97 protein-coding genes (2 of these 97 only partly in view) are annotated in these 114,172 nt (G+C 66.9%); 45 read left to right on the top strand and 52 right to left on the bottom strand.

Annotated elements, in window-relative coordinates; genetic code table 11:
- The 6 genes from argE to fes form a co-directional block, all read left to right on the top strand.
- A protein-coding gene (argE, locus tag BRO63_RS26860; protein WP_088142698.1) for an acetylornithine deacetylase crosses the window boundary here: on the top strand, window positions 1–888 show its 3' portion. It extends 279 nt beyond the left edge of the window; 888 of the gene's 1,167 nt are visible here — the last part of the coding sequence; the start codon falls outside the window, past its left edge; its stop codon occupies window positions 886–888.
- Between the two features lie 367 nt (window positions 889–1,255).
- On the top strand, window positions 1,256–3,295 hold the full coding sequence (locus BRO63_RS26865; RefSeq protein WP_256943412.1) for a TonB-dependent receptor: 2,040 nt from the start codon (window positions 1,256–1,258) through the stop codon (window positions 3,293–3,295).
- A gap of 2 nt (window positions 3,296–3,297) precedes the next feature.
- Window positions 3,298–3,585, top strand: a complete 288-nt coding sequence (locus BRO63_RS26870; RefSeq protein WP_088142700.1) for a hypothetical protein — start codon at window positions 3,298–3,300, stop codon at window positions 3,583–3,585.
- On the top strand, window positions 3,572–3,862 hold the full coding sequence (locus tag BRO63_RS26875) for a hypothetical protein (RefSeq protein ID WP_088142701.1): 291 nt from the start codon (window positions 3,572–3,574) through the stop codon (window positions 3,860–3,862). The genes BRO63_RS26870 and BRO63_RS26875 overlap by 14 nt, the downstream gene beginning before the upstream one ends.
- A gap of 15 nt (window positions 3,863–3,877) precedes the next feature.
- On the top strand, window positions 3,878–5,506 hold the full coding sequence (locus BRO63_RS26880) for a PepSY-associated TM helix domain-containing protein (RefSeq protein ID WP_088142702.1): 1,629 nt from the start codon (window positions 3,878–3,880) through the stop codon (window positions 5,504–5,506).
- Between the two features lie 42 nt (window positions 5,507–5,548).
- The gene (fes, locus tag BRO63_RS26885; RefSeq protein WP_256943413.1) at window positions 5,549–7,144 is read left to right on the top strand and encodes an enterochelin esterase; all 1,596 of its coding nucleotides are present in this window, start codon (window positions 5,549–5,551) and stop codon (window positions 7,142–7,144) included.
- A gap of 27 nt (window positions 7,145–7,171) precedes the next feature.
- On the opposite strand, the gene BRO63_RS26890 is transcribed toward fes, so the two are convergent.
- A complete protein-coding gene (locus BRO63_RS26890; RefSeq protein WP_088142704.1) occupies window positions 7,172–7,501 on the bottom strand; it encodes a winged helix-turn-helix transcriptional regulator in 330 nt (109 codons plus the stop codon).
- A gap of 104 nt (window positions 7,502–7,605) precedes the next feature.
- Between BRO63_RS26890 and BRO63_RS26895 the strand changes: the two genes are divergently transcribed.
- Window positions 7,606–8,310, top strand: a complete 705-nt coding sequence (locus BRO63_RS26895) for a glutathione S-transferase family protein (RefSeq protein ID WP_088142705.1) — start codon at window positions 7,606–7,608, stop codon at window positions 8,308–8,310.
- A 92-nt stretch (window positions 8,311–8,402) separates the two neighbouring features.
- On the opposite strand, the gene BRO63_RS26900 is transcribed toward BRO63_RS26895, so the two are convergent.
- On the bottom strand, window positions 8,403–10,766 hold the full coding sequence (locus BRO63_RS26900; protein WP_088142706.1) for a mechanosensitive ion channel domain-containing protein: 2,364 nt from the start codon (window positions 10,764–10,766) through the stop codon (window positions 8,403–8,405).
- Window positions 10,767–10,996: 230 nt separating this feature from the next.
- Between BRO63_RS26900 and BRO63_RS26905 the strand changes: the two genes are divergently transcribed.
- The gene (locus BRO63_RS26905) at window positions 10,997–11,230 is read left to right on the top strand and encodes a hypothetical protein (protein WP_088142707.1); all 234 of its coding nucleotides are present in this window, start codon (window positions 10,997–10,999) and stop codon (window positions 11,228–11,230) included.
- A 3-nt stretch (window positions 11,231–11,233) separates the two neighbouring features.
- Here BRO63_RS26905 and BRO63_RS26910 read toward each other — a convergent pair whose 3' ends face one another.
- Genes BRO63_RS26910 through BRO63_RS26925 form a run of 4 tightly spaced genes read right to left on the bottom strand, consistent with a single transcriptional unit; the run spans window position 11,234 to window position 15,773 of the window.
- On the bottom strand, window positions 11,234–12,202 hold the full coding sequence (locus BRO63_RS26910) for a Csu type fimbrial protein (RefSeq protein WP_179215227.1): 969 nt from the start codon (window positions 12,200–12,202) through the stop codon (window positions 11,234–11,236).
- Complete coding sequence (locus tag BRO63_RS26915; protein WP_088142801.1) at window positions 12,199–14,478, bottom strand: fimbria/pilus outer membrane usher protein; 2,280 nt, start codon at window positions 14,476–14,478, stop codon at window positions 12,199–12,201. Before BRO63_RS26915 ends, BRO63_RS26910 begins: the two co-directional genes overlap by 4 nt.
- Before the next feature lie 32 nt (window positions 14,479–14,510).
- Window positions 14,511–15,239: a fimbrial biogenesis chaperone gene (locus tag BRO63_RS26920; protein ID WP_088142709.1), complete on the bottom strand. Its 729-nt coding sequence runs from the start codon at window positions 15,237–15,239 to the stop codon at window positions 14,511–14,513.
- Window positions 15,240–15,251: 12 nt separating this feature from the next.
- Complete coding sequence (locus BRO63_RS26925; protein WP_088142710.1) at window positions 15,252–15,773, bottom strand: Csu type fimbrial protein; 522 nt, start codon at window positions 15,771–15,773, stop codon at window positions 15,252–15,254.
- A 369-nt stretch (window positions 15,774–16,142) separates the two neighbouring features.
- Here BRO63_RS26925 and BRO63_RS26930 point away from each other — a divergent pair, with 369 nt between their 5' ends.
- Genes BRO63_RS26930 through BRO63_RS26940 form a run of 3 tightly spaced genes read left to right on the top strand, consistent with a single transcriptional unit; the run spans window position 16,143 to window position 20,221 of the window.
- A complete protein-coding gene (locus tag BRO63_RS26930) occupies window positions 16,143–17,603 on the top strand; it encodes an efflux transporter outer membrane subunit (RefSeq protein WP_179215228.1) in 1,461 nt (486 codons plus the stop codon).
- The gene (locus BRO63_RS26935; protein WP_218824117.1) at window positions 17,600–19,180 is read left to right on the top strand and encodes an MFS transporter; all 1,581 of its coding nucleotides are present in this window, start codon (window positions 17,600–17,602) and stop codon (window positions 19,178–19,180) included. Before BRO63_RS26930 ends, BRO63_RS26935 begins: the two co-directional genes overlap by 4 nt.
- A gap of 6 nt (window positions 19,181–19,186) precedes the next feature.
- Complete coding sequence (locus tag BRO63_RS26940) at window positions 19,187–20,221, top strand: HlyD family secretion protein (RefSeq protein WP_088142712.1); 1,035 nt, start codon at window positions 19,187–19,189, stop codon at window positions 20,219–20,221.
- Window positions 20,222–20,245: 24 nt separating this feature from the next.
- Here BRO63_RS26940 and BRO63_RS26945 read toward each other — a convergent pair whose 3' ends face one another.
- Entirely contained in the window at window positions 20,246–21,847 is a 1,602-nt protein-coding gene (locus BRO63_RS26945; protein ID WP_088142713.1) for a winged helix-turn-helix domain-containing tetratricopeptide repeat protein, read from the bottom strand.
- 179 nt (window positions 21,848–22,026) lie between these two features.
- Between BRO63_RS26945 and BRO63_RS26950 the strand changes: the two genes are divergently transcribed.
- Both BRO63_RS26950 and BRO63_RS26955 read left to right on the top strand, forming a co-directional pair.
- Complete coding sequence (locus BRO63_RS26950; protein ID WP_088142714.1) at window positions 22,027–22,776, top strand: SDR family oxidoreductase; 750 nt, start codon at window positions 22,027–22,029, stop codon at window positions 22,774–22,776.
- 92 nt (window positions 22,777–22,868) lie between these two features.
- The gene (locus tag BRO63_RS26955) at window positions 22,869–23,789 is read left to right on the top strand and encodes a LysR family transcriptional regulator (protein ID WP_088142715.1); all 921 of its coding nucleotides are present in this window, start codon (window positions 22,869–22,871) and stop codon (window positions 23,787–23,789) included.
- On the opposite strand, the gene BRO63_RS26960 is transcribed toward BRO63_RS26955, so the two are convergent.
- The 3 genes from BRO63_RS26960 to BRO63_RS26965 are packed head-to-tail and all read right to left on the bottom strand — an operon-like array spanning window position 23,776 to window position 26,124.
- Window positions 23,776–25,488 carry a cytochrome c biogenesis protein DipZ gene (locus BRO63_RS26960; protein ID WP_088142716.1) on the bottom strand — a complete coding sequence of 571 codons (1,713 nt, stop codon included), beginning with the start codon at window positions 25,486–25,488 and terminating at the stop codon, window positions 23,776–23,778. The two genes, BRO63_RS26955 and BRO63_RS26960, sit on opposite strands and share 14 nt — an antisense overlap.
- 39 nt (window positions 25,489–25,527) lie before the next feature.
- Window positions 25,528–25,659 (bottom strand): hypothetical protein, encoded by a 132-nt coding sequence (locus BRO63_RS34585; RefSeq protein ID WP_256942935.1) that lies wholly within the window; start codon window positions 25,657–25,659, stop codon window positions 25,528–25,530.
- A gap of 12 nt (window positions 25,660–25,671) precedes the next feature.
- The gene (locus tag BRO63_RS26965) at window positions 25,672–26,124 is read right to left on the bottom strand and encodes an Ohr family peroxiredoxin (protein WP_088142717.1); all 453 of its coding nucleotides are present in this window, start codon (window positions 26,122–26,124) and stop codon (window positions 25,672–25,674) included.
- 187 nt (window positions 26,125–26,311) lie between these two features.
- On the opposite strand from BRO63_RS26965, the gene BRO63_RS26970 reads away from it, so the two are divergent.
- From BRO63_RS26970 to BRO63_RS26985, 4 genes are all read left to right on the top strand, one after another.
- Window positions 26,312–26,776 carry a MarR family winged helix-turn-helix transcriptional regulator gene (locus BRO63_RS26970; protein WP_088142718.1) on the top strand — a complete coding sequence of 155 codons (465 nt, stop codon included), beginning with the start codon at window positions 26,312–26,314 and terminating at the stop codon, window positions 26,774–26,776.
- Window positions 26,777–26,782: 6 nt separating this feature from the next.
- A complete protein-coding gene (locus BRO63_RS26975) occupies window positions 26,783–27,691 on the top strand; it encodes a LysR family transcriptional regulator (RefSeq protein WP_088142719.1) in 909 nt (302 codons plus the stop codon).
- A gap of 92 nt (window positions 27,692–27,783) precedes the next feature.
- On the top strand, window positions 27,784–28,452 hold the full coding sequence (locus BRO63_RS26980) for a DsbA family oxidoreductase (protein ID WP_088142803.1): 669 nt from the start codon (window positions 27,784–27,786) through the stop codon (window positions 28,450–28,452).
- 88 nt (window positions 28,453–28,540) lie between these two features.
- A complete protein-coding gene (locus BRO63_RS26985) occupies window positions 28,541–29,554 on the top strand; it encodes a cyclase family protein (RefSeq protein ID WP_088142720.1) in 1,014 nt (337 codons plus the stop codon).
- 1 nt (window position 29,555) lies between these two features.
- On the opposite strand, the gene BRO63_RS26990 is transcribed toward BRO63_RS26985, so the two are convergent.
- The 3 genes from BRO63_RS26990 to BRO63_RS27000 form a co-directional block, all read right to left on the bottom strand.
- Window positions 29,556–30,167 (bottom strand): TetR/AcrR family transcriptional regulator, encoded by a 612-nt coding sequence (locus BRO63_RS26990; protein WP_088142721.1) that lies wholly within the window; start codon window positions 30,165–30,167, stop codon window positions 29,556–29,558.
- Window positions 30,164–30,787, bottom strand: coding sequence for an NAD(P)H-dependent oxidoreductase (locus BRO63_RS26995; RefSeq protein WP_088142722.1), 624 nt, complete (start codon window positions 30,785–30,787; stop codon window positions 30,164–30,166). The genes BRO63_RS26990 and BRO63_RS26995 overlap by 4 nt, the downstream gene beginning before the upstream one ends.
- Window positions 30,788–30,915: 128 nt before the next feature.
- Complete coding sequence (locus tag BRO63_RS27000) at window positions 30,916–31,623, bottom strand: GntR family transcriptional regulator (protein ID WP_088142723.1); 708 nt, start codon at window positions 31,621–31,623, stop codon at window positions 30,916–30,918.
- A gap of 114 nt (window positions 31,624–31,737) precedes the next feature.
- Between BRO63_RS27000 and BRO63_RS27005 the strand changes: the two genes are divergently transcribed.
- The 4 genes from BRO63_RS27005 to BRO63_RS27020 all read left to right on the top strand — a co-directional run bounded on the left by BRO63_RS27005 (window position 31,738) and on the right by BRO63_RS27020 (window position 35,736).
- Window positions 31,738–32,592, top strand: coding sequence for a fumarylacetoacetate hydrolase family protein (locus BRO63_RS27005; RefSeq protein WP_088142724.1), 855 nt, complete (start codon window positions 31,738–31,740; stop codon window positions 32,590–32,592).
- A 115-nt stretch (window positions 32,593–32,707) separates the two neighbouring features.
- The gene (locus BRO63_RS27010; protein WP_256942934.1) at window positions 32,708–33,694 is read left to right on the top strand and encodes a Bug family tripartite tricarboxylate transporter substrate binding protein; all 987 of its coding nucleotides are present in this window, start codon (window positions 32,708–32,710) and stop codon (window positions 33,692–33,694) included.
- Between the two features lie 69 nt (window positions 33,695–33,763).
- Window positions 33,764–34,750, top strand: coding sequence for a Bug family tripartite tricarboxylate transporter substrate binding protein (locus BRO63_RS27015; protein ID WP_088142726.1), 987 nt, complete (start codon window positions 33,764–33,766; stop codon window positions 34,748–34,750).
- Between the two features lie 47 nt (window positions 34,751–34,797).
- Window positions 34,798–35,736, top strand: coding sequence for a VOC family protein (locus BRO63_RS27020; RefSeq protein ID WP_088142727.1), 939 nt, complete (start codon window positions 34,798–34,800; stop codon window positions 35,734–35,736).
- A gap of 12 nt (window positions 35,737–35,748) precedes the next feature.
- On the opposite strand, the gene BRO63_RS27025 is transcribed toward BRO63_RS27020, so the two are convergent.
- Window positions 35,749–36,519 (bottom strand): alpha/beta fold hydrolase, encoded by a 771-nt coding sequence (locus tag BRO63_RS27025; protein ID WP_088142728.1) that lies wholly within the window; start codon window positions 36,517–36,519, stop codon window positions 35,749–35,751.
- 147 nt (window positions 36,520–36,666) lie between these two features.
- On the opposite strand from BRO63_RS27025, the gene BRO63_RS27030 reads away from it, so the two are divergent.
- Window positions 36,667–37,446 carry an AraC family transcriptional regulator gene (locus BRO63_RS27030; RefSeq protein ID WP_088142804.1) on the top strand — a complete coding sequence of 260 codons (780 nt, stop codon included), beginning with the start codon at window positions 36,667–36,669 and terminating at the stop codon, window positions 37,444–37,446.
- Window positions 37,447–37,498: 52 nt separating this feature from the next.
- On the opposite strand, the gene BRO63_RS27035 is transcribed toward BRO63_RS27030, so the two are convergent.
- From BRO63_RS27035 to BRO63_RS27050, 4 genes are all read right to left on the bottom strand, one after another.
- Window positions 37,499–38,650: an acyl-CoA dehydrogenase family protein gene (locus BRO63_RS27035; RefSeq protein ID WP_088142729.1), complete on the bottom strand. Its 1,152-nt coding sequence runs from the start codon at window positions 38,648–38,650 to the stop codon at window positions 37,499–37,501.
- A 4-nt stretch (window positions 38,651–38,654) separates the two neighbouring features.
- Window positions 38,655–39,626, bottom strand: coding sequence for a Bug family tripartite tricarboxylate transporter substrate binding protein (locus BRO63_RS27040; protein WP_088142730.1), 972 nt, complete (start codon window positions 39,624–39,626; stop codon window positions 38,655–38,657).
- 258 nt (window positions 39,627–39,884) lie between these two features.
- The gene (locus BRO63_RS27045; protein WP_088142731.1) at window positions 39,885–40,904 is read right to left on the bottom strand and encodes an NAD(P)H-dependent flavin oxidoreductase; all 1,020 of its coding nucleotides are present in this window, start codon (window positions 40,902–40,904) and stop codon (window positions 39,885–39,887) included.
- A complete protein-coding gene (locus tag BRO63_RS27050) occupies window positions 40,901–41,722 on the bottom strand; it encodes an IclR family transcriptional regulator (protein ID WP_088142732.1) in 822 nt (273 codons plus the stop codon). Before BRO63_RS27050 ends, BRO63_RS27045 begins: the two co-directional genes overlap by 4 nt.
- A gap of 80 nt (window positions 41,723–41,802) precedes the next feature.
- Here BRO63_RS27050 and BRO63_RS27055 point away from each other — a divergent pair, with 80 nt between their 5' ends.
- From BRO63_RS27055 to BRO63_RS27085, 7 genes are all read left to right on the top strand, one after another.
- Window positions 41,803–42,996, top strand: coding sequence for an iron-containing alcohol dehydrogenase family protein (locus tag BRO63_RS27055; protein ID WP_088142733.1), 1,194 nt, complete (start codon window positions 41,803–41,805; stop codon window positions 42,994–42,996).
- Between the two features lie 11 nt (window positions 42,997–43,007).
- Window positions 43,008–44,471, top strand: coding sequence for an aldehyde dehydrogenase family protein (locus BRO63_RS27060; protein WP_088142734.1), 1,464 nt, complete (start codon window positions 43,008–43,010; stop codon window positions 44,469–44,471).
- Between the two features lie 22 nt (window positions 44,472–44,493).
- Complete coding sequence (locus BRO63_RS27065) at window positions 44,494–45,459, top strand: Bug family tripartite tricarboxylate transporter substrate binding protein (RefSeq protein WP_088142735.1); 966 nt, start codon at window positions 44,494–44,496, stop codon at window positions 45,457–45,459.
- 60 nt (window positions 45,460–45,519) lie between these two features.
- Window positions 45,520–46,269: an SDR family oxidoreductase gene (locus tag BRO63_RS27070; protein WP_088142805.1), complete on the top strand. Its 750-nt coding sequence runs from the start codon at window positions 45,520–45,522 to the stop codon at window positions 46,267–46,269.
- Complete coding sequence (locus tag BRO63_RS27075) at window positions 46,266–46,763, top strand: MaoC family dehydratase (RefSeq protein WP_054451838.1); 498 nt, start codon at window positions 46,266–46,268, stop codon at window positions 46,761–46,763. The genes BRO63_RS27070 and BRO63_RS27075 overlap by 4 nt, the downstream gene beginning before the upstream one ends.
- A complete protein-coding gene (locus tag BRO63_RS27080; protein ID WP_088142736.1) occupies window positions 46,760–48,895 on the top strand; it encodes an acetate--CoA ligase family protein in 2,136 nt (711 codons plus the stop codon). Before BRO63_RS27075 ends, BRO63_RS27080 begins: the two co-directional genes overlap by 4 nt.
- A gap of 65 nt (window positions 48,896–48,960) precedes the next feature.
- Window positions 48,961–49,707: a citryl-CoA lyase gene (locus BRO63_RS27085; protein WP_054451836.1), complete on the top strand. Its 747-nt coding sequence runs from the start codon at window positions 48,961–48,963 to the stop codon at window positions 49,705–49,707.
- 18 nt (window positions 49,708–49,725) lie between these two features.
- Here BRO63_RS27085 and BRO63_RS27090 read toward each other — a convergent pair whose 3' ends face one another.
- Complete coding sequence (locus tag BRO63_RS27090) at window positions 49,726–50,385, bottom strand: glutathione S-transferase family protein (RefSeq protein ID WP_088142737.1); 660 nt, start codon at window positions 50,383–50,385, stop codon at window positions 49,726–49,728.
- A gap of 325 nt (window positions 50,386–50,710) precedes the next feature.
- Here BRO63_RS27090 and BRO63_RS27095 point away from each other — a divergent pair, with 325 nt between their 5' ends.
- Complete coding sequence (locus BRO63_RS27095; RefSeq protein WP_088142738.1) at window positions 50,711–51,760, top strand: hypothetical protein; 1,050 nt, start codon at window positions 50,711–50,713, stop codon at window positions 51,758–51,760.
- A gap of 54 nt (window positions 51,761–51,814) precedes the next feature.
- Here the strand turns inward: BRO63_RS27095 and BRO63_RS27100 are convergent, their stop codons facing one another.
- Window positions 51,815–52,777, bottom strand: coding sequence for a LysR family transcriptional regulator (locus BRO63_RS27100; protein WP_143219517.1), 963 nt, complete (start codon window positions 52,775–52,777; stop codon window positions 51,815–51,817).
- Window positions 52,778–52,890: 113 nt separating this feature from the next.
- On the opposite strand from BRO63_RS27100, the gene BRO63_RS27105 reads away from it, so the two are divergent.
- From BRO63_RS27105 to BRO63_RS27125, 5 genes are all read left to right on the top strand, one after another.
- Window positions 52,891–53,409, top strand: a complete 519-nt coding sequence (locus tag BRO63_RS27105; protein WP_256943419.1) for a thiamine pyrophosphate-binding protein — start codon at window positions 52,891–52,893, stop codon at window positions 53,407–53,409.
- Window positions 53,410–53,411: 2 nt separating this feature from the next.
- Window positions 53,412–54,017, top strand: a complete 606-nt coding sequence (locus BRO63_RS27110) for a thiamine pyrophosphate-dependent enzyme (protein ID WP_088142741.1) — start codon at window positions 53,412–53,414, stop codon at window positions 54,015–54,017.
- Window positions 54,014–55,639, top strand: a complete 1,626-nt coding sequence (locus tag BRO63_RS27115) for a GMC family oxidoreductase (protein ID WP_088142742.1) — start codon at window positions 54,014–54,016, stop codon at window positions 55,637–55,639. Before BRO63_RS27110 ends, BRO63_RS27115 begins: the two co-directional genes overlap by 4 nt.
- A gap of 18 nt (window positions 55,640–55,657) precedes the next feature.
- Window positions 55,658–56,635, top strand: coding sequence for a Bug family tripartite tricarboxylate transporter substrate binding protein (locus BRO63_RS27120; protein ID WP_088142743.1), 978 nt, complete (start codon window positions 55,658–55,660; stop codon window positions 56,633–56,635).
- A 125-nt stretch (window positions 56,636–56,760) separates the two neighbouring features.
- Window positions 56,761–57,981: a hypothetical protein gene (locus BRO63_RS27125; RefSeq protein WP_088142744.1), complete on the top strand. Its 1,221-nt coding sequence runs from the start codon at window positions 56,761–56,763 to the stop codon at window positions 57,979–57,981.
- Window positions 57,982–57,995: 14 nt separating this feature from the next.
- Here the strand turns inward: BRO63_RS27125 and BRO63_RS27130 are convergent, their stop codons facing one another.
- The 10 genes from BRO63_RS27130 to BRO63_RS27175 all read right to left on the bottom strand — a co-directional run bounded on the left by BRO63_RS27130 (window position 57,996) and on the right by BRO63_RS27175 (window position 69,570).
- The gene (locus BRO63_RS27130; protein WP_088142806.1) at window positions 57,996–59,213 is read right to left on the bottom strand and encodes a hypothetical protein; all 1,218 of its coding nucleotides are present in this window, start codon (window positions 59,211–59,213) and stop codon (window positions 57,996–57,998) included.
- Window positions 59,214–59,264: 51 nt separating this feature from the next.
- Window positions 59,265–60,224, bottom strand: coding sequence for an LLM class oxidoreductase (locus BRO63_RS27135; protein WP_373557802.1), 960 nt, complete (start codon window positions 60,222–60,224; stop codon window positions 59,265–59,267).
- Window positions 60,225–60,322: 98 nt separating this feature from the next.
- Window positions 60,323–60,946, bottom strand: coding sequence for a glutathione S-transferase family protein (locus BRO63_RS27140; RefSeq protein ID WP_088142807.1), 624 nt, complete (start codon window positions 60,944–60,946; stop codon window positions 60,323–60,325).
- 160 nt (window positions 60,947–61,106) lie between these two features.
- Window positions 61,107–62,519 (bottom strand): amidase, encoded by a 1,413-nt coding sequence (locus tag BRO63_RS27145; protein WP_088142746.1) that lies wholly within the window; start codon window positions 62,517–62,519, stop codon window positions 61,107–61,109.
- Window positions 62,516–63,523 carry an ABC transporter ATP-binding protein gene (locus BRO63_RS27150; RefSeq protein ID WP_088142747.1) on the bottom strand — a complete coding sequence of 336 codons (1,008 nt, stop codon included), beginning with the start codon at window positions 63,521–63,523 and terminating at the stop codon, window positions 62,516–62,518. Before BRO63_RS27150 ends, BRO63_RS27145 begins: the two co-directional genes overlap by 4 nt.
- Complete coding sequence (locus tag BRO63_RS27155; RefSeq protein ID WP_256943415.1) at window positions 63,520–64,590, bottom strand: ABC transporter ATP-binding protein; 1,071 nt, start codon at window positions 64,588–64,590, stop codon at window positions 63,520–63,522. Before BRO63_RS27155 ends, BRO63_RS27150 begins: the two co-directional genes overlap by 4 nt.
- Window positions 64,591–64,606: 16 nt before the next feature.
- Window positions 64,607–65,500: an ABC transporter permease gene (locus BRO63_RS27160; RefSeq protein WP_088142748.1), complete on the bottom strand. Its 894-nt coding sequence runs from the start codon at window positions 65,498–65,500 to the stop codon at window positions 64,607–64,609.
- Window positions 65,501–65,519: 19 nt separating this feature from the next.
- Window positions 65,520–66,455 carry an ABC transporter permease gene (locus BRO63_RS27165; protein ID WP_088142749.1) on the bottom strand — a complete coding sequence of 312 codons (936 nt, stop codon included), beginning with the start codon at window positions 66,453–66,455 and terminating at the stop codon, window positions 65,520–65,522.
- Between the two features lie 34 nt (window positions 66,456–66,489).
- Window positions 66,490–68,073, bottom strand: a complete 1,584-nt coding sequence (locus BRO63_RS27170) for an ABC transporter substrate-binding protein (RefSeq protein WP_088142750.1) — start codon at window positions 68,071–68,073, stop codon at window positions 66,490–66,492.
- A gap of 57 nt (window positions 68,074–68,130) precedes the next feature.
- Window positions 68,131–69,570: a M81 family metallopeptidase gene (locus BRO63_RS27175; RefSeq protein ID WP_088142808.1), complete on the bottom strand. Its 1,440-nt coding sequence runs from the start codon at window positions 69,568–69,570 to the stop codon at window positions 68,131–68,133.
- A gap of 448 nt (window positions 69,571–70,018) precedes the next feature.
- On the opposite strand from BRO63_RS27175, the gene BRO63_RS27180 reads away from it, so the two are divergent.
- Window positions 70,019–71,461, top strand: coding sequence for a M81 family metallopeptidase (locus BRO63_RS27180; protein ID WP_088142751.1), 1,443 nt, complete (start codon window positions 70,019–70,021; stop codon window positions 71,459–71,461).
- Window positions 71,462–71,502: 41 nt separating this feature from the next.
- Here BRO63_RS27180 and BRO63_RS27185 read toward each other — a convergent pair whose 3' ends face one another.
- The 4 genes from BRO63_RS27185 to BRO63_RS27200 form a co-directional block, all read right to left on the bottom strand.
- The gene (locus BRO63_RS27185) at window positions 71,503–73,893 is read right to left on the bottom strand and encodes a TonB-dependent siderophore receptor (RefSeq protein ID WP_088142752.1); all 2,391 of its coding nucleotides are present in this window, start codon (window positions 73,891–73,893) and stop codon (window positions 71,503–71,505) included.
- A 158-nt stretch (window positions 73,894–74,051) separates the two neighbouring features.
- Window positions 74,052–75,032: a FecR family protein gene (locus BRO63_RS27190; protein WP_088142753.1), complete on the bottom strand. Its 981-nt coding sequence runs from the start codon at window positions 75,030–75,032 to the stop codon at window positions 74,052–74,054.
- Window positions 75,019–75,522 (bottom strand): sigma-70 family RNA polymerase sigma factor, encoded by a 504-nt coding sequence (locus tag BRO63_RS27195; RefSeq protein WP_088142754.1) that lies wholly within the window; start codon window positions 75,520–75,522, stop codon window positions 75,019–75,021. The genes BRO63_RS27190 and BRO63_RS27195 overlap by 14 nt, the downstream gene beginning before the upstream one ends.
- A gap of 98 nt (window positions 75,523–75,620) precedes the next feature.
- Complete coding sequence (locus tag BRO63_RS27200) at window positions 75,621–76,250, bottom strand: TetR/AcrR family transcriptional regulator (RefSeq protein WP_088142755.1); 630 nt, start codon at window positions 76,248–76,250, stop codon at window positions 75,621–75,623.
- Between the two features lie 142 nt (window positions 76,251–76,392).
- Here BRO63_RS27200 and BRO63_RS27205 point away from each other — a divergent pair, with 142 nt between their 5' ends.
- From BRO63_RS27205 to BRO63_RS27235, 7 genes are all read left to right on the top strand, one after another.
- Window positions 76,393–78,195 (top strand): ABC transporter ATP-binding protein, encoded by a 1,803-nt coding sequence (locus BRO63_RS27205; protein ID WP_088142756.1) that lies wholly within the window; start codon window positions 76,393–76,395, stop codon window positions 78,193–78,195.
- Entirely contained in the window at window positions 78,189–79,943 is a 1,755-nt protein-coding gene (locus BRO63_RS27210) for an ABC transporter ATP-binding protein (RefSeq protein WP_088142757.1), read from the top strand. The genes BRO63_RS27205 and BRO63_RS27210 overlap by 7 nt, the downstream gene beginning before the upstream one ends.
- Window positions 79,943–80,884 carry an ABC transporter permease gene (locus tag BRO63_RS27215; protein ID WP_088142758.1) on the top strand — a complete coding sequence of 314 codons (942 nt, stop codon included), beginning with the start codon at window positions 79,943–79,945 and terminating at the stop codon, window positions 80,882–80,884. Before BRO63_RS27210 ends, BRO63_RS27215 begins: the two co-directional genes overlap by 1 nt.
- Window positions 80,884–81,831 (top strand): iron chelate uptake ABC transporter family permease subunit, encoded by a 948-nt coding sequence (locus tag BRO63_RS27220; RefSeq protein WP_088142759.1) that lies wholly within the window; start codon window positions 80,884–80,886, stop codon window positions 81,829–81,831. The genes BRO63_RS27215 and BRO63_RS27220 overlap by 1 nt, the downstream gene beginning before the upstream one ends.
- The gene (locus BRO63_RS27225) at window positions 81,828–82,604 is read left to right on the top strand and encodes an iron ABC transporter ATP-binding protein (RefSeq protein ID WP_088142760.1); all 777 of its coding nucleotides are present in this window, start codon (window positions 81,828–81,830) and stop codon (window positions 82,602–82,604) included. The genes BRO63_RS27220 and BRO63_RS27225 overlap by 4 nt, the downstream gene beginning before the upstream one ends.
- Complete coding sequence (locus BRO63_RS27230; protein WP_088142761.1) at window positions 82,601–83,605, top strand: siderophore ABC transporter substrate-binding protein; 1,005 nt, start codon at window positions 82,601–82,603, stop codon at window positions 83,603–83,605. Before BRO63_RS27225 ends, BRO63_RS27230 begins: the two co-directional genes overlap by 4 nt.
- 101 nt (window positions 83,606–83,706) lie before the next feature.
- A complete protein-coding gene (locus tag BRO63_RS27235; RefSeq protein ID WP_088142762.1) occupies window positions 83,707–85,923 on the top strand; it encodes a TonB-dependent receptor in 2,217 nt (738 codons plus the stop codon).
- A 37-nt stretch (window positions 85,924–85,960) separates the two neighbouring features.
- Here the strand turns inward: BRO63_RS27235 and BRO63_RS27240 are convergent, their stop codons facing one another.
- From BRO63_RS27240 to BRO63_RS27260, 5 genes are all read right to left on the bottom strand, one after another.
- Complete coding sequence (locus tag BRO63_RS27240; RefSeq protein ID WP_256943416.1) at window positions 85,961–87,478, bottom strand: thymidine phosphorylase family protein; 1,518 nt, start codon at window positions 87,476–87,478, stop codon at window positions 85,961–85,963.
- Window positions 87,475–88,833 carry an MBL fold metallo-hydrolase RNA specificity domain-containing protein gene (locus BRO63_RS27245; protein WP_088142763.1) on the bottom strand — a complete coding sequence of 453 codons (1,359 nt, stop codon included), beginning with the start codon at window positions 88,831–88,833 and terminating at the stop codon, window positions 87,475–87,477. The genes BRO63_RS27240 and BRO63_RS27245 overlap by 4 nt, the downstream gene beginning before the upstream one ends.
- A gap of 17 nt (window positions 88,834–88,850) precedes the next feature.
- Window positions 88,851–91,214 carry a xylulose 5-phosphate 3-epimerase gene (locus BRO63_RS27250; protein WP_088142764.1) on the bottom strand — a complete coding sequence of 788 codons (2,364 nt, stop codon included), beginning with the start codon at window positions 91,212–91,214 and terminating at the stop codon, window positions 88,851–88,853.
- A gap of 24 nt (window positions 91,215–91,238) precedes the next feature.
- A complete protein-coding gene (locus BRO63_RS27255; RefSeq protein WP_088142765.1) occupies window positions 91,239–92,120 on the bottom strand; it encodes a ribose-phosphate pyrophosphokinase in 882 nt (293 codons plus the stop codon).
- Between the two features lie 144 nt (window positions 92,121–92,264).
- Complete coding sequence (locus BRO63_RS27260) at window positions 92,265–92,885, bottom strand: class I SAM-dependent DNA methyltransferase (protein WP_088142766.1); 621 nt, start codon at window positions 92,883–92,885, stop codon at window positions 92,265–92,267.
- Window positions 92,886–92,953: 68 nt separating this feature from the next.
- On the opposite strand from BRO63_RS27260, the gene BRO63_RS27265 reads away from it, so the two are divergent.
- Both BRO63_RS27265 and BRO63_RS27270 read left to right on the top strand, forming a co-directional pair.
- A complete protein-coding gene (locus tag BRO63_RS27265; RefSeq protein WP_088142767.1) occupies window positions 92,954–93,373 on the top strand; it encodes a RidA family protein in 420 nt (139 codons plus the stop codon).
- A 111-nt stretch (window positions 93,374–93,484) separates the two neighbouring features.
- Window positions 93,485–99,658 carry an autotransporter outer membrane beta-barrel domain-containing protein gene (locus BRO63_RS27270; RefSeq protein WP_088142810.1) on the top strand — a complete coding sequence of 2,058 codons (6,174 nt, stop codon included), beginning with the start codon at window positions 93,485–93,487 and terminating at the stop codon, window positions 99,656–99,658.
- Window positions 99,659–99,679: 21 nt separating this feature from the next.
- Here the strand turns inward: BRO63_RS27270 and BRO63_RS27275 are convergent, their stop codons facing one another.
- The 13 genes from BRO63_RS27275 to BRO63_RS27335 all read right to left on the bottom strand — a co-directional run.
- Window positions 99,680–101,257, bottom strand: coding sequence for a serine hydrolase (locus tag BRO63_RS27275; RefSeq protein WP_088142768.1), 1,578 nt, complete (start codon window positions 101,255–101,257; stop codon window positions 99,680–99,682).
- Between the two features lie 7 nt (window positions 101,258–101,264).
- On the bottom strand, window positions 101,265–102,437 hold the full coding sequence (locus BRO63_RS27280) for a hypothetical protein (RefSeq protein WP_256943417.1): 1,173 nt from the start codon (window positions 102,435–102,437) through the stop codon (window positions 101,265–101,267).
- Window positions 102,434–103,579 (bottom strand): D-alanyl-D-alanine-carboxypeptidase/endopeptidase AmpH, encoded by a 1,146-nt coding sequence (gene ampH / locus BRO63_RS27285; protein ID WP_088142769.1) that lies wholly within the window; start codon window positions 103,577–103,579, stop codon window positions 102,434–102,436. The genes BRO63_RS27280 and ampH overlap by 4 nt, the downstream gene beginning before the upstream one ends.
- A gap of 140 nt (window positions 103,580–103,719) precedes the next feature.
- Entirely contained in the window at window positions 103,720–104,637 is a 918-nt protein-coding gene (locus BRO63_RS27290; RefSeq protein ID WP_256943027.1) for a GAF domain-containing DNA-binding protein, read from the bottom strand.
- Between the two features lie 235 nt (window positions 104,638–104,872).
- Window positions 104,873–105,679 (bottom strand): substrate-binding domain-containing protein, encoded by an 807-nt coding sequence (locus tag BRO63_RS27295; RefSeq protein WP_179215229.1) that lies wholly within the window; start codon window positions 105,677–105,679, stop codon window positions 104,873–104,875.
- 31 nt (window positions 105,680–105,710) lie between these two features.
- Window positions 105,711–106,685 (bottom strand): Bug family tripartite tricarboxylate transporter substrate binding protein, encoded by a 975-nt coding sequence (locus BRO63_RS27300; RefSeq protein WP_179215230.1) that lies wholly within the window; start codon window positions 106,683–106,685, stop codon window positions 105,711–105,713.
- A gap of 29 nt (window positions 106,686–106,714) precedes the next feature.
- Complete coding sequence (locus BRO63_RS27305; RefSeq protein WP_088142772.1) at window positions 106,715–107,677, bottom strand: Bug family tripartite tricarboxylate transporter substrate binding protein; 963 nt, start codon at window positions 107,675–107,677, stop codon at window positions 106,715–106,717.
- 69 nt (window positions 107,678–107,746) lie between these two features.
- Complete coding sequence (locus BRO63_RS27310; protein ID WP_088142773.1) at window positions 107,747–108,718, bottom strand: hypothetical protein; 972 nt, start codon at window positions 108,716–108,718, stop codon at window positions 107,747–107,749.
- A gap of 43 nt (window positions 108,719–108,761) precedes the next feature.
- Window positions 108,762–109,745 (bottom strand): fumarylacetoacetate hydrolase family protein, encoded by a 984-nt coding sequence (locus BRO63_RS27315; protein ID WP_088142774.1) that lies wholly within the window; start codon window positions 109,743–109,745, stop codon window positions 108,762–108,764.
- Window positions 109,746–109,846: 101 nt separating this feature from the next.
- On the bottom strand, window positions 109,847–110,590 hold the full coding sequence (locus tag BRO63_RS27320) for a helix-turn-helix domain-containing protein (RefSeq protein ID WP_088142775.1): 744 nt from the start codon (window positions 110,588–110,590) through the stop codon (window positions 109,847–109,849).
- A 23-nt stretch (window positions 110,591–110,613) separates the two neighbouring features.
- The gene (locus BRO63_RS27325) at window positions 110,614–112,695 is read right to left on the bottom strand and encodes a PIG-L family deacetylase (protein ID WP_088142776.1); all 2,082 of its coding nucleotides are present in this window, start codon (window positions 112,693–112,695) and stop codon (window positions 110,614–110,616) included.
- 139 nt (window positions 112,696–112,834) lie between these two features.
- Entirely contained in the window at window positions 112,835–113,575 is a 741-nt protein-coding gene (locus tag BRO63_RS27330) for a hypothetical protein (protein WP_143219518.1), read from the bottom strand.
- 73 nt (window positions 113,576–113,648) lie between these two features.
- Window positions 113,649–114,172, bottom strand: the 3' portion of a protein-coding gene (locus BRO63_RS27335) for a LysR substrate-binding domain-containing protein (RefSeq protein WP_088142778.1). 355 nt of this gene lie beyond the right edge of the window; 524 of the gene's 879 nt are visible here — the last part of the coding sequence; its start codon lies off the right edge, out of view; the stop codon is at window positions 113,649–113,651.

Raw genomic sequence — 114,172 nt, forward strand, 5'->3', positions numbered from 1 at the left:
TTCCGCCTGACCGACGAAGGCGAGCGGCTCTATGGCCGCGGCGCGTGCGACATGAAGGGCTTTCTGGCATGCGTGCTGGCGACAGTGGGCCGCCTGGGCAGCGGCAGGCTGACCCAGCCCGTGCATATTGCGTTGACCTACGACGAAGAGATCGGCTGTGTCGGCGTGCGAGGGCTGCTGGCTGACCTGCGCCAGCACGGCATCCGGCCGTCCGCGTGCATCGTCGGCGAGCCGACCCGCATGGAGGTGGTGCGTGCGCACAAGGGCCGTCATGCCTGGCGCTGCAATATCCGGGGCAGGGCTGAGCACTCGTCGCTGAGCGGCATGGGCGTGAATGCCGCGGAGACGGCGTGCGTCCTTGCGGCGGAAGTCGCGGCGCAGGCCCAGGCATTGCAGTCCGCCACGCGCGACGAAGGCTTCTACGTGCCTTTCTCGACGATGGCGGTCTGCCGCGTGCATTCCGGGCATGCATCGAATGTGATCCCGGAGGAGGCGGAGTTCGACTTTGATCTGCGCTTCCTGCCTGGCGTCGATCCCGACGCCGTCTTGGCGCCCATCCATCAGCGCGCCCGGGAACTTGAGCAGACGATGCGGCAAAGGGTCTCCGAATCGCAGGTGCTGTTGATGCAGCGGACCTCGGTGCCCGCATTGGTGCCCAAGGCAGATACCGACATACTGGTGGAAGCCCTGTTCCGGGCGGGGGCTCTGGCCGGCGGGCACGTGGCCTACACGACGGAAGGCGGGCTCTACCAGCAAGCGGGCATCCCGGCCTTGGTCTGCGGGCCAGGCGACATCGCCCAGGCCCACACGGCGGATGAATACATCCTGCGCAGCCAGCTCGGGATGTGCGAATCCGTGCTGGAACGGCTGCTGGCAGGCGGGCCGTGATACGCACGGGACCAGCCTCCAAGGCGGCGGGGAGGCAACAACGGCATCGAGGCCACGGAAGCTTGTCTGGGGATGTCAATCAAAAAAACATAAACCTTTGATTCTTATTGAATTGCCTTGCCAATTTGAGCGAATTGCGGCGGCGGATTCCCGATTTCTTGATCAACTGTGCTTTCCTAAATATATAATTCATCTGATAAGCATTCGCATTTAGATATCGGAACGATGAATTGTGTCCAAGAAAACTCGGTTGACAATCTCGCTGTGCGTCCAGTGCTTCAGCCCGGCAGTTGCGCTATCTTTGATTCTTCCCGCTAGCGCTAGCGCCCAGACAGCGACGCAAACCACGACGCTGCAGCCCGTCACCGTGACCGCGGGTTCGGTCTCGGAGGAAGACCTGCCCGCGCCCTATGCCGGCGGGCAGGTCGCGCAGGGTGCGCGCCTGGGCCTGATGGGCAATCAGGACGTGATGGACACGCCGTTCAACGTCACCAGCTATACCTCCGAGCTGATCCAGAACCAGCAGGCGCGTACCCTGGCGGACGTCATGGCCAACGATCCTTCCGTGCGGTTCACGACATCGAGCGGACATGCCTACGAGAACTTCCGGATCCGGGGCTTCGACGTCAACCAGAACGATGTGGCGATCAATGGCATGTATGGCCTGGCGCCCATGGGCCGCACGCCGCTGGAGTTCGTCGAGCGGGTGGAGGTGCTGAAAGGTCCGAACGCCTTGTTCAGCGGCATGGCGCCCAGCGGTGCGGTGGGCGGCACGATCAACCTGGTGCCCAAGCGGGCGGAAGACAAGCCCAATGCCACCTTCGGCGTGAATTGGCAGGCCGACGGCCAGCTGGGTACGACCGTCGACGCTGGCCGCCGCTTCGGCTCCGCCAATGAATGGGGGGCGCGCGTCAACGGTTCCTTCAGCGACGGCGCCACTACGCTGGACGGCCAATCCAGAAAACGCGAGTTCCTGTCCGCCGGGCTGGACTATCGCGGCAGTGCCTTGAGCGCGTCGATAGACGCTTACCACAGCCAGGAGTCGTTCTCGGGCGGCACGCCGGCCATGTTCTGGTTCGGCGGCTCCGTCGTGCCCGACGCGCCCGATCCCCGCATCAACCAGTTCAGCACCGGCTATGGCAGCATCCAGAGCAATGCCGTCATGGCGCGGGCTGAATACCGCTTCAATGACAGCGTATCGGCCTTCGCCGGCGTGGGCAGGCGCGACAGCCATCAATCGGGCCTGATCAATGGCACCCACGCGCGGCAGATTGACGCCAACGGCAATTTCACCGGTTCCATCATCGGCCAGCGCGCCTACACGGACGCCACCTCGGTCGAAGGCGGGCTGCGTACGCGTTTCAGCACGGGCAGCGTGCGGCACGAACTGGTGCTCCAGGCTTCCCTGCTGAAGCTGGAGGACGGATCGGCCACCGGCCCGGCATCGACCTTCAGATCCAATATCTACGACCCGATCACGCCGGTGATGCCGGCCGTGCCCGGCAGCGCGCCCAAGACGGCGGAGAACACGCTGTCCAGCCTGGCGCTGGTGGACACCATGTCCTTCTTCGACGACAGGCTGCTCCTGACCGGCGGCCTGCGCAACCAGCGCGTGAAGACCACCAACTTCGACAAGACCGGCAAGACGACGGCGCGCTATGACGAGGACGCCGTGACGCCCGCCGTTGCCATCGTCGTCAAGCCCTGGGGACCGGACGTTTCGCTGTATGCCAATTACGTGCAGGGCCTGAGCAAGGGCGATAGCGTCACGGACACCACCGCCAGCAACTATGGCCAGGTGTTCGCGCCCTACAAGACCAAGCAGCAGGAGCTGGGCGTCAAGTGGAACGCCGGCACCTTCACCAATACCCTGGCGTTCTTCCAGATCGACAAACCCATGCTGGTCACGGAGGGTTCCACGGCCAAGCCTACGTATGCGGACGGCGGCGAGAAGCGGGTACGCGGCGTGGAATGGAACACGTTCGGTGAGCTGGCCCCGGGCGTGCGCGTGCTGGGCGGCGTCACTTACACGCAAGGCACGCAGGTCAAGACCTCGTATGGCCGCTATGACGGCAATACCGCGGTGGGCGCGCCGCGTTGGCAGGCCAATACCGGGCTGGAATGGGATACGCCCTGGGTACCCGGCCTGACGTTGAGCGGGCGCGTTCAGGCGACTTCGAGCCAGTACGCCGATGCGGCCAACAAACTGCAGATTCCGGGCTGGGGCCAACTGGACCTGGGCGCCCGCTACGCCACGCAGATCAACGGCCGGGACGTCGTGTACCGGCTGAATATCAACAACGTGTTCGACAAGCACTATTACGCCGGCAGTTTCAGCGACACGACGCCCATCGTGACGCTGGGTCCGGCGCGCACCGTTACCGCCTCCGCCAGCATCAGTTTCTGACCATGGGAGTTCTGATTCTCTTCAGCCTGGCAAGCCTGTTCCTGGGCTGCTTCTGTATCTATCGCGCTTCGCCCAACCAGCGATGGGGCGCCGCGTCCTGGCCGGCCCCGTACGCCCGCGTCGCAGGGGGGCTGCTGCTGGCGCTGGGAGGCTGGGGCTGCCTGGGCGCATTCTCCGCCGTTGCCGCCGTGTTCGTGTTCTGCACGGCCCTGATGCTGTTCTTCAGCCTGATGCCATATCTGGGTGTGCTGGCGGGCCTGCGCGGAAGCGATACGCATGAAACCCGCTAAGCCCGCGCCGATACGGCGCGATTGGATCTCCAAGAGCCTGGCGGGCGTGCTGCTGGGCTTCGCGCTTGCCATGGGCGCCAGCGCGGCGCTTGCCGCGCTGACTGCCGATGTTCCTCTGGCGACACGCTCGCAGTTGGCCATGTGGCTGGTGCCGCCGGTCTGGCTGGGCATCGCGAGCGCCGTCTATTTCTTCGCCAGCGGCCTGCGCGCCTGGATCTGGCTGGGCGGCGCATGCGCGCTGCTATATGGCGGGCTGTTTTTCGCCAAGGCGATCTGAGGGGAGTCCGCGACCATGAGAGCCGACTACATACGCATCTACAAATCCGTCCACACCTGGACGGGCATCCTGAGCGGCATGGCGCTGTTCATCGCTTTCTACGCTGGCGCGCTGACCGTATTCAAGGAACCGGTCACCCGTTGGGCGACGCCGCCTGCGGCGGTCTCGCCTGTGCCGCTGGAAGAGGCGCCCGCGCTCATCGCCAGGACCCTGCAAGCGCGGCCGGATGTGGCCAAGGGGTTCAGCATCCATTTGCAGGATGCCGAAAACGTGCCGGCCCGCATGGGCTGGGAAGTCCGTGACGGGCAGGCCGACGACCACGACGAATCGTCGATCCGCCACTATGTTGCCTACCTGGATGGGGGAGGCGAGTTGCGGCTGGAGCAGTCCGACCCCAGCGGGCTGATGCCGTTCATCGACGTGCTGCACCGCGTGGTGGGCCTGCCCGCGGACAGCGATCCCAACCGCTGGTTCATGGGCATCGTCGCATCGCTCTATGCAATCGCCCTGGTGTCGGGCGTGATCGTGCTGTTGCCGTCGTTGGTCAAGGACTTCTTCGCCTTGCGGGTTGGCAAGAACCTGAAGCGGATGTGGCTGGATGCGCACAACGTGGTGGGCATCGTGTCGCTGCCATTTCACATCGTCATGGCGTTGAGCTCCGTGGTGTTCGCGTTTCACGACGGAATCTACGACCTGCAGGACAAGCTGATGTACGAAGGCCAGCTGGAATCCGTTTTCCAGCGCGCCGGCGGCAGCGCGGCGGCTGGAGAGACCAGAAATCCCGCAGACATGCTGACGCCCGTGCAACTGGCAGCCCAGGCGCGCGGCCTGGCGCCAGGCTTCGAGCCAAGCGCGCTGCAGTATCAGCAGGTCACCAGCTCCCGCGCCATCGTGCGCGTCTGGGGCAAGGACGACAGCGCGGTGTCGCCGCGGGCGCGGGGCGGCTTCGTGGCGCTCGATCCCTACACCGGCAAGGTGCTCAACCGCGACTATCTGCCGGGCGGTCAGGATGCGCCCAACCTCTGGGTCAGCAGCTTCTTCGCGCTGCACATGGCTTCCTTCGGCGGCGCGGCGGTGCAGTGGCTCTATTTCCTGCTGGGGCTGGCGGGCGCATGGCTCTTCTACAGCGGCAACCTGCTATGGATAGAAACCCGCCGCAAGCGCGCCAACCGGCAGACCGGCGAGATTCCGGTGCAGCGCTTGGATACGCGGCTGATGGCGTCGGCGACCGTGGGCGTCTGCCTGGGAAGCGTGTGTGGCATTTCGTTGATGATGGTCGCGTCCAAATGGTTGAGCGGGCACGTAGGCGATCTGAATGCCTGGCTGCGGGGGCTGTACTACATGGCGTTCTTCGCCAGCCTGGCCTGGGCATTCCTGCGCGGGGGCGCGGCTGCAGGGGTGCATCTGCTATGGGTGGCGGCAGTCTTGACGCTGGCGATACCGGCGGCCTCGCTCGTGGGCGGGCTGTTTCCCGCCTCCGGGCTTTGGGCGCACACGTCGGCCGCGGCGCTGGCAGTGGATGCGACGGCCCTGGCGGCAGGGCTGGGATTTGCCTGGATCGCGAAGGCCAGCGCGCGCAGGATCGGACGGGGCGACGCTGACAGCGCATGGGCGCCCAGAAAGCTCGCCGCGCGCGAAGGATAGCGGACCGCTGCGAACGGGCCGTGAACAAACGAACGGATGAATATGCGTAAAAAGAACAGATTGGAATGGCGGGATTGGATGTCGTCGGCCGTGCTGGCGGTTTCGATGATAGGCGTGGCGCCGGGCATGGCCGCGGCGCAGTCCAGGCAGGGCGCCGTCACACCCGGGGCCCATGTGGACGAACGAATTTCGCTACAGAAGGGAGAGTTTCTTGCGGGCACCTGGGCCGCTGAATCCGGCGTGATCCTGGAGCTGCTGGACAGCGCCGGGCGGCACGTACGCCGGTTGAGCGACGGCGAGAAGCCGGCCGGGGCTTTGATGCTGGTGGCGCCCAAGGACGATATCTACACCGTGCGCGCGCAGGGCCAGGGAGTGTTCCGCTGGGCAGTGACGGAACGCCTACCCCTTGCGGAACAACGTGCGCCCGCGCCGGCGTTCGACAGCCCGAGGCTGGCCGCGCTGGCGGCGACGCTGGCTGGGGGCGGCACGACGGATGCTTTTTGGGATGAGGTGGCGCAGCGAGGCACGCCGCTGGTCGAGGCCGTGGACGCCAAGCATGACCGCGTCACGTTTCTGTGGCGTGGCGCCGAACGCAATGTGCGCCTGTTCGGCGGGCCATCGTCGGACCATGCTCAGTTGGCGCGCCTGGGCAATTCCGATGTATGGCAGGCCAGCTTCGTCGTTCCCCGGTCCACGCGCCTGTCATATCGCCTGGCGCCCGATGTGCCGGAGCTTCCGGGCTCCGGCATGGCGCGGCGCCGCGCGATTCTGGCCACGGCGCAGGCCGATCCGCACAATCGCAAGGCATACCCCGTGCGCGGCGTCGACGCGTACCAGACCTATTCCATGCTGGAGCTGGCGGACGCGCCGCCGCAGCCATGGGTCGAATCCCGCGCGGACGTGCGGCAGGGAACCGTCGAGACCCTGGAGCTGCGCAGCGATCTCATGCGCAACACGCGCAAGATCCACCTGTATCGTCCTGCCGGTTGGCAGTCTGGCGCGGCGGACAATCACGTGCTGGTGCTGTTCGATGCCGGGGCCTATCTGGGCCGCGTGCCCACGCCCACCATTCTGGACAACATGATAGCCGCTGGCGTCATTCCCCCCACGGCGGCGCTGCTCATCGACAACCCCACGGCGGAGTCGCGCAGCCAGGAGTTGCCGCCCAATCCGGACTTTGCGGACTTCCTGGCGAAAGAGTTGATGCCATGGGCACGCAAACAAGGCATCAGCGCGCCTGCCGCGCGCACGGTCATCGGCGGTTCCAGCTACGGCGGGTTGGCGTCGGCCTATGCGGCGTTGCGCCACCCCGAAGTGTTCGGCAACGTGCTTAGCCAGTCAGGTTCCTATTGGTGGTCGCCTGCGGGCGAGGAGGACCAGTGGCTGACGCGGCAGTTCGTCGCGGTGCGCAAGCTGCCGGTGCGCTTCTTCCTCGGCGCCGGCCTGTTCGAGTCCGGACGCGGCGGTCAGCCGGGCATCCTGGAGACCAACCGGCATCTGCGGGACGTGCTGCGCGCTAAGGGCTATCTGGTGACCCACCGCGAGGTGGCGGGCGGGCATGACTACCTGGTCTGGCGCGGGACCCTGTCGGACGGCTTGCTGGATTTGATCGGCACCGGCAAGCAGGGCGGCGGATAAGCCCGGCTTGAAAGCCGGCAAGACTGCTCAGTCGGCGTCTTCGGACGCCTTGTCATGCTCATCCCACCAGTCGCCCAGCGCATCCAGCAGCGGCACAAGCATCCTTCCCGAAGGCGTGAGCTCGTATTCCACGCGCCGCGGATAACCGTCGTAATCGGTGCGCTGGACGATGCCGGCCAGCTCCAGCTTGCACAGCTCCAGCGTCAGCATCCGATGCGAGATGGTCGGATTGTCGCGGCGTAGATCGCTGAAGCGCTTGGTGCCTTCCTTGAGGTAGTAGATCAGCAGCGTCGGCCATCTGCCGCTCAGTATCTGCATGACTTCTTCGATGGGGCAGTGCGAAACCAGGTCTTTCATGGGCGGGGCATGGTGACAAAAATGTGCGTAATTTACTTAGGCTATCAGATCCGTAGAATTCAATCCGCTGCGCAGCGTGACCCTCATCTACGGAGAAAAAAATCTTGGAACCCATTCTTGTCTATGGCTTTCCGCTGGGAAGTTCCATGGGGCTCGTCGCTGCGCTGGAGTGGCTGGGCCAACCCTATCGTCTGTGCCGCGTGGACATGCTTGGCGAAATGCGGCTGCCGTCCTATGCGCGGATAAACCCGCGCCATGAGACCCCTGCATTCGTCAGCGAACAGGGCGCGGTTTTCACGGAAACCATGGCGATTGCACGCTGGATCGAAAACCGTGATGACGAGCGCAGGATCAGCTTCGATCCTCTGTCGCCGGAATCCGACCGCATGAACCAGTTCATGGCTTTTCTGAACACTGGATTCACCGCCGCCTTCACCCCGCATTGGGTCGCTCTGGAAATGGATCCGCCTGATCCGGCCTTGCAGAAAACGCTGCGGGAATGGGGCGCGCAACGCGTCATCGAACGGCATGACAAGCTCGAGGCGATGCTGGGCGACACGCCGTTCCTGGTGGGCGGTCGCCCGACGCTGGCGGATGCCGTGCTGGTCGGCGTGGCGCGCTGGCTCGATTTCCATGAGGTCGCCGCAAAATCCCGCTGGCCGAAGCTGGCGGCGCTGCGGCAGCGCCTGGAGAGCGACCCGGCGGTCAAATATGCGATCTCGTTGGAAGATGGCGCAAGCCCTGCCTATTCGGGGCTTTGCAAGGGCCATGTGCCGCTGGAAACGCTGATCGCCACATACGGGAAGTAGGCGGCGGGCACGCCGAAGCGTGCCGCCTGCCGCTGCGCGCGTCTGCGCGTCTGCTACGCGCGTCCGTTACACGCGTCTGCTACGCGCGTCCGTTACACGCGTGACGCTTCGCCTTCCTCGCGTGCCTCGAGTTCGTTGCCCAGCACTTCGGCCGAATCTTCGCCGCGCGGCGCGGGTTCCAGCGGACGCCGGGTGTGCCCGGCGGCGCGCGCGTCCTCGCCTTCGTCGGGGCGCTCGGATTGCACGAAGACGTTCGCGGGCGGCGCGTAACCCCGCTTGTCCTGGCCGAAGTACACCACGGTGTGCGGGTAGGGCAGCTCGATGCCGGCGGCGTCGAAGTGTTTCTTCAGCAGGCGGTTATAGCCGCGCTGCACGGCCCACTGCATGCCGGGCGTGGTCTTGATCAGGATCCGGATGGTCACGCCCTTCTCGTTGACCGCCGTGACGCCCGCCACCGTGATGTCTTCCAGGATCTCAGGCCCCAGCACGGTGTCGGTCATCAGCTCGGCGAAGGCGGCGCGCAGGTGCACGATGGCGTCGTCCACGCTTTCGCGATGCGCGATGGTGTATTCGCCCAGGTGGTACGAGAAGTCGCGCATGTGGTTGGCGACGACGTCCACCGACGAGAACGGCACCAGATGGTAGCCGCCGTCCAGGGTGCGGATGCCGACCGAGCGTATGGTCATCTTTTCGACGGTGCCGAACACGCCTGCGACCTGCACCACGTCGTTCTCGTTCATGCCGTTCTCAAGCTGGATGAAGATGCCCGTGATGATGTCCTGGACCAGCTTCTGCGCGCCGAAGCCGATGGCCAGGCCGACCACGCCGGCGCCGGCGATCAACGGTCCGACGTCGATGCCGATCTGCGACAGCAGCACCATCAGCGTCATCGTCACGATGACGATCAGCGCCGCGTTGCGGAACAGCGCCAGCAGCGTGCGCTCGCGCGCGCTGGGCATGCCGCGTCCTTCGCTCTGGCTGAGGCGGTGCTCGATGATGCTGGCGATCACGGTCCAGGCCAGGGCGGCTATCAGCAGCACGATGACGATGTTCACCGTCATCCTGATGGCCGCGCCGCCGGCATCCGAGGCCAGCCACCGCGACAGGTCGAAGGCGCGCCACGCGTCGAGCACCAACAGCACCAGGACGATGCGGATGATCAGGCCGATCAGTTTCAAGGTGGCGGGCACATAGGCGTTGACGCGCGCCTCCAGTAGCGGCAGGCGTTTGCGCAGGTCGTCCGGCAGCCTGATGGGCTTGGCCAGCACGGTGTTCAGGAACAGGATCAACAGGCTGCCCACGCCGATGACCAGCAGGGTCTGCGCGGTGGCGCGAGCCATGAACGGCAGCGCGTTGGTCGGGTCCACCTGGCTGACCACCAACAGGATGGTGAAATAGCCTATGCCCAGCACATGCCACACGCGCGCCAGGATGTGCAGCCGCGAGCCCATGAAGGTCGTCGCGCTGGCGGCGCGCCGGTCCAGGTGCCCGCGCACCGTCTGGCGGTTGCGCCAGATGACGCGCACCGCATACACGTACACGGCCAGCATGATCAGCAGGTTGGCCAGCCGGCCCAGCGCGGGCGACAGCGAGGCCGACACCACGGGATCGATCAGCAGCGTGCCGTAGCCTGCGGCGCTGGCGATGCGCAGCAGCCACGTATTCCAATACCTGGCGTTTTCGTCTGTCATGGGCAAGAGGCGCAGGTGCGGATGCTTGACGGAGAACACCGTGCGGATCAGTACCTTGACGAGTTCGACCGACACGAAGGCTCGCAGGAACACGGCCGCCAGAGCGTCCAGCGTGCCGCGCCCGGGCGTGCCCCATAGCGCCGCGGCGCCGCCCGCCATGGCGGCAAGCAGCACCACGCCCGCATCGATGGCCAGCGCGCCCACGATGGCACCCGCGCGGCGCGACAGCACGCGCATGGAGGCGGGCGCGCCGCGCCTGGGCGGCGCTTCTGGCGCGTGGCGCAGTTCTGCCACCCAGCGGTCGATGCGGCCGTAGACGTACATGGCAATCATCCGCAGCAGAATGAAGGCCAGGATGGTGGCGGCCGCTGCCAACGCGAGAGGCTTCAAGACATGGCCTGCGGCGTCGCTGTCCATGCGCAGGCTGTCGCCCGAGGCCAGTGCGCGCATGTCTTCCACGCCCTGGCCCATGTCGGTCGCGAGGCCCGTCAGGAAGCGCTGGACGTTGTCGGCCAGGCGTTCCTGCAGGCCGGGTTCGGCGGGCTGCGCGGGAGCCGAGGCCGTGCCTGCGGGTCGGGCTGAGGCGGGTTTTGCGCCGGACGCCTGCGCGCGCAGCTCGTCCACCAGCGCCTTGCGCGCTTCGGGATTCTCCAGCAAGTCCGCCAGGGCCGCCGGAGTCAGCGCGGAGGACGGCGCCGCCGCCGCTTGCGGCTGCAGCAGCCCCGCAGCCTGGGTTTGCCAGGAAAGGGCAAGGCAACACAGCATTGCCGCCAGCAGCAGGGCCGCCAGCCAGGGCCTGGGCCGTCGGCGCCGCCGCGAAGGGGCGGCCTGGACGGAAGGCGGGAAAGGACGCGATGCTGTCGTTGCGGATCTAACCACTAGTGAATCTCCTGTGCGATCTGGGCAAAAAATGGGGGCGAAACCGTGGCGCGCTTAAGAAATCCGGCGCGTCGCCGTTAGTGCAGATGGCTCAACTCTGGTCTGGAGCTTTTTTCATGGCCTCCAAATTTGTCTTCCCGGCATTGGGACTCTTGCTGGCGGGCGGCATCGGGCTGGCGGCCCACCAGGCACAATCCGCGCCGCTTGCGCCGATGCTCGTGCGCTTCACGGTTCCCAGCCTCTGCACGGTCAGCCAGGGACCGGCTCGTCCGGCGGTGCGATGTTCCCAGGGAACGCCCTGGCACGCGCAGCGCGCGGTGGACGAGCAATACTGGACGGTAGTGTTCTGACCCTCAGAATTCGATGGTCGCGGTCACCACGTCGCTGTATTGCCCGGGGGGCGGCGCCGTCTGCGCAGGCACCCGCCCATAGACCTGCACCTGCTGGATATTGCCGGTTCCCGTGCCGGTGACGAAGGCGGTGCCCGCGGTGCCGTCGCCCCAGGGGATCGTGCGGTCCGCCGACGTGTGCAAGTCATACCTTACCAGCCGCGTGCCGGTGGCGTCTCGCAGGTAGCGCTGGCTCACGGTGCCGTTCTGGCCGCCGTTCAGGCGTATCCGGTAGGCGTCGTTGTTGGTGCAGCGCACCGCCAGCGTCGTATTGGCCAGGCGCGCCGAGCGAAAGTCAGCCATCGACCCGAAGTTCAACGGGGAGGCGGAAATGGTGCAGTTGTTGGTCACGTTGGCGCGCACCGTGAAGTTGTAGCTGCCACGGGAGGTCAGCGACGAGCACGCGGGCCGGACCAGGATGGAGAAGCCGTAGTCGAAGGTTGCCACGCCAGGGAAAGTTTCCGAGTACGCGGTCGTGGCGTTATTGGCCGTGGGCACCGTGTATTGGCCTGACAGGACCTGCCCGGTAATGGGCTGGTTGACGGTGGCCTGGCTGCCCAGCAAGGGCTGGGTGAGATCGATGATGACTGGCGTCGATCCGTTGGCGGCCGAGCCCCACAGCGGGCTCATGGAGGCGTTCGGCGATAGCCGGTACTGCAGACGGTTGGCGCCATTGGCCATCTGCCGCGGATCTTGCACGGTCGATCCGCCGCCGATGCCCAGGTTCACGCATACGCGGGCATACCCCGGGGTGAGCAGGCCCCAGGTGCAGGTCGCCGTCAGCGTGCCGGTCTGCGTTACCGATGCGCCGAGCACTGGATTGAAGTTCGGAAACGTGATGGGTGTCATGGACACGGTGCAAGTTTGCGCATGCGCGCCGTTCCCGCCCAGCCACAGGGCCGCCAGCAGCAATGCGGCCAGCAGTGTTTTCACGGCCGGACCTCCACGCATGCCACCGGCCCCAGGCGCGGCAGGCTGCCGTCGATGGGGGCCTGGAAGTCGAAACGCGCCGTGCAGGCCAGATCCGGTCCTTGCACGTCCAGATGATTGCGCTTGCCCAGGTTGCGCACGAAGGTCTGGCTGCCGTAGCCCACCACGCTCTCGGATCCGCTCTCCCTGTGCACGACCCGCGCGCCCACCGGTAGAGGCTTGCCGCGGCCGTCCACCAGATCGACGGTGGCCGCGGCCTCATGGGTGATGCCGAACTCCGCCAGCACGCCGGATCGGGACTGCGGCACCACATCGAGTGAGTAGGCCGACACTTGCGCGTTGGGCGGCAGGTCCAGGCCGTCGAGTTCCAGCGTGTTGGTCTGGTAGCTGTTCAGGTCCGGCACCACCAGGCGGCCGTTCGAGCCTGTAAGGCCGATGACCCGGTTCTGATGCAGGATGGGCAGGCCGGGTTCGCCGGTGGAGACCAGCGCGAAGCCGTCGTCGATGCGCCGGGATGCTTGCGCCGCGCCATCCATGAAGACGAAGGCGCCATTGACGTCGAGCTCTCCCGTGGTGCGTCCGTCATAGCGCTGCGCGCCCAGCGTGATCTCGCCATAGCGTCCCAGGTACCGGCCCCAGCCTTGCTCATAGTGGCCCGCCTCGTAGGTGCCGGCCTGCACGCCCCAGCCGAACCCGCCGCCATAATCGGGGCTGCGGATCACGCTGGCGTTGGTATACGTGCCGCCGTCCTGGCGGCCGGCCATGGCATTGAACGAGGTTTCGCCCAGGGTGATGCCTAGGCTGAGGAACGCGCCACGGCTGTCGCTGTCGTTGAAGTCCTGGTAGGCGCTCACGCTCAGCGTGGCGCGGCTGCCCAGCCGGGTGGTGTAGGCCACCGAACCGATGTGGGCGGCTTCGACGCCCGGATAGCGTTGGCCGATGTAGCTCAGCGATACGGTCTGCCCGCCGCCCAAGGGCACGGCCAGCGTCGCCCTGTCGCTGGCGCGGGATACGGGGATGCCGTCGTTGGCCGCCAGATCGGCGTAATCGGAGATCGCGCGCAGGCTCTGTATGTCGATGGAGTAGCGCTCGTCCACATACTGATAGCCCAGGCCGGCCTGCAGGCCGGTGTTCCTGCCCAGGCTGCCGGCCAGCGACGCGTTGACGACGCCCGCCATGCCCAGCTTGGCGAGCATGCCGGCCCCCGCGTTGTACAACCCGGCGCTGGCTTCGCCATGGGCTTCCACGGTCAGGGCGTTCGAGACGCCGTATTGCCAGGTGCCGCTGAGGGCGGGATCGTCCTTGTAGTCGAATGATCGCCAGCCATAGGCGCGGCGCAGAAAGCCTGCTTCGACCGAATAGCTGGACATGCCTTGCGCCAGCAGCCGCGTGTCGATGTAGATGGGCACCGACTGCGACACGGGCCGGCCCAGGGCGTCGCGCGTGATGACGTTTGCCTGCCCGAAACCCGTGATGCCCGCGACGTTGTCGACCACGAAAGGGCCGCTGGGAACGTCGCCCGAATAGCGGCGGATGTTGTTGATGTAGACATCGACGGCGGACGGCACCACGGCGCTGCCGGCGAAGTCCGGCATGGGGAATGTGACCAGGTCGGGCCGCAACGAGAAATTGCGCCGCCATTGCAGGCCGCCCATGCGTATCGAGCGCGACCAGGCCAGCGATCCGGAAATCGTGTCGCCCACCTGGGTGGCGGTCAATGTGGCGGGGTCGGAGTGGGTCCAGCTGGAGTCGAAGCGGACATAGCGCCGCAGGTCGCGGTACAGATAAGCGGTGCCCGTATTGCTGAAGACCCCATATTGGTCGAAATAGCGTTGTTCGCTCCAGATCGCCAGCGGATTTTCGCGGTCGGTGCGCGCATATAGATCGTAGTTGATGAGCAGGCCGCGATCCGCCGTGGCGGCGGCCACGGGGCTCAAGCCTCGCGCATCGATGCGGTTCGGAACGCGGTACCGGTCCGGCAGGTCGAGATCGACGTCTTGCGCGGCCGCGTCGTAGCGGTACTTCAGGCCGAGGATCTGCTCCAGGGGTACCTGTGCCTCGTCCGCTATTCCCAAGGCATGGGTATCGATCCCCAGGCTGCGCAAGTCCGCGCCGCGTGCAGACAGGCGGCCATGCTCATCTGCGAATCGCGCGATCCGATGGCTGGGCTGGCCGCCGATGCTGACGTTCAGATAGACGTCGATGGCCGCCAGTCCCACGGCCGTTTCAGGCGCGGATTGCGCGCGCGCGCCGGCATGGACTGCTGCGGCGGCGAGCATCAGAGTCAGCTGCATGGCGCATGTGCAATGTTTCACTTCCCTGTATCGGTTTGCACGTCGGCCTGGACGGGAACGCTGTTCACCCGCGCGTTGACCGTGACCGCCCCGTGCATGGAAGGTTGAAAGGGCAGGGGCCACTGGCGCGCGCTGCCGCCCAGGACATAGCCGAGCAGGCCATCCCGCAAGCTGCGGCGCTGGCCGTTGAAGACCAGCGCCACGTCGCTGAGTTGCGCGCGGTGCGTGCCGCTGTTGACGACGCGCAAGGCCCAGTCGGGGCCATCGCGCACCAGGGACCATGTCAGCTCCCGTTGCGCGGGAGCTTGCGGCGCGGCGCCCACGAACACCGGCACCGAATAGCGCAGCCGCACTTGCACGCCCGTCGCGCGCAAGGGATCGGGCGGCGCGATCTCGTCGATGATCAGGCGGTACGACGTCTCGCCAGGGCGCTTGGCGGGATCGGGCTGCAAGAGGCGCACGACCTGCGTGCCGCCCGGCGCGATCTGGATCATCGGGGGACTGGCCACCAGGGCCGATGTCTCCCGCAGCACGTCTTCGGTCGCGGTCTGGCTCCATGCGTACACGCGGACCTGGCCGTAGATGGGTTCGGCGCCTTCGTTGCGCAAGGTCATGCTGGCGGCGCGTTCCGCGCCGTCCAGGTTCAGGATTACCGGCGAGATCTGCAGGCTGGCGGCATGCGCTTGCAGCGCCATGCCGAATAAACAGGCCCCCGCCGCCTGGCGAATGATCCCAAGCGTCGTCATGTCGATTCGCGCTCAGAAGTAGACGGTGGCCGTGACCGTCGATTGGTACGTATCCGGCTTGGGGGCGGCCTGGGGCGGCACCCGGCCGTAGACGGTCAGCGTCTGGGCCGTACCCGTGCCGGTGCCGCCTACGGTGTCCGTGCCTTGCGTGTTGCCCCAGATCGTCGTGCGGCCTGCATTCTGGTAGAGCTGGTAGCCCACGCTGGTGGTGGTGTTGCCCGGCGCGGTGCCCACGAGCAGGCGATTCGCAATCGTCGAGCCCGCCGCCGTGCCGGCGTCCAGGCCTACGTTGTAGGGCGTGGTGTTGGTGCAGGTAACCCGGACCGTTGTTTCCTGATTCACCGCGGCGCTCAAGAGTCCGGTAGAGGGAAACACCAGCGGATCGGCCGCAATCGTGCAGTTTGCCTGCACCGTCAGGGAAACATTGAAAGTCGCCGTCGCGGTCCCGTTCTGGTAGACCTGAGCCAGGGCCGCGGCGGGCAGGGACAAGCCGATAGTCGCGGACAGAATCGCAGCAGAACCGATGGCCTTCATGCTCGCTCTCCTCCAAGTCAATGGCTGAATCGACCTTAGCGGAGGGGGCAGTGCAATTTATTTCGCATTATTTCAATTTCCTTCGGTTGCTGTCCCGCACGCGAATTTGCGTGCTGGCGCGATCCTGCTTGCGTCCTTCATGAAACTTATGAGGTCTTTGTTCCATTCCTGGTGCAAAGCGGAAAGGAAAGGACACAACTTCCCGGCTGCGGCGGACAGGTCGCGGATGTAGCCAATTTGGACGAATCCCCAAGCCAAAATCAATGGAAATCCAAGGAGTACGCGAAGCGTTCCCGCAGGGGGCTGAGCATACTGGGCTCGTCGGTTGCCCCGACGAAATCCGTTGCCCACCTACTAGGAACTGCCGTGATGTTGACACCGATACGTTCGTCACTGTGGCGTTGCGCCAGCGCGGCGTTGTGTGCCGCGATGCTGGCGGGTTGCGCGGTGGGACCCGACTTCGCCAGTCCCGACAATGGTCTGAACGAGACCGAACTGGCGCCCAGGCAGGACCCCGCTGGCCACTCCCAACTCACCGCCGCCGACGTCCCCGCGGAATGGTGGCGGCTGTTTGAAGATCCTCTGCTTGCGACCCTGCAGGCCCGGGCCGCGACGGGCAACCTGGATCTGCAGCAGGCTGCCGAACGCATCGAGCAGAGCCGGGCGCAACTGGGCATCGCATCCTCGGAGCTGTATCCCAGCCTGGACGCCGGCGGCAGCTTCTCGCGCGAAGCGCTCAGCGAAAACGGCAAGCTGGCCGCGCTGGGCGCGCCTTCCAGCGCCACCGATTTCTGGCGGCTGGGTTTCAACGCCAGATGGGAGATCGACCTGTTGGGGCGTGCGCGCCGCCTGCAGGAGGGCGCCAAGGCGTCCCTGCAAGCTTCCGTCTACGACCGGGAGGCGGCCCGCGTGGCATTGTCCGCGGAGGTCGCTCGCGCCTATCTGCAGTTGCGCGGCACGCAGGCCCAGCTCGACATCGCCAGGCAGAACCAGACGGTGGCCGAGCGCGTGCTCGGCCTGACCGAAAGCCGGGAGCGCAATGGCGTATCGACCCGTTTCGATACCGCCACGGCCCGGGCGCAACTGGCGACGGTCAAGGCCTTGGTGCCTGAATTGACCAAGCGCCGCAACACGCTGCTGAATGCCCTTGCTCTGCTGCTGGGGGAAAGGCCGCGCGCGCTGGATGCACAGCTGCGTGACGCGATGCCGCTGCCTGCGCTGCCCACCAAGGTGCCGGTCGGCGTGTCGTCCCAATTGGCGCACAGGCGGCCCGACATCCAGCGGGCCGAGGCCCAGCTCCACGCCGCCACCGCGGCAATCGGGGTGGCCAAGGCCGACTTCTACCCGCGTATTTCCCTGGTGGGACAACTGGGCGTGGAAGCCTTCCAGGGCAGCGACCTCGCCAGCTGGGACTCCCGATTTTTCTCGATCGGGCCGACGGTCTACCTGCCCATCTTTCAGGGCGGACGCCTTGTCCAGCGCTTGGAATTGAGCGAATCGCGGCAGCGGTCCGCCGCTCTGGCCTACAGGCAGACGGTGCTGCAGGCCTGGCATGAGGTGGACAACGCCCTGGATGCCTGGGCCGAGCAGCAACGCGAACACAGCGAGCTGCAGGTCTCGTACGAACAGAACCAGGAAGCCTTGCGCGCCGCCGAGCGGGGCTACCAGCAGGGCGCGTCCGACTACCTCACCGTGCTGACGGCGCAGCGCAACCTGCTTGTCAGCCAGACCAGCCTGAATGCCAGCGCGACCAACGGCACGCTGACGGTGGTGAATCTGTACAAGTCGCTGGGCGGCGGCTGGGATCCGGAAATGGGAGCCACGCCATGAGCGCCAACGTAGAAGCGCAAGCGGGCGATGGCACCGCCGCCCATGGGCACGCGGCCAAGTCGTCGAAGCGCCCGATGGTGGGGCTTCTGGGAATTTTCATCGCCGCCATGATGGCCGGCTTGAACAACCGCATCGGCGCCTTGGCGCTGGCGGACCTGCGCGGCTCGATGGGCGCCGGCTTTGACGAGGGCTCCTGGCTTACGACGGCCTACGGCGCCGGAGAACTGATTGCCATGCCGTTCGCGGCGTGGTTTGCCATCACCCTTTCGGTGCGGCGCTTCGAGCTGTGGATGCTGGGCGCCTGCGCGCTGCTGGCCCTGGCCCTGCCTTTCGTCCACGACCTGAACCTGCTGCTGGTCCTGCGCTTTCTGCAAGGCGTGGCCAGCGGCACCACGATCCCCTTGCTGATGATGGCGGCCCTCAAGTTTCTGCCGCCGCCGATCCGGCTGTATGGCCTCGCGCTCTATGCGATGACCGCCACATTCGCGCCCAATCTGTCGATATGGCTGGCCGGCCAATGGACCGACGCGCTGTTCGACTGGCGCTGGGTGTACTGGCAGATCGTTCCCCTGGCCCTGGTTTCCGGGTTGCTCGTGGGCTGGGGGCTGCCGCGGGAACCCATCGAGACCGGGCGCTTCCGCCAGGCCAATTGGCTGGGCATGGCCTATGGGGTGCCGGGCTTCGGCCTGGTCGCGGTCGCGCTGGATCAAGGTGTGAGGCTGGACTGGTTCAATTCGCCTCTCGTCACGTTTTCGCTGGCGGCGGGCGTGATCCTGCTGGCGCTGTACCTGCTGACGGAGTGGCATCACCCGGCGCCCTTCATCAAGCTGCAGGTCCTGGGGCGCCGCAACCTGGTGCTGGGCTTCACGCTGTTCGTCTTCCTGCTGGTGGTGCTGCTGTCCGGCTCGATGCTGCCGGCCGGTTACCTCGGCCCGATCCAGGATTACCGGCCCATGCAAATGGCGTCCATCGGTCTGATCGTCGCCTTGCCGCAGCTGGTCCTGGGGTTCGCGGTCGCGCTGCTGCTGTACCAAAAGTGGGTGGATGCCCGGATGGTGTTCGCGGCGGGCCTGGTGCTGATCGCGCTTGCCTGCCTGGCCGGCGCGCAATTGACCTCGACCTGGAACCGCGACCAGTTCGTGCTGGCGCAGACGCTGCAAGCCTTCGGGCAACCGATGGCCGTGGTGTCGATGCTGTTCCTGATCACCAGCGTGGTGCAGCCTCACGAAGGCCCTTATGTGTCGGGCGCCATCAATACGCTGCGCGCCCTCGGGTCGATGATCGGCGGCGCCGCGGTGGGGCAGCTCTTGACCGCGCGCGGCCGCTTCCATGCGGAGATGCTGCTGGATCAGGCGGCGCTCGTGGCCAACTACGTCCCGGACAGCCTCGAACCCCTGCAGCTCATGCGCATCGTCAGCCAACAATCGCTGGTGCTGTCGATTGCCGACGCCTACCGCGTGCTGGGCGTCCTGGCGCTCCTGCTGATTCCGATCGTGTTGAGGCTGGCCTACATCCCCGCTCCCGACTTGGGACACGTCTCGCGCCCTTCCGCAGTTCCATCTTCCACTCAGGGATGATCCATCATGGCATTACCGAAGAAAGCAAAGGTCACGACCAAGGTGCTGCTGCTCATGCTGCTGATCGGCGGCGGCCTGTATCTCAACCGTCCCGAATCCCGGGCATCGACGCAGTCCACTGACGATGCCTATGTGCATGCGGATTTCACGATGGTGGCGCCGCAGGTGTCGGGACGGATCGACAAGGTGCTTGTCGAGGACAACCAGCCCGTCAAGCAGGGGCAGTTGCTTGCTACCATTGACGACCGCGATTTCGTGGCGGCGGTGAACGCCGCCCGGGCCCAGGCGGCCAGCGCTCAGGCCAGTATCGGCGGCCTGCAGGCGCGCCTGGTCCAGCAGGAGTCCGCCATACGCCAGGCGCAGGCGGCGGTGGCGGTGGACGAGGCGGCGCTGAAGCTGGCCCGCGCGAACCAGACGCGCTATCGGAACCTGGCCACGGACGGCTCAGGGACGATCCAGGCGCGGCAGCAAGCCGAAATGCAGGCCAGCGTTCAACTGGCCAGCCTGGAAAAGGCCCAGGCCAGCCTGCTTGCCGCTCGCCAACAGGTGGATGTCCTGGCGGCAGACCTCGAAAAGGCCCGCGCCGCATTTGCCCAGGCGCAGGCGGTGCAGGCCGCGGAGGAACTCAAGTTGTCGTACACCCGCATCACCGCGCCGGTGGACGGCACCGTGGGGCAGAAATCGGTACGCGTCGGCGCATTCGTCAACGTCGGCAAGCCTTTGCTCGCGGTGGTCCCGCTGGACGCCGTCTATGTCTCGGCCAACTTCCGGGAAACGCAGCTGGCGCGCGTGCGGCCGGGGCAGACGGTGGATATCGCGGTGGACGCCTTGGCGGGCGAAACCCTGACTGGAAAAGTGGAGAGCCTGGGGCCGGCCAGCGGGGTCAGCTATTCCGCGGTCGCGCCGCATAATGCCACCGGCAATTTCACCAAGATCGTCCAGCGGCTGCCGGTACGGATCCGCATCAACGCGGATCAGCCCGCGGCCGCGAAACTGAAGGTGGGCATGTCGGTCACGCCCGAAATCCGCGTCGATGACTGATGAGGTCGGGGCGGGCGCCCGCCGCTACTGCGGCAGGCCCGCCGCGCGCAGGCCTTCCGTCAACGTCGCCAGATGCTGCGGCGCGCAGATGGGCACCCATTCCGCAAGCGTGGAAAGACGCAGGCTGGGATTGAGCTGGCGCAGGTTCTGCAGCCCGCGTTGCGCGTCCGTCGTCCGTCCGGCCAACGCGTGGCTGGCCGCACCGATCGCAACCGCCATCTGGAAGCTCGGCAGGTTCTGGTAGGCCTTCTCCGCCCATGACGCCGCTGCGTCGAAGTCCTTCAGGAAGAGATGCGCGGTGGCCATGCCTGCTTGCATGCGGTACAGCTCCGGGTCACGGGGACTGAGCCGCATTGCATGCTTCAAGAATTCCACGGCGTCCTCGAGTTCTCCCCGCCAAAGTCTGAGAAACGCACCCAGGAACCATGCCGCGGCCAGATTCGGATTGAGCCCGAGCGCCTTGTCGAGCAGCGCGATGGCGCCTGAGGTGTCCCCGCCCAACTGGCCCAGCGCGTGGCCGCCCCGAGTCAGCGCAACCGCGTCGTCCGACCCCAGATCGACGGCCTTGCGACCCAGGCGTATACCCTCCGCGGTCTCCTTCCCGACGTCCGTCATCCAGTTGTTGACCCTGCGCCAGCAGTGGCACCATGCCGCCATGGCATACGCCGACGCGTAATCCGGATCGGTCGCGATAGCGGTATGGAAGAGTTGCAGCGCCTGGTCTACGGATTCGCGGGTGCCCTGGTGCAGCTTGGTCATGCCGCGCAGGTAGTAGTCGTAGGCATCCAGGTTGCCGGTAGGCTTGCGCTGGGCGCGGTCGATCTCGGCCCGCTCCAGCTGGGGCGCGATGGCGCCCACTACGCTCTCGGTGATCTGGTCCTGCAATTCGAAGATGTCTCCCAGCACGCCTTCGAAGCGGCCTGCCCAATGCAGTATTCCCGTTGTCGCGTCGATCAGTTGCGCCGAGGTGCGCACGCGGTTTGCCGACTTGCGCCAGCTGCCTTCCAGCACATAGCGCACGCCCAGTTCGCGGCCCACCTGTTTGGCGTCCACGCTGTGGCCCTTGTAGGCGAAGCTCGAGTTCCTGGCGACGACGAAAAGCCAGCGGTATTGGGACAAGGCCGAGATGATGTCCTCGATCACGCCATCCGACAGATAGTCTTGTTCCGGGTCGCCGCTGAGATTGACGAACGGCAGCACGGCGATGGAGGGCTTGGCGAGAACCGCCGGCGCGGAAGCTTCCGCAGGCGCGGCGTGCATTACCGATGGACTCGCGGAGGCAGATGCCGTCGTAAGGCTTGCGGTCTGCGGCGCTTGTGCGCTTGTCACTGTGGCGACGAAGCGGAAGCCCTTGCGGGCGACGGTTCGAATCACGCGCTGTTGTTGCCCGTCGTCGCCCACTGCCTTGCGCACCGCGTTGATGTGGGTGGCCAAGGTCGACTCCGACACGATCCGGCCCTGCCAAACGGCGTTGACCAGGTCGTCGCGGCTGACGACGCGGTCGCGGTGCTCCATCAGATACGCGAGCACGTCGAAAACCTTGGGCGCCGTGGCAACGGCGCTGGACGCGCGCAGCAGTTCCCGCCGGTCCAGGTCCAGCACGCAGTTGTCAAAAGAGAATTGCATTCCGTACTCCTTGTGCCGTTCTTGTGCGCCTGGCCTCAGGGCGGTCGGCTGGACGAATGCGCAAGCCAAATCCAAGGGAAAAACAAGGCGGCCGCAAAGCCTTCCGCCCGGGTGCCAAGCATACTGCAAGCACCCGGTCGAGATACGCGGCGGGACGGCAATCAAGCAAGGAGCGGAACATGAAAATCGTGGTTATCGGCGGTACCGGCCTGATCGGGTCGAATGTGGTCCAGCGGCTGCGCGCTAACGGTCATGAAACCATCGCGGCATCGCCCAGGACGGGCGTGGACACCTTGACCGGCGCGGGATTGGCCGAGGCCCTGGTCGGGGCGCAAGCAGTGCTGGACGTGTCCAATTCCCCGTCGTTCGAGGATCAGGCGGTCATGGCGTTCTTCGAGACCGCGGGGCGCAATCTGTTGGCGGCGGCAACCCGGGCTGGCGTGGAGCATTACCTGGCGCTATCCGTGGTCGGCGCCGAGCGATTGCCGGACAGCGGCTACATGCGCGCCAAGGTGGCCCAGGAAAAGCTGATCCGGGAGTCGAAAATTCCCTACACCATTCTGCGCGCAACCCAGTTCTTCCAGTTCGTCGAGGGCATCGTGAGCGCGGGCGCGCAAGGCGGCATGGTCCGGCTATCTCCCGCCCTGATCCAGCCCATCGCGGCCGACGATGTCTCGGCGGTGCTGGCCGACTTGGTCGTCGCGACCCCGGTGAACGGTATGGTCGAGGTGGGAGGGCCGGACCGCTTTCCTCTCGACGAGCTGGGGCGCAAGTTCCTGGCCGCGCGCGGCGACGCCCGCACCGTGGTCGCCGACGTGCACGCGCGCTACTACGGCAGCGAGTTGGACGACCGTTCGCTGGTCGCAGGCGCCCACGCGCACATCGGACCGACGCGCTTCCATAATTGGCTTATCCGGCCTGCAGCGTGACAGCGGGCGCAAATAGCTGCGGCATAAGGCAAGCGGGATCGGCCAAGGGAAGCGCGTCGGGGTGTTCGAATCAGGAGCTGCCGAGGACGCTCATGGAAAATCGCGGAATATCCCTGCAGGACATTCTCATCTTCGTGGAAGTGGTCAAGCACGGCGGATTCACATCCGCCGCTGCGATGCTGGACATGCCCGTTTCCACGGTGTCGAGGCGGCTGTCGATATTGGAAAGCCAGCTTGGCGCTCAGCTATTGGTACGCACGACGCGCAAGGTGTCCACCACGACGGCCGGCGTCCGCTATTTCGAGGAATGCGTCGGCCACGTCGAGGCCGCGCTCAATGCGCACGAGGTAATTCAATCGTATGTCGGCCGGCCCGAAGGAACGCTGCGCGTGTCCATTCCTTCCAGCCTCACGGCGTTGCTGCCGGCCCTGGTTGCGGCCATGCGCCGGGACTATCCGAAGGTCAGGCTCGACATCGTGGTGGGGGGAGGGGAGACGGGCCACAATCCGACGCCTTTTGAACTGTTGATCCGAGGCGGTCCTCAGCGTGATTCCTTGCTCATCCAGCGTCCGGTGCTGGAGCTCAGGCGCGTCCTGATCGCGTCGCGCGCCTACCTGAACGGCGCTGGGCGACCGAGGGTCCCGGCGGATTTGCATAACCATGAATTGCTTGCCGTCGCGACCGAGACAGACTGGGAATTACGCCGAAACAGCGAGACTTGCCGCATTCCGGTTTCCTCGACGGTGGTGACCGAGAGCGCCTTGCTAAACGTGCAGTTGGCGATGGCCGGCGGGGGCATCGCGTGGATGCCTTGCGACTTGCTGCTGGACCATGGCGCCACGCGGCGCACGCTGGAGCGCGTGCTGCCGGAGTGGGAGCTGCCTCCCACGACTCTGTATGCGCTCTCTCAGACGCGCGTGGTCTCCGCGCGCGCCCAGGCATTCCTGGACACGTTCAAAGAGTTGCTGCCGGTCATTCCAAAGCAGCCCCAGATCGCCATCAGCCGAAAGTAAAGGCATAGGCTTGCGCGCCCGGCTCCAGGAACTCGATCTGGAAGACCCGGTCCCGGTCCGGCGACTGTTGCCGCACCAGCTGATAGAGCTTGTGCCCATCGATGACCCCCTCTCCCTGCTCATCGATGTCGGCTCCGTGGTCGGCCAGCGGCGGCTGGCCGTCCAGCGTGACGCGGAATCGCACCGGCCGGCCGCCCGCCGCAGTCCCCAGCACCATGTGCAGGTCGCGCGCGTGAAAGCGTTGGATGACGCGGCCGTTGGCGCCTGTGGCCACCGCAAGTTCCGGCTCCAGCCGCCATGATCCGGCCAGCGTCCATTGGTTGGCGCCCAGTCCGGTTGCGGGGACGTAGTCCGCGTCCCGGTCCTGCCTGATCCGGGTCCCGCCCGGCGCGTAGCTCGTGGCCTTGCCGTAGCCCAGGTAGCTTTCGCCCGAACGCAGCGTCGACCATTGCGGGGGCGCCTCCACGCCGCGCGCCGCAGGCCGGGCGATAGCGGGGTCGGGCAGCGTCTGGCCCGCTTCCGCAAGCAGGCGCTGGATCATGCGCTCGGTCTGCTCGTAATCGTGCTCGCCCGCGACCGTGTACCGCACGCGGCCCTGGCCATCGAGCAGATAGAAGGCGGGCCAGGACTGATTGCGGAACGCGCGCCAAATCCGGAAGCCGTTGTCCAGGGCGACGGGGTACTGGATGCCCTGATCCGCGACTGCCCGGCGCACATTGGAGGCGCTCTTCTCGAAAGCGAATTCGGGCGAGTGCACGCCTATCACTTCCAGTCCGGCAACCTTGTACTTGTCGTGCCAGGCCTTCAGATAGGGGAGCGTGCGCAGGCAGTTGATGCAGGAATAGGTCCAGAAGTCGACCAGCACGACCTTGCCATCAAGATCGGCGGCGCCCAACGGTTCCGAATTCAGCCAGTCGTTGGCATCCTGCAGCGATGCCAGCGGACCGTTCGCGGCTGCGGACGTCTTGGCCGGATTACTCGGGCGTACCTGTTCGACCAATTGTTGCTCCAGCCGCGCGGCGCCCGAAGCGGAGGCGCTGGAGAGGAGCGCCGGGTTCCATCCGAGCGCGGACACGGCAACCGCGGCCATGACCGCGGCGCCGGCCACCCTGCGCAGGCCCTGGGCCGCAGGCAGGAAGCGGCGCAACGCCGCGGCCATGCCGCGTCCGAGCCAGAGCGCCGCGGCCAGCGCCACTGCTGCGCCGCAGGCGAATGACAGTAGCAGCAAGGAAGTCTGGATGTTCGCGCCGTTGAGCGCCGCGCTGGTGAGCAGCAATCCCAGGACGGGGCCGGCGCACGGCGCCCACAGCAGGCCGGTGCCCAAGCCCAGCCCGATGGACAGCAGCCCGGCCGTGCGCGGCGAGCCGGGAGCCGCGCCGGCCAGGCGGTTGCCCAGGGCAACCAGCGGCCGGCTCATCCGGTCGCCCACGGCGGGCAGCAGCAGCGCGAGTCCGAAAAGCGCCAGCAGTCCCATCGCGGCGTAGCGCGCGCCCTCGTTGAGCGTTACGACCCAGGCTCCGCCGAAGGCCGCCAGGCTGGCGACCGCCGCGAAAGCAATGGCCATGCTCGCGAGCATCGGCAAGGCATGGGTGCGGAATGAACCTGATCCGCGTGCGAAAACGAAGGGCAGGATGGGCAGGATGCAGGGGCTCACGATGGTGAGCACGCCGCCAAGAAAGGCCACAAGAATGATCAGCATGGGTATGCACCGCTATGCAAGGGAAAGAGGGCGCGAGAGTCAGGGCTCTCGCTTTTGCCGGCGCGCGCCGCTGTCGTTGCGCGCCGTGATGGTCTGGCAGCTCAGCGGGTTGCGCAGCTCGTGCGCCAGCCCGCCGGCAAAAAGGATGAGCACGAGCAGGAGCTTGCGCACGTCGGTTCCCCTTCAGGCCGCATGGACGTTCAGGGTCACGTCGATGTTGCCGCGCGTGGCCTTCGAGTAAGGGCAGATCTCGTCGGCCGCATGGGCGATCTGTTCGGCCAGCGCCTGGTCCAGTCCGGGCAGGAACACGTTGAAGCGGGCTTGGAGCAGGTAGGCGTTGCCGGACATGCCCAGATCCACTTCCACGTCCACCGCGCGATCGTTCGGCAGTTGCACCTTCATCTGTTTGGCGATGACGTCCAGCGCGCTGGTGTAGCAGGCGGACCAGGCGCCGGCGAAAAGCTGTTCGGCGGTCGGATGCGGCTGGATGTCCTCGAACGCCTGGACCAGCCCCGGGTCGTTGGGGGTCGAAAGGCGGATATCGAGCCGCTCTTCGCCGCCCTGGGAGGCGTAGTTGCGGGAGAGGGTCGTATGGGTCTTGCCGGTCAAGAGGACTTTCTGGATTCGGGCGGGCATGGTGTGCTCCTTGAAGGGTGGAATTTAAATCGCATTCGATTAAATCGAATACGATTGAAGCGCATGGTAAGGAGCGCGCATGCCGGCGTCAATAGCTCGCGGGCGGAAAATCGTATCAAATCGTTTGCGACTGCATCGCATGCGATGTAAAGTGGCGCCATCAGGCAGACCAGATATTGAGGTAACGATGAAGCCCAAGACCCCAAACGATCCGTCCCAGAGAAAGCTGGCGGAATTCCTCTGCTTCGCGGTTTATTCAACCAACCTGGCGTTCGGCCGCGTGTACCGCCCCATCCTCGACGCGCTCGGACTCACCTACACGCAGTACGTGACCATGATTGCCCTCTTCGAAGAGGACGATCAGACGGTCAGCAGCCTGGGCGAGAAGCTCTTTCTCGAGTCCAACACCCTTACGCCGATCCTCAAGAAGCTAGAGGGCATGGGCTATCTGGAACGCGTGCGCGACTCGGTGGATGAGCGGCTGGTGCGGGTGCGCGTGACCGACGAAGGGCGGCGCTTGCGCGAGAAGACCGCCAGCATCAACCTGAGCGATGCTTGCGGGCTTACGGGCGATCAGTTCGCATCGTTGAGGGAGCAGGTGGTCGCGCTGCGCGACAACCTGGTCGAGGCGGCCCGGCCGAACGGCGGTTAAGCGCAGGTGGATACCTTCAACTACATGCGCGCCTTCCGGCGCATCGTGGAACTCGGCAGCCTGGCCAAGGCGGCGGAGGACCTGGATATGTCGTCCGCCGGCCTCAGCAAGCAGCTGCGCGCCCTGGAGGCCCACCTGGGCGCGGTGCTGATCCAGCGCACCACGCGCAAGATGAGCCTGACCGACACGGGCGCGGCCTACTACGCCGAATGCTGCCGGCTGCTCGACGAACTGGACGCCCTGGAAAAATCGGTCAAGCGCGAATCCCGCCTGGTGTCGGGAAGGCTGCGCGTGAACGCGCCGGTCTCATTCGCCCTGAGCGTGCTGTCGCCGCTGCTGGCGCGCTTTGTGCGCCAGTATCCCGAACTGCGGCTGGACCTGGCGATGGAAGACCGGATGGTCGATGCGGTAGGGCAAGGGTTTGACGTGTCGATACGGCTGCGCGCGCAGCTCGACGATTCTTCACTGATTGCGCGCCGGCTGGCGTCGCTGACGCAGGTGCTGTGCGCGGCGCCTTCCTACCTCGACAGCCGCGGCCGTCCGGAAAGCGTCGACGCGCTGCGGGGGCATGACATCCTCAGCTATACCTTGGCCGAAAGCCCTGGCGCCGTTGCGCACGAGGATGCCGGCCAGCAGGCGGATCCGCTGGCCGGACCCGCGCTGGTGCAGGTCAACAACAGCCTGATGCTGCGGGACCTGCTGGAAGAGGGGCTGGGCATAGGCGCCTTGCCGTCGTTCCTGGCCGCGCCCGCCATCGCCAGCGGCAGGCTCGCGCGCGTGCTGCCGCAGCTGCCAGCGCCACCGCGCCACGTCTACGCGGTCTATCCGACCAGCCGCCACCTGCAGCCCAAGGTCAAGGCCTTCGTGGATTTCATGGCGGAACATCTGCCGGCGGCCATGCGCGGCGATTGTTGACGCGCAGCTAATAAAGTCCTGCCGGCGGACACCTTACTCCCGTGCCGGCCCGTCATTAATCTGGCGTCCATTGAAACGAGATGGACGCCATCATGACTTCTGTACCCGATCACGCACCCGCCGCGCCGTTCACCGTGGATTTCTTCCATGACGTGGTTTGCGGCTGGTGCTATGTCATGTCTCCCCGCCTGCGCCAGGTGGCTGCCGAGCTGGGCATTGCCGTGCGCCAGCGCAGCTTCGTGCTGCAGGAATCGCCTGAACAGATGTGCCAGGTGTTCGGCTCGATGCCGCGCGCCAAGCAGGTGATCCTGGGCCATTGGGAAGCCTGCGCCCGCCATGAGGACCAGCCGCGCATCGACGTCGAGGGCATGCGCGCCGAATCATTCGACTATCCCAGCGGGATGGCCGGAGCGCTGGCTTGCCAGGCCGCGCATCTGCTGGCCGGCGACGCGGGCCATTGGGATATGTTCGACGCGATACAGCATGCCCATTTGAGCGAGCACCGCAACGTCGGCGATCGCGCCGTGCTGTTGGATATCGCCGCCGGGCTGGGCCATGACCGGAGCGAATTCGCCGCTCTCATGCAGGGCGAAGAGGCCTTGCAGCGCGTGCAGGCCGACCGTGCCGCCGCCGCGCGGCTGGCCATCGACTCCATTCCCACGCTGATCGCCGGGCCGCACCGTGCGCGTCTGCGCACCATGTCCACGGCCGATCTGCGGGACAGCCTGCTGGCGCTGATGCCGGCGCCGGCTGGGGCTTGACCGCCGTGCATCGGCGGCGCCCGCCACGCTTTTCCTTCTTTCCAATTTTTCCGTCCGCAAGACGGAAGCCATACGCACAAGGTGCATCATGACTATCCGCTACACCCAAAAATTGCTCGGCCTGGCGCTGGGCGCAGCTCTCAGCTTCAATGCGCTCGCGCACGGCGCGCCGGCCCAGGCGCCTGCTTCCGGACAGGAGGTGGGCGTGAGCCCCTGGGGCCCCGACGATGAGATCGGCCGCCTCAACCTGATCACGCCCGAATCGCGCGCCGCGGTCATGTCGCGGGTGGCCGGCGGCAAGGTCTACGACCTGGCCACGGAATACTACGTGGGCATGCCCAGCTGGCAGGACGCGGGCGATCCCCACTACCAGTTCTGGATGACGCACACGCCGCGCGGCACCGAGGTCGACGACCCCATGGGCGTGGGCAAGGATATGAACGCCATGCGCAGCTACACCGGCACGGCGTTCTCGATGTACAGCCACACCGGCACGCACATCGACGCGCTCAACCATTTCGGCATCCACGGCAAGATCTGGAACGGCTTCCGTGCCGATGAGCATCTGGGCGACCGCGGCTGGAAACGCACGGGCATCGAGAAATTCCCGCCCTTGGTGGCGCGCGGGGTCTTGATCGACGTCGCCGCGCTCAAGGGCGTGGACATGCTGCCTGACCAGTACCGCATTACCCGGCAGGATCTGAAAGCGGCGCTGGCGCGCCAGAAGACCGAACTGCGCGAGGGCGATATCGTCCTGATCCGCACCGGCCGCATGAAGCTGTACAACGATCCGGCGGCCTACATGGCCAAGCCGCCGGGCATGGGCCTGGACGCGGCGCGTTATCTGGTCGAGGAGGGCGGCGCCATGATCCTGGGGGCGGACAACCTCAGTTTCGAGACCTTCCCGTCGGAGGTGTCCGACGACTATGTGCCGCTGCACACCTATCTGCTGGCGCAAAAGGGCGTGCCCATCATCGAGCTGGCGGCGCTGGACGAACTGTCGCGCGACCAGGTCTATGAATTCGCCTTCATCGGCGGGCCGTTGAAGATCCGCGGCGGTGACGCGGCGCCGCTGCGTCCGGTGGCGATGCCGCTGCGCTGAATTACTTGCTGCGCTTGACCATCGCCAAGATGGTATCCATCAGCTCGTCGCGGGCCTGATCCACGCTGATGTCCTGGGCCACGGCCGCGTGCGCCAGGCCATCAGCCGCGCCCAGCATCGCCCACATGCCGGCCGGCGCAATGCCCGCGGGCCCGGCATAGGGCGCAAGTATGGCCTGGCATTTCTTGATGAAGGCCAGCTGGTACTGATGCTTGACCGCAGCCAGTTCCGGCGAGCCGCCCAGCGCGGCCAGCAAGCCGGGAATCTCGCGTCCCTGGGTCATGACGCATTCGACATAGCCCGCCGCGATGACCAGGGCTTTTTCCTTCAAGACCGGCTTGCTGGCGGCGATCGCGGCGTCGATGAGCGCGGTCTGGCGGACGTCGAAGTCCTGGTACAGCGCCACCAGCAGGCCGTTGCGCGTGCCGAAGTGGTCGTAGGCCACGGGTTTGGTGATGCCGGCCTCCGCGGCCAGCCGTCCCAGCGTCAGGGCGTCCGTGCCTTCGTCGCTGATCAGCTTCCAGGCGACGTCCAGCAGTTGGCGCTGGCGTTCGTCGCGCGACAGGCGGCGCTGCGGGATGGTTTTGGCGGGGTTTGGCATCTTGGCGGTCATGATGGTTGGGCTTCCTCCTCGCGGATTACAGCACGCGAGGAGAAAATCTTCTGGCCTATGGTCCGGGCGGCGTCGAGATGCGCGGCGGGAAAGCCCGCGTCGGAGGGCAGCAGCAATTCCGAGGTGACGACGTTGGCGCCGCAGTAGCCGAAGATGCCGTGGTCGATTTGCGTCTTCATGGCGCCGAAATAGCCGTGCCGCGCATAGGTGCGCTGGTTGGCGCCGCCTAGCGCGACCAGATGCACGTCCAGGTGCTGCAGCTTCTTGACCAGCTTGCCGTCGGCGTCTTCGTAGGCCCAGCCTTGCGTGAACACGCGGTCGATCCAGCCCTTGAGCAGGCCCGGGAAGGACCACCAGTACACCGGGTAGACCAGCACCAGCGCATCCGCGCGTTCAAGCCGCGCATGTTCCGCGGCGACTTCCGGGAGCGGTTCTCCCTTGCCCATGGCCAGCGCGGTGTCTGGCTGGGTGAACCTCGGGTCGAAGCCTTCCGCGGCCAGGTCGGCGACTTCAAACGTGTGTCCGCCGTCGGCAGCGGAAATGCCTTGCGCGACCTGTCGCGCCACCGCGTGGGTCAGCGACGCAGGATCGGGATGTGCAACAACGATTAGCGCGTGCATGGCGTCTACACTCCATCAAAATTATTAACCTACCGATAGTAACTTACTTTTGGTAGGTTGTGATTTTGACGTGCGCATCGGGGCTGCTCACTGGGAGATCGGCGGCCCGGCGCAAGGCGGGGCGCTTGCTAATGGCTGGGAATTTGCGCCAGCACCAGCTGCGTGGTCTGGCGCAGGTGCTGGGCCAGCAGTTCGGCGGCGGTATCAGCGTCGCGGGCGAGCGCGGCTTCCAGCAGCTTGCGGTGTTCGTCGGCGACGTTGCGTTCCTTGCCCTTTTTCGAGGCGGGGGCGCCTTTGGTTCCGGAATTCAGCTGCACCGACAGGTAGCGGTAACGCGCAGTTTGGTCGCGCAGCAACTCGGCAATGGCGATGAGCGACTTTGAATCGCTGCCGCTGATCAACGCCGAATGGAAAGCGGAATGCGCTTGTTCCCATTCCGCCGACAGCCCGGAGCCGTCAGCAGCGTGCAGCGGCAGGCGGCTCAGGCGGTAGTGCGCGCCGGCCAGCCGCTCTTCCCAGTCCAGGCTGCCGCGCGCGATGGCGCGGCGCAGCGCTTCGCATTCGATATGGATGCGGGTTTCGGTGATGTCCAGCAGTTCTTCCGCCGACACGTCGGCCACGCGGAAACCGCGCTGGTCTTCCGCGACCACGAATCCGCTGGTGGCCAGGCGCGAAAGCGCCTCCCGCAGCGGGATCGCCCCGCTGTCGTAGCGTTCGCAGAGATCCTTGATGCGCAGGCGCGCCCCGGGCGGCAGGCTGCCCGTGATGATGTCTGCGCGGATGTCATTGGCCAGGGCCGATGCCGCGGTCCGGAATGGGGTGGAAACGGAAGTCATGCGAAACGATAAGGTTTTTATCTATGAAGCTCAAGTTATCCAGGGAAAACCAGAATATATATATTTTTATGGATTACATATTCTTCGTTCAACCCTCACCCATCAGGAGATCACGTGAAACTGGCCACCCTACAAATCGACGGCGCGCCGCGCGCAGCCGCCCTCGTGCAAGGCCGCCTGGCGCTGCTGTCCGCGCCCGGCGTCGACCTGGGCACGCTGCTGCGCCAGGGCAAGACGCTGGCCGACCTGGAGCGTCTGGCCGCCGCGGCCACGCAGTTCATCGATCCGGCCACCGCGACCTTTCTGTCGCCGTCGATCGAACCTCCCAAGATCCTGTGCGTCGGCCTGAACTACGCCGACCACACCAAGGAAAGCCCGTACGACCAGCCCGATTACCCGACGCTGTTCCTGCGCGTGTCGACCAGCCTGGGCGCGCATGACGCCGTGGTGGAGCGTCCGGCCATCAGCGATACGCTGGACTACGAGGGCGAAATGGTCGTGGTGCTGGGCAAGGGCGGGCGCAGGATCGCCAAGGAACAGGCGCTGGACCACGTGTTCGGCTACGCCGTGGGCAATGAGATCTCGGTGCGCGAATACCAGTTCAAGTCGCCGCAGTGGACCGTGGGCAAGAACTTCGACGGCACGGGCACCTGGGGGCCCTATGTGGTCACGGCCGACGAGCTGCCGGCAGGCGGCAGCGGGCTGCGGATCGAGACCCGCCTCAATGGCGAGACCATGCAGTCGTCCAATACCCGCGACATGCTGTTCGACGTGGCCACCGTGATCTCGACCGTCAGCGAGGCCATCACCTTGCAGGCCGGGGACATCATTTTCTCCGGCACGCCCGCGGGCGTGGGCTTCGGCCGCACGCCCAAGCTCTACATGAAGGACGGCGATACGGTCGAGGTGGACATCGAACGCATCGGCACGCTGCGCAATCGCATCCGCGACGAGGCGCCGTCCGCCTAGGTCTTTCATCACGCATTCAGCGGCCCCGGCGCCATCCGCGCGCCGGGGCGCACGGCCACGATTACCTCTTGGAATTCCAGACATGCGAATCGCAACTGCTTTTGTGAAGTCATCCGTGAGCAACCCCGCCCGGCGCCGTTGGGCCAGACTGTTGTTGGCCGCGGGCCTGGCGTCCGGCCTGGGGGTGGCCAGCGCGGCGGATTGGCCGACGAGGCCGGTGAAGATCGTGGTGCCGTTTGCCGCCGGAGGAACCACCGACCTGATCGCGCGGCTGATCGCGACGCCCATGTCGCAGGAGCTGGGGCAGCCGGTGGTGGTCGAGAATCGCCCGGGCGTGGGCGGGCTGCTGGGCGCGGATGCCGTCGCCAAGGCGGCGCCCGACGGCTATACCGTGCTGATGGCCAACATCTCCTATCCGCTGGCCGCGCTGGTGGCGCAGGGCGCCAAGCGCCTCAACTTCGATCCCTTGGCCGACCTGCGCAGCGTGAGCGTGGTGGCCAACGTGCCGCTGGTCATCACGTCCACGCCTTCGGTGCCGGCCCGCAATCTGAAGGAATTCGCGGATCTGCTCAAAAAGAATCCTTCCACCCATTACGCCTACGGCTCCACGGGACCCGGTTCGTACATCCATGTGTTCGGCATGTGGTTCCAGGAACAGACGGGCGCATCCATGACGCATGTGCCTTTCAAAGGCGCGGCGCCCTTGAAGGGCGAAATGCTGGCGGGACGCATCCAGATGGGCGGCGACCAGTTGTCTTCGTCGCTGAGCGACATCCGGGCCGGCTCCTTGACCGCGCTGGCGGTCACCTCGCCGCAACGCTCGCCGTCCCTGCCGGACACGCCCACCGCCAGCGAATTGGGTTTCACCGGCATCGATACCGAGGGATGGAACGGCCTGCTCGCGCCGGCGCAGACGCCCGACGCCGTCGTGGCGCGCATCGGCCAGGCCGTGTCCAAGGCCGTTCAGCAGCCCGCCATCCGCCAGCGCCTTGCCGAGCTGGGCGCAGAAGCCAGCGGCTCCAGTCCCGAGCAGATGAGCGCGTTGCTGAAAAGCCAGTTCGCCCAGTTCGGCCCCATGGTGTCGCGCCTTCAGCTTGAGTGAGGCCGTGGCGGGGATCCCTGATCCCCGGCGGCTTCGGCTTTCCAACGAGTCCAACCAGAAAGGCCAGCAATGAAAGCACTGCGTAGCGGCGTGGCCGCGAGTCTGCAGTTCCTGATCGGCATCCTGGCGTGCGCGAACGCGCAAGCCCAGGCCGACGCGCCGCCCGTCTCCATCGTCGTTCCGCAGCCGGTGGGCAATCCCACGGACGGCGTCGCACGCAAGCTGCAGCCGCTGCTGCAGGCCGCGCTGGGCAGGACCATCATCGTCGAGAACCAACCCGGGGCGGGGGGCTCCATCGGCACGCAACGGGTGCTGAACGCGCCGGCGGACGGGCGCATGCTGTTGATCGCCTCGCAGACCGAACCCATCCTGACTCCGGCCACGATGCAGCACGTGAAGTACCGGGCGGAGAACCTGCGCGCGGTGGCGGTGGTGGCGCGGCTGCCTTACATCCTGACGGGCGGCAACGCGCTTGCCGCCAAGAACCTGGGCGAACTGACCCAGCTGGCGCAGGCCCAGGGGGACAAGGGACTGAACTTCGGACATATCGGTCCGGGATCGATGATCCATCTATTGGGCGAACAATGGGCGCGGCAAAGCCAGTTCAAGCTCAACCACGTCGTCTACCGAGGCGTTCCGCCCGTCACGCAGGACCTGATGGGCGGACAGATAGAACTGAGCTTCCTGCCGCTGGGCGGATCGACGCTGGACCTGATCGAGTCCGGCCGCATACGGGCCTACGCCACGACGGGCGCCACGCCCAGTTCCAAACTGCCGCAGGTGCCGCCCCTGTCCGCGTCCAGTGAAAAGCTGCGCGACTTCGTGTACGGCACGTGGATCGCCTTCCTGGTGCCGGCCAAGACGCCGGACGCGACCGTTGCCAGCCTGAACCGCGCGATCGTCCAGGCCATGGAAGACGCCGCGTTTCGCGAGTATGTTGTTTCCACCGGCATGGAGCTGGTGGCGCAGAACACGGTGGCGGACATGCGGGACTTCTACCAGACGGAGACGGCGCTGTACCAGGGCCTGGCGCAGAAGGTCGCCGTCGAGCAGTGAGAGCAGGGCAGCCTGCCAGAACCAGAACAAGATTCTTGGAGACAGACATGCAATCGAATACGCAGACAGCGCCGCTCGCCGTGCACTCGGTGGACGAGTTCGTGTTCAGCGTTCCCGATCTCGAAGAGGCCAGGCGCTTTTATTCGAGCTTCGGCCTGGACGTGCGGGATGAGGACGGCTGCCTGGCCTTGTACACCCATGATCATCCGCATCGCTGGGCGCGCATCTTGCAGGGGGCGCGCAAGCGCCTGCTGTGGGTAAGCATGGGGATCCACGCGGACGACCTGGAACGGTTCGCCGTGCATCTGGACCGCCTGGGTATCGCCCGCCGCGACGCGCCTCGGGGCGCCGACCCCGCAGGGCTCTGGATTGAGGCGCCCGACGGGCTGGCTCTGCAATTGCGGATTGCAGCCAAGTCTTCACCGTCGGCCCCCGCGCCGCAAGAGCCGCCCCAGGCCAGCAGCGGCGCCGGCCGCGCGCCCGCGCGCAGCCAGGTGCGGCAGGTGCGGCCGCTGTACCTGTCGCACATCCTGCTGTTCAGCGCCGACGTGGTTCGGGCCACGCGGTTCTACGTCGATGCGCTTGGCCTGCGCGTGTCGGATACCTCGGGCGATGCCATCGCCTTTATCCACAGTCCGCACGGCAGCGACCACCACCTGATCGCGCTGGCCAAGTCGCATGGACTGGGCCTGCATCACAGCAGTTGGTGCGTGCCGTCCATCGATGCGGTGGGGCAAGGCATGGAGCAGATGGGCGCGGCGGGGTATGCGGACGGTTGGGGCGTGGGACGGCACGTGCTGGGTTCGAACTACTTCCGCTATGTGCGCGATCCCTGGGGCAGCTACGCCGAGTATTCCTACGATATCGACTTCATCGCCGAAGGGCAGAAGTGGCCGTCGGGGGATTATCCGCCGGAGGATTCGCTGTATGTGTGGGGCCCGGCGTTGCCGCCGGACTTCATCACCAATCATGAACGGAGCGCCTGAGCAGGCTTCGGATCAAGAGCTCATCTTGACTGTATCGAGCAGGAAGGACTCTATGGCGGCGACCAGCGCGAGCGGCGTCTCGTTCATTGGGTAGTGGCCCGCGTTTTTCAGCACCTCGACGGTTGCGAGCGGATAGTGACGCAGGTAGGTGTCAGCCATCAGCCCGGCGTTGAATGTGGGGTCGTGCTCACCCACGAGCACCTTCACAGGATGCTGTCCAGAGATGTCTGCGCGGAAATCCGTATCGGCCCAAGCGTGGAAGTAGGCCGCGAAAGCCTCTGTGGAGGAGTGTGATGCCGAGTAGGCCGCCTTCCATTCGACCCAGGATGCGGGGACCCTGCCGCCAGTGCTTCTGTCTATGATCGCCCTGCGGCTATCGATGTTCTTGCCTGCATCCTGGAATAGACGCCGAGTTTCCGGGGCGTATCGTATGCCGCCGCAGGGAACCGGGGCGATGGCAACCAATGCGCATACTCGGCTGGGCGCGCGGATGGCGATGCGCTCCATCGCCATGCCGCCCATCGAGTGGCCGATCAGGCTGAAGGTTTGGAAGCCCAACGTGTCGGCAAGCGCCAACGCGTCGGAGGCGATTTCGTCCATGGTGTATGTGCCGCGCGCTGACAGCCTGTTTCCGTAGCCGCGATAGTCCATGAACACGTAACTGAAATCTTTCCCGGATAGCCACGGTTCCATGGGCTCGAACGAGCGGGCATCTCCGAACCAGCCATGAAGGACCAGGACAGCGCGAGGGCCAGTTCCCACGCGGTGGAACGTATTGGTCATATCGATTCCTATGTGAATCAAGGTGTTGGGGGGGGCATGTCCGGCCTGGCTGGACATGTACGCATCGCCCCCTGCTTGCGGACTATCGTAGAGTCGGCTGCGCTGGCCCGCCGCCTGTTCCGGGTCAAAGAATATAGAATTTGGGCCATGCGAAACACCTTGGTCGACCCCTACGAGGACATTCCGAGAAACGTGGTCGCGACCGCGAATGAGTTCGCGGCCGGTTCTACGTTTCCGGTGCACGCGCATCGGCGCGGCCAGTTCGCGTTCGCCGCCCGTGGCGCGATCAGCGTAGCCACGTCCGCGGGGCGCTGGCTGGTACCGCCGCAGCGAGCATGCTGGATCCCCGCCGGTATCGCGCATGAAATGACCATGAGCGGACAGGTGACGATGCTCAATGTTTTCCTCTCCATGAACGATGTGAATGCCGGACAGATGCCGGACTATTGCAGCGTTTATGGTGTTTCGGTTCTGCTCAGGCAATTGCTCGAGGAGTCGGTTGATTTGCCCGCCATGTACGACGTCGAGGGGCGCGCCGGAATGCTGATGGACCTGCTCGTTGCCGAAATCGCGTCGATGCCGCAGCTGTCGCTGCATGCGCCATTGCCGAGCGATCCCCGCCTTGCCCGGGTGTGCCGAAAGCTGTTTGATGCGCCATCGACGGCAATAGGGTTGGATGTGATGGCAGCTGATGCCGGAATGAGCCGGCGATCTTTCACCCGGAACTTTCGCGTGCAGACGGGCGTCAGCTTTGGGCAGTGGCGACAGCAGGTTTGCTTGCTGGCGGCCATCGAGCGCTTGAGCAGAGGGCAGCCGGTGACCCGGGTTGCGTTGGATCTGGGCTACGAAAGCGCCAGCGCGTTCGTCGCCGCATTCCGTAGGGTGCTGGGCACGACTCCGAGCCAGTACCTCGAGGTTCGCCGCTAGGCGCGAGATGATGGCCGGGTTGGCGACCGGCCGTCAGTCTCGCTTGCACAGCCTAGGCTATCGCGTTCATCCCCAGGATTTCCCGCCCCGCGATCAGCGTCTGGATCTCCGTCGTGCCTTCGGGAATCATGCCGCCGCGCGTATCGCGGAAGATGCGCTCGATCGGATACTCCTCCGAATAGCCCAGCCCGCCATGCACTTGCAGCGCCATGTTGGCCACTTCGTGGGCGGCCTCGGTGGCGTAGAGCTTGGCGATGGAGCAGGCTTGGCGCACGTCCTTGCCCGCTTCCAGCGCGTGGGCCGCGCGCATGCCCAGGGCGCGCGCCGCTTCGACGCGGACCGTCATGTCGACGATGTGCTTCTGCACCAGCTGGAAGCTGCCGATGGGGCGGCCGAACTGCTCGCGCTGCTTGGCATAGTCGATGGACATGTCCAAGGCCGCCTGCGCGGCGCCGACGGCGCCCATGGCGATGTTCAGGCGCGCGGCGTCCAGGCCCTTGAGCGTGCCGGCGAGCGCCGCGCCTTCCACGCCGACCAGGTTTTCCCTTGGGATGCGCACGTCGGCAAAGCCCAGTTCGGCCGTGCCGGTGCAGCGCAGGACCATGGTGTCGAGCTTGCGCACGTCGTAGTTGGCCAGGGCGCGTTCGACGATGAAGGTCGACAACTTGCCCTCGCAGGTGGGGCTGTAGGTGCGCGCGACCACCATGGCGAAGTCCGCGTCGCAGCCGTTGGTGATCCACAGCTTGCGGCCGTTCAGCACCCACTCGTCGCCGACCAGGTCGGCCCGCGTCTGGATGCCGGCGATGTTGGAACCGGTGTTCGGCTCCGTCAGGCCGGTGCAGGCCTTGAGGCGGCCGGCCATGAGCGGCTTGAGGTACTGCTCTTTCTGCGCCGGCGAACCGTGGGCGGCCAGGCGCTTGATGGAGCCGTTGGTGATGTTGACGATGGTGCGCAGCGATAGCCAGTGGTAGCCCAGCTCTTCCATCATCATGGCCCAGGTGGGCATGTCGATGCCGTGCCCGCCCTGGTCTTCCGGCAGGTTGCCGCCCAGGTAGCCGAGTTCCGCCAGCTTGGGCATCAGTTCAAACGGAAAGGTCCGCGACTTTTCGTGCTGCGCGACGATGGGCGCCACTTCCGCCAGCATGAAGCGGCGGATGCTGTGCTGCAGTTCCTGCTGCTCGGGCGTCAGGTCGATGTTGCTCATGCGTTCACTCCAGCTTCAGGTTGGCGCGTTCCACCAGGTCGCGGGTGGCCTCGCGGTGCTCCGCCCAGAATTTGGCGAACGCCTCGGGCGAACTGCTGACCAGCGGGGTGGCGATGCGTTCGAAGCGTTCCTGCACGATGGGCATGGCGGCGGTCTCTTCCAGCGCCCGGGCCAGCTTGTCGATGATGGGCTTGGGGGTGCCGGCGGGGACGACCACGGCCTGCCAGGTGGTGACCTTGAAGCCCGGAACGCCGGATTCGGCGATGGTGGGCAGGTCCGGCAGATCCTTGACGCGGGTGGCGCCGCTGACCGCCAGGGGGCGCAGCATGCCGTCCTTGATGTAGGGCAGGGAACTGGAACGGCTGTCGATCATGAAGGTCAGCCGTCCGGCGATCAGGTCCTGCAGCGCGGGCGCGCTGCCCTTGTACGGCACGTGCGTGAGCTTGGTGTCCAAGGCCAGCGCGAGCGAGGACGCCGCGGTGTGCGCCGAACTGCCGTAGCCCGGCGATCCGTAGGTGATCGTCGCCTGCTTGTCCGCCTTGATCGCCTTGATCAGGTCCGCCATGGTCTGGTAGGGCGAATCCTTGGGCACCACTACCACCAGCGGCGAATCGGTCAGTTGCGCGACGGGCGCGAAGGCCTGGGCCGGGTCGATCTTCAGGTCCTTGTACAGGTACTGGTTGACGGCGATGGTGGCCGCGTTGGTCCAGAGGATGGTGTAGCCGTCGGCGGGCGCGCTGGCTGCGGCCAGCAGCGAGAGATTGCCGTTTGCGCCGGGCTTGTATTCCGGGATGACGGGCTGACCGAGCTTCTTGCTCAGCTCGTCCTGCATCATCTTGAACGCGATGTCGGAAGGTCCCCCCGGCGCAAATCCGATCACCGCGCGTATCGGCTTGTCCGGCCATTCCGCGGCCGAGGCCGCCGCCGCGAAGCCCGCGGCCAGCAGGGCTGCCGCCACCATCTTGCTGAACTTCATTCCTGTCTCCTGTTTTTCTGGGTTGAGCGCGCTTGCGTTGCGCTGGCGGATTCTTGGGTGACCCGCTTCATTATTCGCATTGCGAATTAATAATTCGTTTAATGAATTGATGATACTGCGGCCGCCGGGGCGCCGCAATAACGGTTGTTTGGTCGGTGGCTAGATCCGGCCGCGCAGGCGCATGAAAAATCCCTGCCGCGCGCAGGGCGGGGCAGGGATGCGAGGGATGTGGAACGGCCCGTTGGCGCGGGCGGGAAGTCAGGCGGAATCGACCATGCGCATGAAGCGCGCGCTGGCCTGCACGCATTCCTGCTGCAGCCGCCGGACGATGCTTTCGACGGGTTCGATGTTGCGGGCAAAGCCCACCGCCGGTCCCATGGACAGCATGCCTTCTTCGTGCTGTCCCGCCTGGTAGGCCAGGGCCTGAGTGCGCTCGCCGCTGATCAGTTCGCCGAAGTCCGTGTAGCTGTTTGCGCCGGCCTGTTCCAAGGCGGCGACCTTGCGGGCATTTTCGTTGTCGAGAATGCGCCAGGTATCGCCCAGGCTGCCGAGCACGGCGCGGGTGCCGTGCTCGCTGGTTTCGATTACGCGCTGCTTGTATGCCGCGTGCGCCGGGGTTTCCTGCGCCGGCGTGAAGACGCTGCCCATCACCACCGCGTCGGCGCCCAGGGCCAGCGCCGCGGCGATCTGCCGGCCGTGGCCGATGCCGCCGCCCAGCGCCAGCGGAATGCGCAGCTGTTCCAGGGCATAGGCGCCATTGAGGAAAGTGGGCAGCTGGTTGCTGCCGGGGTGGCCGCCTTCTTCCATGCCGACCAGCGTCACCGCGTCCACGCCCATGTTCTGCGCGGCGACGGCATGGCGCACGTGCGCGCACTTGTGGATGACGATGGCGCCGGCCTCGCGCAGCGCGGGCAGCAGCGGCGTGGGCGGCAGGCCCGCCGTTTCGAAGAGGCGCACGCCTTCGTCGAGCGCGATGCGCAACCGCGTCAGCATGGACTCATTGTTGGCCGCGCGGCGCGACAGCGTGAGGTTGACGCCGAACGGCAGGCCGCCCGTCAGTTCGCCGCAATCGCGCAGCGCCTGCCGGAAGTCCTGGTCCGTGCGCGAGCTGCGCGCGGTGATGAAGCCCATGCCGCCGGCGCGCACCATGGCCGCCACCAGCCGCGCATCCGACAGCCACATCATGCCGCCCAGCAGCAGCGGCCAGCGTATGCCCATCAGTTCGGTGATGCGGGTGGGCCAGCGTTGCGGAATGGCCGGAGGGCGAGGCTGGTTCACACGTGCCTCCCCATCAGCAGGATGGGCTGCAGTTCGTGCGCCAGCTGCCGCAGCGTGGGGCCGGCTTCGTCCAGCATCAGTTGACGGGGCAGCAGCGCCGCCGGGCCGCCGCAACTGACCACGTAGCGTTCGCCCGCAGGCAGTTCGATGGCGGCGGCCACCGTGTTGATCTGGTAGGCGGGGCGCTCGTGATAAACGAAGCCGCGCTCCGGATATTGGGCGATGGCGTCGGCGATGGCTTGCTGCTCCGCGGCGTCGCCGGCCTTGCCGGACGCGCGGGCTTCTTGCAGCAGGGCCTCGCGTTCCTCGGGCGAGCAGCAGGCCAGGTAGGCCCAGCCGATCGCGCTGTGGAACAGCGGGATGCGCGAACCCACGCGCAGATTCATCAGCAGAGGCGAATTCCCCTGGCAGCGCAGCAGGTAGACGATGCTGTCGCCGTCGCGCCGTCCCAGCGCCACCGCCACCTGATAGCGGTCGGCCAGCGCCTGCAGCATCGGCCGGATGACGTCCAGCGCTTCCTGTCCCGCCAGCGCCGCGCCGCCCAGCGCGATGGCGGCGATGCCCAGCTGCAGCTTGTCCTTGCCCGGCACTGCGGCGAGGAACCCGGTCTTCTGCAGGGTATGGCACAGCCGCCAGACCGTGGGCTGTGCCAGGCCGGTCAGATGGGCCAGCTCCGTCGTGCCCAGCATGCGCCGTTCGGCGCTGAAGCAGCGCAGGATGTCCAGCCCGCGGGCCAGCGCGGTGACGAACTGGCGGTCGGGTTCCGCGGAGTCTTCGGTGACGTCGTTCTTGGACGCGCGAGTCGAGGCTCTTGACATGGGCAAGCTCCTTTTTTATGATCAATTCACTAAATGAATTATAAATTCGCATAGCAAATTATGCAAGATCAGGAGGACGAATGAGCGGTCAGCAGGATTGTGCGCCACAGGCCCAGGGCGTGATGGCCTGGCCTGGCGTTTGCCATTGGGGCGGGGACGCCCTGGCCAGAACCTTGGCGGCCGCGGGCGCACGCCTGCGCCTGCCGCTGGTGGTGACCGATGCCGGCACCTGGGGCGCGGCGGGATCCGCCGTCGAAGCGGCGCTTGCCGCCGTGCCGGGACTGCAATGGCATGTCCATGACGGCGTGGTGCCCAATCCCGCCCTGGATCAGGTGCGGGCGGCGCTGCGCGTGGCGCGCGAACGGGGCTGCGCGAGCGTGCTGGCCGTGGGCGGGGGCAGCGCCATCGACGTGGCCAAGGCGGTCTACGCCTGCCTCGCGGGTGGCTTCGACGCCGACGAACTGCAGGCGCCGCGAGGACAGGCCTGGCTGAACTCTGCCGCCGAGGGCGCCGACCCGCTCTTCATCGCCGTGCCCACGACTTCGGGCACAGGCAGCGAAAGCAGCTCGGCCGCGCTGATCCAGGGCGACGACGGGCGCAAGCGCCTGTACCGCTCCCTGCGCGCGCGTCCGTCCCTGGTGGCGCTGCAACCCGAACTCACGCTCAGCCTGCCGTCGCGCCCCACCGCGCAGGGCGGCTTCGACGCCGTGCTGCATGCGCTGGGCGCCTGGATCAACACCGATCCTTCTCCCGTCGGCAAGGCCATGGCCTTGCAGGCCCTGCGCCTGTGCATGCGGGCGCTGCCCGACGTGCTGCGCGCGCCGGACAGCCTGCGTGCGCGCGCCGACATGCAGATGGGCGCCTATATGGCGGGGCTTGCCATCGGCATGAGCAAGGTCGATGCCGTGCACGCCATGTGCACGCCGCTGGAGTCGCGCGTCCACATGGCGCATGCGGAAGTGCTGGGTCCGATCTTCAGCGTGGTGGCGCGCCATACGGCGCAGACCGCGGCCGCGCCATACGCCGACGCCGCGCGCGCGCTGGGCATTGCCGCAACGGGCGATGAACAGCAGGACGCCCTGGCCCTGATCGAGGCGGTCGAGTCGCTGGCGAGGCTGGCGGGCATCCCTCTGCGCTTTGCCGGCTTGGCGCTGTCGGAGCAGGATGCCGCGCAGTTGGCCAGCCAAGCCATGCTGAGCGCGTCCATGCCCATCAATCCGCGCGTGCTCGCGCCTGAAGAAATCCAATCCCTATACCTGCAAATGGCCGCGTAAGGAGCGCCCGCATGGATGTCATTGATTCCCGCCCCTATGATCTGCTGATCGGGGAAAACTGGCGCGCCGGCGCCGAAGGCCGCACGTTCGATACCTGCAATCCGGCCACGGCGCAGGTGCTGGCGAGCGTGCATGAGGCGTCGGCCGCCGACGTCGATGCCGCAGTGCAGGCCGCGCACAGCGCCTTTGAAACGCACTGGCGCAAGACCACCCCGGCCCAGCGCGGCAAGCTGCTGCGGCGCCTGGCCGAGTTGTTCGAGCGCGACCGCGAAAAGCTCGCTTGGATCGAAACGCTGAACGTGGGCAAGCCCATCACGCATTCGCTGGATTCGCTCAAGGGCATGCCGGCGTCGCTGGAGTACTTCGCGGGCATCATCCCGGCCCTGCGCGGCGAGACCATACCGGTGGGCAATGCCGACGTGCTCAATTTCACGATACGCGAGCCGCTGGGCGTGTGCGCGCTCATCATGCCGTGGAATTACCCGATGACCCTGACCGTGAACAAGCTCGGTCCGGCGCTGGCCGCGGGCAACACGGTCATTCTCAAGCCCTCGGAAGTGACGCCGCTGTCCACCATGGCGCTGGCGCGATTGTTCGAGGAGGCCGGCTTTCCGCCTGGCGTGATCAACGTGGTCAACGGCCCGGGCGGCACGGTGGGCCAGCAGTTGGTTACGCATCCGCTGGTGTCGCGCGTGTCGTTCACGGGCGGCACGGTGACCGGCGCGCGCATCCAGGCGGCCGCGGCCGCGGACGTGAAGCGAGTCACGCTGGAATTGGGCGGCAAATCGCCGTTGATCGTGTTCGAAGATGCGCCGCTGGACAAGGCCGCGGCCGTGGCCGCGGGCGACATCATCAAGAATTCCGGCCAGGTCTGCATCGCCTGCACGCGCCTGCTGGTGCAGGATTCCGTGCGCGAGGAATTCCTCGGCCTGCTGCAGCAGCGCCTGGACGCCGTGCGCATCGGCTCGCCCGCGGACCCCGCCACCGAGATGGGGCCCTTGGTCAGCGCGGCCCAGAAGCAGCGCGTCGAAAAGTACGTGACGCTGGCGCAGGAAGAGGGCGCGCAACCGGTGCGCCACGGCAAGATGCAGCTCGAAGGCGACACCGCCAATGGCTACTTCGTGCCGCCCACGCTGCTGCTGAACTCGCATGCGCGCATGCAGAGCGCGCAGGACGAGATCTTTGGCCCGGTGCAATCCGTGATCGGCTTTCGCGACGAGGCCGACGCCCTGCGCATCGCCAACGACACGCGCTACGGCCTGGCAGCGGTGCTGTACACGCGCGATGGCGGCCGCGCCCTGCGCATGGCCCGCAGCCTGCAGTCGGGCAGCGTGGCCATCAACACCGGCCTGCGGACGTCGTTCGACGCGCCGTTCGGCGGCTACAAGCAGTCCGGCATCGGCAAGGAACGCGGGCTGGAAGCCATCTACGAAAACACCCAGCTCAAGAACGTCAAGTACGACACCACGATCTAGCGTGGCGCCCACAGGAGACAACATGAAGTTCATCGTCAAGCTGGCCTCGGGCCTGGCCGCCTGCATGCTGGCGGCCGGCGCGCACGCGGAATGGCCCGACCGGCCCATCCGCATGGTTATCGGTTTCGCGCCCGGGGGCGCTTCGGACATCGCTTTCAAGATGGTGCAGGACGAGCTGTCGAAAAAGCTCGGGCAGCCCGTGGTGCCGATCTACAAGCCCGGCGCCAACGGCAACATCGCCAACCAGGCGGTCGCCACGGCCGAACCCGACGGCTACACGGCGCTGTGGGCCAACGTCGGACCGCTGGCCATCAACACCTATCTCTACAAGGGTGTGCAGGTCGATCCGGGCAAGGCCTTCGTGCCGGTCACGCAATTGACCGATTCGCCGTTGGTGGTGGTGGTGCCGAAGTCTTCGCCGTTCCAGACCATGCAGGACTTGGTGCAGGCGGCGAAGAAGCCCGACGCGGGTTTGTCGTATGGATCCGCCGGACATGGCAGTTCCATGCACGTGGCGGGCGCAGCGTTGTCGCTGGCCCTGAACGCACCCATGACGCACGTGCCCTACAAGGGCAGCGCGCCTGCCTTGCAGGACCTGATCGCCGGGCGTTTGTCCTTCATGGTGGACAGCCGCTCGACCACCGCGCCCTTCATCAAGGAAGGCACGCTGCGCGCGCTTGCCGTCAGCGGCGACCAGCGCGTGGCCGACATGCCCGACGTGCCCACGGTGGCCGAGTCCGGCGTGCCCGGCTTCAAGGTGACGACCTGGCAGGCCGTGGTCATGCCGGCAGGCACGCCGCAGCTCATCGTCGACAAGTTCTCCAAGGCCTTGCGCGACACCCTGCAGATGCCCGAAGTGCAGGAGCGCTTCGCGCGCATCTACACGCCGCTGGTGGGCAGCACGCCCGAAGCCTTCGCGGCCTTCTGGGCCAAGGAGCGGGCCGGCGCCCAGGCTCTGGTGGAACAGGCGCGGCTGCAGGTCGATTGAACGCCGGGCCCGGGCGGGCCCGGCGCGGCAGGAACATTGAAACTCGAATGGAATGGCATCATGGATCTGGAACTGAATGGTTGCACCGCTTTCATCACGGGCGGCGCGGGCACGCTGGGCATGGCAATGGCCAGGCGCTTCGTGCAGGAAGGCTGCAACGTGGTGGTGTGCGACGCCAATGAAGCGGCGATCGAATCCGCCTGCGCCGAATTGTCTGCCTTGGGCGGAAACGTCCTGGGCGTGCGCGCCGACGTGACGAACAAGGACGAGGTCGGCCGCGCCGTGCAGCAGGCGGTCGAGCGCTGGAACAAGGTGGACATCCTGGTCAACAACGCGGGCTTCGCGCGCGACCGCTACCTGACCAAGATGTCGGAAGAAGACTGGCACGCGGTGCTGGACGTGACGTTGCAGGGGGCATTCCATTGCTCCCGCGCCGTGTTGCCGCTGATGATGGAGCAGCGCTTCGGCCGCGTCGTCAACATTGCCTCGCGCGCCCACCTGGGAAATCCGGGGCAGACCAATTACTCGGCCGCCAAGGCGGGACTGATCGGTTTCACCCGTTCGCTGGCGCTGGAGTCCGGCAAGTTCGGCATCACCGCCAACGCGGTCGCCCCTGGCGTCATTTCGACCCCGCGCATGCAGCAGCGCCCCGACTACCAAGAGCTGACCGAACGCGCCAAGACCAACACGCCGGTCGGCCGCCTGGGCGACCCGGCCGACGTGGCCGCGACAGTAGCCTTCCTGGCGTCGCGCCTGGCCGGCTTCACCACGGGCGAGACCGTGCACGTGACGGGAGGGCGTTACGCATGAGCACGCCATTCGATCTGGACGAACACCTGGGCCGCCGCCTGTACTTCGAGGACCTGGCGTCCGGGCAGTCCTGGGAAAGTCCGCGCCGCACGGTCACCGAAGCGGATGTAGTGCAGTTCGCCGGGCTATCGGGCGACTACAACGCGCTGCACACGGATGCCGTGTTCGCCGCCAGCCATCCCTTCGGTCAGCGCGCCGCGCACGGCATGCTGACCCTGGCGATTGCCTCGGGCCTGACCACCCGCATGCCTGTGTACCGTCTGATGGACGGCACCCGGCTGGCGCTGACCGAGCTGCGCTGCGTGTGGCGCAAGCCGGTGCTCATCGGCGACACCATCCATGTCGAATTGAGCATAGGCGAGAAGACGCTGTCGCAGAAGCGCCCCGGCACGGGTCGCGTGACCATGCTGCGCACGGTGAAGAACCAGAACGGCGAGGTCGTGGTGGAGTCGGAATGGACCACCCTGATGAAATGCCGACCGGAGGCCGCATGAGCGCCAGTCCTTCCCAGTTCGATCCCAACGTCCGCTTCGATGATCTGGTGGAGCTGACGCGGCCGCGCTCGGTCATGATCGTGGGCGCTTCCAGCAAGCCGGGCACGCTGGGCCACACCACCGTGGTCAATGTGCTGGAGCACTCGGATTTCGACGGCGAGGTGCACCTGGTCAACCCCAAGGGCGGCGAGCTGTTCGGCAAGCCCTTGCACGCCAGCGTGGATGCGGTGCCGGCGCAAGGCATCGACGTGGCGCTACTGCTGGTGCCGGCCGAATCCGCCGTCGCCACGCTGCGCGCCTGCGCCGACAAGGGCGTGCGCTACGTCATCGTGTTCACCGGCGGCTTCGCTGAACTGGGCGAGGCGGGGCGCACGGTCGAGGCCGAGATGCTGGCGCTGGCGCAGCGCAGCGGCATGCGGCTGTACGGTCCCAACTGCGCGGGCATGACCATGCTGGCGCCGCGCCTGGGCCTGACTTTTTCCACCGAATTCCGCAACGACGGCAGGACCGGCAAGCTCTCGCGCATCGGTCTGGTGACGCAGGGCGGCGGCCTGGGCCGTTCGCTCATGCAGGGCAACGAGCGCGGCGTGTGTTTTTCGCGCTGGTTCTCCACCGGTAACGAACTGGACCTGGACAGCGCGGACTTCATCAACTGGCTGGCGCGTGACCCAGGCACCGACTTGATCTGCACCGTGATGGAGGGCATACGCAGCGGCCCGCGTTTCATCGCGGCCGCCGCCGCCGCGCGCCGCGCGGGCAAGCCGTTGATCGCGCTGAAGATCGGCCGTTCGGATTTCGGCAAGAAGGCGGCGCAGTCGCATACCGCGTCGCTGGCCGGCGAGGACGCCGTCAACGACGCGGTGTTCTCGCAGTACGGCGTCATCCGCGTGGAAGACCTGGACGAGCTGCTGGACGTCGCCAGCCTGATATCGCGCGTGGGCGTGCGCCGCCTGCGCAATATCTGCGTGTACTCGTCGTCGGGCGGCGCGGGCGTGCTGTCGGCCGACAAGGTGGGCGAAGCCGGGTTGGCCATGGCCGTGCTGGCGGATGAAACCGTGGTCGAGATGGCGCGGCACGCGCCCGCCTACGCGGCCCTGACCAATCCCGTGGACCTGACCACCAAGGCGCTCACCGATCCGGATCTGGCGCGGCGCTGCCTGGCGCCGCTGTTCGCGGACCCGGGCGTGGACGCCGTGCTCTATCCCATCACCTCCAATTATTCGGCCAGCACCGAAGGACTGGTGCGCAACATGCTGGCGGTCGCACAGGGCGGCGCCAAGGCCTTCGTGCCAGTCTGGATGAGCAGCCGCCGCGGGCCGGCGCACGACCTGCTTATCCAGGAAGGATTCGCGCCGGTCTACAGCCTGCGCAACGCCATGCAGGCGCTCAAGCGCGTTAGCGCGTACGCGGACCAGACGGTAGACGAGGTCCAGGACGCCCCGCCCGCGGGCTTGCCGGCTGCCACGCCTGCCGTGCCGCTACCGTGCAACGAAGCGCAGGCCAAGGCGCTGCTGGCGCAGTACGGCGTGCGCGCACCCCGCGAATCCCAGGCAGCCACGGCGCAAGAGGCGGCCGCGGCGGCGCGCGCCATCGGCTTCCCGGTGGCGCTCAAACTGGTGGCCGACGGCGTGCTGCACAAGAGCGAGGTCGGCGGCGTGCAGCTGGGGCTGCGCGATGAAGCCGAAGTGCGCCAGGCCTTTGAGAACATTCTCGCGAACGCCGCTCGGCATCAGGTGCCCGCCGCGGCCATCCGCGGCGTGCTGGTGTCGGAGATGGTGGTCGACGGCGTGGAAATGCTGGTGGGCCTGCATCGCGACGAGGTCTTCGGCCCGGTGCTGAGCGTGGGCGCGGGCGGCGTGTGGGTGGAGGTCGAGGCCGACGTGGCGCGCTGCCATCTGCCGGCCAGCCGCAAGCAGATCGAGCGCGCGCTGGACCAGACGCGCATCGCGCGCCGCCTGGCCAGCCATCGCGGCCTGCCGGCGCGCGACAGGGCGGCCCTGGTGGATGCCGTGCAGCGCATCGCGGCCTTGTTCAGCACCCTGGGCGATAACGTGCAATCGCTGGAAGTCAACCCGCTGGTGGTGTTGGACGAGGGCCGGGGCGTGGTGGCCCTGGACGCGGTCATCGAATAGCAAGCAGGTCCAGGGGCTGTTCGCCATCAGGGCGGCCCCTGCACAAAAAAATACGGAGATTCAAGATGTTCGACAGCAAGATCGGAGGCGGCGACGCCCATACCATCCTGGTGCGAGGCCATGATCTGGTGCAGGACCTGTTCCAGCGCGATTTCATCGACGTGCTGGCCCTGGAGCTGTTGGGCGAGTTCCCCACGCCCCAGCTCAAGACCATGCTCAACCTGTTCCTGGTGAGCGCGACCGACCACGGCCTTACGCCCAGCGCCTTGTCGGCGCGACTGACCCTGCACGGCGCGCCCGAGGCCATGCAAGGCGCCCTGGCGGCGGGATTGCTGGGCGCCGGCAGCCGCTTCCTGGGTGTGATCGAATACGCCGCGCGCTTTCTGCGCGACGCCCTGCCCAAGCAGGATAGCTACACGGACGAGGAACTGCGCCGCTATGCCGAGGAATGCGTCGCGGCCAACAAGGCGGCCAAGCGCAAGATTCCCGGCGTGGGGCACCCGATACACGTGGACGGCGATCCCCGTTGCGAAAAGATGTTCGAGATCGCCAGGGACTGCGGCTATTACGGCAATTATTCGCGCTTTGCGGTGGAGCTGGCCGCGGCGGCCGCCCGCCAGTCCGGCCGCAAGATTCCGCTGAACGCCACCGGGGCCAAGGGCGCCATCGTGCTCGACATGGGCCTGACGCCCGAGCTGGGCAAGGCCCTGACGATGATCGGCCGTTCGGTGGGCCTGATGGCGCACATCATCGAGGAACAGAAAAATCCCATCGCCCAGAAGGTATGGGACATGGCGGCCGGCAACGAGTGATGCCCAGCCGGGCCGGATTCAGTCCCGGTCCGGCGCGCCCAGCGGGAACAGCGGCCGGTACGGCCGCGCTTCTTCCACTGCCCGCGCGAACGAAGGACGCGCCAGCAGGCGAGCCCGATAGGCGCGCAACGTTGGATAGGCGTCGGCGATACGGTGCGTCCAGTCGCCATAGAAGAGCGAGGGCGCGGCGGCGCAGTCCGCCAGGGTGAAGTCCTCGCCAGCCGCCCAGGTCTTGCCGGCCAGATGCGTTTCGAGCCATGCATAGGCGACTTCCAGCTTTTCCACCGCCAGGGCCAGCGCTTCCCGCCGCTTGTTCTCGTCGCCCGAGAGCGCGCCGCCTACCGCATGCTGCGTCCAGTTCATGACGTGCAGGTCGAAGAACCGGTCCAGGAAGCGCACCTGCAGCGCCGCCCTGGGATCGGCGGGCAGCAGGCGCTGCGGTCCGGGATGCTCCAGCTGCAGATGTTCGATGATGATGCTGGTCTCGGCGACGTTGCGGCCGCCGTCTTCCAGCAGCGGGAACTTGTGCAAGGGCCAGCGCCGCAGCCATTCGGCCGCGTGCTCTGGCGTGTCGGGACCGATGCAGCGGAACTCGAACGGAGTGCCGTTTTCGTACAGCGCGATCAGCACCTTCTGCGTGTAGGAGGAGAAGGGATGGCCGTAAAGTGCGAGCGACATGGTGGGCGTCTCCGGGCGGAATAGCGATGGACGACGCCTAGCGTCGCCGAGACGAGAAACAATCGCAACAAATAATTTCAAACCTTTTGTGTCAGCGATCGGAGCGCCCATGCGAGGCGGCGCGGCAGTACGGGGGGCCGCGGCCCCCGCCGTTACTGGCCTGGCGGCTGCGATGCATGGCCGGGCGCTTGCGCGGGTCCGCATGAGCGCCGGATCGGAGCCGGCCGGCGCGTGTTTCAGCCGCTATGCAAGGATTGCGATCTGGCCCCGAGCCAGTAGTATGCGCGCTCAACCGACCAATCCCGCTCATACCAAGGACTGATCCATGACCCTGACGCGTCCGCGACTTGCCCTGTCCGCCCTGGCGCTCGCGCTGGCCCTGTCGGGCTGCGCGCCTCATCCGTTCCTAAGCGCCGAAGGCACCAGAAACGATCCGCGCTATGCGCAGCTGCTGGACCTGATCGACGCGGCGCTGAAGGACGATATGGCCGTGGTGCTGGTGGCCGACATCATGCCGCATCGTTCGCTGAGCGACGCGTTGGAAATGACCAAATGGACCTCGCGCGTCATCTGGATGTACGAAAAGGACCCGCGGATAACTTTCAGCCGCGGCTTTCAGACCAACTCGCTGCAACGGGACAAGAAGACGACCTATCTGTTCCAGGCGTTCGAGGTGCATATCCTGCCGCCGGGCAAATATCTGCTGACCGGTGGCGACGACTACAAGCTGAATGCCTTGCTTGACCAGGTCGGCGCTGCGAGCGGCAAGGAGGGTTCGGGCCGCGGCGCCAACGGCACCGCCTATCTGTCGCCCGAGCTCTATCGCGAGTTCTACCGGGAAACCAACTGGCGCGACGCTACCTATGGCACCGAGACCAAGACGCGCACGGTCTGCACCGCCGTGCACATGGCTTCGGGCGCCTGCGTGAGCTGGGGCGAGCAGCAATACAGCGAGACCACGCAGCTCGGTGCGGCCGGCTACCGCGAAGAAACCGATTCCCGCGATATCCCTGCGATCAAGGTGCAGGCCCGCATCCCGCCGCAGCAGGCGCTGGCAAGTTTCACGCTCAAGGGCGGCCAACTGGTGCTGAGCCAGCGCATGCACCTGAAGACGCCGAGCTACAAGTACCGGCAGTCCGCCTGCCGCGCGGTCGATCCGAAGATGATCGAATGCCCGCTTGAAGATCTGACCGTCTACACGCGTCCAGCGCCCATGGAATTCACGCAGAAGTACATCGAGCGGCTTGAGAACGTAAGCGCGGAACACCGTCAGCTTCTGGCCAAGATGACACCGATGCAGATCACGCCCTTGGGCAAGCAAGGCATGGAAGACCCGATCTGGGGTGTGCCGCTGTCGCTGCGCAAGGGCAAGTAGGCGACGAGCCTGGGGGGCGCTGGAAGTCGTGACTGTGTTCCAGTCGCGGCCAGATTAGTCTATGGCCCCTTTGGGGGGCGACGACAGGCCCCTGAGGATCTCGAGCAATTCCTTGACAGGATGACGCATGGCTTCCGGGTCGCTGCGCGTAATCAACGCCAATGGCGGCATGGTGGCGCCGGGCCTTACGTCAAGAATGACCATTTCCTTGTTCAGTCTGGTTTCCTCCAATGCATGGTGCTCCCGCATTGGTCCGATGCTGCCTGGATCCAAACGAAGAAACGTCAACACCGTCAGCGTGGAAAGACATTCGATGCTGGGGTGAGGGGGCGTGACTCCCTCGGTCAGGCAGGCCGCTATGACCGCGCGTCGCAGCAGCGATCCGCGCGGCGGCAGGATCCAGTCCTGGTTGGCAAGCTGGGCCCAGGATACTTTCTTGCGGCGTGCAAGCGGGTGGGTCCGGGTCGCCACCACGCTGAGGCGGTCGCTGGCCAGCAGGTGGATCTGCAGCCTGTCCAGCCGTTCATTGTTGAACTCGTCCGGCGCTAGCGCGCCGACGATGCAATCGAGTTCTCCTCGCAGCAGTTCCGCGATCAAAAGATCGATCTGGAACTCGCGGATCTGCACCGCCAGCCTGGGCAGGCGTCGGCGCAGTTCCACGATGCCGGAGGGCAGCATGTTGGATCCCGAGAACGTTCCGATCCGGATCAGGCCTGACCCGCCGGATCTCATGATGGCAGCTTCTTCCTGTGCCGCGCCCAACCCCGCCATCAAGACATCCGAACGGCGCATCAGTTCAGCGCCGATGTGATTCGCGGCGATGCCGCGCGCCATGCGGTCAAAGAGCGGGCCGCCGAAGACCTCCTCAATCTCCTTGATCATGCGCGTTACGGCTGGCTGGGAGAGATGCATGCGCTCGGCGGCGGCGTGCACCGTGGAAACTTCCCGCAAATGGCCGAGCAGCTCCAGGTGACGGATCCTAAGGCGTTTGAGCAGGTTGGAATCAGCGTTTTCCATTATTTTCTCGATCCGTTTTTCGTATCGATAAATCAATTTATATGAATGGTGAATTATTGATCAGATTCCTAGAATTTGGATCACTGCGTAAATGAGACGACACCGTGACCGCCATGCCAGCCTCCATACCCGCCACCGCCATCGTCGAACGGCTCGACGCGCGCGGCTTTCACAAAATCGTGACCGTGCCGGACTTCGTCCAGCTCTCGGTCCATGACCTCATCGACAGGACGCCGCGCTTTCAGGTCGTCCGGTGCTCGGACGAGAACCAGGCCATCCACGTCGCGGGGGGGCTGCATATCGGCGGACACAAAGTCGCCGTGCTGATCCAGAACCAGGGTTTGCTCAATTGCCTGAACAGCCTGCGGGCCTTGGGCCTGGACGCGGGCCTGCCCATGCTGCTGATGATCGGCCAATTCGGCAGGGAGTTTTCCAATGTGGGGAATGACCCTGCCCAGTCGCGTCGCCGCGTGGTCAATCTGGTGGAACCCGTCCTGGACGTCATGGGCATCGACCATTGGCGCCTGGACGGTCCGCAAGATTTACCGAACATCGACACGGCAATCGACTCCTGCGCCGCTCGGCCGGGGCCTGTCGCAGTATTGATCGGCCACTACACAGCCTGGAACTAGCCATGAGCATTTCGACGCAAGACGCTTGCAAGATCATTCAAGAAGCCAGGGCTGACGCCATCGTGATCAGCACGATGTCCGCCATGCACAGCATGGACCAGATTGCCCCCGACCATGTCTTCGGCCTTTCATCGGTTCCGTTGATGGGGGGCGCGGCCGGACTCGGGCTGGGCTTGGCGCTCTCCTTTCCGGAGCGCAAAGTCATCATTCTGGACGGTGATGCCAGCCTGCTGATGGAACTGGGCGTACTTGCCACAGTGGCAGGCATGCGCCCGTCGAATTTCTACCATTTCGTGTTCGCCAATGGCGTGCAGTTCAATGGCGGCGCGAACCTGGCGGTGGCGGGAGACGGACGGATCGATTTCAGCGCAGCGGCGCTGGCCTCTGGCTACGCGGGCGCAGTCCGGTTCACGCTGGCCGAGGAGTTCCGTGCCGGCATAGGCACATGGCTTGCCGCGCCGGCGCCCGCGCTGATCGAGCTTGAAATTGAACCGACCCCGGCTCGATTCGGTCCGCAAATTGCGCAGCCGGAACAAGGCGATGCACGTTTCGCGCGTATGGGAATGGAAGCGCAGCGATTGATGCGCGCGCTGGGAACGGCGCAATGAACTCGCCCGAAATCGTGGATTATGTGGTGATCGGCGGCGGGTCGGCGGGTTGCGCCGTCGCGGCTGGACTGGCCAGGTCGGGCAAACACAGCGTCGTGTTGCTGGAGGCCGGCCGGGCCGACCGGAGCATCTGGACCAGGGTGCCCGCGGGGGTCGCTTATCTGATCCGCGACGAACGTGTCGTGAGGAAGTTCTACACGCAACCTGAAGCCCGTCTCAAGCATCGTCCGATCTATTGGCCGCGAGGACGCGTGCTGGGCGGCTCGTCCACCGTCAACGGCATGATCTGGGTGCATGGCGATCCCCTGGAATACGACCGCTGGCGCGATGAGTATGGCCTGTCTGGCTGGGACAACCAGTCCTTCAAGACCTACTTGCGGCGAGTCGAGAGTTTTCCGGCGGGAGATTCCGCCAGCCGCGGCCGACAAGGGCCGGTTGTCGTGAGTGAATATGGTCCGCGCCAGCCGCTCATGGATGCATTCGTGGCCGCCTGCGTGCAGGCTGGCATTCCGGCCAACGCCGACTACAACGGCTCGCACTACGAGGGCGTCGGCTACCTGCAGATGAACACCCGGCGGGGACTCCGGGTCAGCGCCCGCGACGCGTATCTCGCTTCGCTGCCGCGCGGGAGGGTATTGCACGTGATTACGGGCGCGTCGGCGGAGAAGATTCTGTTCGAAGGCAGTCGCGCATGCGGCGTCGAGTACAGCAAGGGCGGAGCGCGCGGCCGTCTCATGGCCGCCAAGGAAGTCATCCTGTCGGCGGGCGCGCTGCAATCGCCGCAGTTGCTGGAGCTTTCCGGCGTAGGTGACTCGCAGCGTCTGGCGGGATTGGGGATTCCCGTCCAGCATCATGCGCCGAGCGTGGGAGAGGGCCTGCGCGATCATCTTCATGTGCGCCTGACCTATGAATGCCGCAACGCGCGTACTCTCAATCAGATCGTGCCCAGCACGTGGCGTAAAGCGCTGATGGCCCTGCGCCTGGCCGCCTGCGGAGACGGGCTGATGAGCAGCGCGAGCGCCGTCGCTCACGCCTTGGTCCGTACCGATCCAAGTCTCCTGCAGCCCGACGCCAAGCTGCAGTTGCACTATCTTTCCAGCGTGGATGCCAGAACCGCAGGCACGCTGGTGCTCGACGACTTTCCCGGATTCTCCATCGGCACCTTCGCATTGCGGCCGCAGTCGCGAGGCTCGGTGCACATTGCTTCGAAAGATCCCGACGCGTCTCCCGTCATCCATGGCAACTATCTCGACCATCCCGACGATGTGCGCGCGACGCTCGGCGCGTTGAGGCTCGCGCGCCAGGTGGCCGCTCAGCCGGCGCTGTCGGAATTCGTCGTGCGGGAGACGAGGCCGGGGCCTGACTGCACTTCGGACGAAGCCTGGCTGGACTATGTCGGCTCGCTGGGCCAGACCTCGTATCACCCCATAGGCTCTTGCCGCATGGGAACCGATGCCGGATCTGTCGTGGATGAGCGTTTGCGCGTGCGGGGCGTTTCCTGCCTGCGCGTGGCGGATGCCTCGGTCATGCCGACCATGCCATCGGCAAACACCAATGCTCCCTCGATCGCCATCGGGGAGAAAGCGGCGGACATGATTCTGGAAGATGCAGTACACCCATAACAATCTTTGAGACAAACCATGAAAAAGCACATCAGAGGACTGATAGTTCTTGCGTCACTTTGCGGCGTCACGTTACCCGCATGGGCGCAGGGCAATGCGGCCTATCCCACGAAACCGATCAGGTTGATCGTCCCATCGCCCGCCGGCGGGGAGCCTGACACCCTGGCAAGACTGGTCGCCCAGCAGATGAGCGCCGATCTGCGACAGCCCGTCATCGTGGAGAACAAGGCGGGAGCGGGAGGATTGATAGGCATCGCCGCCCTGGCGAATTCCAAGCCGGATGGCTACACGATAGGCGTTTCGTATCAGGCGGCCTTGTCGTTGTCGCCGCACCTGCTGGTGAAGAAGCTTTTCGACCCCTTGAAGGACATTGCAGGGATCGGGCTGATTTCGGTTTCCGGCAACGCGCTGATGGTTCCCGCGAAGTCTCCCATATCTTCCTATGCGGAGCTGGTGCAGCGCGCCCGGGCCAACCCGGGAACGATGAATTTCGGTTCCTGGGGGGATGGCAGCGCCGGACACATCAGCGGCGAGATCATGAAGCGGCATGCCGACATCAGCATGCAGCACGTCGCCTACAAGGGATCAAGCGAAGCGCTGATGGGCATGTTGGGCGGCGATCTGGACGCGACGTTTGGGGGCTGGGCGCTGGCCTCCGCGCAGGCGAAGGCGGGGGCTGTCCGGATCCTGGCCGTGACATCTCCCGAGCGGGCCAGCATGTTTCCCGATGCGCCGACGTTCCGGGAACTCGGCATACCATTTGGCCTTAACTCCTGGTATGGCGTGGTTGCGCCCGCAGGCGTACCCGCGCCGATCATTCAGCGCCTGCAGGCTTCGGTGGAACGAGCGGTTGGCCAGGAATCAGTCGCGGCGAGCCTGAAGTCGATGGGGATGCAGCCACAGTCGTCCACTGCGGCTGAGCTGCAGCAGCGCATCAAAAACGACTATGAGGTATGGGGCAAGGAGATTTCCGCGGCGGGTATCAAGCCTCGCTAGCTTGCAAGCCCGCTTCCTGATCAGGAAAGGAACTGGAATTAGCGTTATCCTGCCGCCAGACTAGATCGTCGGCTGCCATGCCTACCGGGATGGCGCCGATGCCGCAACCGGCGAGGACTGCGCACTTGAAGCAAATCCGGCACTACCTGTTTGGCATCATCGTCTCCCTCCTGCTGGCGGGATTGCTGGCATTCCTGGGCATCGTGTTCGTGTCCACCCCGAACCTTGGCTGGGGTGCGCAGGCTTTGCTGAGCTATGGCGTGTTGTTCGGCGGGCCTCTGGCCCTGGTGCTGGCACTGTGCTGGATCGTCTACATGGTGCGCGATAAAGGCCAGGTGCCCGGGCGCGTCCATGCGTTGATGTTCCTGCCCACCGTGCTCGCGCTGGCCATCGTGCCCGTCAGCGACTCCATCGAACAGGGCAGGGGGGACCGCTTCCGGGCGTCGCACCCCGCGATCGAGGAAGCGCACGTCAATCTGAGCGGGCGCACCATCTGGACGGACAGGCGCGGCGGAAGCGTGTCTTCGGGCGCGTCGCCGTACCTGGAGCCCGGGTCGGTGGAGCAATACATGTTTTCGCGTTTCAGCCGCTATCCGAACCAGGGGCCGGCGGCCAGCGAGGCCTTTCCCTACGAAGGTGCGCGCCTGAAGGACGGCGTGGAGCGCTACGTGTATTCCAGCCAGGACGGAACGCCAGGCGCGTCGGTGCCGCTGAACCGTTTGCCCTATCCCGACCTGGGCAAGCTGCCTTCAGCGTCCTCGATGGACGAGGCGGCGCTGGTGGTTTATCACTATTACCACTATGCCGATCACGTCGAGGTCGCGCCGGGCATTGCGCGTTTCGCCGGCACGACCAACGACCGGATGGAGGCGGCCGGGATGCCCGGGTTGGCGATATTCGGCCTGCAGAACCTGACGCCACAGACCATCGCCCGGGTGGAGATCAACGGCCAGGCCTACGACATGGGCTCGTACGCGACGCGCAGCGTGTTGCGGCAGCCTTGCGATCCGGCGCGCGGCGGCAGCCCGGTGCTGCTCGATCTGGAGCAGCCCTTGCGGGTGCGTTGGCAGACGCTGGAAGAGCCTGGGTCCTGGCGCGAAGCGACGGTGAACGTCCCGGCCTTCAGCGCGGCGAGCAAGACTGATCCAGCCAAGGGCCTGTTGCGCGTGCGCCTGTACTTCCTGCCCGATGAGACGGTGGCAGCCGAGCGCTACCGGGAGATCCGTGTGCGCGGAGAACTCTCCGTTCGCGCCACCGGCTTGCCCGCCGCCGCACAAGCCCATACGGGCTGCGGCGGCGCGTATTTCGGCTACAACCCGCAGACCGTGAAATTGCTGGGCAACTGAAGCCAACGCGCGCGCTACACGTCTTCGATGCGCTGCGACGGCGCAAAGGGCGTACCCAGATTCAGCATGGCGTAGATCCGCTGCGTGAAACGCTGCCGCCGCGTGGGCCTGCCCATGCGCCAGCGCGTGTCCAGCCATAGCAGGGGCAGGGCGAAGCCCAGCCACACGATGAAGAAGACCGCCAGCAGGAAGATCGCCAGTTCGGGCAAGTCCTGCAGCGAGCCATCGTCCGATCCGGCTAAAAACTGCAGGCCGACCACCAACAACCAGGCCGTCAGCATCAACCAGCCTATCAGCTTGAGCAGGCGCGCGCGCTGGCTCATGCCCACGCGGATGGGCGTGTCCCTGCCTTGCTCGCCGCCGTAGTAGCGGTGGCACATGTAGCAGCGGCCGTCTTCCAGATTGCGCAGCGCGTAGACGGCGCGCCGGCCATCTTCGTGCGCGGGGGCCGTGCGCACCGCCAATTCGACGCGGTCGTCCTCGGCCAGGAAGGGCAGCGCGTCGCCGAATGCCTCCTGGGCGATCATCGCGTAGTCCACGCCGTTGACCGTGTAGCGGTAGATGCCATAGTTCGGCCCTTTGTGGACCTGGCGCATTTCATGCGTGAGGCTCGCAAGGTGGCCTCGGATATGTCCGATGGGCGGCTCGCCCTCGTCCTGCGTCGATAGCGGCTCCAGGCGCGGCGGCGTGGGCGGCGGCGCAGGCGTGCCGGCAGCCGGCCTGTGCTTGGGATCGAACAGCGCCTCGCACGCCAGGATCAGCGGGCGGTGGCGGCGGTTGTGCCAGAGGCCATGCAAGGCCGAGCCCGCCACCACCAGCGCCACCAGGGCGACGACCAGCGAGAAGACCATCAGGAACACGCGCGTGAGGCTGGCGATGCCGAGCAGCCACGCCAGCCACACGAATGCCGCGCAGACCGCGCCGCCGATGGCGGCCTCGCGCCAGCCGCGCCGCTTCAGGGTCCGGTAGTAGCGCGGCGGGATGGGCTCTCCGCGCGCTGGAACGGCCCAGGAGTAGACCGCCAGTCCTTCTTCGCCGTCCATCACGCCCACGCGCACGGGGATGCCCTGCTGATGCAGGCGCTGCAGCTGGTTGATCTGCGGCGCCTCCAGCCCGGCGGCGATCACGCTTTCTGTTCCAATGCGCAGGAAAGCATCGTGTCGCAGGAGCGGCACGGCGAGGCGAATCTGGGCAATGGTTCCTTCGAGTATGCGGGCGGAGGGCTGCGCCATGACGGGATGCGGGATGAAAACGGTCAAGCATAGCGCAGCGGCTTGCGTGAGCTACCAAGCGTCCGGCATGTTGGCCGGGCCTTGATGCGTGGGAAAATGCGGCAGCACTTCTTCCGTCAGTTCCTGCAGTACTTCCGCGGCGGGCCGTTGCGAGAACTGGATCCCGATCGCGGCGTGATTGACGCCGACCGCCTGCCATTCCTCCAGCAACGCGATCAAGCCTTTCCTGCCCGTGCGCAGCACGAAGCCATTGTGCAAGGGCGTGCGGGGATGGTCGGGATCTTCGGCCAGGTCCAGCCATTCATTGGTCATGTGCGGCCGGAAGCCGCCGTCGGGTATCTGGGCGCGCCAGGCGCGGATTTTTGCTCCCAGGCGTGTTGGTCCTATCGACGTATCCGTGGCGTCGGGATAGGTCAGCCAGCCATCGGCGTGTTCGGCAATCCACGGCAGAGACTGCCCCGACGAACCGGTGACGATGAGCGGAATGACGCCCGCGGCGGGCTTGGGCAGGAATTCCGCGTTGCTGAAGCGTCCCAGCGGCGAATCGATCTCCAGGCGTCCTGGGCGCATCAACTGTCGGAAGTACGAAACCGCCTCGGCGAAACGCGTTCCGCGCTCGTCATGCCGCAGCCCATAGGCGGGAAACTCGACAGGCCGGTCTCCCGACGCTACCCCCAGCACCAGCCGGCCGCCCGACAATTGGTCGATGGTGCTCGCCGCCTTGGCCAGGTCGATGGGGTGGCGCAGGGAAAAAATGGCGCTGCCCGTGGCCAAGGCGATTTTCTTTGTTTGCGCCGCCAGAAAAGCCAGGTAGGTGAACGGATCGAAGACCTGGCCGGCATCGCCGAAGGACGGGGAATACAGGGGAACGTCGCGCACCCAGATGGCGGCAAAGTCCTGCCGGTCGATCTGCCGCACCAGTTCCGCCTGTCCCGCAAGAACCGCCATGCTGCCTTCATAAAAGCGCAGCGGCAGGAAGATGCCCAGGGTCAGGCGGTCTGGCGCGAACATCCGCCGATAGCCGGGGTGCGCGGAAAAGGCGAGGTAGGACGCTCCCGTCGCGCCGTGGAGAGTGTGGGTGGTATCCATTTCGACTGTCCTTGTTTCGTTCAAGCGCCCGTTGCCGGCGCGGGCAGGGTGATGCCTTTGGCGACCGCGGGCCGGGCCGCCACGCGTTCGTGCCATGCGCTCAGATGCCGGTGATGGCTGAAATCGAAATCGATGATCCGCGCGATGTGGCTCCAGCCGAAATGCGCGATGTCCGCGATGGAATACGTGTCGCCGGCAAGGTAGGGATGCTCGGCCAGCCTGCGGTCCAGCACCGCGAGCGCATCCTCGGTCAGGCGCTGGTAGCGTTCCAGCGCGGCAGGGTTGCGCGCCTTGTCGAAGACCTCGAAGTTCACGCGCTGCCCGATGATGGGGCCGACGCTGCTGGAATGGAATTGCAGCCACTTGATCGCTTCCCACCGGCCCTGGATGTCAGCGGGTAGTAGCTTTCCGGTTTTTTCCGCGAGATAAAGCAGTATGGCCGCCGACTCGAACAGCGTGACGCCGGTGTCTTCGTCGGTCAGGGCGGGGATGCGGCCATGCGGGTTCAGCGCCAGGAAGTCCGGCAGGCGATGTTCGCCCTGCGCGATGCGCACGTGATGCAGGCGGTACGGCAGTTCCAGTTCCTCGAGGGCGATCGTGGCCTTGTAGCCGTTCGGAGAACTGTCGGTGTATAGGTTCAGCATGCGCTTGCTCATTTGAGGTTGGCTAAATTTTCAGGATCCGCTGCGATCCTGAAATTCTCCATTCCTCGCCAGAGCGAGTACAGCGATCATTTCTCGATGTTGAGTTTAGGAAATCTAAAATGACGGCGGCGCTTCTCCTGCAAATGCGCCGCGCCTTTTCCTATGCCGCGACAGATCCCTCTATCCCGAAGCGCTGCGCTGCCTGCAACAGCAGGCGCTCGCTGTCCGCGCGGCCCAGCAGTTCCAGGCCGACGGGTATGCCGCTCTCCGTGAAACCGATGGGCACGCTCAAGGCCGGCAATCCGGTCACCGCGGCAAGCAGGCCATTGCCGCCGCGTTGCGCTTGGCCCAGCAGTACCGGCGCGCCGCGCACGCTGGGATAGGCCAGCAGGTCCAGCTGGCCATGCTCCATGGCCGCCAACACCTCGTCGCGCAGCGTCTGGGCCCGTGCCAGAACCGCCAAGCGGCCGCTACCGTCGGGATCGCGCAGCGCATCGCGCTCGCGCAGCAAGGGCGCGACTTCGGGGTGGGGATAGCCGCCGTCCAGGATGTCCGCCAGGTTGCGCACGGGCAGCCCGGCGTCGCACAGGCAGCGCGCCAATGCATCGCGGAATTCATGGCCGGTGACGTTGGCGGCCGTCAGGCGCGCGTCTTCCAGAGCCAGTGCGACGGGCTGGACATGCGCGCCGTCGGCTTTCCAGCGGGCGAGAACCGCCCGGGCATGCCGGGAGACTTCCAGTTCCGCGGGGGCGGAACCGAAGAACGCGTCCAGCGTGCCTACGCGCCAGCCCGGGCTTGCGCCGCGGCTGCCGCCGTGCCGGCCATCCCAGGCTGCCATCACCGACCACAGGATTGCGAGATCCGCATGGCTGCGGGTCATGGGGCCGACCGTGTCCAGCGTCGGCGACAGCGGCACCACGCCGGCGTTGCTGTAGCGTCCGGCCGTGGGGCGCAGGCCCCATACCTGGTTGAAGGCTGCGGGGATGCGGATCGAACCGCTGGTGTCGGTGCCTATTGCGGCCGCCGCGAAGCTGGACGCCACGGCGACGGCGCTGCCGCCGCTGGATCCGCCAGGCACGCGCGCGGCGTCGTAGGCGTTGCGCGTGCGGCCGGATAGTGAAGAAACGTTGGTGATGCCGCAGGCCAGTTCGTGCAGCGTGGTCTTGCCCAGCACGACGGCGCCGGCTTCGCGCAGCCGACGCACGACCTCGGCATCGCGCCGCGGCCGGCGTGCGGCCAGCGCGAGCGAGCCCGCGGTGGCGGGCATGCCCGCGGCATCGATGTTGTCCTTGAGCAGAAGGGGAACGCCATGCAACGGTCCCAGCGCCGCCCCGAGCTGCCTTTCCCTATCCCGATCGGCGGCCTCGGCCAGCGCCTGGCTGTTCAGCGCGATGACCGCGTTGAGCGCAGGCCCGGCCTGGTCGTGCGCCGCGATGCGCGCCAGGTAGGCGCGCACCAGGTCCATGGCGCTGAGCGAGCCTGCCGCCATGGCCGCCCGCAGCTCGGCAATGCCGCGGCCAAAGACCGGGTCGAGGCCAGGCAGGGGACCCGCCAGCAGGCGCGGCGCGCTCATCGGAAGTGGCACGCCATCCAGTGCTGCCCGGCGTCCGAGCCGTCAGGCCGCTGGGTCAGGGCAGGCTGCTTCTCTTTGCACAGGGGCTGCGCCAGCGGGCAGCGCGTGTGGAAGCGGCAGCCGCTGGGCGGATTTGCCGGGCTGGGCGGATCGCCTTGCAGCAGCTTGCGCTGCGCGGGCTTGTGCGGATCCGGAACCGGCACCGCGGACAGCAGGATCTCGGTGTAGGGATGCAGCGGACGCGAGAACAGCGTGTCGCGGTCGGCGACCTCGACGATGCGGCCCAGGTACATCACCGCGACCCGATGGCTGATGTGGCGCACTACCGCCAGGTCATGCGCCACGAACAGGTAGGCGATGCCCATTTCTTCCTGCAGGTCCATCAGCAGGTTGATCACCTGCGCCTGCACCGACACGTCCAGCGCGGACACGGGCTCGTCGCACACGATCAGCTTGGGCCGCAGGGCCAGCGCGCGCGCGATGCCCAGGCGCTGCCGCTGGCCGCCGGAGAACTCATGGGGGAACTTCTTCATCGCCTCCGGACGCAGGCCCACCTTGGAGAACAGCCAGGCGATCTCGTCGGCGCGGGCGCGGCCGCCCGAGGCCGGGAAGTTCTGCAGCGGTTCGCCGACGATGTCGCCTGCCGTCAGCCGGGGATTCAGCGACGCGTACGGGTCCTGGAAGATGATCTGCATGTCGCGCCGGCGGCTGCGCATCTGCTCGGCCGACAGCGCCAGGATTTCCTCGCCTTCCAGCCGCACGGATCCCGAGGTCGGCTGGATCAGGCGCAGCACGGATTTTCCGGTGGTGGTCTTGCCGCAGCCGGATTCGCCCACCAAGGCCAGGGTCTCGCCCTTGGCCACGGAAAAGGACACGCCGTCCACGGCCTGGATGACCTTGCGGCGCGGCTTGAACCAGCCGCCCGCGCCGGGGTAGTGCATTTTCAGGTCGCGCACTTCCAGCAAGGGCGTGGCCGGGGCGGCGGGCTGGTTGCGGGCGCTCATGCTTGGACTCCAGTGAGGGCGGCGCCAGGCGTCGCGGAAGCGGCCGCCTGCGGGGCAGGTTGCGCGGCGACGCGCACCGCTTCGTGACAGGCCACCACGTGGTCGCTGCCATGTTCCATCAGTTGCGGCGCTTCGGTGCGGCAACGTTCGGTGGCGTAGGCGCAGCGCGGCGCGAAGCTGCAGCCCTTGCCCAGCTCGCTGGGCGCGGGCACCATGCCAGGGATCTCGGCCAGCCGCTGCGTCGAGGTGTTCATCGAGGGCATCGATGCCATCAGCGCTCGCGTGTACGGGTGCAAGGGGCGGTCGAACAGCTCGGTGACGGGCGCTTCTTCCACCTTGCGGCCGGCGTACATCACCGCCACGCGATCACAGCATTCGGCCACCACGCCCAGGTCGTGGGTGATCAGCACGATGCCCATGCCCAGGCTTTGCTGCAGGCTGCGCAGCAGGTCCACGATCTGCGCCTGGATGGTCACGTCCAGCGCCGTGGTCGGCTCGTCGGCGATCAGCACCTCGGGATTACAGGCCAGGGCCAGCGCGATCATCACGCGCTGCCGCATGCCGCCGGACAGCTGGTACGGATACTCGTGCACGCGCCGTTCGGGTTCGGCGATCTGCACCAGGCGCAGCATTTCCTCGGCGCGGCGGTAGGCCTCGCGGCGGCCGAGCTTCTGGTGCAGCATGACCGTTTCCGCGATCTGCCGGCCCACCGTCAGCACGGGGTTCAACGAGGTCATCGGCTCCTGGAAGATCATCGAGATCCGGTTGCCGCGGATCTGGCGCATCTGTTTTTCGGTCAGGCCCAGCAGGTCGGTGCCGCGATAGCGGATCTGGCCGCCGGCATAGCGCCCGGGCGGCGTCGGGATCAGCCGCAGGATGGACAGCGCGGTGACGCTCTTGCCGCAGCCGGACTCGCCGACCACGCCCAGCGTGCGGCCAGCCCGCACCTGGTAGGACACGCCGTCCACCGAACGCACGGTGCCGGACACGGTATCGAAGTAGGTGCGCAGGTTGTCGACTTCGAGCAGCACGTCGCCCGGGGCGACGGCGGCGGGGGATATAGCCATGGCGTGCTCCCAGGTCTTAGCGTTGATTGGCCAGGCGGGGGTCGAGCGCGTCGCGCAGGCCGTCGCCCATCAGGTTGATCGCCAGCACGGTGATGGCCAGCAGGATGCCTGGGTACAGGATGGTGTAGAACGCCACCGCCACGTAGTTGCGGGCGTCGGCCATCATGTTGCCCCAGCTGGGCACCTGGGCCGGCACGCCTACGCCCAGGAACGACAGCACCGCCTCGGTCAGCACCGCGGTGGCGGCGATGAACGTGGCCTGCACCACCAGCGGCGTCACCATGTTGGGCAGCACGTGGCGGCGCAGGATCACCGGCAGGCGCGTGCCTATGGCGTGGGCGGCCTCGACGTAGAGCTGTTCGCGCAGCGTCAACGCCAGGGACCGCACCAGGCGCACCACGCGCGGCACCTGCGGGATCGCGATGGCGATGATCACCGTGGTCAGGCTGGCGCGGATCACTGCCATCAAGGCGATGGCCAGCAGGATGTCGGGGATGGCCATCATGCCGTCCATGATGCGCATGATGATGGCGTCGGCCCAGCGCACGAAGCCCGCCAGCAGGCCCAGCACCACGCCGACCGCCGTGGCGATCAGCGCCACCACGATGGCGACGACGAGCGACACGCGGCCGCCCCAGACCACGCGGCTGAATACGTCTCGGCCCAGCGCGTCGGTGCCGAAGTAATGCTCGGCCGACGGCGGCTTCATGCGTTGCAGCGGATTGATGTTGATGGGGTTGTGCGTGGCGATCCAGGGCGCGGCGGCTGCCAGCGTCGCCACGATCAGCAACAGCGCCAGGCCCAGGATCAAGGTGGGGTGCTTGCGTATCCAGCGCCAGCGGCGGCCGCTGGCGCTCAGCGCCTCGTGCAGCACCACGGGCGGGCTGGTGGAAATAGAGCTTTCTGACATGATTCTTCCCTGCGGCGGCTCAGTAACGGATGCGAGGATCGAACAGCCGGTAGCTGAGGTCGATCAGCAGATTGATCAGCACGTAGGTGCCCGCCGATAGCAGCAGCACGCTCTGGATCACCGGATAGTCGTGGTGCTGGACGGCGTCGATGACCAGGCGGCCGATGCCGGGAATGGCGAACACCGTCTCGGTCACGACCACGCCGCCGATCAGCAGCGCGATGCCCACGCCCACCGTGGTGGCGATGGGGATGGCGGCATTGCGCAGTGCGTGCTCCAGCACCGGCAGCACCGCCAGGCCCTTGGCGCGCGCCGTGCGGATGTAGTCCTCGTGCAGCACCTCCACCACGGTTGCACGGGTCATGCGGGTGATCAGCGCGATGTACACCAGCGCCAGGTTGATACAGGGCAGGGTCAGGTTGCGCAGCCAGGGCCCCACGCCCTCGGACAGGCTGACATAGCCCTGCACCGGCAGCCATTGCAGCTTGATGGCGAAGCCGTAGATCAGCAGGTAGCCGACCAGGAACACCGGCACTGAAAACGCCAGCACGGCGAACAGCATCACCAGGCGGTCGACCCAGGTGCCGGCGCGGTAGGCGGCCAGCACGCCCAGCGGCACGGCCACGACGATGGAAACCAGCATCGTGAGCGCGGCAATGGACAAGGTGGGTTCCACCCGCTGCGCCAGCAGCTGCGTCACGGGCACGTGGGTGAAGATGGACGTGCCCAGGTCGCCTTGCAGCAGTTTGCCCGCCCACAGCCCGAACTGCCGCCACAGCGGCTCGTCCAGGCCCAGCGCCACGCGCAGCTTGGCGATGTCGTCGGCGGAGGCGAAATCTCCGGCGATGAGCGCCGCCGGATCTCCCGGCGACAGGTGGATCAGCAGGAAGACGATCACCGCCACCACTGCCATGACAGGCACGATGGCTAGCACTCGCCGGATGATGTAACCCATGGTTGTCTCGCGTATCGATTAGGCTGGTTGCGGACTACTTGTCCAGCACCCACAGGTTCGGCAGGCTCCAGATCTTCTCCGCGTTCTTCAGGCTGTTGTGCGAAGCGAATGCCCGCGAATACTGGCCCACCGAGATTGCGGGGAAAGCCTCATAGGCGCGCTCCTGGAACAGGTCGAGGACGCGCTTGCGCTCATCCGAACTGGTGGCCGCGATCCACTGGGCGCGCAGTTCGTCCAGCTTCTTGTCGCAGGGCCAGCCGGGCAGGCTGTTGCCGCACACCGCGCCCAGGTAGGTGTTGCTGATGGGCGAGTCGACGTTGAATTCGGAGGCGGCCGACAGGAAGATGTTCCAGCCGCCCTTGTCGATGGATTCCTTGCGGGCGCGGCGGGCGGTCAGCGTGGCCCAGTCCATGGACTGGATGTCGAGGTTGACGCCGATGTCCTGCAGCGCCTGGATGGCGACCAGCGTGGCGGAGTTCAGGTAGGCCAGGTCGGTGGGAAGCAGGATCGCAATCTTCTCGCCCTTGTATCCGGCTTCGGCCAGCAGCTTCTTGGCCAGCGCGGGATCGGGCTTGGCATAGGGCGCCGCGCCGGCGGTGGTGTCGTTGGGGCCGCCGCAGATGAAGACCGTGGCGCAATACTTCATGCGCAGGTCGTCCGGGTAGCCCATGGCGGCGGTGAACTTGTCCTGGTCCACCAGGTGGGCCACGGCCTGGCGCGCCTTCTCGTTGTTGAACGGCGGCATGGACTGGTTCAGGATGATGTAGCCCTGGGCGCGCTCCATCACGCCGATCTTGACGTTCTTGTTGCCGCGCAAGGCGTCGATGTAGTCCGCCGGCGCTTGTTCGATCATATCGACTTCGCCGTTGGTCAGCGCGGCGGTGGCGCTATTGGAATCGGGAAGCACGCGCCATTCCACGCGCGGGATGTGCGGGGTCTTGTTGCCGGCCAGGCCGTCGGCCTGGGCCTTGGGGCCGACGTAGTTCGGGTTCTGCTCGAACACGATCTTGCTGCCGGGCACCCATTCTGCGCGCTTGAAGAGGTAGGGGCCGGAGCCTACGACCTCGGTCAGCGGGCGGTCGGCCGGCTGCGAGGCCAGGCGCTGGGGCAGGATGAACGCGGGATAGCTGGACACCTTCGCCAGGCCTTCGAGCACCAGGTCGAACGGCTGGTCCAGCGTCAGCTTGAAGGTGCTGGCGTCCACCGCTTCCCACTTGCCGCCGGCGCGCGTGATGGCCTGGCCGATGTTGTCGCGCGCGGACCAGCGCTGCAGGGACGCGATCACGTCGGCGGTGGTCAGCGCCTGGCCGTCGCTGAACTTCAGGCCGGGCAGCAGCGTGAAGGTCCAGGTCTTCTTGTCGTCGCTGGCCGAGTATTTCTCTACCATCTGCGGCTGCGGCTTGCTGTGCGAGTCCATCGCGAACAGCGTGTCGTACACCATGTAGCCGAAGTTGCGCGTGATGTAGGCGGTGGTGAAGGTCGGGTCCAGCACCTTCAGGTCGGCGTGCGGCACGATGCGCAGGGTCTTGGCCTGCTGCGCGTGCGCCGGCGCGGCGCCAAGGGTGAAGGCCAGGCCGAGCGTGGCCGTCGAGAACAGGCAAAGCAGGCGTTTTTTCATCGCGCTAGGCTCCCATCTTGTTGGTGGATGCGCCGGCGTCCACGCGCCGGCAGGGTCTTACAGCGGCCACTTGGGCAGCCGGATATTGCGGTACGTGAGCGTCTTCCAGTCGGGCGTGGCGACGCCTTTGCCGCCGACATAGATGATGTGGCGCGCGACCTTGGAGAACGAGGCATGGAAATGCTGGGCCGACTTGACCACCACGATCTTCCTGGAAGAAAGATCGCAGCCCAGCTGCGTGAACAGGTCCATGTTGATGGCCTGGTTGCGCAGCGAGGTCAGCACGATCTCGATGCCCTGGGTCTCGACCAGGGCGCAGTCGCCCATGGCCGCCGGCGCGCCGGACAGGCCCGTCATGATCAGGTCGGCCTGGATGGCCTTGACCGTGCAGCGCAGGTCCAGCGGATCGCCGGACAGCGGGCCGACCTTGCCGCCGATGCGCAGGTCCAGCTCCGCGCCGGGGCCGGCGTCGAAGGCGATGCGCGCCGACACCGGATCCCACATGGGGCCTAGCGCCGCGTTCGTCACGCCTCGTTCCAGCATGCGGCTCAGGACAAATGTGGCGTCGCCGGGCGCGCCGCTGCCGGGATTGTCGGGCCGGTCGGCCAGCACCACCGGACCGTCGCCGAAGGCCAAGGCTTCATCCAGCGCCTGGTCCACGCTGCGGTAGGGCACCATGAGCTGTTCGCGCATGCCGATGAGCTCATCGGCCAGGCGGCGCGCCAGCGTTTGCGCAAGCGCGGCATCGCCATCGGCGTAGACCAGCACCTTGGTGCCCATTTCCGGCACGTCGCCGGTGGCGAAGCCCTGCGCCGCCGAGATCGACAGGATGCCGTCGCGGCCTTCCAGCGCCTTGATGCGGCTGACGAAGCCCTGCGCCGGTTCGCGCGTGGTGTGCATGGGCACGATCATTTCGCAGTCGATCAATGCCGCGACGGGCCGCGTGCGGCCGGCCTGCGCGTCCAGGCACAAGGCCAGCAGGTCTTCCGCGCGTTCGCGGATGTCGGTGTGGGGATATTCCTTGAACAGCACCAGCACCGTGGCCTGTTCCACCATCAGCGGCGTCAGGTGCGCGTGCGGGTCCAGTTCTGCGCCCACCACCACATCGGGTCCGACGATCTCGCGCACGCGGCGCAGGATGTCGCCCTCGCAGTCGTCGTAGCCGTCGGCCACCATGGCGCCGTGCAGGCCCAGCAAGACCATGTCCACCGGCATGGCCGCGCGCAGGTCGGCCAGGATCTGGTCGCGCAGCGTCTCATAGGCGGCGCGGGTGGTCGTGCCGCCCGGCTGCGCGGACGTCACCAGGCCTTCGGCCAGCGTCCAGCCGGCTTCGCGGCCGCGCTGGCGCGCCACGAATAGCGGCGCGCCGGCGAAGGTCACCGTGTCCGGATGCGTACCCGCCGGGTAGTAGTCGCGGTCCTGGAAGGAGGCGAGGCTGGTGGGCATGGGCGCGAAGGTGTTGGTTTCGGTGCCCAGGCCGGCGCTGAAGATCTTCATGGCCGGGCCCCCGGACAGGCTGCTGCATGCGCCGCGGCGCGTGCGGCGTTCCAGGTCGACGACATAGCTTTCCCCTTGTATGGATCGGATTTCCGTCACTGCCGCCACATGAAAGGGGGCCTTGCGTTCCGTACCGCGGATCATCGGCGGCACACAAGCGAGGCACAAATAGCTAACGAGCGCCCATGGATAACCCAAGGTTATGGTGTGCGGTTTTTCGGGGAAAATCGCGGCAAAAAGCGCGCAGATCGGCTGCATTTAAGGGAAAACGATAGGGCAGCCCAAAGCGCTTGCGCGCACATATGAAAGGTTATGGACAGTTCACGATTTGGAATTTGTAGGCTTGCGCAGGCCGGACCAGAATCAAGCCCTGATCCGGGCCGCATGCCTAGCGCGGTCCGTTGCCTTTCCATCCCCTAGCGGCGCGCCGCGCCCTGGAGCCACTCCCATGCGCATATTCACCGGCGCCCTTGCCACGGAAACCAATACCTTTTCGCCCTTGCCGACCGGGCTCGCCGCGTTCAAGTCGCGCGAGTACCTGCCCGGCGGCACCCATCCCGATCACATGACGTTCTACGCGGGGCCGCTGTGGGCCGCGCGCCAGCGCGCCCGGGACGGCGGGTGGACATTGATCGAAGGACTGGTGGCGTCCGCGCAGCCGGGCGGCACGACCACGCGCGCCGCCTATGAAACGCTGCGCGACGAGCTGCTTGCCGACCTGCGCGCGGCGCTGCCGGTGGACATGGTGCTGCTGGGCTTGCATGGCGCCATGGTGGCCGACGGCTACGACGATTGTGAAGGCGATCTCCTGCGCCGCGTGCGCGAGATCGTCGGCCCCGGCGTGGTGGTGGGCGCGGAGCTGGACCCGCACGCGCACCTGACGCCGCTGATGGTGGAACAGGCCACGGTGCTGGTGCTGTTCAAGGAGTATCCCCACATCGACGTGCTGGAACGCGCCGAAGACCTGCTGGCCCTGTGCCTGGACGCACAGGCCGGCCGCACGCGGCCCGTGGCCGCGCTGGTCGACTGCGACATGATCGTGCCGATGCACACCACCCGCGAGCCCGCGCAGGGCTTCGTCAGCCGCATGAAGGCGCTGGAAGGCCGCGACGGCATTCTGTCGGTGTCGGCGGCGCAAGGCTTCGCCACCGGCGACGTGCCGGAAATGGGCACCAAGGTGCTGGTCTACGCCGATGGCGACGCGGCCTGCGCGCAAACGCTGGCGCGCCAATTGGCCGACGAACTCATCGCGATGCGCGAACAGTTGATGGTGCCGTACCGCGGCGTGGACCAGGCGCTGGACGAAGCCCTGGCCTATGGCGACGGCCCCATCGTGCTGGCTGACCGTTCGGACAACCCCGGCAGCGGCGCGGCCGGCGACTCTACCTATCTGCTGGCCAGGATGCGCGAGCGCGGCATACGCAATGCCGCCATCGGCCCCCTGTGGGATCCGGTGGCCGCTCGCATCGCGTTTGACGCCGGCCCCGGCGCGGAGCTGGACCTGCGCATCGGCGGCAAGGTAGGTCCGTTGTCAGGCAGTCCCGTGGATGCGCGCTGCGTGGTGGTGTCCACGCATGCGGACATGTTCATGACAGGCAACTCCAACACCCGCATCGCCCTGGGCGACTGCGCGCTGGTCGACGTGGACGGCATCCTGGTCGCGCTGGTCTCGCTGCGCACCCAGGCCTATCACACCGACCTCTTCACGCAGCTGGGTTGCGACCTGACGGCGCAGCGCCTGATCGTGGTGAAGTCCGCGCATCACTTCCATGCCAAGTACGCGCCCTTGGCCAAGGCGGTGCTGTATGTGGCCGCGCCCGGTTCCGCCAGCCCGGATTGGCGCCGCCTGCCGTATCGCAAGGCCAGGCTGCCGAAGTGGCCGATCGCGTAGCGGCGGGTCCGGCCGCGGCCGTTTGACTCGAGCGACTCGCGTCACCACCGGTGCTGGTAGGTCAGCGTCAGCACGGCTCCCGCGGCGGGGAGCCGGCTGGTGTTGGTATTGCTGCGCATGAGCTGGCTGTATAGCGGGTAGTAGTCGCGGTTGAAAAGGTTCTCGACGCCCAGGATGAAGGTGTTGCGCGGGTCGGGCTGGTAGCGGCCCATGAGGTCCACGGTGAAGTAGCTGTTGACGTCCCGGCGGCCGAAGCTCTCCTTGCCATCCAGGCGGTAGTCCTTGGCGCCGAAGTAATTGGCCTGCAGCCGACCGCTCCAGCGCTCGTTCGGCCGGTATTGCAGATAGGCCGTCAGCTTGAGCGGCGGAATGCGGTAGCCGGTCATGCCTTGCCAGCTGCCGCCATCCGGCTGCTCGCGGCCCTTCATCCAGGTGAAGGTGCCGCCGGCGCCCCATTTCTCGTCGTCGGTGGTGGTGTCGATGGTGCCTTCGACGCCGTAGATGCGCTCTTCGGTGCGCGTGAGGATCAGGCCGTTGTTGAAGCTCTGCACGTCCCCGAGTTTCGAGGTGGTGTAGAACACGGCCAGCGACGCCGAGGTGTTGCCCGCGCCGCCGCGCCAGCCCAACTCATAGTTGTTGGTCTTGACCGGCTGCAGGTCCGACGAGCCGATGTCGAAGCCCGGCCGCGCATTGCGCATCTGGACCCCGATGTCGGGCAGCTGGAAGCCCTGGCTGAAGTTGGCGTAGAGCTCCTGGCCGCGCACCGGGGCGTACGCGACGCCGAAGTTCCACAGCAAGGCGTCGTAGTTGACGGAGCCGCCCTGGACCGAGGCCGGGGACGGCACGCGCAGCTGCGACAGCGGCACGAAATCGCCGAACCGGGCGGAAGCGTACTCGTAGCGCGCGCCGCCCTGTACCGACCATTGCTCGTTGAAGCGGTGTTCAAGCTGCGCGAAGAGGCCGGTGCTGCGGGTCGTCAGTTCGGGCATGTAGGTGAGGCTGCCGATCCTGTTGAACACCCGTCCGCCGCTGCGGTCGTAGGCCGCCGGATCGAAGATGTCGATCGGCATGTCGCTGCGTTCCTGGTTGAAGTCGGCGCCCCAGAGCACCTTGGATTGCTCGCCCAGCGGCGTATCCACGGTCAGCCGGCTGCCGAACACCTTGGTGTTCTGCGTGACCTGGTCCACGTTGTTGCCGCGCGTGACGACGGCGCGCGCATCGAAGGGCGTGAAGCGGGTGAAGTAGTCGCGGTAGTACATCTGGGCCGTGACCTTGCTGCCCAGCACGTCCAGGTGTTCGTATTCCAGATTCAACAGCGTGTTGCGGATCTGGTTCTGGTCGGCCAGTTGCAGGCCGCCCATGGGCAGGGCGCGGGCCGAACCCGGCGGCAGGCGGCCGACGGACGGATCCGAGGTGTAGTCGGAGTCCTGGTCCGCGTTGTAGTAGCTGGCGGACAGTTGCAGGCGCTGCTTGTCGTCGATGTGCAACCCGAGCTTGCCGCCCAGGCTGTAGATATTGGAGTCGAACAGGTCGCCCTGGCTGGGCTCGGGCGCGATGCGCCTGCCTTGCGCGTCATACGAGGCGCCGTTGTGGCGCGCGCCCAGGTCCAGGGCGTAGTCCAGCTTGCCCTGGCTGCCCGCGAAGTGCTGTTGCAGCTGCCCGCCCAGCCCGTCGGCGCGCAGGCGGCTCAACGGGCTGACTGCCGTCACGGTGGTTTCGGATACCGCTTCGCCGCCGGCAGGCCGGGTGGTGATCGAAACGATGCCGCCCGTCGCGCCGGCGCCGTAGATCGAGCTGCTGCCGCGCAGCACTTCGACCCGCTCGATGGTGGCGGGGTTGATGTTCGCCAGATTGCGCGACGAGTCCCGGTTGGTGTTCAGCGGGATCCCATCCACCAGCACCAGCACGCCCCGGCCGCGCAGCGTCTGGCCATAGTCCGTCATGGTGCGGCTGGAATCGGCCATGCCGGGCACGGTCTTGGAGAGCACGGTGGCCAGGCTGTCGGAACCCGTGCGCAATTCCTGCAACGCGTCGCGTTCCAGCACGATGGTCTGCTGCACCGGGCTGACCAGATTGCTGGATGTGCGCGAGGCGGAAACTTCGATGGGCGCCATTACCTGGGCCTGGCCCGCGTTTTCCGGTTCGATGATGGTCGCGGCGCCATCCTGGCGCACGCGCAGGGCCCGGTCCTTCAGCAGCGCGGATAGCGCCTGCTGCGGCGTCATGGTTCCGGAGACGGCCGGCGCCTGCATGCCCGCGACGGTCTGCGGCGCATAGAAGATCTGCAATCCGTGGGTCTGGGCCAGGGTGCGCAAGGCCTGGTCCAGCGATTGCGCGGGCATGTCGATCGCCACCGGCGCGGCTTGCGCCCGCGCGCCTGCCGATCCCGCCATCAACACCGCTGCAAGCGCTGTCGTCGCCAGGCCGCGCATCCGCGCGCGGCTTCCCCATTTTTTGCGATCCACTTCCTGTGCTCCTGAATCCTGTTGGCGGGCACCATGCCTGCCTGGTTATCAGGAAGAAGACGCAATACGCGGGAAATACCTGAATGCGGCTACGGCTTTTTTTGTAACAGCGCGGGATGTCGGCGTCAGCGGGCGACGATTTCGGCCTGGCCGTCGGACAAGCGCCTGACGGCGACAGGCAGGATGTGCGGCAGCGCCGTCAGGAAGGCGTCCGTGTCCGCGGTCTGGAACACGCTGGTCAGGCGCAGCGTTTCCAGTCCCTGGCGCGGCGCGAGGATGATGGGCTGCAGCCGGTAGCGCGAGACTTCGCGCACGGCGCTGGCCAGGTCGGTATCGGCGAACACGATCTGGCCCTGGCGCCAGGCCAGCGCGGCGGCTACGGGATAGTCCTGGACCTGGCCGGCATGGCCGCTGGCATCGATGCGAACCGCGCTGCCGGCCCGGACGGACACTGCCGTCTGGTCCGCGCGGCCGGCCACCTCGACCGAGCCCGACTCCACCACGATGCGCAACTGGTCCGTGTCGCGGCTTACGTCGAAGCGGGTGCCGGTCACTCTGGCGCTACCCAGTCCCGCATCCACGATGAAGGGCCTGGCCGCATCCTTTGCCACCGCGAACAGGGCTTCGCCTTCTTGCAGGAGGACCAGGCGCCGGGCGCCGTCGTAACGGACTTCGATCCGGCTGCGGCTGTTCAGTTCAGCGGTGGAGCCGTCGGGCAATGTGACGCTGCGTCGTTCTCCGGCAGCCGTGCGGTATTCGGCCACGGGATCGGCGTGTTGCCAGATACCTAGCGCAATGGCTCCCATCAGCGCGCACAGCCCCAGTCCCAGCGCCCGCCGCCGCGCCGGGCGTTGCGCGCGCCGGGGCTCTTCCGCCAGCGCGCGCAGCCGGTCTTCGGGCAGGGCGGCGGCAGCCTGCCAGATCGATTCCAGCATCCGGTATTCGGCGGCGTGGCGCGGATCCGCGGCAAGCCAGGCATCGCGCTCGGCCTGGGCGGCGGCCGTCCATTCGCCGGAGTGCGCGCGCGCGAACCAGCGCGCCGCTTCATGGCGGACGGGGTCGGCGCCGACGTCGGGCGCCTGAAGCGGACTGTCAGTTCGGGGCATAGGCTCCCAGCCGTTCGCGCAGATGCAACGCGGTGCGGATCATGTACTTCTCGACCATGTTCTTGCTCAGGCCCATGCGTTCCGCGATCTCGGCTTGCGTCAGGCCTTCCAGGCGCTGCCAGACGAACACCTGGCGGCACTTGAGCGGCAGCTCGGCCAGCGCCGCTTCCAAGGCCAGGCTCAGTTGTTCGGTGCGGACCTGGGCCAGGGGATCGCCCCAGGTGCTGGGATGGCCGGCTATGGTATCAAGCGGCACCCATTCCTGCCCGTCCGTCCGCCGGAAGTTGTCCACGGCCATGTTGCGCGCGGCCTGATGCAGATAGGCGCGGGGCTGCGTCACGCGGTCGGGGTCGGTTTCCAGGCATTTGACCAGGGCGTCATGCGCGAGATCGCGCGCGGCATCGCGGCAGCCCAACTTCCGGGTCCAGACCGCAAGCAGCTCTTCGTAGTAGGCCAGGAAGCCTTGCGAACGGGGGGGGCGTGATGACATGGCGCGGGGTCGGCAGGGCTTTCATGATAATGCTTTTTATTTGCATTGGAAAGCCGGCCGATGGCGGCGTCCTGGTCTTGCGGCAGCAGGCAGGTCTTCTACGCCGGGGCCCGCGGCGTGTCCTCAAGCTCCAGCATGGCCAGCAGGCCGATGATCAGCGCCTGCATGCCCTGGTCCAGTTCCAGTTCCATCTCGGATTCCTCGGCCGCGCGTTCCGCGTCCACCACAGGCTCCAGCCCGGCGACCGAGTACACCGTGTCGGCGACCGCCATGCCGTGGAAGGCCACGGTCGCCAGCAGGATGCGGGACTGTTCCCTGGAAATGCCGTAGGCGGTGGCGATATGGCGTTGTTGCTCGTCGATTCTCGCCAGCATGGACGGCGTCGCGGCCAGCCTGCGGATCACATAGGGCGTCACCCCCGGGTGCGCCTTGACGAACTCCCGCACGGAGGCGGCGAACAAGGTCAGGTACTGCTTCAGTTCGCCGCGGTCGTTGCTACAGGCTTGCGGGATCTGCCAACGCTTGAAGATCTCTTCGGCGACCAGGCGCTTGAGGTCCTCCAGGCTGGGCACGTGCTTGTACAGCGCCATGTGGCTGACGCCCAGCGCAGCCGCGAGTCCGACGAAGGTGATGTTCGGCAGGCCCATCGCGATGCCCGCGTCGGCAATCCGCTCCCGGGTGATGGTGGGAGGGCGTCCCCGCGCCGGGCGGCGCTCTGGCGGTGTCATGGCTGCTCCTGGTTCCTTGGCGTCATTCATCCCTCACTTTAACCCGGCCCGATTTATTTAGTTTATGGTGATGAAACTAATTCAAGAATTTAGTTTATAGTGATGCAAATAATTATCACCAACATCTGGGTAGTTAGATTTCATGAGCAGTTCTGCAGCCGCCGCGGCCAAGCCTGGGAAACCCGGACCGCTAGGCCTGGTGCTGGCCCCCATACGCGGACAATTGACCGCCGCCGCAGCGCTGGCCGCGGTGGGCACCATGCTCACCCTGGTACCGCTGGCAGGAATCGCGCACATCGCCCGTATCGTCCTCGCCGGCGCAGAGCCTTCCGCGGCGACTCAAGCCTGGCCTGGAATCTGGTGGACTGTCATTGCCAGCCTGGCGTGCATGTTCGCCGGCATGGCGCTGATCTCGGCCGGCGAATTGACGGCCCATCTGGCCGACAACCGTCTTACGCACCGTCTGCGCCTGGCCGCCGCGCAGCGGCTGTCGCAGGTGCCGCTGGGCTGGTTCACCGGCAGGGCGTCGGGCGAGGTCAAGCAGGCGATGCAGGACGACATCGGCACGCTGCACAGCCTGACCGCGCATTTCTACACGGCGGTGGGGCGCGCCGCGGGCGGCATCGCGATTTCGGTCATCTACCTGTTCGCGCAGGACTGGCGCCTGGCGTTGGCGGCGTTGCTGCCGTTCCCCGGCTTCTTCCTGTTCCTGCGCCGCGCCATGAAGGCCGGCGGGGCGAACATGCAGGAATTCGTGGAGCGGCTTGGGCGCCTCAATGGCGCAACGGTCGAGTTCGTGGGCGGCATGCCCGTGGTCAAGACGTTCGGCGATGCAGGCAAGGCGCATCGCGGCTATCGCGAGGCCGTCGATGCCTTCGCCGAGGCCTTCGCCAGCTTTACCCGGCCGCTGGTGGCGGCGATGGCGCATGCCCATGCAATGGTCGCGCCGGTCACGGTGCTGGGCGTGGTGCTGGGTTTTGGCGCCTTGTTCGTCGGGCTGGGCTGGATGGCGCCGGTGGACGTGCTGCCGTTCGCGCTGGTGGCGCCGGGAATATGCGCGCCGGTGCTGTTGCTGCATACGCTGCTGCACGATCTGGGCAGTGCCGTGGGCGCCGCGCAGCGGGTGCGGACCATGCTGGAGACGCCCGTGCTGGAGCCGCTGGCGCCCGGGCAGGCGCAGGTCCCCGAGGGCCATGAAGTCCGCTTCGAGAACGTGGGCTATTCCTATGGCGGGGAGCGCCGGACGCTGTCCGGCATCAGCTTCACGCTGGAACCCGGCACGGTCACCGCCATCGTCGGTCCTTCGGGCGCGGGCAAGTCCACGCTAGCGCGGCTGCTGTTGCGATTCTTCGACCCCGACGAAGGGCGCATCACGCTGGGCGGCGCCGATCTCAGGCGGATCGAGAGCGCGCAGCTTTACCGGCGCGTTGGCTTCGTATTGCAGGAAGTGCGCCTGATCCATGCCAGCGTGCGCGACAACATCGCGCTGGGCCGGCCCTCTGCCACTCGGCAAGAGATCGAGGAAGCCGCGCGCACCGCCAATATCCATGAACGCATCCTGGCGCTGCCGCGCGGCTACGATTCGGTGGTCGGCGAGGACGCACAACTTTCCGGCGGCGAACTCCAGCGCGCCAGCATTGCGCGCGCCGTGCTGCTGGATCCTCCCGTGCTGGTGCTGGACGAAGCCACGGCAGCGGCCGACGCCGGCAACGAGGCCGCGGTCCAGGGCGCGCTGTCGCGCTTCGCCCGGGGGCGCACGGTGATGGTGATCGCGCACCGGCTGGATACGGTGATGCACGCCGACCGCATCCTCGTTGTCGAGGACGGCGCCATCGTCGAACAAGGCCGGCACGAACAGTTGCTGGCGCAAGGCGGCTGCTATGCCCGGCTATGGGCGCAGGGCGGCTATGAAGCCTCCGAGGACAAAGAGGTGGCCGCATGCTGAAGACCTTCATGCTGCTGCTGGGCCAGGACGCGCCGGTCCTGCGCCGCTACGGATGGCTGGCCGTGGCCTATGGCGCGCTTTGCGGGCTGACCATTGCCGCGCTGGCGCCGCTGCTCACGCATCTGCTTGAAGCGGACGCGAAGGCTGCCGCTCCGTGGCTGGCCGCGCTGCTGGCCGGGGTCGCGGTCTGCTGGGGCTTGCGGCGGCATGTGGAGCGGGCCGGCGTGCGCGTGGGCGTCGCCATCCTGCAAGACGCCCGCCACCGTCTGGGCGACCATGTGGCGAGTTTGCCCGTGGGTTGGTTCACGCCGCAGAATACGGCCCGTCTTGGGCACGTCGTCACGCAGGGCATGATGTCCGTGGCCCAGCTCCCCGCGCATGTCTTCACGCCCGTCATCGCCGGCGTGGTGACGCCCGTGGTGCTCGTCGTAGCCCTGTTTGCGCAGCACTGGCTGCTGGGCCTGATCGCGTTGGCGGCACTGCCGCTCCTGGCCGGCGTCCTGGCGCTCACGGCAAGATTGGCGCGGCGCGCGGATGAGGCTTTCCAGCAGCGCTTCGCCGACGCCAGCCAGCGCATGGTCGAGTTCGCCCAGGCCCAGTCGGTGCTGCGCGCCTTCAACGGGGAAGGCGGGGGCACGCGCCTGCTCGAACAGGCGGTGGAGCAGCAGCGCGAGTCCGGGGCGCGGCTGATCTGGCTGTCGGCGGGGGCGGCCGTACTCAACGTCTGGGCCGTGCAGGCCGTCTTCGCCGTCTTGCTGGCCGCCGCGGCCTGGTGGATCGACGGCATCCTGGGCAACCCGCTCGCAACTGGACAGATCGTGGCCGCGATCGTCTCGCTGCTGCTGGCGGTCCGCTACATCGATGCGTTGCTGGAGGTGGCCGGCTATGGCGAGGTGCTGCGCGGCGCGCGCGGGCAACTCGACGCCATCGAAGCGCTGTACGCCGTCCAGCCGCTGCCCGAGCCCGACGCGCCGCAGGAACCGCGCGATGCGTCGATCGAATTGCGCGATGTGCATTTCCGCTACGCGGATGGTGGGCCCGAGGTGCTGCGAGGCGTGAACCTGCGCATCGAACCGGGCAGCATGATTGCCCTGGTCGGCGCGTCAGGCTCCGGCAAGACCACGCTGGCGCGGCTGATCGCGCGCTTCTTCGACGTGAACCAGGGCGGCGTGCTGGTCGGCGGCGTGGACGTGCGGCAGATCGCCAGTTTGCAGCTGGCCCGCCAGATCAGTCAGGTCTTCCAGGACAACTACCTGTTCACGGGATCCATTGCCGACAACATCCGCGCCGGCAGGCCGGGCTGCAGCGATGCCGAGTTGATGGAGGCCGCAAGCCAGGCGGGCGTGGACGGTATCGCCGCGCGTCTGCCGCAAGGGTTGGACACGCCGGTAGGCGAGGGCGGCGCGCGCCTGTCCGGCGGCGAGCGCCAGCGCATCGCCGTCGCCCGCGCGCTGCTCAACAATGCCCCCATCATGCTGGTGGACGAGGCGACCGCGGCGCTGGACGCGGAGAATCAGGCCATCATCACCGGGACGCTGACGCGCCTGCGCGGGGCGCGCACGCTGGTGGTGATCGCGCACCAGCTCTCCACGGTGGCGATGGCCGACCAGATCGTGGTGCTGGAGGATGGACGGATCGTCGAGCAAGGCGCGCCCGCGGCGTTGCGTGAGAGCCAGGGGCGGTACGCGCAATTCCTGGATCAGCGCAAGGCCGCCAAGGGCTGGCGCATCGCCGGGGCGCGGGCCTGATGCGTGCCAGCCTGGTCGGCCTGTTCATCGTGCTTTGCGGCGCGTCGCTGCTGGTGGGCGCGCGCCAGATCGCCTGGCCGCAGCTGTTCTCGTTGTCGGGCGACGCATGGCTCACCTTGACCGCAAGCCGGCTGCCGCGCCTGGCGGCCCTGGTGCTGACGGGCATCGGCCTGGCCGTCTGCGGCGTGATTCTGCAACACATCGTGCGCAACAAGTTCGTCGAACCCGCCACGTCGGGCGGACTCGACGCGGCCAAGCTCGGCATCCTGGTGTCGATGCTGTCGATGCCTGGCGCCGGGGCAGCGGCACGGATGCTGTTCGCGCTGGGTTTCTGCTTCGCGGCCAGCCTGGTCTTCGTCGCTGTCGTGCGCCGCGTCAAATTCAAGAATACGGTGCTGGTGCCCGTGATCGGTCTGATGTATGGCGGCGTGCTGAGCGCCCTGGCGGAGTTCTACGCGTATCGCAACAACATCATGCAGAGCATGCAGGGCTGGCTGCTGGGCGACTTCTCCAAGATCGTGCAGGGCAACTACGAGATCATTTACCTGATCCTGCCCATCGTTGCGCTGACCTATCTGTACGCGCACCGCTTCACCGTCCTGGGCATGGGCGAAGGCATGGCAGCCAGCCTGGGCCTGAACTATCCGGCCACCGTGGCGCTGGGGCTGATCCTGGTGGCCGTTACCGTATCCGCCACTGTCATTACCGTCGGGGCCATTCCTTTCGTGGGGCTGGTCATTCCCAATCTGGTCGCGCTGCGTTACGGCGACAACCTGGGCCGCACCTTGCCCGTCGTCGCGCTGGGGGGCGCTACGCTGCTGCTGGCCTGCGACATCCTGGGCCGCCTTCTGATCCATCCGTTTGAGGTGCCCATCGGCCTGACCGCGGGCGGCGTGGGCGGCATCCTGTTCCTCGCGCTGATCTTCTGGAGGCACCGGTGATGCGCGCGGTTCCCCGGCAGGCGGCATGGGCGACGGTCATCGCATTGGCCCTGGCTTTTCTGCTGTTCCGTTCCAACCTGGACTTCGACTACATCATTCCCAAGCGGCTTGCCCGGCTTGCGGCCATGCTCATCGGCGGGGTCTGCATCGCGTGGTCGTCCATCGTGTTCCAGACCATCACCGGCAACCGGATCCTGACGCCGGCCATCATGGGCTACGAGGCCGTCTACCTGCTGTTGCAATCCCTGATGATCCTGGCCATGGGGGCGCAGAGCCTGGTCCTGCTGGGCGCGAACGGCAATTTCCTCCTGTCCGTGCTGCTGATGCTGGGCTATTCATGGATCATCCATCGCTGGTTGTTCCGCGACGGCAGACAGAATGTGTACTTCCTGCTGCTGGTGGGGCTGGTGCTGACGATGGTGATCGGTACCTTTACGCAGTTCGTGCAGTTGAAGACCAGCCCGGGCGAATTCTCCATTCTGCTTGGTTTCACCCAGGCGTCCTTCAACAAGGCGGAGCCTGGCCAGTTGCTCGTTTCCGCGATCGTCGTCGCGGGCGTGTGCCTGGCCGGCATCAGGACTCTGCCGGTGCTGGACGTGATCTCGCTGGGGCGCGACCAGGCCATCTCCCTGGGCGTGGATTATCAGCGCGTCTTGCGGCTGCATCTGGCGCTGATTGCGGTGCTGGTCGCCGTGTCGACCAGCCTGCTGGGGCCCACCGCCTTCATGGGCATCTTCGTCGCCAACACCGCCTATGCCCTGACGCGCACGCGCCGGCACCGGGCCACGCTATCCGCCGGCTGCGCGATCGCGATCGGCATTTTCATCCTGGCGCAGCTTGCGGTCGAACATCTCTTCAACTACCGGACCAGCGTCGGCATCCTGGTCAACCTGGTTTGCGGCGCCTGGTTCCTGGCGCTGATGGCGCGCTCGCGGGGCACCGCATGATCACGATCAAGAATCTCTCGAAGAACTATGGCCCGAAGACGGTGCTGCGCGATGTCAGCCTGCAGTTCCCTGCCAGGCGGCTGACCTCGCTCATCGGCCCCAACGGCGCGGGCAAGACCACCTTGCTGATGATGGCCGCAAGGCTGCTGGAACCCAGCCAGGGCGAGATCCTGATCGATGGCGCCAGGGCATCGGATATCCGTATCGGCGATTACGCCAAGCGCGTGGCGACATTGCGTCAATCGCCCGATTTCAACCTGCGCCTGACGGTGGAGGAACTCGTCGCCTTCGGGCGGTTCCCGTACAGCCGCGGCGCGTTGACGCAGGAAGACCGCCGCGTGATCGACGAGGCGATTGCGTTCCTCTCGCTGGAACCGCTGCGCGCGGCCTATCTCGACGAGCTCAGCGGCGGGCAGCGCCAGATGGCATTCCTGGCCATGACGATCGCGCAGCAGACGGACTGCCTGCTGCTGGATGAGCCGCTCAACAACCTCGACATCAAGCATGCGGTCCAGATCATGCGCGCTTTGCGCCGCCTGTGCGACGAGCACGGCCGCACCGTGATCCTGGTGGTGCATGACATCAACTTCGCGGCCAGCTATTCCGACCACATCGTCGCCATGAAGGGCGGAGCGGTGCATTGCGCCGGCAGCGTGCCCGACGTCGTGACCGAGGACCGGCTGCGGGAGCTGTATGGGCTGGACTTCGAGATCACGCAAGGCGCGCGCGGACGCCTGTGCAACTACTTCAATCCATCAGGTGAACTGAAATGATCCTCAAGCACGGGCGCCGCGCATGGGCGCTTGCCCTGCTGGCCGCCACCATGGCCGTGGCGCAGGGTTGCGGGCAGGAAGTGGCCGAAACGCCGAAGGCGTCGCAGCCGGCCGCCGCCAGCCCAACGGCGCAGCGGGCCTACGAAACCGTCACGGTGCAGCACAAGTTGGGAACCACCGTGATCGACAAGCTGCCGCAACGCGTGGTCGCTCTGGACATGAACGAGGTGGATTTCCTTGACCAACTGGGCGTTCCGGTCGCTGGCATGCCGAAAGACTTCGTGCCGCAATTTCTGGCCAAGTACAAGGACGCCGCGGATGTGCAAGATACGGGCGCGATCGTCCAGCCAAATCTGGAACGGGTGCACGCCGCCAAGCCCGACCTGATCCTGATCACCTCGCTGCAGGCGAACCACTACAAGGAGCTGAGCGAGATCGCCCCGACTATCCACTTCGACGTGGACTACCGCGATAGCGAGGCCAATCACGTCGAGATCATCAAGGACCACCTCATCACGCTGGGGCGGATCTTCGAGAAGGAAAACCTGGCTCGCGACAGGGCCGCCAAGCTGGACGCCAAGGTGCAGGAGGCGCAGCGCCTCATTCAGGGCCGTCCCGAAAGAGCGCTCATCGTGCTGCACAACAACGGCGCCTTCAGTTCCTTCGGCACGCAGTCGCGCTACGGCTTCATTTTCAAGGCCCTGGGCGTGAAGCCCGCGAGCCCCGAGGCGGAAGCCGGCCTGCATGGCCAGCCGATCTCCAGCGAATTCATCCAGCAGGCCAACCCCGACATCATCTACGTGGTGGATCGCACCGCGGTGATGGAGCGCCGGCCAACGCTGAACGCCGAGACCTTGAGCAATCCGCTCTTGCGCCAAACCGCTGCCTGGCAGCACGGCCGCGTGGTCTTCGCCGACGCGCAAGCCTGGTATGTCATGGCGGCCAGTGCGACGTCGCTGGAACTCATGATCGACGACGTTCTCAAGGCTTATCGGAACTAGTCCACCCCGGGCGCCGCGCCCCATTGCCTGCAAATTTGTAAATGATTCCCAGTCGCCTCGTGCACGCAGGCGGCTCAAAGCTCAACCGAACGGAGCATTCCATGAGCAAACGTCGCCCTACCGGCCGCGTCGTACGTCCTGCAACGCGCGCCGCGCACGCCAACCCCGGCTTTTCCTTCAACACGCTCACCGTGGCACTGCTTGGACTGACGATGGGCGCGGCCCTGACAGCCCCGGCCGCCTGGGCCCAGGACGCGGCCGAGGCCGGCGTCAAGACCCTGCCCGCAGTCACCGTCACGGGCCAGGCCGAGGCGCCTGCCACACCTTATGCTGGCGGACAGGTGACGTACGGCGGCCGCGTGGGCTTTCTGGGCGACAAGGATTCCATGGAGACGCCGTTTTCCGTCATCAGCTACACGGAAAAGTACATCGAGGACCTGCAGGCGCAGGACATCACGGACGTGATCGCCCGGACCGATCCTTCGGTATTCAGCAACGGCGTGACCGGGGCCTGGAGCGAGAACTACTCGATCCGCGGCTTCAGCTCCAGCACCACCGACATATCCTTCGGCGGGCTGTTCGGCATGGCGCCGTACTACCGGACCACGCCGGAAATGTTCGAGCGCATCGAAGTGCTCAAAGGTCCGTCGGCCTTGCTCAACGGCATGCCGCCAGGCGGTTCCGTCGGCGGCACCGTCAACCTGGTGCCCAAGCGCGCGGGCGCGGAGCCGCTGACGCGCTTGACCGCGACCTACATGTCCGATTCGCAGTTCGGCGGGCACATAGACCTGGGACGGCGCTTCGGCGAGAGCCAGCAGTTCGGCCTGCGCTTCAATGGCGTCTACAGGGATGGCGACGGCCCGGTCGATAACCAGAAGAAAAAGGCGCAGCTGGCGGCGCTGGGCCTGGACTGGCGCGGCGACCGCGCGCGCATTTCCATTGACATGTACGACAGCGATGAGCGCGTGGACGGCGTGACCCGCGGCATCAACCTGGCGCCCGGCATCGGCGTGCCCAAGCCGCCCAAGCCTGAAACGCTGCTGAATCCGGATTGGGCCTATGTGAAGAACCAGGACAGGGCCGCCATGATCCGCGGCGAGTTCGACGTCAGCGACAACTTGATGGCCTACGCCGCCGTAGGCACGAGCCGGTCCGAGTACACCTACAACGGCGCCATGGTGGCGCAGGTCTTCAACGAGGCGGGCGACTATCGCACCTCGATGGGCCAACTGAACATGAACGTGAAGAAAACGTCGGGCGAGGCCGGCTTGCGCGGCAAGCTGAAAACCGGCGGCATCAAGCATCAATGGGTGCTGAACGCCACATACTATTCGGACAATCAGCGGGACTACGGCCGCAGAACGGTGCCTGGGGCGGACTGGGTCACCAACATCTACAACCCGGTCTGGGGGCCGGCTCCGGCCACCAGCTGGCCGCCGATACTGCATAGCAAGACGCGCCTGGTCAGCTTCGGCCTGGCGGACACCTTGTCCTTCGCCGAGGACCGGGTGCAGCTGACGCTGGGCGCGCGGCGGCAGGAAGTCCGCACGGATAGCTACAGCGTCACGACCGGGGCGCGCACCAGCCGCTACGACGCCAGCGCCACGACGCCCGCCGCCGCCCTGCTGATCAAGGCGACCGACAATATTTCGGTGTACGCCAACTACATCGAAGGCTTGAGCAAGGGCCAGACCGCGCCGGTCACCGCCGCCAACGCGGGGCAGGTGTTCCCACCCTACAAGACCAAGCAGACGGAAGTTGGCGTCAAGGTCGATCTGGGGGATTTCACCCATACGGTCAGCCTGTTCGAGATAAAGCGGCCCAGCAGCTATACGGACCCCGTTACCAACGTCTTCTCGTTCGGCGGCGAGCAGCGCAACCAGGGCGTGGAATGGGGCTTCTTCGGCGAGCCGATGCGCGGCGTGCGCCTGATGGGCGGCGTGGCGTACATCGATCCCAAGGTCACGAAGACCGCCATCGCCGCCAACGAGGGCAAGCAGGCGACCGGCGTTCCCAAGCTCCAGGGCAAGCTGGGCGTGGAATGGGATGTGCCGGCGGTGCAGGGCCTGACGTTGACGGCCAACGCGACCGCCGTGTCCAAGCAGTACATCAGCGCCGACAATTCGCTATCGGTGGCGGGACGGACGACCTACGACGTGGGCGCGCGCTACGCCACCAAGGTGGCCGACCGCCCGATCGTGCTGCGGGCCGCCATCAACAATCTGACGAACAAGGCCTATTGGGGGATGCCACAGTTGTCGAGCCTGGCCTTGGGCGCGCCGCGCACCTTCATGCTTTCCGCCTCGATGGATTTCTAGGCGTAGCGCCGCATGGCGGACGGCGCCGCCGCCCGCCTCAGGCTTCTATCGTCACGATATCCCCGGCGTGCCGCGCATACTCCAGCGCGTACGCCATTTCGCTGCGGGTCTGCGCGTGCAGAAAGAGCCAGGGCTGCCCGCGCGCGACTTCATCGCCCAGCCGCGCGTGCAGCGACACGCCGGCGGCGGGCCGTTCCGGCGCGCCGGCCAGCTTGGCCAGGCGCGACAGCTTGCGGTTGTCGATGTGGGTGACGCGGCCGGCTTGCGGCGCGACCAGGGGTTCGACGTGGGCGGCCTGCGGGGGTTCGCGCAGCCCGCCCTGGGCGGCGCAGATGCGGACGAATTTTTCCCAGGCGCGGCCGTTGTCCAGGGTTTGCAGCGCCAGCGCGATGCCTTGTCCGGGCGGCGCCGCGCCGCCGATTTCGAGCACGGCGCCCGCGACCAGCGCGGCGCGTTCGCGCAGGTCCTGCGGCTGATCGGCGTCGTTGCGCAGCACGGCCAGCACGTCGCGGGCCTCCAGCGCGGGGCCGATGCCGCGGCCGACGGGCTGGCTGCCGTCGGTATACAGGCAGCGCAGGGTCAGGCCGAAATGCGCGGCGGTCTCTATCAGGTGGCCGGCAAGGCGCTCGGCGGCCTCGCGGCTGCGGACCTTGGCCGTGGGGCCGACGGGAATGTCGATCACCACATGCGTCGCCCCGGCCGCGATCTTCTTGGACAGCACCGAGGCGATCAGCTGGCCCTCGGTGTCGATGTCCAGTTCGCGTTCCACCCGCACGAAGATGTCGTCGGCCGGGCTCAGGTGCATGGCGCCGCCCCAGGCGATGCAGCCGCCCTCGGTCTGGACGACCCGTTGCAGCTGCTCGATGCCCAGGTCCACCGGCGCCAGCATCTCCATGGTGTCGGCGGTGCCGGCGGGCGAGGTGATGGCGCGCGATGAGGTCTTGGGCATGACCAGGCCGTTGGCCGCGGCGATGGCGACCACCAGCGGGGTGGTGCGGTTGCCGGGCAGGCCGCCCACGCAATGCTTGTCCACCACGATGGGCGCCTGCCAGCTCAGGCGGTCGCCGACCTCGACCATGGCTTGGGTCAGGAAGATGGTTTCGTCTATGCTCAGCGGCAACGTGGCCGTGGCGGTCAGGAAGGCCGACAGGTGCACGTCGGTATAGCGGCCGCGCACCACATCGCGCACGATGGCGGCGAGGTCTTCCTGCCCCAGGCGGCGGCCGTGGATGCGCTGGCGTACGCCGGCCAGGGATTCCAGCACGGGCGGGTGCCTGACGTGGACGCTGTCGCCGTCGCGGATGCCCAGGGCGTCCCAGGCTTCCTCGGACAAGGCCACTTCGTCGAGCGCCAGCAGGTCGCTGTCGATCTGGTACAGCTGGGCCTGCACCTCGTGGCCGTTCGAGACGATCAGCACCTGGGAGCGCGACGCCAGCCCTTCGGCGCGGCAGACGTGGCAGTCGGCGCGCATCAGCGCGATGGGCTGGTGCTGCGCGTGCAAGCGCATGCGCGTGGCGCGCAGCGCGGGCGGCTTCAGTTCGGGAACGCTGCTCACAGCTCGTACCTCTGGTCCTGCAGCGGCACGGTGACATGCCAGCTGAGCTCGCGTTCGATGCGTTCGCGCAGCGCTTCGGCGGCTTCGGGTTCGCCATGGACGATGAAAACGCGCCGCGGCGCTTCATGAAAGCCCGATAGCCAGCGCATCAGCTCGTCGCTGTCGGCGTGGGCCGACAGCATGGGCAGTTCGGCCACTTCGGCGTTGATGGGCGTCCACTGGCCGTAGATCTTGGTCTCGGTCGCGCCATTGAGCAGCTTGCGGCCGCGCGTGCCGGCGGCCTGGAAGCCGGAAAAGAGCAGGGTGTTGCGGTGGTCGCTGCCGAAGGCCGCAATGTGGTGCAGCACCCGGCCGCCGGTGGCCATGCCGCTGGCCGAGATGATGACCTTGGGGTAGCGGTTGGCCGACAGCGCCTTGGATTCCTCGACGTCGCGCACATAGGTCACGGCGGAGCAGGCGGCCTCGTATTCGCGCGGGGATAGCTTGTGATCGTCGGCATGGCGGTCCAGCAGCTCGGTGGCGCTGGTCGCCATGGGGCTGTCCAGGTAGACCGGGACATTCTGCAGGCGGCCGGCCTGGCGCAGTTGCCAGAGCGCATGGATCAAGGTCTGTGCCCGCCCCACGGCAAAGGCGGGGATGACGACCGTGCCGCCGCGCTGCACCGTGCGCTCGATCACGGCGCCCAGGGCTTCGACGGGATCGGCGGGGTCGTGGCGCCGGTTGCCATAGGTGGACTCGATGACGATGTAGTCGGCCCGTGGCACGGGCTCGGGATCGTGCATCACCGGATCGTTGTAGCGGCCCAGGTCGCCCGAGAACACCACGCGCATGCCGCCGATATCGATCTGCGCGGTCGTTGCGCCCAGGATGTGGCCGGCGCGGCGCAAGGTCAGCTTCGCGCCGCCGGGCAATGCGGTTTCCTGGTGCAGCGTTACGTCGGAAAAATGCGTCAGCGCGCGTTCGGCGTCGACCACGCGGTAGAGCGGCAGTGCGGGTTTGTGCTTGGAAAAGCCCTTGCGGTTGGCGAAGTCGGCGTCCTTTTCCTGCAGGTTGGCGCTGTCCAGCAGGATCAGCTCGGCGACGTCGCGGGTCGCGGGCGTGGCGTGGATCTTGCCCTTGAAGCCCTCGGCCACCAGCCGCGGCAGGTAGCCGCAATGGTCGAGGTGGGCGTGGGTCAAGACCACCGCGTCGATATCGGCGGGCGACAGGGGCAGCCGCTGCCAGTTGAGTTCCCGCAGGTTCTTCAGGCCCTGGAACAGGCCGCAGTCGATCAGCAGGTGCGTGTCCGCGTGGCTCAGGAGGTGCTTGGATCCGGTAACGGTGCCGGCTCCGCCCAGGCAGGTCAGTGTGAGCATGGTTTCCTTGTGCGGTATCAGGATGAATAGGCGAGGTCGGCGGGGTTGCCCTTGCCGTCCAAGGCTTGCAGGCGCGGCGCGTCCAGCACGTCCACGCGGCGCCAGCCCGCCAAGGCAGCGGCCGCGTCGACTGCGTGTGCCCAGGTGCAGCGGTTGGCGTACAGCATGCCCGGCACGTCCAGCGTGCCGCCGCGGCTGATGTAGCCCAGTGCCCGGGTGCGGGCCGGGCCGCCGTCCAGCCGGCGCAGCACGCCCAGCATGGGTTCCGGCCGCGTATGGCAGAGCAGCACGCGCGGCAGGCCGGGCGGGAAAAGCGCGTGGACGGCTTCGTCGGACAGCACAAAAACGGATTCGAGCTCGTCGCGCGGCGTGCGCAGTCGGCCAGGTTCCAGCACCACGGACACGCAGCACTCGTGGCCCAGCCGCGCCAGATGGGCGCGGGCCTTCAACGCCTCTTCGAGCTGGTAGGCGCCGATGGCGACGAACTGCAGCACGCTGGTCTTCGGGTCGCCGGCGACATGCGCGGCGCCCTGTTCGACCAGCGCCTGCGCGGCCTGGGCGTCGAAGCGCTGCGCGCCGTCGCGCTTGGAAACAACCATGCAGGCCACCTGGGCGCGCTGGGCGTAGACCGCGCGCAGCGCCGCCGCGGCGCTGTTGCCGTCCACCGGGAAGAGCACCCGGGAGGTGTCGGACATTTCGCCCAGCAGGGCTTCGCCTATGGTGGGATCCTGGTGCGATTGCTCGTTCTTGGCGTTCTCCCAGGTGTGGGAGGTGACCACCAGCGGCACTGACAGCCAGCCCGGGGATTGTCCCAGTTCCTTCTGGCGGCGGGCGAAGATGATTTCCTGGCGCAGCAGGCCCAGCATCTTCACCGCGAAGGCCTCGTAGCTGACGATGAGGTTCAGGCCGCCCTTGTTCGCCAGCGCGGCGGCGGCCACCGCTTCCTCGTTCAGGGCGGTGATGACGGCGCCGTGCTGGTCTTCGGCCACGCCGGCCTCCGGATGGTCGACGCGGTGCTTCAGCAAGGCCAGCGTGCCGCCCATCTTGTTGCTGGCCAGTTCATCCGGATTGCCGATGCGCACGCGCAGGCGCGGATTGGCCCGCACCAGTTCGACGAACCAGCGGTCCAGCGCCGCCATGGCGCTGCCCTGGCTGCCGGTGGCTTCCCAGGCCGGCTCGGGCAGCGCAGGCGCGTCGGGATGCCGGTGCGCCATGGGATGCCCGCTTTCCAGGGGACGCTGCTGGGCGCGGTGCTTGGCCAGCGCGGCGAGCGCCGCGTCCAGTTCCGCTTGCGGCACGAACAGCCGCGCGGCGCTGGCGTTGAAAGCGTCGCGGGCCGCACTGTCGGTGTGCGGGTTGCCGCCCAGCGGCAGGTTGTGCGCGGCGTTGGTGCCGGCGCCGGGAAAGCCGAATCCCTTTTCGGTTTCGGCGATGACGTAGGGCAGGCGGGCCGGGTACTGGAAGTCCGGCGCCGCCAGGCTTGCGGCCAGCGCTTCCTCGGCCTCGATAATGGCCCAGGCGATGGCCGCGGGGTCGCGGCCGTCGACAATGAGCGGATCGAAGCCGTTGTGGCGCAGATCTTCGGCCAGCCAATGCGCGCCGCCTTCCTGCACGATCTGCGTGCGCTGCTCGATGCGGCGGCCGTTGAGGATCATGACCGGCACGGCCTGGCCGCAATCCTCGGCGCGCCACCAGCGCGTGGCCCAGTCGGAGCCGCGCTGTTCCTCGAACGCGCCGTCGCTCAGGAAGGCCACCAGGCTTTCGCCCGGCAGAGGCATGTGCACGTATTGCAGGCCGGCGAAGCCCAGGTAGCCGCCCTCCGATACCGCGCCCGCCGTGTTGGGGCCGGCGTGGCTGCCCAGCGGCACGGCAGGCAAGCCCCGGGCGTCGATGGCGTAGGAATAGAAGTCCGTGATCAGGCGTCCCAGCCCGGCCGCGCTGCGGTCGTAGCGGCCGCGCTGCGCCGGCGAGACGTCGCCGGTCAGGGCGTTGACGGCTTCGATGGCGGCCACGCAATGGCCCTGGCCCATCAGCCAGCCGCGGGTCTTGCCGCTCAATGCATTGGCCAGCAGATAGGCGACGAAGGCCGGCACCATGTTCAGCGAGCCGCCCGTATGGCCTTCGGGGTTGGGCTTGAAGTCCGCGGCGGCCAGCGGCGCGCCGTTCAGGTCGATGCGGCGGGCATAGGTCATGTGCGCCACCACGTTCATGGCGGCGCAGCTCAGGCGGTCGGCCGCGGCCAGCATGGCGTAGGCATCGTCCGCGCGGGCGTTGCGGCCGCTCGCCGCCAGGCGCTGCACCAGCGCGTCGACGCGCGCGACGGTTTCAGCGCGGTGTTGGATGGGGCCGTGGCCGGATAGCCAATGCTCGCGTAGCGTCATCGCGGTTCCTTTCAAATCGGGTGATCAATCGCGCAGATCGCGCAGAAGTGCGTTGGCCAGCAAGGGCGCGAGTTCGATGCGGTTGCTGGGATGGGGCACCGCGTCGGTGGAAACGACGCGTTCGAAACAGGCGGATACCTGCGCCCAGGCGTCCTCGGCGAAGAGCGCATGCACCACCACGCATTGCGGCGGCCGCATGCCGGCGAGCTTGCCGGCAGCCACCACCAGCGTGCGGCCGGACGAGGCGATGTCGTCCACCAGCACCGGCGTGCACTCGCGCCAGGCAGAGAGGTCGGGCGCCTCGATGTCGACCTGGCGGTCGCCGTGGCGGGTCTTGCGCAGCACCACGTGCGGCGCGCCGATGCGCGCGGCGATGGAGCCGGCCCATTGCTCGCTTTCCTCGTCCGGGCCGACGATCAGCGGCGACTGCACGTTGCCGGCGATCCAGCTGGCCAGACGCGGCGCCGCGTGCAGCGTGGTGGTCGGGATGGTGTACAGCGCCGACAGCGACGGATGCCGGTGCAGATGGGGATCGACCGTCAGCAGGCGGTCGAAGGTCGAGGACACCAGGCGCGCGAACGACAGGGAACTCACGCTTTCGCCGTCCTGGAAACGCTTGTCCTGGCGCATATAGGCCAGATAGGGCGCAATCAGGTTGACCTCGGCCGCGCCCAGGTCGCGCGCGGTGTCGGCCGCGAAGATCAGGCCGAGGAAGCAGGGGTCGGGCCGGGCCAGCGTGCAGACGATGTCGACCGCGCGTCCTTGCGGGTCGCCATGCAGCCGCACATAGCTTTCGCCGTCAGGAAAGCGGCGGGTTTCGACGGCGCCGAGTTCGCCTTGGCACAGGGCGGCAAGACGCTTGGCGAATCCTTCGTTGCCGGGTAGCGGGAGGATAAGTCTTTGCATGAATGCCGGGTCCGCCTGATCGAGGTAAGGGAAACCGAAGAGGCCGGGTGGGCCTCGCGCGGCCCAGATGGGACCGCGGCATTTTGATTATGGCGCAGGGGCGGCGCCTTACGGCGCCATTCACCGGTCAAACCTTGATGTAACTCAAAGGTTTTGTGCGTGGCGCCGCGTCAGCCAGATGTTCGCGCCGCCGCAGGTCCTGTCGGCTTGCACGTGGCGTACCACTTCGAAGCCGGACTGGCGCAACAGCTCGCGGTACTCCGCGCTGTCCAGGCTGCCGTGATAGAGCGGCTGGCCCTCGAACTGGCCTATGGCTTCGCCCAGATGGGTGCCGCTGGTGAACATCAGCGCCGCGCCCGGCGCGGCAAGGCGTTCGAAGGTCTGGAACATGGGCCGCTGGTCTTCAGGCCGCAGGTGAAAAAAGCTGTGCCAGGCGATCAGCCCCTGGAACGGGCGCAAGGGCGGCATGCTGCGCATGTCCGCTTCAATCCAGCGGTGTCCAGGAAACGAGGCCCTTGCCCGCGCCAGCATCGCGTCCGAGGTATCCACGCCGGTCAGCCTGCAGCCGCGTTCGATCAGATGGCGGGCGATGGGGCTGCCGGTGCCGCAGCCCAGGTCCAGCACCTCGGGAGCGGAGCCGGGCAGCAGCTCCAGGAATGCTTCCAGCCAATCGCGTTCGACCAGCTGTGTGCCGCGCAGCTTCTCGAAGGCGTCGGCATGCTCGCGATACAGCGCAATTACGTTGTCGGCGGGGGAGGTGGACATCGTGGCGTTCCCTAGTAGAGTTGCAAATCCCGAGACACGAGCAACGCCCGCGTTGCAGAAGGACTTCCATGAGCAAGATCGAGCGTTTGCGCCTTCCCGATGATGATCCCGTCTTTGGCGGCAACCGCATCTTCGACCTGTTCCAGTACTCGCCCGCGGTCACGGCCAACGGGCTGGCGTTCATCGCCGGGCAGATCGGATTGCGCGCTGACGGTTCCCTGCCCGAATCGGCCGCGGAGCAGGCGGACCTGGCGTTCCAGCGCATTGCCGCGGTGCTCGGCCATCTGGGCCTGGATTTTACCGACGTGGTCGAACTGGTTTCGTATCACGTGGACGTCGGCGCCGACCTTGCCGGGTTCCGCGCGGTGAAGGAAAGGTACATGCGTTCCGACTTTCCGGCGTGGACCATACTGGGCGTCGCGGCGCTGGCGCGGCCTGGGCTGGCGGTGGAGGTCAAGGTGATCGCGGCGGTGCGGGATTCGAAATAGGGCGGGCGGGGAGCGGCGACTCGTCAGCCGGGATGGTTGATTCGTCATCTTGGACTTGTACGGCGGGTGGCGAACGGCGAATTTCTCAATTTGCCCATTTCCGCCGCTGCCATGACTCCCCTGCAAGATTTTTCCAAGCCTGGCCGCCATGGCTTGCGGCTCACCTGGTTGGCGCTGCTGCTGCAGGCGGGGATTTCCACCCTCTATGTATTCGGACGCCCCGCATCGGCGCAAACGGCGCCGCTGTCCTATCAGCTGCGCGGCGCCGACGGCACCTGCTGTTCCAGCGGCAGCAACCCCGACAACGGCCATGACGGCCAGTGGGGGCAGCGCGACTTCGTGCAGACGGACAGCAATCAACGCATCAGCGCCAATGCGCCGGGCCAGACCGGCATCCTGATCGACGTCAGCGGCGGCAAGGGCGGCAACGGCAGGGACGCGGACCCCAACCATTGGGGCGGCAATGGCGGCGGCGGGCGGATCATTGACTACACCTTGTCGGCCAGCACGGTCAATGCCGCGGGCCGCGGGATCGACCTGTACTCCGCGGGAGGCAACGGCGGCCTGTGGGGCAATGCCGACGGGGCCAATGGCGGCTACGGGATAGGCGGCGACGGACACCAGGCGCGAGCCACGCTGAACAACGCCAACGTGGTCGGCACCGGTTTCGGCGTTGCCGCCCAATCCTGGGGCGGATCGGGGACTGACAGCGCCATCGCCAAGGGCTTCAGCAGCGCGTACACGTCCGGCCACGGCGGCAATGGCGGCGTCGCGTCCGTGATCCTGCAAGGCGCCACATCGGTGACCGCGCGCGGGCCGGGGCCGGACAACGTCAGCGCGGCGGTGGGCTTGATCTCGTCGGGCGGCAACGGCGGCGCCGCCGAACATACGGGCGACTTTGGCGGGCATAGCGATTCAGGCTGGGGCGGGGATGCTTCCGCCATTGTCTTTGCAGCGTCGGCAGGGTCTTCCGTCACCGGGCTGGGCGATGGCGTGTATGGCGTGATCGCCCGCTCCATCGGCGGGAATGCGTCGACCGCCAACGGCACCGACACCAAAGCCGCCGCGGGAGGCAACTCGGGCTCGGTCACTATCGCCAATGGCGGGACCCTCGAAACCAACGGCAATCGCGGAATCGGCGTCTACGTCCTGACCCAGGGCGGCAACGGCGGCAATGGCGGCCACGGCTCATGGGTCGAGGGACACAATGGCGGCGCGGGCGGATCGCCTGGCGCGGTCACGATCACCAATACCGGCACGATCGCGACCGGAACCAACAGCACCGTCGGCGCGAAGGGTATCGTGGCCAGCGTGTTGGGCGGGGAAGGCGGTCCCGCCGGCGCCAGCGGCGCGTTCGGGCAAGGCGGCAACGGTGGCGCGGGCGCGCTTGCGGGCCAGGCGATCACCATCACGAACGCAGGCGTCATCAGTACCTTCGGCAACGACGCGGCCGCCGTCATTGCCAACAGCGCGGGCGGGGGCGGCGGGCTGGCTTCGTCCAGCAACGGGATCATCGCCGTGGGGGGCGGACACGGTGGCAGCGGCGGCTCGGGCGGCGGCATCGCCATGGCCAACAGCGGCGGCATCGACACCTCGGGCGACAACAGCGCGGCGGTGCTGCTGCAGAGCATCGGCGGCGGCGGCGGGGTGGGCGGCGACGCCAACAGCACCGGCGTGATCGCGTCGGTCGCCATCGGCGGCACGGGCGGCGCGGCGGGCAACGGCGGCCTGATCCAGTTTTCCTCGCAAGGCAAGGTCCAGACCCGGGACGGCAATGCATCGGGCGTGATTCTTCAGAGCATAGGCGGCGGAGGCGGCAGCGGCGGGTCGGCGAACGCGGTCGGTGTGGGCGTGGGGCTCAACGTGACGGTAGCGACCGGCGGCAAGGGCGGTAGCGGGGGCTCGGGCAGCACGGTGTCGTTCACGCAGGCCAGCCAGGGCACGATCACGACGCTGGGCGCGCACAGCAATGGCGTGCTGGCGCAAAGCATAGGCGGTGGCGGCGGCAGCGGCGGGCTCGCAAACTCGCGCGCCATCACGATCGCGCCGCAACTGGGCGACAACCCGAGCGGCACGGTCACGCTGACGGTGTCCAACGGCGGCGCGGGACAAGGAGCCGGCGACGGCGGGACGGCCATGTTCACGAATGCCGGAGGCATCCATACTGCCGCCGCGCAAAGCAATGGGGCGGTGGTCCAGAGCATAGGGGGAGGGGGCGGCAACGGCGGTGGAGTGCTGGCGCCGGTCAAGATCCCGACCATAGGCAGCTCGCTGGTCGATCTGCAACTGAGCGTGCGACATGGCGGGCAGGGCGGCCAGGGCGGCAGCGGCGGCCGGGTGCAGGCGGACAATGCCGCCACCGGCATCGTCGCCACCCAGGGCACCGGGTCGGCCGGCATCGTGGCGCAAAGCATAGGCGGCGGCGGAGGCAATGGCGGCATCGTCCAGGCGCACGACGCCAAGTCGTTCAACGATATCCTGGGTTCGCCCGCCGATCTGTCCGGCTTGCTGGACAAGGCGGCCAATTGGCTGGAGCAGGCGCCGCAGCTGAAGTTCAGCAAGGCCGTCAACCTGTCTGTCGGCGTCACGACCGGCGGCAACGGCGGCGCCGGAAACGGCGCCAGTACCTTCGATGTGCGCAATGACGGCGCCATTTCAACGGCGGGCGATCACGCGCCCGGCATTCTGGCGCAGAGCATCGGCGGTGGCGGCGGCAACGCCGGGACCATAGATTCGGCCGGGGCGTCGACCTTGCTGTCCAGCATCGACGCGCTGATCAAGGCTGCCGAGTCCGGCGCGCAGAACCTTTTCACCGTCGCGCTGCCGCAGACCAGCATTACCCACCAGACGGGAGGCAACGGCGGCGCGGCGGGCGCGGGCGGCGGCTCCGCTTCCGACCCTGCGATCGTCACGAACACGGGCACGATCGCGACGCAAGGCAGCGGTTCGGCGGGCATCGTCGCCCAGAGCATCGGCGGCGGTGGCGGCCGTAGCGCGGCCAGCGGCCAGGACCTGCAGGCGGTGGTCTCGGCTGGCGCCGGCGGCCAGGCGCCCGAGATCATCGACAAGATCACCCGCATCATCGGCATCCTGGGAACCAAGGGCGGATCGCTGCTGGGATCCCTCATCAATGTGCGCAATGGCGGCGTGGGCGGGGCCAGCGGCGCGGGCGGCGCGGTCACGGTGGACGCCAGCGCCGCGACCAGCCGGATCGCCACGCAGGGCTATCAGGCGCCCGGCATTCTTGCCCAGAGCGTGGGTGGAGGCGGCGGCATGTCGATGGTCGACCAGCCGCTGTTCCTGTGGAGCCAGACCGCCGCGACCGTCGCGTTGGGCGCCACGGGCGAATCGTGGCAGAGCATGACGACGAGTACGGGCGGCGCGGTCAACGTCATCCATGGCGGGACGCTTGCGACGGGCGCGGGCGGCTCCGCCGGGATCATGGCGCAGAGCGTGGGGGGCGGGGGCGGCATCAGCACGCTCGCCTTGCGCAATGCCAGCCTTGCCGCCATCCAGCAGAACGCGTCCCTGTCGATCACCTTGGGCGGCGACTATCCGTCGAACAACAGCAGCGGATTCGGCCTGGCGCAAGTTGCCAGCGGCGCGGTCAACGTCGCCAACAAGGTCGGCCGCATCGATACGCAGGGGTGGTTTGCGCCGGGGATCCTGGCGCAAAGCGTGGGGGGCGGGGGCGGCATGGCGGCAGTGTCGTCCAGCGCGGCGCTCGGCGGCATCGATATTCGGCTGGGAAGCGCGGCGACCGATGCGGGCGGCCCCTTTTTGAGCAGCGTGAACGGCGCGGGCGGGACGGTTGCCGTGTCGAACCTGGGCGGCAGCATCACGACCCGCGGCGCGCTTTCCTTCGGCGTGCTGGCGCAGAGCGTGGGCGGCGGCGGCGGCCTGGTGACGATGGACAACGGCTCGGGACCCGCCTCGAACGCGGCGAACATCAGTTTCGGTTCCAGCGCGCCGATGGCCGGGCCTGGAGGGACCGTCGCCGTGACGCAGGACGTGGGCGGCCGCATAGTCACGGCCGGCGCCAATTCGCATGGCATCGTCGCGCAGAGCATAGGCGGCGGAGGCGGCATCGCCGGCTTGGCGATCCAGCCCGGCCTGGTGACCCTGAAGCCGGTCGCGTCGCCCGCGCAAGGCGGCGACGGCAATGCCGTCGACCTGTCCATTTCGGGCCTGGTGGCCACCTCGGGCAATGGCGCGGCCGGCATACTCGCCCAGAGCGTGGGCGGCGGTGGAGGGCTGGCGGGCGATCAATCCTCCGCGCGCTACACGACCGGCCTCATACAGAACGCCGGGCTCACCGGCGGCCAGGGCAATGGCGGCGCCGTCAATGTGGCTATCGGCACGGGCGGCACGGTCCAGACCTCGGGCGCGAACGCGCCTGCGATCCTGGCGATGAGCGTGGGCGGGGGCGGCGTGTTCAAGGACGGCAGCCTCTACCAGTACAGCACTCCCGGCAATGATCCGGCCTATGGCGGAACGGTCAGCGTGGACATCGGCCAGGCGGCACAAGTGGTCGCCACGGGGCCCAACTCGCCGGCCGTGGTCGCCATCAGCAATGGCGCCTATGGCGGCGGCCGCGCCATCTCGGTCAACCTGGGGCAGAACGCCCTGGTCAGCGCAAACAGCGTGTCCGGCACCGGCATCCTGGCTGTCACGCCACTTGCCGGCACCACCATCACCAACGCCGGCGTCATCCAGGCGAAGACGGCGATCGACGTGGCCGGCCAGACGGTTGTCAACAACAATGGAACCGTGGCGGGCGAGGTGCTGATGGGCGGCGGCAGCGTTTTCCACAACAACGCCGGCGGCTCGCTGTACAGCGGCGCCCGCTTCCTGGGCGATCTGGACAGCGCCGGCATCCTGAACCCGGGCGGGCCGGGCGTGTACGCGTCCACGCGCATCACGGGCGGGCTGAACCATACGGGAACCTACCGGCCGGACCTGGATTTCGGCGGCGACAACAGCGACTTCATTTCGGTGTCGGGCGCGTCGACCTTCGCGGGCACCGTCAAACCGGTGCTGCGCAATCCGGTGAAGAATGTATGGCTGGGGATAGGCCATTTCGCTGCCGCGCAGAACAACGTGCCCGCGACCGCAAGCGACAGCCCGCTGTTCCGCTACACGCTGAAGAACAATGGCACAGGCGGCCTGCGCGATCCGCTGATTGCCGTCGATGCGGACTTCACGCCGCCGGCGTTCCCGCTCAGCGCGGATCGCGCGAGGGTCGCGGCTTCCCTGCAGACGCTATGGGACCAGGGCAAAACGAGCGATGCCGCCACCTTCGACAAGTTCACCGGCGTGCAGACCGCCGGGCAGTACCGCGACGCCTTGAACCGCATCGCCCACGACGGCCAATTCGCCCGCGCCGCCAACCAGATGCATGCCTCCTACGCGGCGATGAACCGGATGATGAGCTGCCCCGCATTCGTGGGTGAAAGCACGATCCTGCGCGAAGGCGATTGCGTCTGGTCGCGCCTGGACACGAACTGGACCCAGCGCAAGGCCACGTCCGACGACGAAGGCTACCGCGTGCGCCAGAGCACGCTCACGCTGGGCGCGCAACGAGAAATCGCCGCCAACTGGTTCCTGGGCGGCTCGCTCAGCTATGCCTACGGCAAGACCACGTCGGCCGCCGACCTTTCGGGCAATAGCGATACCTACGCAGGCGGCCTGGCGCTGAAGTACAACAACGCGCCGTGGCAGGTTGCGCTGGCCGTGCATGGCGGCGTGGAGAAGAGCAGGATGTCGCGCGGCACGCTGGACGGCACGGCCAAGAGCAAGCCCGAGTCTTCCTTTCTTGGGGCCAGGCTGCGCACCGCCTACGAGTTCAGCCAGCCGTCCTGGTACCTGCGGCCCTACGTGGATCTGGACGTGAACTACATCCGGCAGGACGGCTACGGCGAACAGGGGGCGGGGGCTCTCAACCTGAAAGTGCGCGGCAACCACACGACCTCGTTCATGGCTTCGCCCATGGTGGAACTGGGCGGGCGCAAGGACCTGGCCAACGGCGCGATCTTGCGTTCATACGTGGCGGGCGGGATGAGCTTTCTGAGCGGCGGCGACGTGGTCACCACCATGCAGCTCAATGGACCGGGCGCGACGCCGTTCACGCTGCGGTCCGGCATGCCCAGGACCTACGGCAACCTGTCGGCCGGCCTGGAATACGTCACGCCCAAGGGCGTGGAGCTGAAGACGGAGTACGCCTTGCGCGGCAACGGCGAATACCGCGACCAGTCCCTGACCCTGCGCGCCGCCTACCGCTTCTGAGGCGGCGGCGCGGCAGGGCGATTACTTGCGGACCCAGCGGCCCAGGCCGTTGTCGTCGTAGAACTTGATGTCGAAACCCTGGGCCCGCCCCTGGTCCATCTTGAAGACGATGGACGCCAGCGAGGCGACCAGTTCGGCTTCGCCGGCGGGTGAAAAAGCGTAGGTGTCGCCGTCCCAGTGCCGCAAGGGGAAGCGCATGCCCTTGGGCCCCAGCACCAGCGTCAGGGCGCCGTCGGTCTGCTGGATTTCGGCGGGACCATAGTAGGGATTGTCGAAGGTGCCGGTGTATTGCGACAGTGCTTTAGGCGCCGCGGGCTTGGCGGGATCGGCCTGCCCGGACAGATCGGCCTGGGGTTCGAAGAACGCCTTCATGGCGCCGTTGTAGGCCGCGAACCAGTCGCGCGTGGGCTTGCCGTACAGCGCCGTGTCCATGAACGATGCCGCGACGGATTCGGCCGCGCCTACCGGCGCGCCGTTGGTCAGCACCACGATGCCGATGCCGGCGGAAGGCACGATGCGAAAGGTCGTTCCCGTGCCCATCAGGAAGGCGCCGGAATGTCCCATCGAGGGGCGTCCGCCCAATTCCGTGTTGACGTTGAAGCCATAGCCGTAGAAGCCGGAGCGCGAGTCCAGGTCATGCGCGCGGGCGCTGAATGCCTGGGGCGACAGCGCGGGCAGCAAGGCGTTTGGGGCGATCAGGGCCTTGCCCTGGTACTGCCCGTCGGCGAGCAGCAGCTTCAGCCATTCCGCCAGGTCGACGACGGTGGAGGACACGCCGCCCGCGGGCGCCTGCTGGTCCGCATCGCGCTGTCCCGAGGGCACGAACCGGCCCTTCTGGTAAGCGTGCAGCACGGCGCGATTGCCGCGCGCCTCGAAGTCGCCGTAGCGGTAGCTGGTCGATGCCATGCCCAGCGGCTTGAACAGCTGTTCGTCGGCCAACTGCTCCCAGGGGCGTCCGGCGGCCCGGGCCACCGCTTGCGCGCCTATGGTGGTGCTGAAGTTGGCGTAGTGGTAGGACGTGCGGAACGCGTCCAGCGGCAGCAGGCGCAGGCGGGCGATCACGTCGGCGCGGCTGAATCCCAGGTCTTCGAGATCGTCGCCCGCCGTGCCCGGCAAGCCGGAGCGGTGCGCGAAGAAATCGCCGATCGTGGCGCGTTCGGACACGTAGGCGTTGCCCAGTTTGAAGTCCGGCAGATAGCGCGAAACCGGATCGTCCCAGGCAACCTTGCCCTTGGCAATTTCGATGGCCGCCACCGTCGCCGACAACGACTTGGAGATCGATGCGATCTGGAACACGGTCTGCGCATCCACCGGCGCCTGCTTGCCCGCCTCGCGCGTGCCGTAGCCCTGTGCCAGCACGGTCTTGCCGTCGATGACCACGGCCACGGCCATGCCCGGCACCTGGCTGCGCCGCATGATGTCCGCCACGACTTGCGGCAGTTCCTGTACGGCGCGTTCCTTGCTGCCGGCGGGAATGGCCACCGCGTCGGCGGGCGGATTCGGCGCGCTGGCGATGGGCACGGGTTGCGGCCAGACTGCCGTGGCGCAGCCCAGCGTAAGAACGGTTGCCGCGGTGATGAGCGTGTGTTTGCGGTTCATGATGACCTCAGAATCCTGCTTGGTAAGCGATGCGGAAAACGCCCTGGTTGATGCGCAGGGCCTGGTCGCGCTGATGCGTGAGCCCGGCCTGCACGATGAAGCCGATGGGCGTGACGTAGGTGACCGCGCCTGAAATGCCCCAATCCGTGTCGTCTTGCAGACCGTGCTGCGCCAGCTTCTGGCCGCTGCCGGACAGCTTGCGCACCGCCGCCGTCGCGGTCAGCTGCCAGCGGTCGCGGGACAAGGACACCGAGGTCACGCCGTTGCCATTGGACACGGGAGCGCCGCGAAAGGCGCTGGAATACGTGGCTTCGTTGAACCAGCTCAGGTTCCATGAATTGGCTAGCGGCGCGTCGTAGCGCAAGCGGGCCGACACCGTGTTGGCGCTTTTCCCTTGCCCCGGATCCAGATGCAGCCGGCCCGCGTCCAGCCCGCCCGACAGTCCTTCCAGCCCGGGCAGGTCGCGGAAATCGTAGGAGAGGATGAAGGACTTCAGCTGATCGCTGAACATCGGCGGCTGGTCGGGCCCGATGAGGCCGCCGTCCAGGCTGAAGCGGCGGTTCATCGCGGTGTTGTCGCGCTTGAACAGGATGGCGGCCACGGAGTGCGTTCCCCGGCCCGCGGTATCGAGCGTGTAGCGTCCGCCCAGTCCGATCGAGCCGCGGAACTCCGAGTTCTCGTTGAACCCTGTGTACAAGCCATCGACCACGTGCCAGGCGTCGCCGAAGCCCAGGTCCATCTTGCCGCCGTACAGGGCGTAGTTGTCCGCGGTATAGGCGGCGAACAGGTTGTCCAGGTCCACGCCCAGATCGGAGAACGCGTTGTCCTTGGTGTCGTTGGTGGACGAGTTGAACGTTGCCTTGGTGCGGATCGAAAACTCGCGCGTCAGCTGCAACACCAGGGCGGCTTCCGCGGTGGGCTGCATGCTGCTCCAGTGCGAGCGAGGAAGCTGGCCGTTGTCGTCCTGCACGCCGAAGAAGCCGGTGTAGCCTGTCATCAGCAGGAACCGGCCGTTCAGCCGCGGATAGGACTCGCCGCCATCGCCCAGTTCGCTGTAGGGCGTGAGGAAAATCTCCGTCTTGAAGATATCCCTGGCTTCCTGCGCGCATGCGCCTTGCGCGGCCACGGCCAGCAGCGCGGCCGCCGCGGCCTGGCGCAGCGCAGGGCCGGCACCGTTCACCGCGCCAACTCGGCCGCCAGTTCACGCACCTGGGAATGGATGTTGTTGAACATGGCGAAGTTCACGCGGCTGGCGACGACGAATACGCCCAGTCCCCGGTTGGGCGACAGCACGGCATACGACATGAAACCGCCCAGGCCGCCGCTCTTGCCCAGCAGCAAGGGCGCGCCGTTGCGCGGCAGGGTCACCACCCAGCCCAGGCCCATGCCGTCGGCGTCTGTGACCTCCGTGCCCACCACGGACTTCAAGCCGTCGTAGGGCAGCCACATGGTGTGCGCCAACAGGGACGCCTGTTTCGATTGCCTGGCGCCGTCCAGGTGCCAGCGCATCCAGCGCGCCATGTCGTCGGCGGTGGAGTAGATCCCGGCGCTGGCGTACATCACGTCGGGCACCGGGGCATTCGGGTCGGGTTTGTCGAAGGGATCCAGGCCCGTCATCAGGCGCTTTTTCTGGGCGTCGGTCAGCGCATTGGTGGTGTCGGTCATGCCGGCGGGCTTCAGGACCTCGTCGGCCAGCACGGTGGAATAGTCCGCGCCGCCGGCCTTGGCCAGCGCATCGCCCAGCAGGCCGAAGCCCAGGTTGGAGTACAGCGTGGTGGTGCCGGGCAGATAGGCCGGCTTGTGGCTGCCGATCCACTTCCAGTAGTAGGCGCGGTCGAACGCGGCGAACGGATTGTCGGAAGGCTTGGCGTCGGGGTCGGGCAGTTCACGCGGCAGTCCGGCCGAGTGCGTGGCCAGGTCCAGCAGCGTCAGCGGGCGGCCGTTGGCTTCGACCTTGGCGTTTTGCGGCGCGTACTTCGCCAGGGGATCGGTCAGCTGGAGCTTGTTCTTGGCCGCCAGCGCCGCCAGCACGTCGCCCGCGAACACCTTGGATACTGAAGCGATCCTGAAAATGGAGCGGCCGTCCGGCTCCACGCCGCTGCCGGGCGCGGTTTCGCCATAGCCCTGGATCACGACCTCATCGCCGCGCACCGCCGCGATGATCAGTCCGGGCGCGCCCGAATTCAGGTACAGCTGCATGCCGGCCATGGAGACGGCATCCTGCAGCGCCAGGTCGGCCGCGCGGACCTGGCTTGCGCCCAGTGCGCAGGCGGCGCTCAAGGCTAGGGTAGTGATGCGCGGCAGGAGGCGGGACGTCAGCATGCGGTTCTCTCTGGGTGGCTCGAGGAACGGGTGTTCCTCCGCATGCGCGATGATCCCAAAAACTCGATGCGCGGCCACTTCCGCCAGGACGAAACAACATGCCGGCGTGACGAACTGCATATTGCGGGGCGCGGCCGGCTTCAGATTCCCATGCGTTCGCGCAGCGGCTTGCGGTAGGAGCGGGACACCGGCCAGGTCTCGTCCACGGCCCGCATCCTGATCAGCCACTTGTCCACGCTTCTGCGGTCCACGTCCATGACATGCAACGCGTTCGCAATGGCGGTGCGGTGCACCCGGAAGAAGGTCTGTTCCGGCAACAGGGTCGACCAGATGCCGAGCGCCCGCGAGTCCAGCACCATCGACCCGTCCTCCAGCCAGATTTCGCTGTAGTTGCCCGCTGAGCGCACGCCCACGATGGCCTCGGGCTGCACGCCGCGGACCACGCCGCGCATGCTGAGATAGATCACCGACGTGACGCCCTCGTAGCGCGCCGCGCGGCCTCGGTCGCGGCTGTTGCCGTACTTGGCCTGACCGATGAGATTGGCGCATTGGTACAGGGCGCCGACCTCGGCGGCGGACCAGCTGCGGTGCCGCACGGTAGTATCGAAGCCGATGATGCCGTAGAGCTTCTTGTCGTGGAAAACCGGCACGCTCAGCACGCTCTTGTTGCCCTGGCGCTGGAATTCGACCTGGATGGCGCGAGCGGTGCGGGGCAGGTCGTTGACGTCGTGGATGGCGACCGCCTGGCCTTTGACCATGAACTTGTGCAGCCAGGCGATCAGCGTGGTCGGCACGTCCTGGAGTTCCGCCACGAAGGGCTCGGTCTTCCCGCGGCACCATTCATGGGTATTGCGCAGGCGCAGCATGTCCGGGCGGTACTCGATCATCCATGACCGGTCCACGTCGGAGGTCTCGCCCATGTAGGCCAGCTGTTCGGAGATCGCGTCGTCGGCCGGGAGCTTGAGCAGGCTCATCGCGCAGTGGTAGAGCCAGTCCGATGAGGGATCGGGTTCAAGCAGGGTGGCGGTGTGCGTCTGGTACTGGCCTGCATCCTTCACTTGCGGTTCCCCCGGCGGCTTCATTGTGCTTCAGGCGCGCGCTGGCTGGACCGCGCGGCTTGGCGGCATTTTCTCTCTGGTAACGAGGGATGACAAGAACTGGAAGGGGAATGCGAGCGTGCTTCGTGCTTGCGATAGCGGGCAATGGCCTAAAGAACCAAGGGTTTTTACTGATCATGATCAGCGGGTTCGGAGGGGGCGCGGCCCCGGCACGGATGCCGGGGGCAAGCGCCCTTCACCGGGCCGGTTCCAAACCGTTCCTGGACAGCACCTGATGCACCTCGGGCGAGCGGGCAAGAAACCATATCAAGGCACGCGCGCCTTCTGGATTCTTTGCGGACGTGGCGACCCCGGCCGAGAACACGGTGTACTGCTGCAGCGATTCAGGCAGCTTGCCGACAAAGACGATGCCCGGCACCGCCATCAGTTCGCTGACCTGCTGCATCCCTATCTCGGCCTCTCCGCGTGCCACGACGGCTCCCACTTTTTCCCCGGAGATCTTGCGGCTCTTGGGCAGCACCTGATCCTCGATCCGCATTTTCTTGAGCATCTCCGTTTCGTAGTAGGTGCCGCTCAGGCTGGACGAATAGGCGATGGAACCGGCTTGCAGCAGCGCCGCAGCCGTTTGGGCTTCCGTGCCGATTTCCGGTACCGGACTGCCGCTGCGCACGGCCAGGCCCAGGGCGGATTTCATGAGATCGACCTGGCTGCCAGGGACGACCAGCCCCTTGGCGGCGAGCTGTGCCAGCGTGTCCTTGGACGTCAGCACCACATCCGCGGCGTCTCCGCGTTCCAGGCGCCGCGGCACGGAGGTGGGCACCGAATACAAGGCGGAGCCGAAGCTGGCGTTGATCTCCAGTCCCAACTCCTGCCGGTAGATCGGTTCAAGTTGGCTGTTGACCGCGGAAAAGGCGCCCGACGCCAGCATGTCGATGGAGCCGTTGCGCGTCCGTGTTGCCGGTTCCGGCGCCTGGGCGGCTGCGGCGGACAAGGCCAGGGGGCAGAAAATTGCCAGCCAGCATGCAAGTGCTTTTTTGCTCATGTCGTTTCCTCTTGCTGTGCCGCTGTCTTGCCTACTGCAGGCTGATGTTTGTTTTGCTGATGAGCTCTTCATAGCCGCGCCGTTCTGTCTCCACCAACTTGGCGAGATCTTCCGGCGTGCCGGGAGCAGGGCGGTTGCCGGAGGCCTGCAGCTGCTGGCGCACGGCCTCGTCCTCCAGCGTGGCCGTGAACGCCGCGTTCAACTTGCGCACCACGGGATCGGGTGTATTCGGCGGAGCGAAGATGCCGAACCAGTTGTTTGCGGAAAACGCCGGCCAGCCGCTATCCGCGACCGTGGGAACCTCGGGAAACGAGGCTTCCCGGCTAGAGCCGGTGACGGCCAGTATCCTGATCTTCCCGCTTTGGATCTGGGGCAGCACCACGGGCACTGAATCGAACAGCACATCGATGTTGCCGGCGATCAGGTCGGTCATCGCGGGCGCCGTTCCCTTGTAGGGAATGTGCCGCAATTGCGCGCCGGTGCCGACAACGAAGGACATGGCCACCAGATGCGTATTGGAGCCTATGCCGGCGGACCCGACCGTCAGGCCGTGGGGCGTGGATTTCGAAAGCTCGACCAGGCGGGAGACCGAATCCGCACCCAGGTTCTGGCGCACCATCAGCGCATAGCTGATGCGCGCCAGCGGGCTGATGGGGGTGAACTGGCGGGGGTCATAGGCCAGGTTGGGCTGCAGCAGAGGATTGATGATCATGCTGCCGGGGCTGCCCAGCATGATGGTGTAGCCGTCGGCATCGGCCCGCGCCAGGGTCCGGGCCGCCAGGCTTCCTCCCGCGCCCGCCTGATTCTCGACGATGATCTGTTGCCCGAGCTTGCCCGAAACCTGCTGCGCGACCGTCCGCGCCAGCGTGTCGCTCGCGCCTCCGGGCGCGAAGCCCACTATCAGTTTGATCGGCTTGTCCGGATAGCCGGCCGCCCGCGCCGTTCCAGCGGCCGCCAAAACCCCGAGTACCAGCGAGGCCGCAATCCTTATCCCTGTCTTCCTCATGATCCTGTTTCCTGTCGCGTTTCGGTGGCTCATTGCATGCGGATGCCGGCGGCGTCGATGACTTGAGTCCAGAGGCGGCGCTGATCCGCGGCATGGCGCCTGAACTCGTCTCCCTTCATCGGTGTGGGAATCGCGCCCATGGCAAGGAGCTTGTCGCGCACCGCGGGAACCGCCAGTGCGCGCTCCAGCGCTTGTTCCAGGCGCCGCGCGGATTCGTCGGGCATGCCGGCCGGGGCCACCAGGCCTTGCCAGGAATCCGCCACGAAACCCGCCGCGCCGGCTTCCTGCAAGGTCGGAAGCTCGGGCAACTCCGGCAGGCGTTGAACGGTGGCAGCGCCCAGAGGTTTGACATTGCCGGCGCGTATCTGGGCCAGTCCTCCGGGGAGTCCGATCATCAGCAGGTCCACCTGGTTGCCGATGACATCCTGCATGGCGGGCGCGACCCCCCGGTACGGCACGTGCGTCAGGCGTGCGCCGGTTTTCTGTTGCAGCATTTCCATGGCGAGATGCTGGGGCGAGCCGGTGCCCGCGGAGGCATAGGTGTACTTGCCCGGATGTTTGATGGCGTCTTGTAGCAGCGCCTGGAAGGAATCGACGGGCAGTTTCGACCTGGCAACCAGGATCATCGGCATGCTGACCATGCCGCCCAGGTAGGTGAAGCTGCGCTCGGGATCGTAGGGCAGCTTGGGATAGAGGCTGCTGTTGTATGCCAGCGTTCCGCCGTCCGCCGACATTACCGCCTGGCCATCGGGCGGCAGGGAGAGCAGCGCCTGCGTGCCGATGATGGTGCCCGCGCCGGCCTTGTTCTCCACGATGATGTTCTGTCCAAGCTGCTTGCGCATTTCGTCCGCGACGGTACGCGCGATGGTGTCGGTGCCGCCTGCGGCGGGGTAGGGCACGATCCAGCGGATCGGCGCCTGTTGGGCGCCGGCGGTCGCGGCGGCGGCGGCCAACGCAGCACTACCGAGCAGCCGGTATAGGGTTTGCGGCATGGTTGTCTCCCTTCTCGTTATTGTGGGTCTCGCGCGGCGCAACCGGCAGGCGCAGTCCGCGCGCAGGCTTCATGGGCCGGCACCACCCGCGCAGAGCATGCCGTAGCCGATGCCGTATTCCAGTGTCGGCGCGTAGAGGCCTGCGTGGGGCATGCGCCCATCGGCGGCCTTGTAGGCTTCTCCGGCCGCGACCCAGGCCAGTAATTCCATGGCGCCTATGCCGGCGGTTTCGATCACGTTCCCAGCCTCCCAGGACCGGGTTCGTTCAAAGTCCAGATTCATCGCCATGTCCAGGAACGCGGCGTCGAATTCCGGATTCAGCTTGATGTCCGCGCGCGTGCGCCGGCCGTCCACCAGCATGGCGGCGCCTTCTTCGTGCATATCGCGCAGGCGGGAGAACCACTCTTCCCTGCTCATGCTGCCGCCGAGTTCCGCATGCATCTGCCACGCCCGCACTTCGGGGGTGGCGGTGCCGCTCAAGGGGTAGTAGCGGGTCGGGTGGTGCGAAAGGCCGCCCGAACCCAGATAGAGCGTCTTGAGGCCGCGCTGCGCCATGGCCAGGCCGATGGCCGTGCCCAGTTCGCGGATCCTGGCGAAGGTGGGCAGGGGCGGCGCGATGGCGTTCAGGAAAACCGGGATGACCGGACGCGCGTCCAGGCCGCCGAGCAGACGGTGGATGGGCTGCGAGAACGCGTGGTCCACCGTCATGCCGTGCGAGGCAGCCGGGTCGAAGCCGGCCCGCTGCAGCGATTCGATCAGCCGCAGCGCTTCCTGGACGGGTACGTCCAGCTTGCCGCCGAAGCCGCCCACGTCATGCTCGGCGCGGGCCTGCAGCCCGATGCAATAGGACGGCATCATGTCCAGGTGGAAGCCCGAGTAATGGTCCGAGCCGAAAACCACCACCACGTCGGGATCGTAGCGCTCGATCTCGGCCACGCACTGCTGGTAGAGCCGGGATATCTCGGGCTCTTCCCGTGGCGCCTTCGCGCGGATCATGATGATGGGCGAGTGCGATACGCATACAAGCATGCTTTGTGTCATGGAGGGCTGCTCCTGGAAGGCTGGGCGGAGATGGAAGGCATGGCTACGGCATCCTTGCCACGTGATTGCTCAGCGTGCCCAGCCCGGATATGGCCACCGACACGACGCCGCCCAGTTCCGCCAGGTTGACGTTCTGCACCGCCATGCCACCGCCGGAGCGGCGCAGCGCCGTGCCCAGCGAGATGATGTCGCCGGGCATGAGCGTCATGTACGAGGACAGGAATTCGATGACCTCGGGCAGCTTGAAGAAAAGATTGGCGGTGTTGTCCTGGGTGATCAGCCGGCCGTCGTGGCTGCAGGATACGTCCAGCGCATGAGGGTCCTCGATGTCGTCGGCGGTGACCAGCCAGGGGCCGACCGCCGAGAACGTGTCGCTGCATTTGTAGCGGCCGGGATAGCTGACGTGCGTGTCGACGTATTCGATCTGCTCGGGATCTCCGGCGCTCGGATGGATGGCGCGGTAGTGGAACGAGTCCTCGGCGCGCATGGTCGGCGAGGTGAAGTCGTTATGTATCGTGTAGCCGAAGACATGGTTCATGGCCTCGGCGGCGGAGACATCCTTGGCGCGGACGCCGATCACAACGGCCAGTTCCGGTTCCGGGTGCACGCGTCCGTAGACAGGGCGGATCTGCAGCGCCGTGTGGTTGCCGGTCATTGCGGTCCAGGGCTTCACGAACACCGCCGGATGCTTGGGGCCGGACAGGATGCGTTCGCTGTTGGCGCTGTTGTTCAGGGCCAGGCAGCAGAGCTTGGACGGCCGGCGCACGGGCGGGTGCCAGGTGATATCGCCGGGCGAGAACTTGAGGGTGGCGCGCTGTCCAGACCCGTAGAGCCGGTGCAGGTCGCGCAAGGCGGGCCACCAGGACCCGTGTTCGGTTTCGAGCAGCGCCAGCAGATCGGCCCGGATATCGGCCAGTTGCGGCATGCCGTGGCTGGTCGCCGCCGCGGCGATGTCGACTACGTTGCCGTCCGCGTCCTCGAATCCGATCCTGTCGCGCCCTGCTGCCCAAAAGCTGGCGAGCTTCATCCTGTTGCTCCTGGAAATGATGAAGCCTCAAGATAAACAAGCCGCACCGCCATGCGTAGCGCGGCGCAGGCGCTTTCCGCCTGGCGGAAAGCGCCGGGGCCTCAACCCAGCTGGATGGCCTCCGCCAGGTCATTGCAGACTTCCCGCAGCGGCAGCAACTGGCTCTGGATGAAGGCCGACGTCATGATGGAGCCGAAGGAGGTCAGCGAAATGCAGGCCGCGAGCTCATCGGCGAGCATCAGCGGCACGGCCAACGTGGCGGTTTCGCGCGGCCCCGCCGCAAGCCTCAGTCCGTATCCCTGGCGTCGAGTCCGGTCGAGCGCGTCAGCCAGGAGCAGTCCGGATTCGTTGCTGCCCCCATCCTTGAGCAGCACTTGCAAGGCGGCTGAGCGCTCGGCTTCGGAGCAGAAGGACAGGTAGGCCAGGCCAGCCGCGGTCCTGTCCAGGGGCAGCCGATGGCCATAGGTGCTGGGCTGGGACGCCAGCGGGCTGTAGGGCATGGTGCTGAAGCGCACGACCATGGCATCCACGTCCAGCGTCGAAATCGCCAGCGGCCATTTCAAGACCTTGGTGGCCCGGATCAGCATGGGCATGGCCATGTCGACCACGCGCTGCCGGTCGCCGCAGCCAGCGCTCAACTCCATGACCTTGGCCGTCAGACAATAGATGCCGGCAACGCCTGTTCCGCGCACGTAGCCTTCCTGGCGCAGCGTCTCCAGCATCCGATGCAAGGTTGCCTTGGGCTGGCCGGTGGCCGCGTGTAGGTCCTGCAACGAGGCTTCCGGCTTTTGGTTCAGGGTCCGAAGCAACTGCAGTACCCGGGATACGCTGCGTATGTTCTCCATGTGTCCGGCCTGATTCGCGCCGCTTACCGCAGCTGCGTCGGCGTCGCCGCCTGCGACGCCTGCGTCGGCATGCGGCCCACGCTGAGCGTGCCGGGATCCTCTACAGACGGCCGCACGACCGCCGCCTTATTGGCGTCATTGGCACCCAGCTTGGGCAGGTCGATGGGGCGCGCGGCCACGGTTTCGAAGGGGCCGCCGCCAGCGGACGGCACGCCCTCCAGGGTCAAGCCGCGGGTCCAGTTGCCGTCGTGGCGCGACAGCACCTCGTAACGCTGCGGGCCGCCGGTGGCGCGGGCGACGATGTAAAGCGTGCCGTTGACCAGGTTGAGCGCGGGCGGCGAGGCGGCCTGGGCGTCCAGCTTGGCCGGCCTGCCGTGTTCCACCAGCCAGAGCTGTCCGCCGGCGCGTTCCAGCAGCGCGACCATGACGTTGCCGCTGGCATCGGCGCTGATGGCCGGGCGGCCGATGTAGGGCACGCCCATGTCGGTTGGGGATCCCCAGTCCATGTCGAGATCGCTGGTGTCGCCGGTCTCCATCAGCCGGGTCAGATGGTTGCTGCCGCGCTGGCGGAAATAGAGTTCGACGCGGTTCTGGTGATTGCGGATCGCCGCCAGGCCGCCGGCGGCCTGAGGCGCGGGCACGCGGCGCCAGTCCTGCCATTCGGGGAGCTGGCCCTTGGCGGCCGGCAGTTGGCGGGTGTAATGGAGTTCGCCGCCCGCGGTGATGGCGAATATGACGTAGCGTCCGTCGCCGCCCAGCGCTGCGGCCGGGGAGCCGGTCACGCCTTCCAGCGGCGGCAGGTCCTGCCAGGTGCTCCAGCTGCCGTCGACGCCGGACGGCGTGATCCAAGGCAGCAGGCCGTCGTAGCCCAGCGCCACCGCGGCGGCTTCGCCGCGTGGCGCGACTGCCGGGATCTGGGTCACGCGCAGGCCGCCCAGGGCTTGCCAGCCTTGCCAGGTGCCGTCATGGCGCTGCTTGTTCGCCCACAGGCCACCCAGCGGGTCGCGCGCCATCAGGCCGGCCGTGCCGTCGGCGTGGGTGAACGAGACCAGGGGGCCGCTGGTGCGTCCGCCCAGGCTTTGCCAACGCCGCTGGCTCGCATCCCAGCGGTTGACGGCGCCATTGGTTTCGCCGGCCGCGAACACCACCATGCCGCCGCGCCCGTCCGGGTACAGTTGCGGCGCGATGTCCTGGCGCGACACGTAGTAGGCGCGTTGCACCCAGGCCGCGGCGGGGCCGGCGGGTTCCTTGCAGCCGGTGGGGCCGGCGCAATAGTGGTAGTCGTTCCAGGCGTAGTGCTGGAAGATCAGTGACTTGCTGGCGATCTCGGCCTGGGTCAGATTGGTGGCGCGTTCCTGGCTGGGGTAGTCGACATAGCCCATCTCGGCATAGTTGCCTGGCGCGCGCAGCATGGCTTCGCGCGCCAGCCGCGCGCTGGCGATATGGTCGGGATGTCCGTGGCCGGCGCAGCGCCAGCACAGCTGCGTGTAGGGCACTGTGATGGTGTCGTCGAGGTGGCGCACCGTGGTCGGCGCGTACTGGCGGATCAGGTCGGCCAGGGTGTCGATCAACTGTTCACGCGTGTAGGACTCGGCATAGGGGCCCAGCGTGTCGACGTTCTGGCCGGGCACGGATTCGGTGCGGCTCAGCGGCGTCAGGCTGCCCCAGCCATTGCCCAGCCAGGGATCCTTCAGGCGCATGTGCCACAGCTGCACGCGCGGATTGCCTTTCAGGGTGAAGCGCGCGATGCGCCGGCCGCCCGCGGTGCCGGCGTCCTCTTTCCATTCGTCAGCTTGGCGCGCCATATAGGCGTAGGCGGAGCGCACGCCGCGCTCGCGTCCCAGCATGTAGCCTTCGCCTTCGCCGGCATCGCTGGCGGTCAGGTAGACCAGCCGCACGCAGCCGCCCGCCTGGATGTTGGAGGCGATGTCGGGGTTCATGAACAGCAGGTCGTCGTCCAGGTGGGCGACGAAGGCCATATCCTTGATGCCGTGGCATTGCGCCAGCGTCGGCGGAGCGGCGTACGCTTGGGCGGAAAGCAGAGTGGCGACGGTACAGAGTAGCGCCCGGCCAACGGGGCGCAGCAAGGCCAACAAGACGGACATAACGAGGCGCAGCAGAAAAGGCGCGGCGCGTAAGGGGTATTGAGGTGGGACCAGTATAGCGGCGCTGGATTGCGATAATTGGGGGCGGTACAGGCCGCGCCGTGGACCCGTTCTGGCGCCGCGCTGCCGGCCCGGCGCGCTAGCGGTCCGGCTTGTTGGCTGCGGCCTTGTCGGCCCGGTACGGGCTGAGATCCAGCCCCGCCTGCTGGAAGCGCCGCACGACCATGGGCAGTTGCTTGCTCTGGGCCGCGCCGTCGACCGCCTGGATGGCCTGGCGGCAGGCGTCGATGTCCTTCGGGCAACCGTGTCCGGGCGCCAGCAGGCTGGCGTACACCGATATGTTGACGGCCAGCTGGGACACCTGGACGGCGGTCGGCTTGCCCAGGTAGAAGTCGTCGAGGTCGCGCTTCAAGCGGGCCGCTTCCTCCTTGCCGGCCAGGGCGCCGTCGCGGCAGTCCATGAAGGTGGGGGAGCCGTCGACCAGTTCCATGCGGCGGCATGCCAAGGCCAGGCGTTGGGCGGGCAGGAGGCCCGCGGGCAACAGGGCCCGGACCGTCGGGGCCCCGGCGGTAGCGAACGACACGGTCTGTCCGTCCATGCTCTTGCCTGCGTCGACCGCGCCCGCGATCAGCATGGTTAGCTCCAGCTTTGCCGGAAAGCGCGCGGTCGGTCCGTTGGCATAGGCCTGGGACACGGCTTCGGCGGTTGCGGCCGGCAGGCCGAGCCGCGCGCCGATGAGGCTGCCGCCGCCTTGCATGTAGGTCGCGAGTTCATCGCGCAGCACGGCCTCCAGCACCGCCGCCTCGGTGGCGGAAAGACTGTAGGCGGCGCTGGCCAGCGTGGGGACCAGCAGGCCCAGCATTGCGCAGAGCTTTTTCATCGGCATGTTTCGGCGGTGTGGTTGGGCGCGCCAGGGTAACCGGTTTCGGAATTCCGCTTGCGCGCGGGGCATGTCAGCCGGCGTCCGCGCTGGCCAGCAGCCAGTCGCGCAAGCGCTCGTGCGCGGCGTCGGGCCGGGCCGCATCCTTGCGCAGGCACAGGCTGAAGGCCGCGCCGCTTTCCACGAAGTCCAGCGGGGCGGCCAGCCTGCCCCGGTGCAGCTCGGACTCCACCAGCACCGCGGGCGCGATGGCCACGCCCAGGCCAGCGGCGGCAGCTTCCAGCATGTGGCCCAGATGGTCGAACTCGCGCCCCGGCTGCCGCGGGGCCAGCGCGACGTCCTGGAGCGCCGCCCAATCCTTCCAGGCGTCGGGCCGTGAACTGGTGTGCAGCAGCGGCATATCCAGCACGTCGGCCGCATTGCGGATACGCGTGGCCAGGGCCGGGGTGCAGACCGGGCCGATGGTTTCGGCGAACAGCGGCGTGACATCCCAATCCTGCGGCCAGGCGCGTCCGGCCAGGATCAGCGCGTCCACGCGCTGCGTGTTCAGCAAGGCGGCGTCGGCGGCGGTCTGCAGCCGGACGCGGATGTCCGGAT

It is taken from the genome of Achromobacter xylosoxidans (assembly GCF_002192695.1).
GTDB lineage: Bacteria > Pseudomonadota > Gammaproteobacteria > Burkholderiales > Burkholderiaceae_B > Achromobacter > Achromobacter xylosoxidans_C.

Bases quoted from the DNA above. Each gene is read 5' to 3' on its own strand.
- BRO63_RS26870 (WP_088142700.1), top strand. From the start codon at position 3,298: ATGGGAGTTCTGATTCTCTTCAGCCTGGCAAGCCTGTTCCTGGGCTGC.
- BRO63_RS26875 (WP_088142701.1), top strand. From the start codon at position 3,572: ATGAAACCCGCTAAGCCCGCGCCGATACGGCGCGATTGGATCTCCAAG.
- BRO63_RS26880 (WP_088142702.1), top strand. From the start codon at position 3,878: ATGAGAGCCGACTACATACGCATCTACAAATCCGTCCACACCTGGACG.
- fes (WP_256943413.1), top strand. From the start codon at position 5,549: ATGCGTAAAAAGAACAGATTGGAATGGCGGGATTGGATGTCGTCGGCC.
- BRO63_RS26890 (WP_088142704.1), bottom strand. From the start codon at position 7,501: ATGAAAGACCTGGTTTCGCACTGCCCCATCGAAGAAGTCATGCAGATA.
- BRO63_RS26900 (WP_088142706.1), bottom strand. From the start codon at position 10,766: ATGCTGTGTTGCCTTGCCCTTTCCTGGCAAACCCAGGCTGCGGGGCTG.
- BRO63_RS26905 (WP_088142707.1), top strand. From the start codon at position 10,997: ATGGCCTCCAAATTTGTCTTCCCGGCATTGGGACTCTTGCTGGCGGGC.
- BRO63_RS26915 (WP_088142801.1), bottom strand. From the start codon at position 14,478: ATGCTCGCCGCCGCAGCAGTCCATGCCGGCGCGCGCGCGCAATCCGCG.
- BRO63_RS26920 (WP_088142709.1), bottom strand. From the start codon at position 15,239: ATGACGACGCTTGGGATCATTCGCCAGGCGGCGGGGGCCTGTTTATTC.
- BRO63_RS26925 (WP_088142710.1), bottom strand. From the start codon at position 15,773: ATGAAGGCCATCGGTTCTGCTGCGATTCTGTCCGCGACTATCGGCTTG.
- BRO63_RS26930 (WP_179215228.1), top strand. From the start codon at position 16,143: ATGTTGACACCGATACGTTCGTCACTGTGGCGTTGCGCCAGCGCGGCG.
- BRO63_RS26935 (WP_218824117.1), top strand. From the start codon at position 17,600: ATGAGCGCCAACGTAGAAGCGCAAGCGGGCGATGGCACCGCCGCCCAT.
- BRO63_RS26940 (WP_088142712.1), top strand. From the start codon at position 19,187: ATGGCATTACCGAAGAAAGCAAAGGTCACGACCAAGGTGCTGCTGCTC.
- BRO63_RS26945 (WP_088142713.1), bottom strand. From the start codon at position 21,847: ATGCAATTCTCTTTTGACAACTGCGTGCTGGACCTGGACCGGCGGGAA.
- BRO63_RS26950 (WP_088142714.1), top strand. From the start codon at position 22,027: ATGAAAATCGTGGTTATCGGCGGTACCGGCCTGATCGGGTCGAATGTG.
- BRO63_RS26955 (WP_088142715.1), top strand. From the start codon at position 22,869: ATGGAAAATCGCGGAATATCCCTGCAGGACATTCTCATCTTCGTGGAA.
- BRO63_RS26960 (WP_088142716.1), bottom strand. From the start codon at position 25,488: ATGCTGATCATTCTTGTGGCCTTTCTTGGCGGCGTGCTCACCATCGTG.
- BRO63_RS26965 (WP_088142717.1), bottom strand. From the start codon at position 26,124: ATGCCCGCCCGAATCCAGAAAGTCCTCTTGACCGGCAAGACCCATACG.
- BRO63_RS26970 (WP_088142718.1), top strand. From the start codon at position 26,312: ATGAAGCCCAAGACCCCAAACGATCCGTCCCAGAGAAAGCTGGCGGAA.
- BRO63_RS26980 (WP_088142803.1), top strand. From the start codon at position 27,784: ATGACTTCTGTACCCGATCACGCACCCGCCGCGCCGTTCACCGTGGAT.
- BRO63_RS26985 (WP_088142720.1), top strand. From the start codon at position 28,541: ATGACTATCCGCTACACCCAAAAATTGCTCGGCCTGGCGCTGGGCGCA.
- BRO63_RS26990 (WP_088142721.1), bottom strand. From the start codon at position 30,167: ATGACCGCCAAGATGCCAAACCCCGCCAAAACCATCCCGCAGCGCCGC.
- BRO63_RS26995 (WP_088142722.1), bottom strand. From the start codon at position 30,787: ATGCACGCGCTAATCGTTGTTGCACATCCCGATCCTGCGTCGCTGACC.
- BRO63_RS27000 (WP_088142723.1), bottom strand. From the start codon at position 31,623: ATGACTTCCGTTTCCACCCCATTCCGGACCGCGGCATCGGCCCTGGCC.
- BRO63_RS27015 (WP_088142726.1), top strand. From the start codon at position 33,764: ATGAAAGCACTGCGTAGCGGCGTGGCCGCGAGTCTGCAGTTCCTGATC.
- BRO63_RS27020 (WP_088142727.1), top strand. From the start codon at position 34,798: ATGCAATCGAATACGCAGACAGCGCCGCTCGCCGTGCACTCGGTGGAC.
- BRO63_RS27025 (WP_088142728.1), bottom strand. From the start codon at position 36,519: ATGACCAATACGTTCCACCGCGTGGGAACTGGCCCTCGCGCTGTCCTG.
- BRO63_RS27030 (WP_088142804.1), top strand. From the start codon at position 36,667: ATGCGAAACACCTTGGTCGACCCCTACGAGGACATTCCGAGAAACGTG.
- BRO63_RS27035 (WP_088142729.1), bottom strand. From the start codon at position 38,650: ATGAGCAACATCGACCTGACGCCCGAGCAGCAGGAACTGCAGCACAGC.
- BRO63_RS27040 (WP_088142730.1), bottom strand. From the start codon at position 39,626: ATGAAGTTCAGCAAGATGGTGGCGGCAGCCCTGCTGGCCGCGGGCTTC.
- BRO63_RS27050 (WP_088142732.1), bottom strand. From the start codon at position 41,722: ATGTCAAGAGCCTCGACTCGCGCGTCCAAGAACGACGTCACCGAAGAC.
- BRO63_RS27055 (WP_088142733.1), top strand. From the start codon at position 41,803: ATGAGCGGTCAGCAGGATTGTGCGCCACAGGCCCAGGGCGTGATGGCC.
- BRO63_RS27060 (WP_088142734.1), top strand. From the start codon at position 43,008: ATGGATGTCATTGATTCCCGCCCCTATGATCTGCTGATCGGGGAAAAC.
- BRO63_RS27065 (WP_088142735.1), top strand. From the start codon at position 44,494: ATGAAGTTCATCGTCAAGCTGGCCTCGGGCCTGGCCGCCTGCATGCTG.
- BRO63_RS27070 (WP_088142805.1), top strand. From the start codon at position 45,520: ATGGATCTGGAACTGAATGGTTGCACCGCTTTCATCACGGGCGGCGCG.
- BRO63_RS27075 (WP_054451838.1), top strand. From the start codon at position 46,266: ATGAGCACGCCATTCGATCTGGACGAACACCTGGGCCGCCGCCTGTAC.
- BRO63_RS27080 (WP_088142736.1), top strand. From the start codon at position 46,760: ATGAGCGCCAGTCCTTCCCAGTTCGATCCCAACGTCCGCTTCGATGAT.
- BRO63_RS27085 (WP_054451836.1), top strand. From the start codon at position 48,961: ATGTTCGACAGCAAGATCGGAGGCGGCGACGCCCATACCATCCTGGTG.
- BRO63_RS27090 (WP_088142737.1), bottom strand. From the start codon at position 50,385: ATGTCGCTCGCACTTTACGGCCATCCCTTCTCCTCCTACACGCAGAAG.
- BRO63_RS27095 (WP_088142738.1), top strand. From the start codon at position 50,711: ATGACCCTGACGCGTCCGCGACTTGCCCTGTCCGCCCTGGCGCTCGCG.
- BRO63_RS27100 (WP_143219517.1), bottom strand. From the start codon at position 52,777: ATGGAAAACGCTGATTCCAACCTGCTCAAACGCCTTAGGATCCGTCAC.
- BRO63_RS27105 (WP_256943419.1), top strand. From the start codon at position 52,891: ATGCCAGCCTCCATACCCGCCACCGCCATCGTCGAACGGCTCGACGCG.
- BRO63_RS27110 (WP_088142741.1), top strand. From the start codon at position 53,412: ATGAGCATTTCGACGCAAGACGCTTGCAAGATCATTCAAGAAGCCAGG.
- BRO63_RS27115 (WP_088142742.1), top strand. From the start codon at position 54,014: ATGAACTCGCCCGAAATCGTGGATTATGTGGTGATCGGCGGCGGGTCG.
- BRO63_RS27120 (WP_088142743.1), top strand. From the start codon at position 55,658: ATGAAAAAGCACATCAGAGGACTGATAGTTCTTGCGTCACTTTGCGGC.
- BRO63_RS27130 (WP_088142806.1), bottom strand. From the start codon at position 59,213: ATGGCGCAGCCCTCCGCCCGCATACTCGAAGGAACCATTGCCCAGATT.
- BRO63_RS27135 (WP_373557802.1), bottom strand. From the start codon at position 60,224: ATGTTCGCGCCAGACCGCCTGACCCTGGGCATCTTCCTGCCGCTGCGC.
- BRO63_RS27140 (WP_088142807.1), bottom strand. From the start codon at position 60,946: ATGCTGAACCTATACACCGACAGTTCTCCGAACGGCTACAAGGCCACG.
- BRO63_RS27145 (WP_088142746.1), bottom strand. From the start codon at position 62,519: ATGAGCGCGCCGCGCCTGCTGGCGGGTCCCCTGCCTGGCCTCGACCCG.
- BRO63_RS27150 (WP_088142747.1), bottom strand. From the start codon at position 63,523: ATGAGCGCCCGCAACCAGCCCGCCGCCCCGGCCACGCCCTTGCTGGAA.
- BRO63_RS27155 (WP_256943415.1), bottom strand. From the start codon at position 64,590: ATGGCTATATCCCCCGCCGCCGTCGCCCCGGGCGACGTGCTGCTCGAA.
- BRO63_RS27160 (WP_088142748.1), bottom strand. From the start codon at position 65,500: ATGTCAGAAAGCTCTATTTCCACCAGCCCGCCCGTGGTGCTGCACGAG.
- BRO63_RS27165 (WP_088142749.1), bottom strand. From the start codon at position 66,455: ATGGGTTACATCATCCGGCGAGTGCTAGCCATCGTGCCTGTCATGGCA.
- BRO63_RS27170 (WP_088142750.1), bottom strand. From the start codon at position 68,073: ATGAAAAAACGCCTGCTTTGCCTGTTCTCGACGGCCACGCTCGGCCTG.
- BRO63_RS27175 (WP_088142808.1), bottom strand. From the start codon at position 69,570: ATGAAGATCTTCAGCGCCGGCCTGGGCACCGAAACCAACACCTTCGCG.
- BRO63_RS27180 (WP_088142751.1), top strand. From the start codon at position 70,019: ATGCGCATATTCACCGGCGCCCTTGCCACGGAAACCAATACCTTTTCG.
- BRO63_RS27185 (WP_088142752.1), bottom strand. From the start codon at position 73,893: ATGCGCGGCCTGGCGACGACAGCGCTTGCAGCGGTGTTGATGGCGGGA.
- BRO63_RS27190 (WP_088142753.1), bottom strand. From the start codon at position 75,032: ATGCCCCGAACTGACAGTCCGCTTCAGGCGCCCGACGTCGGCGCCGAC.
- BRO63_RS27195 (WP_088142754.1), bottom strand. From the start codon at position 75,522: ATGTCATCACGCCCCCCCCGTTCGCAAGGCTTCCTGGCCTACTACGAA.
- BRO63_RS27200 (WP_088142755.1), bottom strand. From the start codon at position 76,250: ATGACACCGCCAGAGCGCCGCCCGGCGCGGGGACGCCCTCCCACCATC.
- BRO63_RS27205 (WP_088142756.1), top strand. From the start codon at position 76,393: ATGAGCAGTTCTGCAGCCGCCGCGGCCAAGCCTGGGAAACCCGGACCG.
- BRO63_RS27210 (WP_088142757.1), top strand. From the start codon at position 78,189: ATGCTGAAGACCTTCATGCTGCTGCTGGGCCAGGACGCGCCGGTCCTG.
- BRO63_RS27215 (WP_088142758.1), top strand. From the start codon at position 79,943: ATGCGTGCCAGCCTGGTCGGCCTGTTCATCGTGCTTTGCGGCGCGTCG.
- BRO63_RS27220 (WP_088142759.1), top strand. From the start codon at position 80,884: ATGCGCGCGGTTCCCCGGCAGGCGGCATGGGCGACGGTCATCGCATTG.
- BRO63_RS27225 (WP_088142760.1), top strand. From the start codon at position 81,828: ATGATCACGATCAAGAATCTCTCGAAGAACTATGGCCCGAAGACGGTG.
- BRO63_RS27230 (WP_088142761.1), top strand. From the start codon at position 82,601: ATGATCCTCAAGCACGGGCGCCGCGCATGGGCGCTTGCCCTGCTGGCC.
- BRO63_RS27235 (WP_088142762.1), top strand. From the start codon at position 83,707: ATGAGCAAACGTCGCCCTACCGGCCGCGTCGTACGTCCTGCAACGCGC.
- BRO63_RS27245 (WP_088142763.1), bottom strand. From the start codon at position 88,833: ATGCTCACACTGACCTGCCTGGGCGGAGCCGGCACCGTTACCGGATCC.
- BRO63_RS27250 (WP_088142764.1), bottom strand. From the start codon at position 91,214: ATGACGCTACGCGAGCATTGGCTATCCGGCCACGGCCCCATCCAACAC.
- BRO63_RS27255 (WP_088142765.1), bottom strand. From the start codon at position 92,120: ATGCAAAGACTTATCCTCCCGCTACCCGGCAACGAAGGATTCGCCAAG.
- BRO63_RS27260 (WP_088142766.1), bottom strand. From the start codon at position 92,885: ATGTCCACCTCCCCCGCCGACAACGTAATTGCGCTGTATCGCGAGCAT.
- BRO63_RS27265 (WP_088142767.1), top strand. From the start codon at position 92,954: ATGAGCAAGATCGAGCGTTTGCGCCTTCCCGATGATGATCCCGTCTTT.
- BRO63_RS27270 (WP_088142810.1), top strand. From the start codon at position 93,485: ATGACTCCCCTGCAAGATTTTTCCAAGCCTGGCCGCCATGGCTTGCGG.
- BRO63_RS27275 (WP_088142768.1), bottom strand. From the start codon at position 101,257: ATGAACCGCAAACACACGCTCATCACCGCGGCAACCGTTCTTACGCTG.
- ampH (WP_088142769.1), bottom strand. From the start codon at position 103,579: ATGCTGACGTCCCGCCTCCTGCCGCGCATCACTACCCTAGCCTTGAGC.
- BRO63_RS27295 (WP_179215229.1), bottom strand. From the start codon at position 105,679: ATGAGCAAAAAAGCACTTGCATGCTGGCTGGCAATTTTCTGCCCCCTG.
- BRO63_RS27300 (WP_179215230.1), bottom strand. From the start codon at position 106,685: ATGAGGAAGACAGGGATAAGGATTGCGGCCTCGCTGGTACTCGGGGTT.
- BRO63_RS27305 (WP_088142772.1), bottom strand. From the start codon at position 107,677: ATGCCGCAAACCCTATACCGGCTGCTCGGTAGTGCTGCGTTGGCCGCC.
- BRO63_RS27310 (WP_088142773.1), bottom strand. From the start codon at position 108,718: ATGACACAAAGCATGCTTGTATGCGTATCGCACTCGCCCATCATCATG.
- BRO63_RS27315 (WP_088142774.1), bottom strand. From the start codon at position 109,745: ATGAAGCTCGCCAGCTTTTGGGCAGCAGGGCGCGACAGGATCGGATTC.
- BRO63_RS27320 (WP_088142775.1), bottom strand. From the start codon at position 110,590: ATGGAGAACATACGCAGCGTATCCCGGGTACTGCAGTTGCTTCGGACC.
- BRO63_RS27325 (WP_088142776.1), bottom strand. From the start codon at position 112,695: ATGTCCGTCTTGTTGGCCTTGCTGCGCCCCGTTGGCCGGGCGCTACTC.
- BRO63_RS27330 (WP_143219518.1), bottom strand. From the start codon at position 113,575: ATGAAAAAGCTCTGCGCAATGCTGGGCCTGCTGGTCCCCACGCTGGCC.